Source organism: Vibrio sp. Isolate22 (assembly GCF_022398115.1).
In the GTDB taxonomy this organism is placed as follows: Bacteria; Pseudomonadota; Gammaproteobacteria; order Enterobacterales; family Vibrionaceae; genus Vibrio.
Map to the genome: position 1 here is coordinate 1 of NZ_JAKEUW010000009.1, position 115,343 is coordinate 115,343.

Sequence of the window (115,343 nt, forward strand, 5' to 3'; positions counted from 1 at the left end):
GGTATGGTGGGCACAAGTGCAAGAAAGTGGAATTAAGCCATTGAAAGAGTTCGCACGAAAACTGAGGCCTTATCTTCACGGTATTATTGGATCGGCAAGTTATCCGCTCAACACCTGCACATTGGAAGGGATAAACAACAAAATAAAGTTAATCAAGCGAATGGGGTATGGGTATCGAGATACAGACTACTTCTTCTTGAAGATAAAAGCGGCTTTCCCCGGAAAGCCGCGATGAACCTAAAAAAAGCCTAACGTGAAGTTAGGCTTTTTAGTCAATCATGTCTTTTTATAGCGGGATTTCTTTCAGCTATTACTGAGCAGCAGGTGCTTCAGCGTTATCAATGCTTAGTAGTTCAACTTCGAATACTAGCGTTGAGTTAGCAGGGATTGTCGGTGTATCTTGCTCACCGTATGCTAGCTCTGGCGGGATTACGAATTTGTACTTAGAACCAACTTGCATTAGTTGTACGCCTTCAGTCCAACCTGGGATTACGCGGTTCAGTGGGAATGTTGCTGGTTCGCCACGGTCGTAAGAGCTGTCGAACTGAGTACCGTCAGTTAGTGTACCTTTGTAGTGTACTTGAACGGTATCTGTGTCTTTTGGAGAAGCGCCTTCACCTTGTGTCATTACTTGGTAAAGTAGGCCAGATTCAGTTTGCTTAACGCCTTCAGTTTTAGCGAATTCAGCACGGAAGTCATCACCTGCTTTCTTAGTTGCCGCTGATTTCTCTGCCGCTTGTGCTTGCATAGTTTCAGCAACACGCTTGTCTAGAGCTTCAAGCGCTGCACGAGTTTCTTCTTCGTTAAGTGCTGTTTTCTCTGCGAATACGTCTTCAATACCTTGAAGAACCATGTCTTTGTCTAGGTTAATGCCTAGCTCGCTTGGCTTGTCAATGCTTGTGCTCAGGTAGTTTGCGAAAGATACGCCGATTGCGTATGCCGCTTTGTCATCTTCGGTTTTAAAGTTTACTGCTTCTACTTTAACTTCTTCTACTTGAGGTGCTTCTGCCTTTGGTTCTTCTTTCTGACAACCAACTGCTAGCATAACCGTTGCGGCAAGCAGTGATACTTTTAAAACTGATTTCATTGAATACTCCAATTAATGGCCAAGCCATTGGTTATTGTGCACAAATCTAATGATTAGATTGGTGTGAATACGTTAGTTATAACAATATACTAGTCATATGTCTTTCGACACAAACCGGATTATTAGAAGTGATGCAAATATTTTTCCATTCCTTGCTATGTGCAATTGTCATCACCTTGTTAAATGGATGCTTTTTCTTTCAAGACGATGAGCAGCGTTGGGAAATTGAGCCCAGCGGCGCCACCAGCTTTGCTTTAAGCAGAGATGGACGCTTCGCCCTGCTCTACTCTCAGCAGAAACAATTGCTGCTTTGGGACCTTGCCGAAAACAAAGAGTTAGCCCAACTTGGCCCTCAAGATCAGTCCGAAAACCAAGTGTCGCGTATTCGAATCTCTGACAATGGCCGCTTTGCCATTACTGCCAGCCAAATGAACTTCGCTGTTTGGGACCTATCTTGGACCCAAGCTGAAGGACTATGGTCTATCTCTGACGGCTTGATTCGCGATGTTGATATCTCTAGCAATGGTGAAAAAGTACTGCTCGGTTTATCGAATGGTAAAGCCATCTATGTGGACTTAGTCACCGGACGCCGTCTGGAGTTCCTTGCTCATAGAGAAAAAGTTAATTCCGTCGCCCTCTCTTCGAACGGTCGCTATGCGCTTTCCGGTGGTAACAACTACAAAGCCTACCTGTGGGACACCGAAACTGGCTTAGTGTTACGTACCTTTGAACATGAGCAAAGAGTCGTACGCGTGGCCTTGCAACGGGATGGCGAATTGGCCTTTACCTCTGATGGTGGCAATCAAGCGATGATTTGGGATCTTAAAACGGGTGAACCTCAAGCTCAGCTACAGAGTTGGTCGAGACAACTGATATTCTCCAGTGCCCGTTTTTCCGATGATGGCAGCCTGTTAGTGACAGGTACTCCATCCAGCCAGGTGAGTGTTTGGGATACTCAGGACGGCAAACGACTTTCACGGCACGATGCTGAGCCACTAAAAGATACTCGCCCTCCTCGTGCGGTAGTGTATGATGCAGCCTTTGATGATAAGAACCGTGTAATATCGGGCACCTCTGCGGGCATCGCCCAAGCTTGGAATGTGGATTAAGAACGATGACAGAAAAGCGAGTTGAACAGTTAGAAAGCCGCGTGAATGACTTAGAATGTCAGCTAGCTTTCCAAGAGCAAACCATTGAAGAACTCAATGAAGCGCTTAGCCAACAACAGATGTTGATCACTAAGATGCAAGACCAAATGAAATATGTAGTGGGTAAAGTGAAGAACATTGATGGTTCGAACTTAGCTGACGCATCTGAAGAGACGCCACCGCCACATTACTAATGTGCGTTGCCAATGAGCTACGACTTATTGGTCTGGTTGAAAAACAAAAGGCGACAGAGAATATCTGTCGCCTTTTGTGTATCTGATTGGGAATTTGAGTTACACCGGAGCTTGGTTAGTCATCAGCATAGATCTTCACCTCCACTCGTCCTTCAGTATCAACGCTAGCGCGGTACATGCCGGAACTGTTCATGCCGAAGTGAATATCACCTTGGCCATCAATCGCAATCAAACCACCTTCGCCACCCATGGTTTTCAGCTCACCTTGGATGATATGTTCACATGCGGTATGAACGTCTTCTTTAAGATAACGCATGCGCGCAGCCACATCACTGGCAACCATTTTTCTTAAGAAGAACTCTCCCATCCCTGTAGTCGAAACCGCAACATTACCATTCTCAGCAATAGTGCCCGCACCAATGATTGGCGAATCACCGACTCGACCGTACTTCTTGTTTGTCACACCACCAGTACTGGTCGCTGCCGCCAAGTTGCCCGCTTGGTCTAATGCCACAGCGCCAACCGTGCCGTACTTTTTGTCGTCTGGGTATTTCTCAGCTTGCTGCTCATCGTATTTCGCTTCAGATAGAGCAAATATGCCTTTCTCTTTCATCGATTGAAGCTGATCGTAACGACGCTCAGTGAAGAAGTAGTCTTGCTCACTAAAGGTATAGTCGTGTTCAAAGGCAAACTTCTCCGCCCCTTCTCCAATCAACAGTACATGGTCGCTTTTCAGCATCACATCGCGAGCTAATTCGATCGGGTTTTTAATATGGCGAACACCAGCAATAGCACCTGCATCCATTTCACGACCGTGCATCACAGACGCATCCATCTCCACAAACTCATCATGCGTAAGAACGGAGCCCTTACCAGCGTTGAAATGTGGGCTGTCTTCCATCACCTTTACCGATGCCACTACCGCATCCAAAGCATCACCGCCCGATTGCAGCACTTGGTAACCCGCCAACACTGACTTTTCTAAAGCCTCAGTAATGCCCGCTTTTAGCTCATCACTCATTTGCTCTCGCAAGATGGTTCCAGCACCACCGTGAATGGCAATTGAAAAAGGTTGCGACATGTATACTCTCCACTGACGTATTCTTGTTATCTGTCGCTATCAATATCATATCCAAAGCCCGATGTCTGATAGCAACAACAAATCTTTCACTAGCGGTCATGCTCACGCCAGAAAGCACAACCCCAATACGAAAAAAGCCTCCACAAGGGAGGCTTTCATATTCTAAAACTAAACCGTTAACTCGGTATTAGTGAGAACCACAGCTACCGCCGCCGCAGCAGCCGTCTTTTTTCTCTTCACCGTGGTCGTGGCCTTCGCCACCGCAGCAACCGCCTTCGTGATCATGGTCGTGACCGTGACCGCCGCAGCCGCCTTCTTGGTGTACGTGACCGTGTTGAATTTCTTCTTCAGTCGCTTCACGAACCGCTACTACTTCAACGTCAAACGTTAGAGTTTGGCCAGCTAGCATGTGGTTGCCATCAACAACAACTTCGTCGCCGTCTACTTCAGTTACTTCTACTGGGATTGGACCTTGGTCAGTATCCGCTAGGAAGCGCATGCCAACTTCGATTTGCTCAACACCTTGGAATACGTCAGCAGGAACACGTTGCACTAGTGCATCGTTGTGCTCACCGTAAGCGTCTTCTGGAGTAACAGTTGCAGAGAACTTGTCGCCAGCAACTTTGCCTTCAAGCTCTTTTTCAAGACCTGTAATTAGGTTGTTGTGACCGTGAAGGTAATCTAGTGGAGCTTCTGCAGTTGATTGGTCAACTACTACGCCATCTTCAAGTTTCACTTGATATGCAACACTAACTACTACGTTCTTTTCAATTTTCATGAGAGCTCCAAGGAGGTTTGGACTAAGCTCCAACAATTGAGCTTAGGAAAAATTCTGTACCCGGATATTATGGGGATCAATTATCGAAACTCAATCACTCAGGCTTAAAAATACCGATCATTTCTTGATTCGCGTGTTCAGATTTCTCTACAGTTTTCGGTTTACGTTGCTCTGAGAAGTCACAATCGACACATTCCACCAGCTCGATATTATTCTCAATCCACCAACGAAGCGTGTCTTGAGTATTGCAGCTTGGGCAGCTTGCCCCTGCGATAAAGCGTTTTTTCTGTTTCACGTTAATATCCTTTACTACTCTGGATTCGCGGTTCTCTATGCTTGATATGAAAGCGAATAGGACCGCGTTTATTATTTGGTTTCTCTTGGCAATAACTTTTGGCTCGAGCATGCATTAGATACTCGAGCCGTTCACTCTAAACAGAGGCTATTGCCAATAGTTACGAGATTGGTGGTCATTCTCCATCTCGTGTCCAAAGATCTCTTCAAGCTCTTTACGAGCCTCTTTCGCTCTTTGGGCTAACTCTGCGTCTTCATTATGCTGAGGCAATAATTCTTTCAGCATACCATTATCCAACTTCCTAAAATGTGCTTCTGCTCGCTTCGCTTTATATGGGTGCATGCCAAGTTCAGTCAGAGTTTGACGGCCAAGGTCCAGTGCTCCAAGGAAGGTTTCGCGCGAGTAATTGTTTACCCCGTGATTAAGCAATTGGTACGCTTCAACACGACTTCGTGCACGCGCCAAGATTTTAAGACGTGGAAAATGCTGCTTACACAAATCGACGGTTTTCATGATTTCATCAGGAGAGTCAGTACACAACACAATCGCTTCGGCCTTATCTGCCCCTGCTGCGCGTAACAACTCTAAGTGAGTGGAATCACCGTAAAATACCTTGTAGCCAAACTTTCTCAGGATATGGATTTGGCTAGCATCACTTTCCAAGATCGTAATACGGATCTTATTGGCGTACATCAGACGACCAATGATCTGACCAAAACGACCAAAGCCAGCAATGATCACTCGAGGGCTGCGATCAACTACATCCGAAGACATCGCATTCTCGCTGATTTGATTCAACTGGCGAGCAAAGAACTTATCTTGCAGCTTAAGCATTAGTGGCGTGGTCACCATTGAGAGACTCACCACAACTAGCAAGAACGACACTTGTTCACCACTCAAGATGCCTTGTGCACTTGCCGCTGTGAAGATAACGAAAGCAAATTCACCGCCTTGGCTAAGAATCATTGCCATGCGGCTACGTGCTTTGGCTTGAGTACCAAACATTCGAGCAAGGGCGTACAAAACCAAACCTTTTAGTACGACTAACGCAAGAACAGCGATCAGTATTGCAAACGGGCTTTCGGCCAATAACCCTAAGTTAACGGCCATACCGACTGAGATGAAGAACAGACCAAGTAGCAGTCCTTTGAATGGATCAATCGCGATTTCCAACTCATGTCGGTATTCACTCTCAGCCAGAAGTACGCCCGCTAAGAAAGTACCCAGAGCCATCGACAAGCCTATCTGCTGCATGATAACGGCAATACCAATTACCAATAGCAGAGCAGCAACGGTGAACAACTCACGCACACCACTCATGACTACATAGCGGAAAAGAGGCCTCAACAAGAAGTGACCACCGACTAGTAAGCCAACCACGCCACCTAGCATCCACAACATGTCTGCCCAGCTGCCACCGGTATTACCGGCCAGTAGCGGCAACATCGCCAACATAGGGATCACGGCAATATCTTGAAAAAGTAGAACAGCAAAACCTGACTGGCCTGCTTCTTTGCCACCAAGCTCTCGTTCTTCAATGACCCTTAAAGCGATCGCGGTCGAAGATAGAGCTAAACCCATACCTATTACTAGACTCGTTTGCCACGTTAAGCCAAACATACAGGCGATAGCGGTGATAATCAGAGTGGTAATCAGCACTTGCGCGCCACCAAGCCCGAGAATAGGCGCTCGCATCTGCCACAGTTTTTTAGGGTTAAGCTCTAAACCAATCAGGAAGAGCAGCAGCACCACCCCGAATTCGGAGAAATGCAGAATCGCTTCTACATCGCTGATTAAACCGAGCCCCCATGGGCCAATTGCCACGCCAGCTAATAGATAGCCTAATACCGAGCCTAAACCGGCGCGCTGCGCGATAGGTACCGCAACCACCGCTGCAGCTAGGAATATAACGCTACTTTGCAAAAAATCATTAGTCAGAGCCATCGTTCGCTCCTATATCTTGTAGCGGGTCTCGCAACCAGTTTCGATAAGCCTCTGCGTGTTGATAACGAGTCATGTCTGAGACATTTCGTGCCCAGTGTAAAACCAAAGGTGGAATCCAGTTCATCTGACACAAAGCGGCTGTGAGTTCGAAAGGTTGTAAAATCTCTTGTAATGGATATTTATTATAGCCTGCTGCTCCAAACGCCTCTTCTTTACCACCCGTGGTGATAACACTGCGCCAATGTTTACCTTTCAGTGCACTTTGCTCACCAAACGCAAAACCTTTACCCAAGACTCGATCAAACCACTCTTTTAGCAATGAAGGACAGGAATACATAAACAGAGGGTGTTGGAACACAATCACATCATATTCAAGGAGCAGAGAGTGCTCATACGGCACATCGATAAAGAAGTCAGGATAGATGGCATAGAGATCGTGAATTTTGACATGCCCGAGCGACTCTATTTTCTTAACCATCATCTGATTGGCAATAGAGGTTTCTGGCTCTGGGTGCGCGTAGATAACCAATACTTTGGGCACTACTTTGTCTGTCGAGGGAGTATTACTCATTCCTTTGAAGCATTCCTTTTAAGGCTAAACGGTGGCAAGGCCACAAGAATTTAAGCAAAAGTTATTAATATGTTATTGGCATCATAACGCAAATTGCATTGTGATCGACTTTTATCTGGTTTCAGCCTACTATGCAGGCGTCTGTTCACCTCTAATTTCTATGCTATTTCTATGATTACTTTCTCTGATATTCAATTGCTACGCGGCGGTAAGCCCCTCCTCGACCAAGCATCTGCGACTCTTCACCCTGGCGACAAGATTGGCTTGGTGGGTAAGAACGGCTGTGGTAAATCGACGCTGTTCGCTTTAATTAAAGACGAGCTATCGATTGATGCTGGTTCATTCAGCAAACCTGCTCATTGGGAAATGGCGTGGGTTGCTCAAGAAACACCAGCGTTAGAAAGAACAGCAATTGAATACGTGATTGATGGTGACCGTGAATATCGTGACCTTGAAGATCAGCTGCAGAAAGCTGAAATAGCCGACAACGGCACACTCGTCGCAGAGATTCACGGCAAGATAGAAACCATTGGTGGTTACAGCATTAAGGCTCGCGCAGCCGAATTGCTAGACGGCCTAGGCTTTAGCCAAGAACAAATGACGTGGAACCTGACCCAATTCTCAGGTGGTTGGCGTATGCGTTTGAACCTAGCGCAAGCCCTACTGTGCCGCAGTGACTTACTGCTGCTCGATGAGCCAACCAACCACTTGGACTTAGATGCGGTAATGTGGCTAGAGCGTTGGCTACAAAGCTACCCAGGCACACTGATTCTTATCTCGCACGATAGAGACTTCTTAGACCCTATCGTCAACCGCATCGTGCACGTAGAAAACCAAAAGTTAAATGAGTACACAGGTAACTACTCATCGTTTGAGAATCAACGAGCGCAAAAGCTGATTCTGCAACAGGCGATGTACCAGAAACAGCAAAAGCAGATGTCTCACATGCAGAGCTACATCGACCGTTTCCGTTATAAAGCTTCAAAGGCTCGCCAAGCGCAAAGCCGTATTAAAGCGCTAGAGAAAATGGAACAAGTACTGCCAGCTCAGTTTGATAACCCATTCAGCTTTGAGTTCAGAGAGCCAGACGCGCTACCCAACCCAATCATGATGATGGATGAGGTCTCTGCAGGCTACGATGACAAATTAATCCTAGAGAAGATTCGCCTTAACCTTGTTCCGGGGAGCCGTATCGGTCTACTGGGTCGTAACGGCGCAGGTAAATCGACACTTATTAAGCTGCTTTCTGGCGAACTGAAACAGCAAGGTGGCGAGCTGAGCTACTCACAAGGCGTTAAGATTGGTTACTTCGCACAGCATCAACTAGAAACGCTGCACCCAGAAGAGACACCACTGCAACACATGATGCAGATTGCGCCTAAACACACCGAACAACAGCTGCGTGATTATCTAGGTAGCTTTGGCTTCCAAGGCGAGAAAGCACTGGATAAAGTGGCTCCTTTCTCAGGTGGTGAGAAAGCACGTTTAGTATTGGCGCTGCTGGTATGGCAAAAGCCGAACCTGTTGCTACTCGATGAACCAACAAACCACTTGGATCTCGATATGCGTCAGGCGCTGACATTCGCTCTACAAACATTTGAAGGCGCGATGGTTATCGTATCGCACGACCGTTACCTACTTCGTGCAACCACTGATGACCTGTACCTTGTACACGACCGCCAAGTGGCACCGTTTGACGGCGACCTGAACGATTACTACAAGTGGCTAACCGAACAGCAAAAAGTAGAACGCAAAGAAGCACAAGCGCAGGCTCCAGCGAAAGATGGCGCCAACAGTGCTGCTGCGAAAAAAGAGCAAAAGCGTAAAGAAGCGGAGTTCCGTAAGTTAACCGCACCAACCCGTAAAAAGCTGACTCAATTTGAAAAGCAGATGGATAAACTGACGCTTGCTCTTGAAGAAGCCGAGCAACAATTATCCGACACTTCACTGTATGAAGCTGAAAATAAGGCTAAACTGAATGAAGTACTCGCTCTACAAGCGAGTAGTAAGTCACAACTTGAAGAAGTTGAAATGGATTGGATGTCCACTCAAGAAGAGCTTGAGCAGATGGAACAGGATATGGATAGCTTATGAGCTCAAAGCACGCCCCAATATCACTAACACTGGAAAGACTATGGCAATTTAGCCTTCAGTATTACAGTGTGCGCGGTGTTAAAGATGCGTGCTTAGCTTTGCAAAACCAGTTCCACGGCAACGTCAATCTACTGCTGCTCCTCAAATGGCTCGATGAGCAGCACATGTCTTTTGCAGAAGAAGAGTGGCACAAAGTACAGCAGTGCCTAAGCCGCTCCGAAACCCTACTTCATAGTTATCGAGAGTTACGTAAACACCTTAAAGAGCATGTGGTCGACTCTCTCTACCGTGAAGCCTTACAGTTTGAACTGCAACTTGAGAAGCAGCAGCAATCCGATCTTGTCGACTGTATTAACTCGCTGCAACTATTCACCAATCAACAAGCGCCACTGGCTCTGCAATATTGTCGTCTACTCGGGGCAGAAAGCCTCTATGACGCATTTTCTGAACCCGCCCCTCAGCCTTAACTCGTTTTCTTTCTCTTTTGAGTTGTTCCGGTACAAGCTTACTCTCGTATTGATATTTCGGTGCACCTAGCAAAACGCGTACTCATAGCAAGCAGAGGCCAGCTCGTACAAGTTTGATAATATTCAATCAGTTACTCACAACATGTTTTTACATTGAGTCTCGGTGAAAGGCTTGCGCTTGCACCGAGAATCAACCAAGCTCAAATAAAAACGTGGGCGCATCGCAATACTTAATACTTTTCAAAGCCCATAAAAAGCACGGACTGTTTTATGACCATATTTACCGCAGCTGCTGGTTTATCTAACCCACACTTACAAACTTTAGTGCCAAGGTTTATCAGAAAGCAGGCGTTGTTCCATCCTACATGGCAAACCTTAGAAACGCCTGATGGGGACTTCCTAGACCTTGCTTGGAGTGAATCACCAGATAACGATGAACTGACAAGCAACAAACCTATCTTCATCCTATTCCACGGATTAGAGGGCAGCTTTGAGAGCCCTTATGCCAACGGGCTGATGAATGCGTTTGCGAAAGATGGTTGGTTGTCGGTGATGATGCACTTTAGAGGTTGTAGCGGTAAACCGAATCGCCTGGCTCGCGCTTACCATTCTGGCGAAGTTGAAGACGCTCGCTTTTTCCTAAGACACCTGCACGCACAGTTTCCCAACAACCCTAAGGTGGCGGTCGGCATCTCTTTAGGCGGAAACATGCTAGCAAATTATCTGGCTGAGTATTCAGACGATCCCCTGCTATCAGCAGCAACCATAGTGTCAGCCCCTTTTGATCTGGCTTGTTGCGCGAGTCGCATTGAGAAAGGCTTTTCTAAGCTCTACAAGATGTACCTGCTCAGCTCTCTCAAATCAAACGCGCTAAAAAAGATTAACCTGCTGCAAGAGAAGCTCGACATCACCGCTGAGACAATCAAGAAGATTGATAAGTTGTATGAGTTTGATGAACGAATTACCGCGCCTCTGCACGGATTCAAGAACGCTCAAGACTATTACGCACAGTCCTCTGCTCTTCCTAAGCTCAATAAGATAAAGCTACCAACTCAGATCATCCACGCTAAAGACGATCCTTTCATGACTGATGATGTGATTCCTAAATTCGTGCTGCCAGATAACATCGATTATCGCTTGTTCCAGAAAGGGGGTCATGTGGGGTTCATTACTGGTAGTACGCTAAAACCAAGATTTTGGTTAGAAGAAGCGCTGCCTGCCTACTATGAAAGTATCCAAGGTTCAGCATAACGCTAAGCCTACTAAAGATATAAGTGAAACCTTGATAAGATAGCGCAGCCCCTAATTGGGGTTGTACTAAAAACATCACTAGACAAACTCATCAACATATCAATGAACATAAAAGAGAGAAGTATTTATGATCATCCCATGGAAAGACATCGAGCCTGATACGCTGGAAAACCTCATCAAAGAATTCGTACTGCGTGAGGGTACAGACTACGGCGACGTGGAGATCTCTCTACAAAACAAGATTGACCAAGTGAAACATCAATTAGCTTCTGGTGAGGCCAATATCGTGTTTTCCGAACTGCACGAAACCGTTGATATCCAACTCACAAAACGCTTCTAAGCTGCGCTTAACACAGAGCCGTGTTATAGTGGAAAACGATTGCTAACAAGTAAGTTACTCATAAGACAAGGGTTGTCATGTCCGCTAAACATCCAATTATTGCGGTGACGGGTTCTTCAGGAGCCGGCACCACCACTACCTCAGAAGCCTTCCGAAAAATGTTCAACATGATGGACGTGAAGGCCGCTTGGGTTGAAGGGGATAGTTTTCACCGCTTCACTCGACCAGAAATGGACGTGGAGATCCGCAAGGCACGTGAGCAAGGTAAGCACATCAGCTACTTTGGCCCACAAGCCAACGACTTCGCAGCATTAGAAGAGTTTTTCCGTAAGTACGGTAATGAAGGTACAGGTAAAGTACGTAGTTACCTACATACGTTCGATGAAGCTGTGCCTTATAATCAAATGCCAGGCACCTTCACGCCATGGCAAGATATCCCTGAAAATTCAGACGTGATGTTTTACGAAGGTCTACACGGTGGTGTGGTTGATGGTGACATTAATGTCTCTCAACACGTCGACCTGCTGATTGGCATGGTTCCTATCGTAAACCTAGAGTGGATTCAAAAGTTCGTTCGTGACACTCGCGATCGTGGCCACTCACGTGAAGCAGTAATGGACTCCATTGTTCGTTCAATGGATGATTACCTTAACTATATTACGCCGCAATTTTCGCGTACTCATATCAACTTTCAGCGTGTCCCAACCGTAGATACATCAAACCCACTTAACGCCAAAGGGATTCCAAGTTTAGATGAAAGCTTCGTTGTTATACGTTTGCGCGGCATCAAAAACGTCGATTTCCCGTATCTTTTGGCCATGATTGATGGTTCTTTCATGTCCCGTCATAACACCCTAGTGGTGCCAGGTGGCAAGATGAGTTTTGCTATGGAGCTCATTGTGAGGCCAATCCTACAACAACTCATCGAAACCGGGAAAATAGGTTAACAAAACGACATTCTGGCTGATTACTTTTCATACCGTGATCATGTGCACAATTTTGCGTAAAAAATCGTAGCTTGGTCACGATTAAAATCAAGAAATAGTACCTGAAAAAGGATACTATTCTTAAACGAAACACAAGATAGCTTGCAGCGCTCACCGAGTGCTCTTATCCTAAGAAGTCAATTCAGGCTTAGCTAAAATACGGAAAGCGGCAAGCATCCCCTGCAGAGGAAGTGAGATATTATGGTTCTAGGTAAACCTCAAACCGATCCAACATTAGAGTGGTTCCTTTCACACTGTCATATTCATAAGTACCCTTCAAAAAGTACTTTGATCCATGCTGGTGAAAAGGCAGAGACCTTGTACTACATCGTTAAAGGTTCTGTGGCAGTTCTTATTAAAGACGAAGAAGGTAAGGAAATGATTCTTTCTTACCTAAACCAAGGCGACTTCATCGGTGAGCTAGGCTTGTTCGAAGAAGACCAAGAGCGTACAGCTTGGGTTCGTGCTAAATCTCCTTGTGAAGTAGCTGAAATTTCTTTCAAGAAGTTCCGTCAACTTATCCAAGTGAACCCAGACATCCTAATGCGTCTTTCAGCGCAAATGGCAAGCCGCCTACAAGTAACTAGCCAAAAGGTTGGTGACTTAGCGTTCCTTGACGTTACAGGTCGTATCGCTCAAACGCTACTAAACCTAGCGAAACAGCCAGATGCAATGACTCACCCTGACGGCATGCAAATCAAGATCACTCGTCAAGAGATTGGCCAAATCGTTGGTTGTTCTCGTGAGACAGTAGGTCGTATCTTGAAGATGCTAGAAGAGCAGAACCTAATTTCTGCACACGGTAAGACTATCGTGGTATACGGCACTCGTTAATTTCGATTAACTGAGTCAAAAATATGAAAGCCACCAAATGCGAATTTGGTGGCTTTTTCTTTATTGAGAGAAGATACGAGATACGAGATACGAATGGAACACATGAGGCTCTCGCCTTGTAAACATTCTCGAAGCGAAGCGTATCCGAGTTTCTAGGACAAAACCCGTAATCGTATCTTTCGTTACCCGTTGGTGCTTTCGAAGATCTTGTCTGCCGATGCAGCAACAAAACCGGTATAAAGCTCACCATTGGCCATCGCATAGCGCTTAGCGAACTCATAGAAGCCACCAGGAATCATCTCATTGCCTTCCACAAATGCCACTGGCACTTTGTCTGCCATTGTTGATGATTGCTCTAATAACACCTCTGGAGAGCCTTTCACTTCACCACCAGATGCGTTAATCGTAAAGCCAGCATCACTTAGGTAGTCATTCACAGCCTGAACTTCATCAAACTTGTTCAGTTGATTGACACTAACCGTGAAGTGGTTAGCACCGTAACCGTGAGCCGCTAACCAAGAGGCGTATTCGCTCTCCTTCGCTAATAGTTGGAAATCAGCGAAGCTCAAATCCCAGAGGCGGCCACCAAATAGGAATTCATGTCCCTCTAGCTTACTTGCATCAACCTGCTCAACCAATTTGGCAACGATCTGCTGTAGTTCACTAGAACACTCTTCTACCTTCAACTCACTAATGAACACTTTCGGTTGTTTTGGATCGGGGTGTTCGTAGTGTTTAGCCACTAGCTTCTTACTTTCAAACAAGTAATCACCACACGCTTTGTAGCCTAGTTCTAGGAAAGGTTTAGCTAATGTTTCAATACCTAGAGGGGCAACATTAAAAGTACGCAGTGCAATGTGATCATTGATCAGCGCTTCATCTTCTTTTAGCAAGTGATGTACTTTCTCTGCCGACGGGCAAAGTCTATGAATGTAATCGTCCCATAGTGATTTAAAGAGTAGATCGGGCGTCATGGTGACTCCTTGTCAGAGGTTCTAGCAAGCTAGTGATTTGGATTAGAAAGGGAGAGACTGAGACACAAAGTCAGCAGCCATCAGCCTGTGACATACTTGTTCTATTATTATCTGCCGCCCAATTTTGATGCTGAGCGTGGGTAAAATAAGGAAGCGATACGCCGCTCCCTTATCTCATAACTATCGAATAAGCCTTAGCTTAATATCAATCTAAACTACAGCTCGATACCTGGGCTAAATGTGGCTGGCAGCTGAGTTTCACCACCTTCCATTGAAGCCATTGGGTAAGCACAGTAGTCCGCTGCGTAGTAAGCACTTGGACGTAAGTTGCCTGACGCACCCGGGCCACCAAATGGAGCATCACCACTTGCGCCTGTTAGCTGGCGGTTACGGTTAACAATACCCGCGCGGATATGGTCAACAAAGTATTCCCACTCAGCATCGTCGGTTGATACCAGGCCAGCAGACAGACCAAAGCGAGTGTCGTTAGCTAACTCAACCGCTTGCTCTAGCGATTGGTAACGAACCACTTGCAGCAATGGGCCGAAGTACTCTTCATCTGGTAGCTCAGCAATGTTGGTTGCATCGATAATGCCTGGAGAAACAAATGCTGCTTCGCCCGCTTTTGCCTCCACTAGGCTGATACCACCTAGAGATTGCAGGTTAGCTTGTGCCTCTAGAATAAACTTAGCGGCAGCTTCAGAAATTTGCGGCCCCATGAAAGGAGCTGGTTCAGCGAATGGCTGATCAACACGAATCTTTTGCGTCGCTGCGACCAGTTTATCGAGTAGCAGATCGCCCTTCTCGCCAACAGGAACATACAGGCGACGAGCACATGTACAACGTTGACCAGCACTGATGAACGCTGATTGAATAATGGTGTATACCGTTGCGTCTGCATCACCGTATTGGTCACTGATCACCATAGGGTTATTACCACCCATCTCTAGTGCCAGCATCTTGCCCGGTTGACCCGCGAATTGACGGTGAAGGATGTGACCCGTATTAGCACTACCCGTGAATAGCACACCATCAAGACCTTTAGCATCCGCTAATGCGATACCTGTCTCTTTAGCACCCTGCACTAGGTTGATTACACCAGCAGGAAGACCCGCTTCTTGCCATAGCTTCATCGCAAGTTCACCTGTCCAAGGTGTCTGCTCTGAAGGTTTGAATACCACAGTGTTACCCGCTAGCAATGCAGGAACAATATGACCATTAGGTAGGTGGCCCGGGAAGTTGTAAGGACCAAACACCGCCATCACGCCCAACGGACGGTGACGAAGTACAATTTGGTTACCCGCTGCTTCACGTGATGCTTCACCAGTACGGTCGTGGTAAGCACGAATAGAGATAGCGATCTTGCCCGCCATTGCGCCTGCTTCAGTGCGAGTTTCCCAAATAGGTTTGCCCGTCTCTTTTGCGATAATCTGTGCGATCTCTTCGCTATTCTCTTTTACCTTTTCCGCGAACTTCAACACGATCGCTTCACGCTCAGCAAAGCTCAGTTTTTTCCAAACTAGAAACGCTTCGCGAGCTGCTGTCACTGCAGATTCAACCTGTGCCGGTGTTGCACTATCACCCTGCCACACTACTTCGTTGTTGTATGGGCTTACTGATGTCATGGCGTCACCTTGACCTGCCACCCATTGTCCTGCTATCCACTGAGTCATACTTCTATCCTTAAAATCTTCGACAGATAATCGCCGCTCTTATTGAGCCAGCATGCGAACGAAATCGCCTTCTTTTACTTCAAGAGCGCTTGCTACTTCAGATGATAAAATCACTGTGTCGCTTGCTTGGTCATACGCACCTTTCGCGGCTACTGCACGGAAGTTTTCAAACGAGGTATTACCAATTAGGAAGTCTTTAGAGCTAGAGTGCTCTGCAATTTGAACCTGTGCTCGAACGGAGTGACGTACAGATTCGATGTTTCTTAAATCACACTCAACCGTTGGTCCCGCATCAAAGATGTCGACGTAACCACGATTAGTGAAACCTTCACGTTCCAGCAGTTTCAATGCTGGGCGAGTGTTGTCGTGCACTTGGCCAATCACCGCCTGAGCTTCTTCACTCAATAGGTTTACATAGATTGGCAGCTTCGGCATAAGATCCGCGATGAAGCCTTTCTTACCAATACCCGTTAGGTAATCGGCTAGTGTGAAATCAATCGAGAAGAAGTGCTCTTGCAACCATTTCCAGAATGGCGAGTTGCCTTCTGCATCTGATACACCACGCATCTCAGCAAAGATCGTTTTCGAGAAACGCTCTGGGTGCTCAGCCATCAGTAAAAAGCGACACTTAGACATCAGTCGACCGTTCAGGCCTTTGCGGTAATCAGGACGTAAGAACAGCGTACAAATTTCGCTGCAACCTGTGTAGTTATTACCAAACGTCAACAGTTTAACCACGTTATTCACTTTAAGGCGCTGTGAAGAGTGAACCACTTTACTGATGTGGTACGAGTAAAAAGGCACATCCCAGCCAATCGAAGCTTCGATACCTGTTGTACCAGCGACTTCGCCAGTTTCAGCGTCAAAGCCCACCATTAGGTAGCCTTCATCACCAGGTTCAGTCACGTCTGCTTTCGCAAAGCTGTATTCAGAGTGGGTAATTCGGTTAGTTAACAATTCTTCGTTAACCGGAAGAGATGTGAATCCATGACCTGATTCAACCGCACAGGTGTGCAGCGCATCGTAATCAGACAGTTTTATTGGGCGAACAACTAGCATCAATATTCCCTCCAGATGCAAAATAGGCCCAAAACCTGAAGCTTGGGCCTTTAGCAGTACGTCATGGGCTCGCTCTAGTGGCGATCATTCCTATGACGCCGCTCAGGCTAAACTAGCGTAGCGATTGCTTTGTCTAGTTTTGATAAGCCTTCTTCAATTTCTTGTTTAGTGATAACCAGTGATGGAGTAAAACGAACCACGTTTGCACCCGCAACCAGTACCATCAGACCTTGCTCGCCTGCTGCTACCAATACGTCGCGCGCACGTCCTTGCCATTCGTCATTTAGTGCAGCACCTAACAGTAAGCCTTTACCACGAATCTCACTGAAAATTTGGTATTTATCGTTAATCTTAGTTAGACCATCACGGAATAGCGCTTCGCGCTCTTTCACGCCAGCCAGAGTTTCAGGTTGACTAACTACGTCAACTACAGCTTCTGCTACCGCACACGCCAGTGGGTTACCACCGTAAGTAGAACCATGCGTACCAACCTTAAGGTGTGTTGCCAGTTCAGATGTCGTTAGCATTGCGCCGATAGGGAAACCGCCACCTAGTGACTTCGCCGTGCTTAGGATGTCTGGTGTTACACCTAGACCTTGGTAAGCATAGAAATCACCAGTACGGCCGTTACCTGTTTGTACTTCATCAAAAATCAGCAGTGCATTGTGTTTGTCACACAGTTCACGAACCGTATTAACGAACTCAGCCGTTGGAGAAATGATACCGCCCTCGCCTTGCAGAGGTTCCATCATGATTGCACAAGTGCGATCAGAGATATGCGCTTCTAGAGCCGCAATATCGTTGTAAGGCAGGTGAGTTACATCGCCTGGTTTTGGACCGAAGCCATCAGAGTAAGCCTCTTGACCACCAACGGTTACAGTAAAGAAAGTACGACCGTGGAAACCTTGTTTGAATGCAATGATTTCAGATTTCTCAGGACCGTGAACATCTGCTGCCCAACGACGAGCTAGCTTAAGTGCTGCTTCATTCGCTTCTGCTCCAGAGTTCGCAAAGAATACTTTTTCTGCAAAACATACGTCAGTTAGCTTCTTCGCTAAACGCAGTGCAGGTTCGTTAGTCATTACATTACTTAGGTGCCAAATCTTGTTTGCTTGCTCAGTAACGGCATTCACCATTGCTGGGTGACAGTGACCCAAACAGCTCACAGCAATACCACCAGCAAAGTCGATATACTCTCGGCCTTGTTGGTCCCATACGCGTGCGCCTTCCCCTTTTACCGGGATCATTTCCATTGGGTTATAACAAGGCACCATCACCTCATTAAACAGACTACGTTCTACATTATTTTCCACTGTCATCGTACATTCCTTCTCGATACCGCAAGCTTCGCAAATAAGCGTAATGATTCATAAGTGAGACGAAAAAATTTTGTCTCGCTACAATCCCGCTGCAGCATTATATTTACATTTAATTAACGTTTTCAATAGTAGATTATTCTTTAGCCATCCCTCACAACCAGCTAAACCTCACTACCTATGACTATTTATGCATCAATCAACCTGTTTTATGAAGCTTTTTTTAAGTATACGCCTATCCTGCAAAGGCAAAGCCTTACGGGCACAGCGGTATATTGGGTTCAAAAGGAAATACGGCGAATAACTTTGCATAGGCTAAAAACTTAGCCTGATGAGGAAGAAATGTTATAAAAAGTGATCGGCGTCAGAAGGATCGAGCTCGGTAAAACTCGAATTAAAACGTATAACGAAGGAGTTCGCAGGTTAAGCTCACCTATTTAGGAGAGTAAAACGCCTGCTTTAAACACTTAACGTGCTAAAAAGTTAGCCAGAAGTTGGTGCCCTTGCTCTGTTTTAATCGATTCAGGGTGGAACTGAACCGCATCAATTGGCAAGGTTTTGTGTTGATAGCCCATGATCTCATCCATACTGCCATCTTCAAGCTCTGTCCAAGAAGTCAGTTCAAAGCAATCTGGTAGTGTGCCGTTTTTCACCACAAGGGAGTGATAACGCGTGACGGTTAGTGGGTTATTCAGCCCTTGGAAAACACTCTTATCATTGTGGCGTATCGGTGAGGTTTTACCGTGCATCACTTGTCTTGCTCTCACCACTTCACCGCCAAACACCTGAGCAATGGCTTGATGGCCAAGACACACACCTAAGATAGGTAGTTTGCCAACGAAGTGTTCTATGACTTGTAGAGAGATACCCGCATCATCCGGTGTACAAGGACCCGGGGAGATAACAAGGTGACTAGGATTCAGCGCTTCAATACCCGCAATATCAATTTCATCGTTGCGTACAACTTTTACAGTTACCCCTAACTCACAGAAATACTGATATAAGTTATAGGTAAAAGAGTCGTAGTTATCGATGATAAGTAACATGGGTGAAATCGTTTGCTAAATACTAAATGATTGGGAGATATAGGGGCGGTATTGTGCAATACCCATAGCGAAAGGCAAGTGGAAACTGCATTTCACCAATAATTAAGGCCAACCTAAGTTGACCTTAATTGTTTACAGATAACTGTCAATTACCCGCATTTGGTGACGTGTACTCACTTTCACCGTTAGCAGTAAAGCTGATTTGCTTACTACTTACGACGGCGCCACATCGCTAGGCCAAACAGTGACATTAACGCGCCAAAGCCAAACGAACCACCGACTTTTAGCTCAAGAACCGCAGGATCATGATCCGATGAGCGGAAGTGGTCTTGGTACTTAGGTAGGTCGCCTTTGTACTCTTCGTTGTAGTCAAACAACGTCGATTCACCACCATTGATATGCCAATCGGTCGCATCCACCACCATGTCTTTTAAGCTCTCGCTCACCAATAAGTGGTCTAACGCACCCACTTCATCGTTGTATGAGTAGCTCCAGCTGTCTGGGTGCTTCTGCGCGACCGTATTAACATAGCCGTAGTTCTTAGTAATCACCGCACCGTTATCACCAAACTGCTCAACGCCATTAATGTAAGTGTTACGCGCCGCTTTGATCTGCTTACCGTACTTCTCTTCAGAGTAATCTGTCAGCACCAGCATTGGATCTTCCATGCCATACGAGTTCATATCACCCAGAATCACTTTGTGACCTTCAATGCTATCGAGTGCTTCGCCCAGTGCAACCGCCGCTGCAACACGGAAGTTCTCACATGAGCCTTGCTTATCAGCATCTACGCCACCTTGACCGCCTTGCTCAATAGGTGCTGCATCTTCCCAACACTTAGAACCTTTCGATTTAAAGTGGTTAATCGCTACAGTCAGTTTCTCTTTGGTGCCCTTCACCTTAAAGGTTGGCGCCAATGAGTCACGTTGGTAGTTCTTACCATCTTCAATCACCTTACCTGAGTCGTCTAACACCTCTGGTGCTTGCTGGCTTGGCATCGCGATTACACGGCTGTCTTTAAGCTTAACCACCTTCTTACGGTAGATAACACCCGTAGTAATCACATCAGTGCCGATCGAGTCCATTTCGTCGGTAACGCCATCTTCATTAGAGTCGACAGCGACAAAGGTGTAACGGTCTTTCTTATGCTCAATACGATCATTCAGTTGATTCACAAGCTGTTGAATTGCCGAACCTTCACCAAAGCCATTGTTCTCAATTTCCATCAAGCCGATGATGTCAGCATCCAAGCGAAGAATCGCGTTTACAATCTTCTCTTGTTGTACTTCAAACTCAGTGATGGTGTTTGCACCACGGTTATTACCATGCTGGTTCGCATCACCGCCAAATGGAGAGTTGAAGTAGTTCAGTACATTAAAGGTCGCAATACGTAGGTCGCCTTCATCCATATCTGGTTTGTCGGTACGCGGGTCGTTGCGAACGAAGTTTTCAGCTGTGATCTGGTTAGTCGTAATCAGGCGGTATTCACCATAGCTGTAGGTCAACACGCCTTCTAGACCAACAATAGTGTCATCAATACGGATATAGTCTTCCGTTGAGCCATCTTGGTCGATGTCGGTACGACCAAAATCTGGGTAGAAAGGAACTTGTCCATCACCCGCTTTTTGGTCAGTCTCTACGAAAAGACGACGGTCAGCATTGTCTTCTGTTTGCTGTTTCGCTGCATCAGAACCCGCTGCAAAAAGTTGGTTTGGTTGCATGTTGATACGCTCATGCGCCAAAACCATGTTGTTACGACGACCAGCGTAGTCATAACCGAAGGTACGCGTTACACGCATATCAAGAGCTTCGGTTGTTTTCACCAACATGCCTTCGTAACGCTCAAGTGTCGCCGCGAAGTTCTCATCTGTATCTAATACTTCAATGGCTGTCGCGTCTGGCGCGTCCTGCTCGCCTTGCTTTAACCATTGATTGTTTTCAACTTTAAGCTGAGTGTGGCTGTAGTATTCTTGTACTTTACCTTTAACACACACCACATCGCCTGCAGCTAATTCAGAGCTAGATTGATTGGTATGAACAAATAGACCTTCAGAAGTGCTTGGGTTGAAATCATCCTCAAGGGCTTGCAGATAGAAACCTTTGGTGAGGCCGGTAGTGACCGCGCTTACCACCCCCTTTACGAAATACTCATCGTCGGTGATGTACGGGTAGCCATCTATGAACGGCGATGTTGCGCCCTCGCCTTGGATTTCTTGAATGGTGGTAAATACTGGAGCAGCGCCGTCTTGCGTACAAGCAAAGGCTTCTGGCAGCTCAACATTATCTAGAGAACCTAGACCTTCAATACTGTCCTTCGGTAGCGATACCCATTGTGAAGCATCAAACGTCGCCGATGGGGTTTGCTCAGCACGAACTAAGGTAACATCTTTACCCCAGTCGACATCGCCCATAACGCCAACCATGTCCAACACGCTTGAGTCTGCATTCAGGATAGCCAACGGGTCATCACCATTGTGATTAGCCAATGAAGCATTAAGAATGTCAGCGACCGCTTTAATCTCATCGCTTGCACTGCTATGCGCAACAACAAGTACCTCACCAGGCGCTAAAACGTGGCCATCTAACGGTAAAGTGGCGCCCCATGATCCGTTGCCATTCGCTGATTTAGCCAGTGAATAACCATCTAAATTAATGCTGCTGTCGCCGTTATTGGCGATCTCAACCGCTTTGTTGTAGCTGCCGCCTTCCACGTATTGTGAAATAAACAAATCAGCGTGCGCGCTTGTGGTTAACAAGCTGCCAATTGCCACTGCTAGCAATGAAGGTTTGTGTAAAAGAGCCATCCGTTTCACCTGAGTTCATCGATTTATAATTACTGCCATCTATGGGCAGTCATGTATTTTGTGGTAACTATCAGGTTTATTTATGAAAGGAATAAGTCAGTTGGCAAGAAAATGAGGAACTTATCACTTTGGAATCATCAATTGTTTGGCACGCAATATATTTCCAACACAAATAGAAATGAGTAGGAATTTATAAAACCAAAACTCATTTAATAAGATATTCTGCACAACATAGATGTTACAGATGTGTTAGTCATTAAATGCGTAAATCATCAATTCAAACAGCACGATTATTGGGAAGCCTTAGCTAGCGGGCACTAAAAAGCCCAAAGTAAACGTAGTCACTTTGGGCTCAGATTTTACAGCGGAAGGTGTTGAGTCACCCTATGGGCGAGTTACAAAACCTACTGCTTCGTATGCTTTCTTCAGCGTTACTGCTGCGCGCTCAGAAGCTTTTTCTGCGCCCGCTTTCATTACTGCGTCCATGTAGGCACGATCAGCACGGATACGGTGGTATTCCGCTTGAATCGGCTCAAGCATCTCAACAATCGCGGCACCCACATCTTTCTTGAATGGGCCGTACATTTCAACACCTTGGTACTGCGCTTCGATCTCTTCGAATGTTTTACCTGTTGCTGCCGAGTAAAGACCCATCAGGTTAGAGATACCCGCTTTGTTTTCCCAGTCATGAGCAATACGTGGTGGTGTTTCTGCATCCGTTTGCGCTTTGTTGATCTTCTTGATGATCGACTTAGGCTCTTCTAGCAGAGTAATCACGTTCTTACGGTTGTCGTCCGACTTAGACATCTTCTTCGTCGCATCTTGTAGGCTCATTACACGTGCATTCACTGTTGGGATGTACGGTTCTGGCACTTCGAAGATTGGTTGCTCTGGCGAGTAGATGTTGTTGAAGCGAGTTGCGATATCACGCGCTAACTCTAGGTGTTGTTTCTGGTCGCTACCTACTGGCACTTGGTGAGCACCGTAAAGCAGGATGTCTGCAGCCATCAACACTGGGTAATCAAACAGACCTACGTTTACGTCGTTTGAGTGACGTGCAGATTTGTCTTTAAACTGAGTCATACGGCTCAGTTCACCCATTTGTGTGTAACAGTTAAGAAGCCAACCAAGTTGAGCATGCTCAGGTACGTGAGACTGAACAAATAGCGTGCTCTTCTTTGGATCAACACCGACAGCAAGACAGATTGCTAGTGCGTCTAGAGTCGCTTCATGCAGTGCTTTCGGATCTTGGCGAACCGTAATTGCGTGAAGGTCTACCACACAGTATTGGCAATCGTAGTCATCTTGCATCTGTTGCCATTGACGTAGAGCACCCAAGTAGTTACCGATACTTAGTTCACCAGATGGTTGAACACCACTCAATACGATGGGCTTGCTCATGGTTTTAATTCCTTTGCTTATTCGCTAAGTCAATTGATGGCTTAGCTTCTTAACTTAAATATAGAAAAGCCGCACAGCTCTTTCTGCGCGGCTCATCCAGTGTACTCATTGATAAGTATTTTGCTAGTGGGTTAGCTAACTTTTGTCCGCTTTATGCAGAAACTAGAACGACATCGAGCAATTGCGCGACATTATCTGCCACATAGTCAGGGTTTGATGCTGAAATAGGCTCACCGTGGTTGTAGCCGTAAGTCAGGCCAAACGAGTGACACCCCGCGTTCTTTGCCGCTTTAATATCGTTGCTTGAGTCGCCAACCATTAGCATCTCTTCTGCTTTCACATTGTGCTTTTCTAGCAACCAGTTTAGCGCTACTGGGTTCGGTTTTTTCTCTGGGAAAGAGTCACCGCCAAGTACATCTACAAAGTACTTATCGATACCGTGTTGCGCTAGCACGTCTGGCACAAACTTCGATGGCTTGTTAGTTACCAATGCCATAGTAAAGCCCGCTTTGTGCAGCTCTGCCAGCGTCTCTTTTACTGATGGGTAAAGGTGGCTCAGCTTATGACCACCCTCCTCGTAGAAGTCATCAAACAAGATACGCGCTTTTTTCAGTAGCTCTGGCTCTAAGCTTGGGTCCACAGTTAGGTTGCGGCTTAATGAACGACCGATAAGCACGTCAGCACCGTTACCTACATAATCACGAACTTGTTCTTCACTCACTGAAGGGAAGCCTAGCTCCTGACAAGCTTGGTCAGCAGCTACTGCCAAATCAGGCACGCTGTCTAACAAGGTTCCATCCAAATCAAAGGCGATCAGTTTTATTGAGCTTAATGACATCTTACTTTCCTATTAATTATATTCGTCTCATGTGTTGAGCTATAAGACGTAAAAAAGGGGCTAATCAGCCCCCTTAATCTAAATTTTTTGATTTTAGGTCAACTGACCCTAGTTCTACTTTTATGCGTTTACTTTTGCAAGCTCTGCACGCATCTCATCAATCACTTCTTTGTAATCTGGTTGATTGAAGATAGCTGAGCCAGCAACGAACATATCTGCGCCCGCTTCTGCGATTTCACGAATATTATCAACCTTTACACCACCGTCGATCTCTAGGCGAATATCACGACCAGACTCGTCAATCAGCTTACGAACTGCGCGCAGCTTATCAAGCGTGTGAGGAATGAAAGATTGGCCGCCGAAACCTGGGTTCACAGACATCAATAGAATCATGTCTACTTTGTCCATGATGTAATCTAGGCAAGATAGTGGTGTTGCAGGGTTTAGAACCACGCCCGCTTTACAGCCGTGCTCTTTGATCAGCTGGAGAGTGCGATCGATGTGCTCTGATGCTTCTACGTGGAAGGTAATCATCGATGCGCCAGCTTTTGCAAACTCAGGCACGATGTTATCAACCGGCTTCACCATTAGGTGAACATCGATTGGAGCAGTAATACCGTAGTCACGTAGTGCTTTACAGATAGGCGCGCCAAAAGTCAGGTTAGGTACGTAGTGGTTATCCATCACATCAAAGTGCACAACGTCGGCACCGGCTGCGAGTACTTTTTCAACGTCTTCACCAAGACGAGCAAAATCTGCAGACAAAATTGATGGAGCGATTAGAAAATCTTTCATACCAAACCTCTTAAGAGTAAGTAAATTGCGAGTTCACCGCCTTGGTGGCACCTCATACGCATACAAGATTCAACCCCAAGACTATTTGGTGTGCAATTCTACCTAAGCACCTAGGCAGATCCTAGCAGTTCGAAAGATTAGTTTAAGAAAGTACCTGTTGGTCACTCAATTTGAGGGGATCGAGGTTATTCTGCTGCAGCGTGTTGCTGGTTTTTATCTTGATGGAACAGCGCCAATAGCTCATCCACTTTATTACGACCAGCACCATTACGACTGATGGTGCGTTTCACCTTCACCACGTTCAATTCTGCACCATGATACAAGCGACGCGTTAATGTCGTGTCGTGGTTAGAAATCAACACAGGGATGCCGCGTTCTGTCGCCGCTTTTTCAGCAACGTCAGCCAGTGCTGCTTGATCATCTAAGCTGAAGCCATTACCTGCGTAAGAGGTAAAGTTAGCGGTATTTGAGAGCGGTGCGTACGGAGGATCGCAGTAAACCACGCAACCTTTACGGGCACGGCTAAAAGTCTCATGGTATCCCTCACACACGAAGGTGGCCTTTTTCGCTTTTTCAGCAAAAAATTCCAGCTCAGCTTCTGGGAAGTAAGGCTTTTTGTAAGAACCAAACGGAACGTTAAAACCGCCTTTCTTGTTGTAGCGACACAGGCCATTGAAGCCAAATCGGTTCATGTACAAGAAAGCAAGTGAGCGATACATAACATTGTCAGTATCGTTGAACTGAGCTCGGATATCTAAGAAGGCTTCTTTGCGGTTGTTCTCAGGGCAGAACCAGCGCTTTGCTTCCGCAATGTAGGTCTCAGGGTCGGTTTTAAGTAGGTTGTACAGGTTGATAAGATCGGGATTGATATCAGCCAGCAGGTACTGTTCGTAGTCCGTGTTCAAAAACACAGAACCAGCACCAACAAATGGTTCTACCAATTTACGAGCAGGTGGCAGGTGACGTTGGATGTCTTCAACTAGGCCATATTTACCACCAGCCCATTTTAGAAAGGCACGCTGCTTTTTCATTTACTGCTCTATCTATCAACACAAAAATACGGCTGCGGAATGTAACATATTTTGAGACTAAGCTCAGGGTTATTTCGCACGTTCTATCTCTCGATGCACTTGATTCATCGATTTAGCCCAAGGTTCTAACTGTTGAAGTGGTTTCGAGAGTGTACTTACCGCATCTCGCGCCACCTGAATCGTCGGGTAATCTTGGTAAGTGATGATAAACCACTTGGTATCGCTACGCAGAGTTGGGTAAATACGAACCTTGTTCTCGAGGTCGTATTCTTCAATGAAAGATTGCACATCCTCCAGTGAAGTCATCGCACTCAGCTGTAAGGTGTACGCTCGCGGTGAGATAGCCTGTAGCTCCTCACGAGCAAACGAGAAGGTGATCTTCTTAGTCGGAGGCGTTGATTCGGTTAAGTCAGATTCTTCATCAGCTGGAGCAACCGCTTCAGCGTCAGCCTGTGAATTAGCCTCTACTTGAGTGTTCTCTTCAACCGCAGCATCAATCGCACTAGTATCGGCACTCTGAGCCTTATCATCCAGCAGAGCATCAACCACATCCGAAGTAATCACGACACGCTGTTGGTCTTGCTCAACCTCACCCACGCTAGCCGTCTCTTCCACCACAACCGGTGGCAAAGATGAACTGTCATCATCAGCGCCTTGATAACTGATGTCAGTTGACGTTGCAGTGTCTACAACTCCCTCAACACCACCTTGTTCTGAGCCACTGTCCACTTCAAAGGTTGGAATAGCAGTCTGCTCGATTGGTGCGATCAGAGATTGCGCTTTGTCATCCGGGGTCGGTTGGCTGAACATCCACCAATAACCACCACCAATTAACAACAGCAATAGGGCCACCACAATCGCGATATTGATTGGTGAGCCAATGATTGAGCGAATAATAATCCTTTTTTCCACTTTCAATTCTCCTAAAGCCATTAGCTCGCCAGGCAGAGGTTGCGCTTTGTTAAACGCACGTCGCACACGAGTTTCAGACTCATCATCCACATATCGAATCACTAGTGATTCAAAGAAATGTTCAGCTTCTGGTTGCGAAAGGTCATCGATCTCAAGATCGATAGGCTTGTGTTGTTGGCCGTAACTTAGACGTGTGAGTAAGGTGTCTAGGTGACCAATTTCTGAGAAAAGAACGATAATGATCGTCCATTGGGGATTAGCTTGAGCCTCCAGTACCAACATCCATAGTTCGGATACCAATAGCTCAGAGAGTCGGTGGGCATCATCGACAACGATAACCACACTACACGGCTCACCATCCAGCAACCTTGCTAGGCTATCAGATAAGGAGTCATGTTGATTAAATAGCGGATCAGAAACAATTTGGCTAAGAATAAGCGTGCGGCGTTGTTGGTCGTCTTGGCTTGGATGACAAAGCAGTAAACACTGATTTTTTTCTGTCGCCCACGCTTCGAGATAACGCTGTGCTAACCAAGAACGGCCGGAGCCAGGTTTACCAGCCACCGTTACTAGATTTGAACCAAAGTTAGTCAAAAGCTGTAAGCGCTCTAGCAGCTCAACTTGAGACTCTAACTCTAATACTCTTAATTCATGAGCCAAACTCATTGCGGATCCCTACTGATTAGATCGATCAGTAAAACGCTTCAGTTGCCTAGAGTTTAACTAGGCAACCTCACAACCAAATTTAAAGAGTACGGCAGAAATCAATCGCTTGTTTAATGATGTCCTGAGGCACATCAGCAACCACTTCAGCAGTACCAATACTTGTTGGCAATACCAGACGTAATTGACCAGACAGCACTTTCTTATCACGCATCATGTGTGTCATAAAGTCTTCAAAAGACATGCTTTCTGGCGTATGAACTGGCAGTTTCGCATTCTTGAGTATAGAAATAATTCGCTCAAGCTGCTGCTGAGTGATCAGTCCCTGTAACTGAGCCGTTTTCGCTGCCATTACAGTACCCGAAGACACAGCTTCACCATGTAGCCAATTACCATAGCCTAGTTCTGCTTCGATCGCATGACCAAATGTATGACCTAGGTTCAATAACGCTCTGATTCCTGACTCTTTTTCATCTAGAGCAACCACTTCAGCCTTAATTGCACAACAACGAGCAATTGCAGTAATCAGTGCTTGTTCATCAAGTTGATAAAGTTTCTCTAGATTCTGCTCCAACCAATCAAAGAAGGCTTCATCGTAAATGATGCCGTATTTGATGACTTCAGCAATGCCCGCTGCAAACTCACGCTCAGGAAGCGTTGATAAACAGTTGGTATCGATGATCACAGATTTTGGTTGGTAGAATGCACCGATCATGTTCTTACCAAGAGGATGGTTTACTGCGGTTTTGCCACCAACAGAAGAGTCCACTTGAGAAAGAAGCGTTGTCGGGATTTGAATGAAATCAATACCACGCTGGTAACAAGATGCAGCAAAACCGACCAAATCACCGATAACACCACCACCTAAAGCAATTACCACCACATCGCGGCTGTAATTTCCTTCAAGCATATAGCTCATCACTGAATTGAACGTTTCAAGCGTTTTGTATTGCTCACCATCAGGTAACTCTAGAAGAGATGTCTGACAGCCAACTTGATCCAGTAGAGATAGAATTTTATCAGCGTAAAGAGGCGCTACTGTCACATTACTGATAACAACAACTTTCTGCTTGCCTGATAAAAAAGAAAGGTACGCCGGGTCGTCAAATAACCCGGCGCCAATAGAGATAGGGTAGCTACGCTCAGCTAGATTGACCGTAATCCGTTCCATGGGTTTGCTCTCCGAAAAAATGAACTTAACGTTCTTCTAGCATTTTTACGATCTGGTTGGCTACCACTTTTGCACTTTGGTCGTCAGTACGAACTGTGTAGTCCGCCACTTCTTCGTATAGTGCGTTGCGAGATACAGCTAGATCTTCTAGCACATCACGCGGGTTGTCTGTTTGAAGTAGAGGGCGTTTCTTGTCGCGGTTTGTGCGAGCAAGTTGCTTTTCAATTGTTGTCTCTAGGTATACAACAATGCCTCGTGCAGATAGACGGTTACGGTTTTCTTTGCTCATCACTGAACCACCACCTGTCGCTAGAACAATACCTTGCTCTTCAGTCAGATCGTTGATTACAGATTCTTCGCGCTTACGGAAACCTTCTTCGCCCTCAACATCAAAAACCCATGCGATGTCTGCGCCAGTGCGCTCTTCAATCACAGTGTCAGAGTCTAGAAACTCCATATGAAGTTGGGAAGCTAGGTGTCTACCAATTGTACTTTTGCCGGCGCCCATTGGGCCAACAAGAAAAATATTGCGTTTCTCAGCCATGTTTTTAGCAGTAATTTACAACGTTAATTCAATGACATCGCCACAAGGTAGGTCAGTACAAGTACTGAAATTAAAAGGCCCGTGGCACCGATTCCTCACAGATAATTCGTGATAAGACCCGAAATTATCAAGGTTAGGTGCCACTAATGCAACTTTATTTTTAATCTAATTGTACGTTACTGAATCACAACTTTAGGTGTAACAAAGATAAGCAGTTCACTTTTACCCACATTTTCGTAGCTGCGACGGAACAATGCACCCAATAAAGGAAGGTCTCCCAACAGAGGAACTTTATCGACTGTACTACTGACACTGTGTTGAAATATTCCACCAAGAACAACGGTTTCACCATTATTAACAAGCACTTGCGTACCTATTCTTTGGGTATCTATCGCGACCGCTTCCCCCGTTCCAGTTTTCACCACTTGCCCAGGTCTATCTTGAGTCACACTCAAATCCAGAACCAAGCGATTGTCTGGTGTGATTTGAGGGGTAACTTTCAAACTCAACACAGCTTTCTTAAATGCGACGGACGTTGCACCACTCGAAGAGGACTCTAAGTAAGGAATTTCAGTACCTTGCTCAATGTAAGCCGGCTTTTTATTGGTGGTGATTAAGCGTGGGCTAGAGATGATCTCCGCCTTAGACTCTTGTTGCAGGGCTGATAGCTCCAGATCGAGCAGCGTATCTGAGCCAAGCTTGGCTACCTGAAACGCAATACTCGAGGCATTTGGCGATGTCGCCGCCAAATTCACGTTAAGGTAGTCATCAATAACACTACTGCTGCTATCGTCATAAGGTGTAATGGCTGATGGGTGGTTGCCTTCAATTGAACCACCAACAGTGAAGCTTCCGTTGGTCGATGAAACGCCCCAACGTACGCCGAGTTCATCAAGATTACCTTCGGTGACGGTAACTATGCGCGCCTCTATCTGTACTTGCTTCACCGGGATATCTAACGACTCAATAATGCCGCGGATCACCGCAATGTTCTCTTCCAACTCGCGAATCAACAAAGAGTTAGTACGTTCATCTATGGTAATTGAGCCGCGATCAGACAACATACTCACCGCCCCTTCACCGCCAATCATGTCAGCAATATCGGTGGCTTTGGCAAAGTTAATCTTGATGATTTCGGATTTAAGCTCCCCAAGCTCTTCCTCTAAACGGGATTTTTCGAGCGCTTGCTGTTCTCTCAGATCCAGTTCTGCTTTGGGAGCGACCAAGATAACGTTGCCATCAACGCGCTTATCCAAGCCCTTAACTTGCAAGATAATATCGAGAACTTGCTGCCAAGGAACCCCATCCAAACGTAGCGTCAGGTTACCCGCGACCGAGTCTGATACCACCAAGTTGAACTCATTGTAGTCAGCAATCAACTGAAGGACATTTCGAACTGGGATATCTTGGAAGTTAATCGATATCAGCTTACCTTCTTTTTCAAGTACGCTTTTCTCCGTCGCAACTTCTTCAATTGTAGGCTTACTGATCACCACCTCGATAAATCGCCCCTTGAGGTCATATTCGTATTGATAGTCACTGTTAATCGTTGCCAATAACCGAGTGCTTGGTGTCTCTTTGTATACTTCAATACCCTCAACCAGAGTCGCGAAATCTTTGACGTCCAGGAGGTAGAGCTTGTCATCATCCACTTCTGTATTGATAAGTTCGATGCTCAAGCCTTCTTGTGCTCGCTGAACATCAACGACCGCGCTACTGGTTGCTAGCTCAATGATAATGACAGCGTCTGTATCCTTGTTAACTCTAAAATCAATGTTCTCTAATTTATTAGACGAGCTCTCTGCGTAACCAAATACGCTAAAAACCAACATCACAGACACAGCAAAACCTTGTAGAGCTTTGCTCACTAATCCACTTATTCCTTTATTCATATTTACATCTCATATCCACATCATGTGACATTGGTTTATTTCAGAGCCAGCCTAACGTTGCGTTTATGCCAACAACCTAAGCCATCTGGAAGAGTTTCATTAATCAAAACGTACTGGCTCGTTACCTTCGTAATTCGGCCATTGTTTAAGCCGATAAACTGGCCTTTTTTCACATTGACGACATTGCCCTTAGGCGTTTGTACAAGCCCAAACACACTCGTTCCACTGCCCATCACACCTTTCAAGCGCAATTTACTCAGTGGGTATTTCTCTAACTTGCCACTGCGAGCACGGGCGCTGGGTTGCCAGCAATCTTTCTTCACCAAGGGCTGGTTTTGCACGTTCGCTTCTTTGGGTAACTCAAAGGGAGGACGAAAAGCACGTCGTTGATAGGTAGCGGCTGAGAACTCAGTCGCAGGAACAAGCTGCTCAACTTCTTTTTTCGCTTTGAGCTCAACCTGCACCACAAAGTCTTCTAATGAGTCTTGATTGGCTTTGCAGCCTGACAACATCAGCAGTAACAACGTTGAATAAAGCGCGCTATTGAGCCTCATCGTGGACCTCCGACTTAAACTGGTAGGTATAAGCTCGAACTCTAAAGTGAAGTGTGCTGCTTTCTTGGCTCACTCTCTGCCAGCTCACATCATCAAAGCTGATGATTCGTGGGAGCTTGGCGATAGCTGCAGAAAAATCACCAATCTCGTGGTAATCACCTGTCAGTTCGATGTTAAGAGGTAAGCGGTATAGGAAGGCTTTGTTCTGTTTTTCGCCCCAGTCGATTCGGGTAAAGGTTAGTGAGTTGTCTAAGCCAAGCTCATTGACTGATGCCAACATGCTCGCCAACTCCTTTTGCACAGGCAGCTGTTCTAACAGGTAATCATAGCGACTAGTTAGTTCATCTAGCTGCCCCTGAAGCTTAGGCAAAGCCGCAACCTTATTGGCTTTGATACGCAGTGTTGCTTTCAAGGTCTGCTCTTGCTGCTTCATTTGCTGTAGCTCATCATCCAAGGGTAGAATATAGAACCAGGTTCCCAGCCCTTGAATGAGCGCCACCAGCAATAGAATCACCAATAACTGAGGCAGCAGTGGCCACTCGGTGATCTCATCAATATCAAGCTCTTGCAGGCTCATCATGTTTTGAAAGCTAGCCATGGTTAGCCCCCTTACCCTTTCGATTTACAGTTGTGCTCTCTAATGACACAGGGCTGAACACGAAAGACACCTTGAAGGTCTGAAACTCTTTATTGAATCGCTTACGGTTATGGACAATAGAGTGCATCTCGACCCCTTTGAGGGATTCAGAGCGTTCTAAGTTATCCAGCATGGTGGCGAGACGAGCGGTACTGTCACTGATACCCGCCATCTCAATCTCTTGGCCGTTCATCTTTATCTTGTCGACATACACGCCCTCAGGAATCAGCTCCGGCATCAAGTTCATAAAGTCGGTGGTTTTATTGCGACCGAGCTGCAAAGATTCCACGACATCAAGTCGAGTCAAAATGGCTTTGTGCTCTTGCTCCGCGACTTTTAATGACTGAATCTGTCGGTCGAGCCCTGCAATGTATTGGTTGAGATAATTAAGACGAGCTTGCTGTTTAGCCTGTTGATCATGGAAATAGTTTCCGACTGCCCATTGCCCAGCCCCAGCCACAATCACGCCAAGGATAACTAAATGGATAAAACGCTTTCGGTGTTGAGCACGAATCTCATCTCGCCAAGGTAGCAGATTAATTTGATGCAACATGCTTCTCTCCCTGCCATTTAAGTCCGCTCATCGCCATACCCGCAGCAATACCAAAATGTTGCCAATCCATTTGCAGGCGGCGCTTCCTCGCGACCTTATTTTCAAACAGGGATAAAGGATTCAATGATTCACAGCTCAGCTGAAAATGGCGCTCAAGCTCTTCAGTCACCATTGGCGTACTGGCACCCTCGCCCATTAACCAAATACCTAAAATAGGTTGGTGAGCATTCACCGAGGAATAGAGCTGCAACTGACGTTTGAGCTTTTCAATCAAGTTAACGATAAATTGATGAGTGTCCTGAGCACTGCCAAACGCAGCCTCGATATCATTGGGATTCTCGATACTGCAAAGGTCTTGCGTACCAAAGGCGATGTCTTTATAGAAAGGGGCAGCACCCTGAGGAATGATGCCCAGCGAGGTTTGATCAACGCCAATGTCCACCAACAGCCAATTGCTTTTCTCTGGGTATAAGCGTGAGGCAAGCTGCCAAACATGAAGTAAGCCATGCGCCTGCGTATCAACGACAACAGGTTTAAAGCCAGCCTTGGTTAATGCTTCTGCTCGGCTATCAACCACTTCTTTGCGAGTGGCATAAACCTGATAACTGCTCGTCGAACCTTTACCAAATCGTTTGTCTTCCAGCTTCACAAAATCTAAACTCAGCTCCTCGATGGGAAAAGGAGATTGATGGGCGAAGGTTTGATAAATCGAAAACTCTTTCTCTCTGTCTTCGAGTTCACTCTCAATTTGCAGTACCTTGCTGATCACCGTGTTATCAGGTACCGAAATGGCGACATTACGACAGCCGAAAGGCAGCCCTTTCCTAAGTTCTTTGAGTTTCTTAACAGTTTTCTGATACTCCAAAGTATGGTTAGCTGTAAAAATGTCGTCCGAAATCGGCAGCTCTTTGTATCCCACTAGGGCATACAATTCCCCCACGGGTTTTAGCACCACAGCTTTGATGCTGTGGTGATTTATATCTATACCTGTAATTAATGATGAACCCATGTGACCTAGCTCCTGAAGTGCCAAGCATTTCGTTGATTATCTAGGGGTTGTGATTATTAGTTAAATAAGCGTTAATAAACGAAAGCTAATTTTTTAGCCTAGAGTACAAGGGTTTGCTGCTTATCAGCCTTAACTAATCAGGGATTATCCGGTGAAGTTCATAAAGCGATTATTCATATTTACATTGATTTGCATGATTCTTGGAGTCAGTACAATTTTTGGGTTTTATTACTACGTAAAACCAGAGTTGCCTGATGTTGCCACTTTGCGCGACGTAGAACTCCAAACTCCAATGCAGGTCTTCAGCCAAGACGGTAAGTTGATCTCCCAATTTGGTGAAAAACGTCGTATTCCAGTGACTTATGACGAGATCCCTCGCCACTTAGTTGAGGCTTTGATTGCTACCGAGGATAGCCGTTTCTACGAACACCCTGGTATTGACCCAATCGGCATTACTCGTGCAGCTATCGTAGTAGCGATGTCAGGTTCGGCAAAACAAGGTGCTAGTACCATTACTCAGCAGCTTGCGCGTAACTTCTTCTTATCTAATGAGAAAAAGATCATGCGTAAGATTAAAGAGATCTTCATTGCGATCCATATTGAGCAACTGCTGAGCAAAGAAGAGATCATGGAACTTTACGTTAACAAGATCTTCCTTGGTCACCGTTCGTATGGTTTTGGCGCAGCAGCACGAGTCTACTTTGGTAAAGATCTTCCGGATCTTACGCTGAGTGAGATCGCGACTCTGGCTGGTATGCCGAAAGCACCATCAACCATGAACCCTATCTACTCTATTGAACGTGCGACTAACCGTCGTAACGTTGTATTGCGTCGTATGCTCGACGAGAAATACATCACTCAAGCCGAGTTTGATGAAGCAAGCAATGAACAGCTTGTATCAAAGTACCACGGTGCAGAGATCGAACTGAGCGCACCATACGTGGCAGAAGTAGCTCGTGCTTGGATGGTTGAACGCTACGGTGAAGACGCATATACCTCTGGTATGAAGGTCTACACAACCGTTGATTCGAAGCTGCAAAAAGCGGCAAACCAAGCTGCGATTAAGAACCTACTTAGCTACGATGAGCGTCACGGCTACCGTGGTGCTGAAAAAGTACTTTGGCAAACCGCTCAATCGGCTTGGGACCACGACAAGATCGTTAAACACCTAAAGTCTCAACCAACTTATGGTGACCTAGTTCCTGCAGTCGTGACTGCTGTTGATTCGAAAAGCGCTAAAGTATGGGTGAAGAATCAAGGCGAAGGCACTATCGAATGGCAAGGTATGAATTGGGCGCGTAAGTTCCTAACAGACGACCGCCAAGGTCCGGCACCTTCTCAAGCAAAAGAGATTCTTGCTGTTGGTGAACAAGTTTGGGTACGTCATGACGCCATCACAGGTGACGAAGTCTCTGAGGAAGCAACAGAAGAGTCAGTAACAACAGAATCTGACACTCCAGTAGTTTGGCGCCTAAGCCAAGTGCCGAATGCGAACACTGCATTCGTAGCAATGAATCCAAACAACGGCGCTGTATTGTCGATGGTTGGTGGCTTTAACTTCGTACACAACAAATTCAACCGTGCGACGCAATCTATTCGTCAAGTGGGTTCTGGTATCAAGCCTTTCATTTACTCAGCTGCAATTGAGAAAGGTTTAACGCTAGCTTCTCTTATCAACGATGCGCCGATCAACCAATGGGATAAGAGCCAAGGTACGGCATGGCGACCAAAGAACTCGCCACCAACTTACGTCGGCCCTACCCGTTTACGTATTGGCTTAGCTCAATCGAAAAACGTAATGGCGGTACGTGTACTGCGTGAAGTTGGCTTAGATGACACTCGTAACTACCTAACTCGCTTTGGTTTTGATATCGATGAAGTGCCTCGTTCTGAAACTATTGCGCTAGGTGCTGGTAGTTTAACGCCAATGAAAGTAGCACAAGGTTACTCAGTATTCGCTAACGGTGGTTACTATGTTGAACCTTTCTACATCAGCCGCGTTGAGACTCCATTTGGCGAGACTGAGTTTGAAGCAACACCAAAAGTTGTCTGTAAAGAAGATTGCAAACAAACCATCACGACCGATCCAATGGCGGATGAGTTTGCCGAGCAAGATGTGGATGCGAAAGTGCAATACGCTCCTCAAGTTATCTCTGAGCAGAACGCATTCCTAGTTCGTGAAATGATGTACAGCAACATCTGGGGCGGCGGTGATTGGAGTGCAGGAACCGGTTGGAACGGTACAGGTTGGCGTGCTCAACCACTGAAACGTCGTGATATTGGCGGCAAAACAGGTACAACTAACGACTCGAAAGATACTTGGTACAGCGGCTATGGCCCAGGCATGGTTGCAACGGTATGGGTTGGTTTTGATAACCACAACCGTAACCTAGGTCGTACTAAAGCGAACTCTAACCTTGGTAAGAACCAGATTACTGGTGCGGAAGCTGGTGCTAAGACAGCAGAACCTGCATGGGTAGACTTCATGGGTACGGCATTGGCCGGTGTTCCAGCACAACGCAAAGAGATTCCAGAAAACATCGTTCGTGTTCGTATTGACCGTGATACTGGCTTACTGACCAACAAGTACGATAGCTCATCAATGTTTGAGTACTTCGAGAAAGGCACAGAGCCTACTGAGTACATCACTGAACGTTTCAATGATGATATCTACTCCACCTCTTCAGGTGAAACGGTAGAAGAGCTGTTCTAGGTAGTTCTTTGAACCTAGCAACATAAGCAAATAAAAAGGGTTGATATGAATTTATATCAACCCTTTTTTAATATCTGCTATACGGAGGTTAAGCTAAACGACCTTTTCCAACTGAGTGCGAATCGTCTCCGCCAGTTGCTCAAAGCGCCCTTTCAATGGAGAGCCCGGACGGTACGCAACCACAATACGACGCGAAGGCGTTGGGTTTACCGCAGGCACGTAGCACACACCATCTTTCTGCTTTTCTTTTGGTACTGATAATTGAGGTAGCAAGGTAATCCCCGCGCCTGCCGCGACCATGTTACGCAGCGTCTCTAGGCTGGTCGCTTTAAAGCGCTCATCGTCTTTTGCACCCGCAGCAAAACAGAACCCTAGGGCTTGGTCTCTTAAACAGTGACCATCACCAAGTGCTAAGACTGTCTGTCCGTTGAGTTGAAGCATATCTACCGTGTCCTGCTGAGCCCACTCATGGTCACATGGAACCGCGACACTTAATGGCTCGTCATACACATCAATCTCTTTGAACACCGCAGTTTCATCAACTGCAGCCAGTACCAAGCAGTCCAGCTTGCCATCTTCCAATTGGCTCACTAATTGATGAGTTTGCGCTTCATGCAGGTACAGCTCTAACTCGGGAAAGCTCTCTTTAAGATGAGGAACAATCTTAGGCAGAATGTAAGGACCCACGGTTGGAATGAAGCCAATATGCATTGGTCCTGTCATCGCTTCACCGTGACCACTCGCCATATCCTTAAAAGTCTTCACTTCGTTGAGAATACGCTTGGCTTGTTCAACAAGTTGTAACCCTGATTCTGTAAATATGACCTTCCTTGGACTACGCTCGGTTAACTGAAGTCCGATTTCATCTTCTAGTTTGCGTATTTGACCGCTTAGTGTTGGCTGACTGACAAAGCACGCTTCTGCCGCTTTACGGAAGTGTTTGTGCTCTGCGAGCGCCACCAAGTATTCAAAGTCACGAATGTTCATGATCAGTCTCTTACCTCAGGTTTAATAAGAACAAGGGTTTTCATAGCAACATTTAAAAGAAAAATGCTCTTGATAGAATTTACCTATCAAAACCATAACATCAAACGATTAGAGCTATCAAAGAATTTATCTAATAATGGGCTCAACAAAACGAAACAGAGCAGCGAAAAGCGTTAAGCTCTAATAGAACAAAATTAAAATATCATTTAAGGAAATCAATATGTTTGCATCTAAAGAAGGTCAATCAATCCCTCAAGTAACATTCCCAACTCGCCAAGGTGATGCATGGGTTAACGTAACGACTGAAGAGCTATTCAAAGACAAAACAGTTATCGTATTCAGCCTACCAGGCGCGTTTACGCCAACTTGTTCGTCAAGCCACCTTCCTCGTTACAACGAACTACATTCAGTGTTCAAAGAGAACGGTGTTGATGACATCCTTTGTGTTTCTGTAAACGATACGTTCGTAATGAACGCATGGAAAGCAGACCAAGAAGCAGAAAACATCACATTCATCCCAGATGGTAACGGTGATTTCACAGACGGCATGGGTATGCTAGTTGAGAAAAACGACATCGGCTTCGGCAAACGTTCATGGCGCTACAGCATGCTGGTTAAGAACGGCGTGGTAGAGAAAATGTTCATCGAAGAAGACGTACCAGGCGACCCGTTCAAGGTTTCTGATGCAGATACTATGCTGAACTACATTGCTCCAGAGCACAAAGAGCAAGAGTCAATCACAGTATTCACTAAGCCAGGCTGTCCTTTCTGTATGAAAGCGAAACAGAACCTAATCGACAAAGGTCTAAACTACGAAGAAGTAGTGCTAGGTAAAGACGCTACTACTGTAAGCCTACGTGCAATCTCTGGTCGCACAACGGTTCCTCAAGTATTCATCGGTGGTAAACACATCGGTGGTAGTGAAGAGCTAGAAGCTTTCCTAGGCTAATCACTGCCAAAAGGCTAACCCACTCACTTTGTGGGTTAGCTGACCCTATCGGGTTGAATCAAGCTTGTGACTCGCATTAACTACAGTCACAAGCTAAACCTAATAAAACAGAACCACAAAACTGACCCGCTATCCTGACTCACAAAAAACATCACATGAGTTGGAGGGGTTCGTTCACACTAAATTTAGCCATTGCGAGAAAATTATTATGAAACAAGTCAATGTAGATGTAGCAGTTATCGGGGGCGGTACGGCAGGTCTAGGATCATACCGCGCTGCAAAAGCACACACTGACAGTGTCGTGATGATTGAAGGCGGCCCTTACGGTACAACCTGTGCTCGTGTTGGTTGTATGCCATCTAAACTGCTTATTGCAGCTGCGGAAAGCGTACACCAAATCGAGAAAGCTCCGGCTTTTGGCGTTCACCCACAAGGCGATATCGTAATTAATGGTCGTGAAGTCATGGACCGAGTGAAGTTTGAACGAGACCGTTTTGTTGGTTTTGTTTTAGAAGGCGTAGATGAAATCCCAGAGCAAGATAAGATCTCTGGCTACGCAAAATTCTTAGACGACAACACACTTCAAGTTGATGACCACACAGTGATCACGGCAAAGCGTATTGTTATCGCAACCGGCTCTCGCCCTGCTTACCCTGCTGTTTGGAATGAGCTTGGCGACCGCCTAATCATTAACGATGACGTGTTCAGCTGGGATGATTTACCAGAATCAGTTGCCGTATTTGGCCCAGGTGTAATTGGTCTAGAACTTGGTCAGTCGCTACACCGCTTAGGTGTGAAGACCAAACTGTTCGGTCTGGGTGGTCAAGTTGGCCCAGTAACTGACCCAGAGATCATGGCTTACGCAGATATAGCTTTCAATGAAGAGTTCTATCTCGATGCCGACGTAAAAATCGAAAGCATGAAGCGTATTACCACTGAATCGGGTGAGCCACGTGTCGAAATCCAGTTCATCAATAAACAAGGTGAGCTAGAAACCAACATCGTTGAGTACGTGCTGGCTGCAACAGGTCGTCGTCCTAACACGGATAAACTTGGTCTAGAGAATACCTCTCTTGAGCTTGATGAGCGCGGTGTGCCAGTTGCAGACCACTACACACTACAGACATCGTTACCATCAATCTTTATTGCGGGCGATGCTAGCAACCAACTACCTCTGTTACATGAAGCAGCAGACCAAGCGCGCATTGCCGGTGACAACGCAGGCCGCTTCCCAGAGATTCGTGCAGGCCTACGCCGATCTAAAATCTCAGCGGTTTTCTCTGACCCGCAAATCGCGATGGTTGGTGAAACTTACAAAGAGATCACCACCCGCTTAGGTACATGTGGTTGTTTCGCAACGGGTGAAGTGTCTTTCGAGAACCAAGGCCGCTCACGAGTAATGCTACGCAACAAAGGTATTCTGCACGTTTACGGCGAGCAAGGTACAGGTCGCTTCCTTGGTGCTGAAATGATGGGACCAAACGCAGAACACTTGGCGCACTTATTAGCATGGGCACACCAAAACAAGATGACGGTTTCTGAAATGCTAGATATGCCGTTCTATCACCCAGTAATCGAAGAAGGTGTACGAACTGCACTACGTGACCTCAACGCGAAACTGCACTTAGGTCCAGAGATGGTGAAACACTGTCTAGACTGTGGCCCAGGCTGTTAATCTCGGTGGATTGAAACAGAACACATAGATTAGATACTAAAAAGGAAAGCCATTGGCTTTCCTTTTTGTTTTTGGCAACGAGTAAATAACAGATTCCCGACTACGCTCCTTCGTCGCTTTCGGGAATGACGTTGATTTAGTTAAGCAACTAAGCCAAAACTAATTCCGTCATTCCAGAACTAAGGGAAGAAGTATCTAGAGTCTCTGTCACACGTAAACAGAGATCCCCGACCACGCTCCTTCGTCACTATCGGGAATGACGTGGATTTAGTTAAGCAACTAAGTCCAAACTTAATCCGTCATTCCAGAACTGAGGGACGAAGTATCTGGAGTCTCTTGTCACACATAAACAGAGATTCCCGACTACGCTCCTTCGTCACTATCGGGAATGACGTTGATTTATTTAAACAACTAAACCAAAACTTAATCCGTCATTCCAGAACCGAGGGACGAGGTATCTGGAGTCTCTAAAAACCGTTACTTATCGCTAAATGCGAGAGAATTACTTCTCAGCTGCAATCACAGAGATCTCAACTAGTAGTGCTTCACGAGCCATGTCGCCAGTCACACATGCGCGAGCTGGAGCGTGACCTTCTGGAACCCATGCATCCCATACTGCGTTCATTTCTTGGAAGTCTTTCATGTCTTTCAAGTAAATCGTTGCTGACAGCATGTGCTCTTTGTCGCTGCCTGCTTGCTCAAGTAACGCTTCTACTTTATCCAGCATCGTCTGTGTTTGCTCTGTAATACCTTTTGTTGCATCCGCACAAACTTGGCCACATAGGTAGATAGTACCGTTGTGTTTAACAATACGGCTCATACGTTGCTTGGTTTCTTGGCGCTCAATCATCGATCTTCTCTCTCTATGTCACCGTGATCCAATATCTTGTGACGTGTTATTATCAGGGTAATAAGCATAACGCGAATCAAGCCCAAGATGACATGTCTTCATTGCAATAAAAATGAAAAAATCTTCAATAAACTCGGTCGTTGCCAACGCTGTATGAATCAACTCACGGTGTTGTCGATATTGAGTTGGGGAGTATGGTGGCTGTTTTTCAGGGAAGACCCAAAAACCATCAACGCCATCGCTTTGATGATGGCCGCTTTCGCATTCAGTGGCTTGCTATCGCTGCATTGGATAGTGAAGTTTGTGGTGCTGCCTTTGAGGAACAAAAAGCGTTAGCTGAGGTGTTTGTTGGATAGGCAATAATGATTAGATGATAGGTTCAATATTCCAATAATTGGTCACAACCATCGAGCGAGTATAATTTGCCAAATAGCAGATAGAAAAAAGCCCCAAAACCAATCGGTTTTGGGGCTTTCTTAGAAAATTCTAAGAAAAAGCAGTGGTACTTTAATAGACCGGGCTTTTCTTAGTTTGTTCCCAAAAAAGATCAGATTTTTGATCTTTTTTTTAGGGCCCATAAAATCAAGGTGTTATGCAACATTAACCTTAGCAATTATCTGCTCGACTAAGTTCACTTCCAACGCGACTTCATCACATGCATGTTGGCGAGGACACTGGTCACAATCTTTCAGTACCTTCTCAGGCAACAGAGATTTCGATGTTGGTAAGAAGTCATGCTTCATAAAGAACTCAGGTGTACGGGTCAGCACAAACACTTTCTTAATCGCCATTTGTCGTGCTTTCTCAACCAAGTGCTGAACAATCGCGGTGCCCTGCCCTTGACCTTGCCAACCGGCTTCAACGCCCAGTGAGCGGATTTCCGCTAAACCAGAGTCATAGACATAGAGTGATGCACAACCGGTTACTTCACCATGATGTTCTGCGACGGCGAATGAGCCAATATCACGCACCAGTTCATTTCGAGAGCGAGGCAGGTTTTCACCCATGTTCGCCCAGTAAGCGACCATACCTTCCAACGCTTCAATGTCAGTCAAACGAGCAGGACGAACCTTAACGATAGAGGTATCACGCTGCGCCAAACGCTTCTCAGCTTGGTCAACTGCGTAAGCCACTTGCTTCGGAGATACACCACCTAGCGCACTACGTTTCTCAAGACACGATTCAATGGTCAGGATGTCGTACACATCTTCTTCTATCACCTCAGAGAACTCTTTCATCTCTGCGATGGTTAATTCTTCTAGAGCGCAACCTTTCGCAATTGCTGCAACGACGGTTACACCGATAATATGGTGAGCTTCACGGAAAGGAATGCCTTTCGCTACTAGGTAATCAGCCAGTTCCGTAGAGTTTGCATAACCTTGCTTCGCCGCTTCAAGTGTACGCTCGCCGTTCACTTTGATGCCGTCAAAACACAGCGCCGCCATTTCCATACAGTCATTCCAAGTGTCTAAAGCGTCGAACAGACCTTCTTTATCTTCTTGCATGTCTTTGTTGTAAGCCAAAGGCAGTGCTTTCACTGTCATCATCATGCCAGCAAGTGAACCGTATACACGGCCCGTTTTACCACGGATAAGCTCTAGTGCGTCTGGGTTTTTCTTCTGTGGCATCAGAGATGAACCTGATGTCACGGTATCCGCTAACTCGATGAAGTTTGATTCACCAGAGTTGTAGAAAATCATATCTTCCGCAAGACGCGAGAGGTGAAGCATAGAGATAGAAGCGATAGACATCAGCTCCATCACATGGTCACGGTCTGATACTGAATCTAGAGAGTTGCGCGTTGCACGACGGAAACCTAAGTTGTGAGCTAACTCTTCACGGTCCATCGGGTAAGCGGTTCCAGCAAGGGCACCAGAACCCAGCGGACATGTATCTAGACGCTTAATCGCATCATTCAAACGCGAGTAATCGCGCTCAAACATTTCAACGTAAGCCAAACACCAGTGCGCAAACGTTACTGGCTGAGCACGTTGTAAGTGAGTGTAGCCAGGAAGTACAGTACCTTGATGCTGAGAAGCAACATTAACCATTTGACTCTGCAGGCGATCAAGCGCTAACAGTAGTTGGTTACCTTGCTGACGACACCATAGTTTCAGGTCTGTCGCCACTTGGTCATTACGAGAACGGCCAGTGTGAAGCTTTTTACCCAAATCACCGACTTTACCGATAAGTTGTTGCTCAACCCAGCTGTGAATGTCTTCTGCATCAGAACGTAGAATCTGTTCAGGATCTTCCATCACCTCAAGTTTTAGCTCATTCAACGCTAACTCAAGCTTCTGTTGCTCTTCTTCTGTTAATACGTTGACCGACAGTAGAGCTTTAGACCAGGCAATTGAGCCCACAATGTCTTGCTCAGCCAATCGGTAATCAAAACGAAGAGAATCGTTAAAATCTTTAAACCGCGTGTCTGCTGCTTGGGTAAATCTACCGCCCCATAATGCCATTGTGTATCTCCTAATTGCACAGTGCTCACTGTTTTTGCAAATGATAATTCTGATTAAGATTCAGTATTTTTCTGATGGTTTAAACTTACGGCAATTCAAAATGAAAATAAAGTATTAATTCATTTTTTTCACATATTTATTCACCAAAAAGATTCATCCATTGATTCTTTACAGCGTAGAGCGCGAATTATATGCCATCCCATAGTAAAAAACGAAGCTGATTTATTAGGCGATTAGAAAGTAAAAAGCCCACTCACTAATCAATAGTGAGTGGGCTTTGCATAATCATGTCTGTTTACTGGCCTTCAATATTTCAGTGAAGGCTAGCTTACTAACTCATTGTTAGCATTACTTTTGGCTATTCAGAGCACGGATACGGCTTGATAGCGAGTAAAGACGGATGAAGCCTTCAGCATGGCTTTGGTCGTAAACTTCATCTTCACCAAAGGTTGCAAACTCTTCTGAGTATAGGCTGTTGTCAGAACGCTTCTGAGTTACCGTTGCGTGGCCTTTGTAAAGCTTAACAACTACCTCACCGTTAACGTCTTGCGCTAGCTCTTCTGTTGCAGCAAGAATTGACTTACACAGTGGAGTGAACCAACGACCATCGTACACAAGGTGAGAAGCTTTAACACCTAGCTCTTCACGGAATTCAAATGCTGCTTTATCAAGAACCAGTTGCTCTACTGCACGCAGTGCTTCCATCATGATGGTGCCACCCGGAGTTTCGTAACAACCACGCGACTTCATACCAACAAGACGGTTCTCTACGATATCGATACGACCAACACCGTGCTTAGCACCCTTCTCGTTCAGGTAAACCAGTGCGTTGTATGGCGTCATTGTTTCACCATCAACGGCTACCACTTCACCTTTTTCAACTTTAAGCGTCACTGTTTCAGATTCGTTTGGTGCTTGCTCAGGATCTACCGTCCAAGCCCAGCAATCTTCGTTTGGCGCGTTCCATGTATCTTCTAGAACGCCACCTTCTGTAGAGATGTGCCATGCGTTTGCGTCACGAGAGTAAATCTTAGTCAGAGAAGCAGTACAAGGGATGTTACGCTCAGCTAGGTAATCCAAACACTCTTCACGGCTCACTAGATCCCATTCACGCCATGGTGCGATTACGTGTAGGTCTGGTGCTAGTGCAGCGAATGCACCTTCAAAACGAACTTGATCATTACCTTTACCCGTACAACCGTGACACAGTGCGTCTGCACCTACTTTACGCGCAACTTCAACCTGGGCTTTAGCAATGATTGGACGAGCCATTGAAGTACCTAGTAGGTATTTGCCTTCGTAGTAAGCACCGGTTTTTAGCGTAGGGAAGATGTAATCAGCAACCATCTCTTCTTTAAGGTCAGCGATGTAACACTCTGAAGCACCTGAAGCTTTTGCTTTCTCTTCAATGCCTTCTAACTCTTCAGCACCTTGGCCAACATCCGCGACAAACGCCACTACTTCACAGTCATAGTTCTCTTTTAACCATGGAATGATTACTGATGTGTCTAGACCGCCAGAGTAGGCTACTACAACTTTCTTTACGTTAACTTTGCTCATTTTCTTTCTCCTAGTTTCCATACTGCACATGGCGGTCAGCGTTGGAAATGACTTCATAATTATATGTTTATTTAATTTGTCTAAATTCTTTAAGTAGTGACTCGCTGTGAGACCTACTGAGGTAAAAACTGTGTTCCTATGCTTTTACCTGAAAACAGTTGTGTTAGCTTTTCTGGATATCGCCACGTTGCGACTTCGATTGGTCGTCCAAGGTCGTTAGCAGCTTCTAGTGCGGCTTGAACCTTCACGATCATGCCGTCTGTAATGACTTTACCTTCGATAAGGTCATCAGCTTGCTGCTGGTTAAGGCTTGGAATTAAGTGGCCTTTGCCATCTAGTACGCCACTTACATCAGAAAGCAGTACCAGTTCAGCATCAAGTGCACCAGCAACAGCAACCGCAGCTTGGTCAGCATTCACATTCATCAGTTGCCCTTGCTCAGTAAGACCAATTGAACTGATGATTGGCAGTGCGCCCGTATTCAGAATGGCTTGTAGAACAGTTGAATCACCCGGCTCAGCTTTGCCAACTGCGCCCAGTTCAGGGTTCAATTCGCTCACTTTGCATAAACCACCATCTGCTAGGCTCAAACCAACAGCATTAATACCGTCTTTAATCGCCTGACCTTGCAGTAATTTGTTCGCCGTGCCCGCTAGAGCGCCAGCAATAACAGGAATCTGATCATAAGGAGTAACGCGCAGACCTTCTTTCTTTACGGTCTCAAGGTTCAACTTATTCATCAAATCATCAACAAGGTAACCACCGCCGTGAACAATCACGATAGGTCGTTGTGCTTGTTGTTGGTAAGCAGAGATAGCACCAAATAACTTGCTAAGTGTTTCACCACAAGATAGCGCAGCGCCACCTAACTTTATGATTAATGGTTGATTATTAAGGCTCATATCTAGATTCCTTTACACTAACGCAGTTAATGGCGCAAAACCATAACGTAAATTTAAACACTGCATCGCTTGGCTAGATGCACCCTTCAATAAGTTATCAATCGCTGAAACAACGATGATGTGTTGACCTTGTACCTTCCAACCTAAATCGCAGAAAGGTGTCTGTTCTACATCTTGGATTCTTGGCAATGTCTCTTCGAGCAACCTTACGGCTGGCTTGCCTTGGTAAGCTTGTTCAAAGGCATCTTGTACCTGTTGTTCTGTCACGCCCTGAGCCAGCTTCATAGTGATGGTCGCTAAAATGCCGCGCTTAAAGTTTCCTAGATGCGGAGTAAAAATCACATCACATCCTAAATGTGCAGCCATTTCAGGTTGATGACGGTGGTTAAATACACCATAAGCTTGCAGGCTCACTTCACAGAAACTGTTGACCATGGTCGCCTTACGCCCTGCCCCACTGACACCACTGGTCGCGTTAATCACTGGCCACTGGTTCTCATCCAGCAACTTAGCTTCAACTAGAGGCTTAATCGCCAGTTGCGATGCCGTTGGGTAACAGCCTGCGACTGCAACAAACTGCGCTTCTTTTATTTCTTGTTCGTTCCATTCAGCTAAGCCGTAAGCCGCTTTATCTAGCCACTGTTCGTGTTGGTGTTCAAAGCCGTAAAACTCTTGGTAGAAGTTTTCACCTTTAACTCTAAAAGCACCCGATAGGTCGAATACTTGGCAATCATTCTCTAGAAAAATTGGTGCGAGGTCATGACTCACTTCATGTGCTGTCGCTAGGAAAATCACATCAGACTGTTTTGCCACTTCTTCTGGATTAGTCAGCGGCTGAACTGGCATATCAATCAAGCCCGCTAGCTTACCGTGTAGCGATGCAATAGGTTTACCTGCGTCTACACTATTGGCTGAGACATACAAACCTGATAGCGTGAGCTCAGGGTGTCTGTTTATCATTAGAGCCAGTTCTGCTCCTGTGTAGCCGCTTGCGCCAATGATCGTGGTTTTCAACATCTCAACACATCCATTTCTGAGGTAAGTTACATTTCAAAATTTGACTATTCATACTTAATTTTTAGCCTTATTTGATTTCTTATGCATTAAATATGATTTAATATGTGTTTTACCGACTTATAGTTTTCCTGTCAATAGTAGAAGTGAAGATATTATGCAATTACCGAGTTTCCTTGAGGTCTATAAAGGCCTAATTTCCACCGACTCTATTAGTTCTACGGATCCAAGCTGGGATCATGGCAACGAGAAAGTGATCGAAAAAATGGCTCAATGGTTTAAAGACCTGGGCTTTAGCGTAGAAGTCGTGGAAGTTGAGCCTGGCAAGCATAATATGATCGCTAAAATGGGCTCAGGTGAAGGCGGCTTATTATTGGCTGGGCACAGCGATACCGTTCCATTTGATGAAGGACGTTGGAATTTCGACCCTCACGCACTGACAGAACACAACAATCGCTTCTACGGATTAGGCACTGCCGACATGAAAGGTTTTTTCGCCTTTATCTATGAAGCTGTAAGAAAGATGGATTGGAGTAAACAGACCAAGCCACTATATGTATTGGCAACCTGTGATGAAGAGACCACCATGCTAGGTGCACGTCACTTCACTGAAAATGCACCGTTTAAACCGGATTACTGCATCATTGGTGAGCCAACTAGTCTAGTGCCGATTCGTGGTCATAAAGGCCATGTGGCGAATGCAGTGCGCGTAACCGGTAAATCAGGTCACTCTTCAGATCCAGCATTAGGCGTTAATGCCATCGAGATCATGCATGAAGTGCTGTTTGCTTTAATGCAGCTGCGCGACAAACTCATCAAAGAGTACCACCACCCGGGGTTCGCCATTCCAAGCCCAACACTAAACCTAGGTCATATTCATGGTGGTGACAGCGCTAACCGTATTTGTGGTTGTTGTGAGCTGCACTACGACGTACGTCCTCTGCCAGGTATCAGCTTAGACGGTTTAGATAACATGCTGCGCAGTGCGCTAAAAGAAGTAGAAGCGAAATGGCCGGGCAGAATTGAAATTACCCCCCTGCATGAACCTATCCCGGGCTACGAGTGTCAGCACGACCATCCATTTATCGGCGGCATGGAATCAGTGTGTGAAACTGAATCACAAACCGTGAATTACTGTACTGAAGCGCCTTTCCTACAAGAACTATGTCCAACCTTGGTATTAGGCCCAGGCTCGATTGACCAAGCCCACCAACCGGATGAATTCTTAAGCTTTGATTTCATCGACCCAACGATTGATATTTTAGGTAAATCAATCCGTAAATATTGTTTCTAGTTATTGCTACCTTTACGATACTTTTTTATAAAAGCCACCCGAAAAGGTGGCTTTTATTCTGTTATCCCAGCCAAAGCCTGATCTTGTAATTAAATTTCACTTTATTCCGAAGTCTTGGAAAATTTACTTCTCCCGCATTTCGAAAACTAATAATTGCAAACTTAGAATGCTTTATTTGACTAGATACAGCAGTTTTCGCTAGATTGTGTACTTAACAAGGAACAATGGATGTAATTTTTTTACGAGGCAGGATGACAATGAACGAGAAATACGCCGCTCTCAAGAGTAACGTAAGCATGCTGGGACGCTTGCTAGGTAACACAATCCAAGATGCACACGGTGACGTTATCTTAGAGAAAGTGGAAACTATCCGTAAACTTTCCAAATCCGCCCGCGCAGGCAACCAGGCTGACCGTGACAGCTTAGTTGAAGAAATCAAAAACCTGCCAAACGAACAACTGACCCCTGTTGCTCGTGCATTTAACCAATTTCTCAACCTCACTAACATGGCAGAGCAATACCACACTATCTCTCGCCACTGTGAAGAGCATGTTTGTGAACCAGACGTGCTGCAATCTCTATTTTCCAAATTAAGCCAGAACGACATCAGCAAGCTAGATGCGGCTCAAGCCGTTCGCGACCTAAACATTGAACTCGTTCTAACGGCACACCCAACAGAAATCACTCGTCGCACCATGATCAACAAGTTGGTAAAAATCAACGAGTGTCTGTCTAAATTAGAATTAAGCGACCTATCACAAAAAGAGCGCGCGAAGACCGAACGTCGCCTAGAGCAGTTGATCGCTCAAGGTTGGCACTCAGATGTGATTCGTCAGCAACGCCCTACGCCACTTGATGAAGCGAAATGGGGCTTTGCAGTAGTAGAAAACTCACTATGGGAAGCCGTTCCTGACTTCCTACGCGAAATGGATGGCCGACTAAAAGGCTACCTTGGCGAAGGCCTGCCAATTGATGCTCGCCCTGTTCACTTCTCATCTTGGATGGGCGGTGACCGCGATGGTAACCCATTCGTAACGCACACCATCACCAAAGAAGTACTGCGCCTATCTCGCTGGAAAGCGGCAGACCTTTACTTGGGTGACATTAACGAGCTGATTACCGAACTATCGATGACGAAGTGCAATGATACCGTTCGTGAACTAGCTGGTGATGAGCACGAAGCTTACCGTGCCATTCTGAAGAACCTACGTACTCTGTTGAACAACACACTAGAAGTACTCGATGCAAAGCTGCATGACACTGAAGTTCCAAAGAAAGAAACCCTACAGAACATCGACCAACTTTGGACACCACTGTACGCATGTTACCAATCGCTTCATGAATGTGGCATGGGCGTAATCGCAGACGGTTCTCTGCTTGATACCTTGCGCCGCCTAAAAGCGTTCGGTGTACATCTAGTTCGCCTCGATGTTCGTCAAGAAAGTACCCGTCACTCAGATGTACTGTCTGAACTGACTCGCTACCTAGGCATTGGCGATTACGACCAATGGAGCGAGCAAGACAAGATTGCTTTCTTAACCAATGAATTAAGCTCTAAGCGCCCGCTACTTCCTCGCGATTGGGAGCCATCTGAACAGGTTAAAGAGGTTTTAGACACCTGTAAGGTCATTGCTGCTCAACCTCGCGAAGCCTTCGGTGCTTACGTAATCTCAATGGCTCGTACTGCATCAGACGTACTGGCCGTTCATCTACTGCTACAAGAGTCTGGTTGTCCTTATCGCATGGACGTGTGTCCACTGTTCGAAACACTGGACGACTTGAACAACTCAGAAGCGGTGATGAAGCAGCTAATGAGTATCGACCTATATCGTGGCTTCATCCAAAACCATCAGATGGTGATGATCGGCTACTCAGACTCAGCAAAAGATGCTGGCGTAATGTCTGCGGGTTGGGCGCAGTATGATGCGATGGACAAGCTAGTTAAGGTTTGTGAAGAAGAAGGTATTGAGCTGACACTGTTCCACGGTCGTGGCGGTACGGTTGGTCGCGGTGGTGCGCCAGCACACGCTGCACTGCTTTCTCAGCCACCTAAGAGCTTGAAAGGCGGTTTACGTGTAACTGAGCAAGGTGAAATGATCCGCTTTAAGCTTGGCTTACCAGATGTTGCGGTAAACAGCTTCAACCTGTACGCAAGTGCAATCCTAGAAGCGAACCTTCTACCGCCACCAGAGCCAAAACAAGAGTGGCGCGACCTAATGGAGGTGCTGTCTCAAGTCTCTTGTGAGGCTTACCGTAACGTGGTTCGTGGAGAAGAGAAGTTTGTTCCTTACTTCCGTCAAGCAACACCAGAGCTAGAGCTAGGTAAACTGCCTCTAGGTTCTCGCCCAGCTAAACGTAACCCGAACGGCGGCGTAGAAAGCCTACGTGCAATCCCATGGATCTTCTCTTGGAGCCAAAACCGCTTGGTACTTCCTGCATGGTTAGGCGCAGGTGAAGCGATTCAATACTCAGTAGACCAAGGCCACCAAGCCCTACTGGAAGAAATGTGTCGTGAATGGCCATTCTTCTCTACTCGCCTGGGTATGTTGGAAATGGTGTACTCGAAGTGCAACATGGAGATCGCTAAGTACTACGACCAACGTCTTGTTGACGAAGAGCTATTGCCTCTGGGTGAGTTACTGCGTGAACAGCTGCAAAAAGACATAAAAACCGTGCTAAATGTAGAGAACAACGAGAACCTGATGCAGAGCGACCCTTGGGGGCTTGAGTCAATTCGCCTACGTAACATCTACGTAGAGCCATTGAACATGCTTCAAGCTGAGCTGTTGTACCGTACTCGTAAGAGCGAAACACCACCAGCAGAGTTAGAAGAAGCGCTAATGGTGACCATTGCAGGCATTGCTGCAGGCATGCGAAACACCGGTTAATTAGTGATTCATACCGCAAAATAGACAAAAGGTCGCCTAGTGCGACCTTTTTATTTCAAGAAAATGAACATAATGAGTTTTTTGTCAGTTTTTTGGGTTATTTTATCCATGTATTCTACTTTATGCTTATTATTTAGATATACTACTGCTCCACTGCGGAAACACTCAATAATCATAATCTGCAGTACTTTGACCAATAAACTGGTCGACCTAGGTGATAAACGGCTTTGTAAGGTGACATAACCAACCCATGAGTTGGTACAACTTAAACATAACCAATATAACGTGCCACTAGAAGCACACTTGATGTTTAAGTATTTGTTTACTGTTTACCATTTGGATTTCAGACATGTCATTACCACACGTAATTTTAACCGTTCTAAGTACACGCGACGCTACTGGTTACGATATCACAAAAGAATTCTCTGCAAGCATCGGTTACTTCTGGAAAGCTAGCCATCAACAAGTTTACCGCGAGCTAAATAAAATGGCTCAGAACGAACAGGTAACTTGCGTGCTTGAACCTCAAGAAGGCAAACCTGATCGTAAAGTTTACTCTATCACCGATGCTGGCCGTAGCGCTCTGGGTGAATGGTTTGAACAGCCAACTGCACACCCAACTGTTCGTGATGAGTTCTCAGCTAAGCTAATGGCTTGTGCTGTACAACCTTCTGACGCGTACCGTGTACAACTTTCTGAGCTTGTAGAAGAGTCTCGCAAACTGGTTTCTCACTACAAAGAAATCGAAGCAGCTTACTACGCAACGCCATCAACTCTAGACAAGCAAGCTCGCCTTGAGCGCCTAACACTTCGTCGTAACCTACTTATCCGTGAAGCATGGATTGTATGGGCTGAAGAAGTACTGCTTGAACTTGGTGCTATCGCTTAAGCTAGAAGCTAGAAGCTAGAAGCTAGAAGCTAGAAGCTAGAAGCTAGAAGCTAGAAGCTAGAAGCTAGAAAAGCAAAAGGCTTGAACTCTTAGAGTCCAAGCCTTTTTTGTATCTATAGGATTTGAATTTACAGCGATCTTTCTACTAGGGCTCAGGCTTTGCTTAAAGCGCAGCAACCTGTGGACGTACACCTAACGTATGGCACAGTGCATAAGTCATTTCTGCACGGTTTAGGGTGTAGAAGTGGAAGTCTTTTACCCCTTCACGGCTCAGAGTACGAACCATATCAATAGCTTGGCTAGCACCAACTAACTGGCGAGTCGTTGGGTCATCATCCAAGCCTTCAAATTGTTTCGCCATCCAGCCCGGTACTTTCACGTTGTTCATAGCTGCAAAGCGAGACGCTTGCTTAAAGTTAGAAACCGGTAAGATGCCCGGTACAATTTCAACATCAACGCCAGCCGCTACACAACGGTCACGGAAACGCAGGTAGCTTTCTACATCGAAGAAGAACTGGGTGATAGCTCGGTTAGCACCCGCATCGACTTTACGTTTTAGGTTGATAAGATCAGATTGAGCGCTTTTTGCTTCAGGGTGAACTTCAGGGAATGCCGCGACTGAAATATCAAAATCGTGGCGAGATTTCAGTAGCTCAACTAAGTCAGAAGCGTACATTTCTGGTGCACCACCGCCAGGGGGAATATCACCACGCAGCGCAACGATGCTCTCAATACCATTTGCCCAGTAATCGTCAGCAATTTGGATTAGCTCTTCACGGCTCGCATCAATACACGTTAGGTGCGGTGCAGCGACAAGGCCGGTTTGGTTTTTGATTTCTTTAATGATTGAGTGGGTACGGTCACGCTCACCTGAGTTTGCACCGTAGGTCACTGATACAAATTTTGGTTGTAGCGTTTTAAGACGGTGAACAGAATTCCACAGGGTCTCTTCCATCTTTTCACTGCTTGGTGGAAAAAACTCAAATGACACATTGATGTTGTCAGAAAGCTCAGCGATATTCTGATTTAAAGCGTCGATATGACTAGCGTGTGTGTATCCCATCTTACTCTCCCTGTGGCAAAAGCAACCACTAAAATCTCAAATCCTCAAACGACGTTTAGACGTCTATATGTCCACAGGATGTATTGAATACGATTTAATGTCAACAGATCCATTATGAATTTTTCTCAAGTAGATCGTGAGTAAAACTCAAGTCGTTAGATGGGTCGCAAAGCAGAAATAAGGAAGAAAAAAGGCTGAGAAACACATCGTGCTTTCAGCCTTATCTATCTTAGTGAATAGTATGCTATTTAAGTGTCATAGCAAATGATCTGAGTATTAGAACAAGCTCGACATTCGGTTCAAATCAGACTGAATTGCACCAGCCGTTACTTCACGTCCAGCACCTGGGCCACGAATAACCAATGGGTTATCTTTGTACCATTTACTCTCAATCGCAAAGATGTTGTCGCAAGGCAGCAAGTTCGCCAAAGCGTGCTCTTTCGATAACGCTTCAACACCTACCGTTGCTTTACCGTTCTTCTCTAAACGTGCGACGTAACGTAGAACCTTTTGTTGCGAATGCGCTTTCTCCAAACGCTCCGCCAGCTCTTCACTCAAAACAGAGGCTTTGTCAAAGAAGTCATCCACCGATAGGTCTTGCAACTCTTCAGGGACCAGTGATTCCACTTTTACGTTTTCAGGTTCAATATCTAAACCCGACTCACGAGCCAGAATCACCAACTTACGCATAACGTCTGAACCGTCGAGGTCGGCACGAGGGTCTGGTTCTGTTAGGCCTTGTTGCCATGCTAGATCCACCAACTCGCTGAACGGCACCGTGCCATCAAACTGCTGGAACAACCAAGACAGTGTTCCTGAGAAGATACCCGACAACGCAATAATGTCATCGCCACTTTCACGCAGGTCGCGTACCGTGTGGTTAATCGGTAAGCCCGCACCGACAGTCGCGTTGTATAACCAATGACGGCTGATCTTTGCAAATGCATCTTGTACCTGATGGTAATACTCGCTTGATGCTGAGCCAGCGACCTTGTTCGCCGAGATCAGATGAATCCCTTGCTGAGCAATCTGCAGATACTTTTCTGCAAGTGCTTGGCTCGCAGTCACATCGAGTACAACTGCTTCGTCGTACCCCTGAATAGAGCCTAAACGCTCTAGCCAGTTGTTACCATTGTTAGCAATCGCTTCATCATCAAAGCGCTCACCGACAGAGGTTGCATCAATGCCTTGGTCGTCGAACCAATAAGTTTGGCTATCAACCACAGCCACTAATTCGAAGTTCATTCCGCGGCGCTTTTCAAGTTCAGCCTTTTGCTCAGCAAACAGACTCAGCCAGCTTGAACCAATATTACCCTTACCACACAAGGCAATCGCAACACGCTTCTGAGCTTGGAATAGTTGAGAGTGAATGCCCTTCACTAGGCTTGATGTTTCGCTCTTACGAATCACCGCTACTAAGCTTAGGCCAGAGTTCGCTTCTGAGATAAACTCAACCGATGAACTCTTTAATTGCTGATAGAAACCGTAACAGTGGTTCGGGTTCTTCGTCACACCTGCACCAACGGCAGCAATCAGAGAGAAACCCTCTTTCAGCTTAATCTCAGCGTCAATTGCGTGATCTTGTAGATATTCCAGAGCACCACCGGCAATCTCTTCTGTGTAAGCAAGACGCAAACAGTGCTGATCCGGTTCTAGTTCATAAGCCAACGGCTCTAGTTGAGCACGCTTAAGCCCTTCAAGCACTTCACTTTCTAGACGGTCAAAATCGTGCCCGTGTCCAAAGGTCAGTTGCACGATAAGCACTTCATCCAGAGAAGTAATGATTTTTGCGCCGCGACCTGATGCCAAAACACGCTCAATCTGAGTTGAACCTGACTCTGGTTGATAGCTGCAACGTAAGCTAAGGTCCATCGCACTTTGCGCGACAGGCTGTAGCGTACGACTATGAAGTACAGGTGCGGCGAGACGAGCGAGCTCACTTGCTTCATCAAGGCGAAGCAGAGGCAGTAAGCACGCATCCGACACCAAGCGAGGGTCGGCACTGTATACGCCAGCTACGTCACTCCAAATCGTTACGCGATCCACTTCAGCCAAAGCGCCAATCACGGTTGCTGAATAGTCTGAGCCGTTACGACCAAGCAAGACCGTTTCACCATCGCTGTTTTGCGCCATAAAGCCGGTAATCACCACGCGGCAATGAGCATGTTGCGCTAACGCTTCTTTAATAAGAGGGTAAGAACGTGCACGATCCACCTCTGGTTGTGCACCCACTTCAGCACGCAAGAAAGCACGAGCATCTTGCGCGACGGCTTGTAAATCATGTTGGCACAACAAAGCAGCTAACAAACGTGAAGACCAAACCTCACCGTGACCTAGGACCTGTGCTTTTTGTGCTTCGCTTAGAGGGGCTGTTAGCTCACCCAAAGCGGTAAATTCTTGTTGGATAGTCGCCGTAAGCTGCTCTGCAGGTTCACCTTCAAGCAGTGCTTCAATCAGTTCAAGCTGGAACTGACGAAGGGTTTGTAGGCACTCATGAGCAATACGCCCATCTTTATCAAGCGCTTCTACAAACTCAATCAAACGGTTAGTGGTTTTGCCTGCTGCCGACACAACCACTAAGTCGGTTGCTGATGAATACTCTCTAAGAATGTTTACCACACGTAGGTAACACTCAGGGTCAGCTAAACTGCTACCACCAAATTTATGTAGCTGGCGAAAGGTTGCCATTATTAACCCTCCCCTTCAGCGATAAAGCGTTGTGTCTTTTCAAACGCCTGCTTAAGGTCATCAATCAGGTCTTCTGCATCTTCAAGGCCAACAGAAAGACGCAGTAACTGTTGAGAAACGCCCGCCTCTGCTAGCGCTTCTTCACCCATTGCACGGTGAGTCATCGACGCTGGGTGACAAATCAGGCTCTCTACACCGCCAAGTGATTCCGCTAAAGAGAACAACTCTAACTCGCCAACAAAATATTTGAGCGCCTCGAATGAACCTGCAAACTCAAAACTCAGCATTGAGCCAAAGCCTGACTGTTGCTTCTTAGCGATCTCATGACCGGGATGTTCAGGAAGGCTTGGGTGATAAATCGCACCGACAAGATCTTGCTGTTGCAACGCAGTCAGAATTTCACGCGAACTCTCTTCGTGGACACGCATACGCGCACCTAGCGTACGGATACCACGCAGCGTCATGTAGCTATCAAATGGAGTACCGGTCGCACCAATACAGTTGCCCCACCATGCTAGCTCTTCAGCGTGCTCTTCTGTCTTAGTGATCACCACACCACCAATAACGTCCGAGTGGCCGTTGATGTATTTGGTCGTTGAGTGGATAACAAAGTCAGCACCCAACTCTAAAGGCTTTTGGAACACAGGAGTCAAAAACGTGTTGTCGACAGCAACCAGCGCACCAATCTCTTTCGCTTTACGGCAGGTTTCTGCAATATCAACTACGCGAACCAACGGGTTTGATGGTGTCTCTAATAAGATCAACTTTGGCTTAAGTGCGATCGCCGCGTCCAATGCCTCTTGATCCGATTGATCAACAAACAGAACTTTGAAGTCACCTTTAAGAGAGCGAGTGTTAAACAGACGGTAAGTACCACCGTAGCAGTCATGTGGTGCAACGATCAGATCATCGCCACCTAAGAAAGCCGAAACCCATAAGTTCAGTGCCGAAGTACCACAGTTAGTAACTACCGCGCCTTTGCCCGACTCAAGCTCAAACAGTGCTGTTTCTAATAAACCGCGGTTTGGGTTACCAGAACGGGTGTAATCATACTTTGGCACTTCACCAAAAGCGGGAAACCCATAGTTAGTCGAAAGATAAATTGGTGGGACAACGGCATGGTGTTGCGTGTCTGACTCGATACCAGTACGTACTGCGATTGTTGCTGGCTTCCGGCTGCTCATAGGTGCTTCCTTACAAGTTTGCGTCTGAGAGTCACAGCTGCTTGTCGGCATTTTGCGGCTGTGTTAGATATATGTTATTCACTTTACTTTCATAAACGTGAGACGTCAACACTTCTAGACGTCTATATGTCTTTGCTTATGGCGGTAAATCCCGCTAAAATCACCACTATTAATTTAATCTAACAACTAAAGTGATGAAGGTACGCAATGGCCGACTGGAATGGTGAATACATAAGCCCATATGCTGAGCATGGAAAGAAAAGCGAACAAGTAAAGAAGATTACAGTTTCTATCCCTTTAAAAGTGCTAAAGGTTCTTACTGACGAGCGTACTCGCCGCCAGATCAACAACCTTCGCCATGCAACAAACAGTGAGCTACTGTGCGAAGCCTTTCTACATGCGTACACAGGCCAACCACTGCCAACGGATGAAGACCTTCGTAAAGACCGCCCAGATGATATTCCTGCAGAAGTGAAAAAGCTGATGACAGAGATGGGTATCGAGTTCGAAGCGTTTGACGAAGAATAACAATAACTCAGTCACTGCCTTCAATATTGAGTCGCTTTAGCTGAATGTTCACATTACTGATTCGTATTTTCAGTGTTCTGTGAATAAGAGACATAAAAAAACCGACTCCAGATGAGTCGGTTTTTTATTATTTTGTTTAGCTTCTATGCCATGTAGTTAGCAGGCATCTCAATACGTGCAACGCCAGATTCAACCGCCGCTTCTGCTACTGCTTTCGCTACGCGAGGAAGTAGACGTGGGTCCATAGGCTTAGGAATGATGTAACCCTTACCGAACTCAAGTGACGTCTCACCCGCTGCTTTTAGTACTTCCGCTGGTACTTCTTCTTTCGCTAGGTCACGAATCGCTTTTACTGCCGCTAGCTTCATTTCGTCATTGATTTCGCTTGCACGTACATCAAGTGCACCACGGAAAATGAATGGGAAACAAAGTACGTTGTTTACTTGGTTAGGGTAATCACTGCGACCCGTCCCCATAATAAGGTCAGAACGAACTTCGTGAGCAAGCTCTGGCTTGATCTCTGGATCTGGGTTTGAACATGCAAACACAACTGGCTTATCAGCCATCAGCGTTAGTGCTTCTGCTGGAAGCAGGTTAGGACCTGATACGCCCAAGAATAGGTCAGCACCTTCGATAACATCTTCAAGCGTGCGCTTATCTGTGTTGTTTGCGAACAGCTCTTTGTATTCGTTCAGATCATCACGACGAGTGTGGATCACACCTTTACGGTCTAGCATGTAAATCTTCTCACGCTGAGCGCCACACTTAATCAGTAGCTCCATACAAGCAACCGCTGCTGCACCAGCACCTAGACAAACGATCTTACACTCTTCAAGCTTCTTACCTTGAAGTTCGATCGCGTTCAGCATACCTGCTGCTGTTACGATCGCAGTCCCGTGTTGGTCATCGTGGAATACTGGTACATCACAACGCTCAATCAGGCGACGTTCAATCTCAAAACAGTCTGGTGCTTTGATGTCTTCTAGGTTAATACCGCCGAATGTATCTGCGATATTCGCAACCGTATCGACAAACTCATCGATTGTGCGGTGTTTTACTTCAATATCGATAGAATCTAAACCAGCGAAACGCTTAAACAGTAGCGCTTTACCTTCCATTACTGGTTTAGAAGCAATTGGACCAAGGTTACCTAGGCCAAGAATCGCTGTACCGTTAGAGATAACTGCAACCATGTTGCCTTTACCTGTGTACTTGTAAACGTTATCTACGTTCTGTGCGATCTCACGAACTGGCTCAGCCACGCCTGGGCTGTAAGCAAGTGCTAGGTCTTCTGCAGAGTTTGCAGGCTTCGTCAGCTCAATGGCAATTTTGCCTGGAACTGGGAACTCATGATAATCAAGAGCTTGCTGACGGAATTGTTCTTGAGGTGATAATTCTTGAGAGGATTGGTCTTGGCGGCTGTCTTCAGACATAGGTGTAGGTTCCTAGGATATTATTATTAGGGGGATCTTGTTCATGTTAATGGATGTACTTCAAAGTTCCTAGGTGGTAAAGGCCTCTGTCTCATTAAAAAACGAGATTTCACTACTAATAAGACCAGTGAGCAGTTGAAATTACTATCGCTTGTTGAACTTTCGAGCGGATTTGCAGTGATGAGTCATAAGCGAAGAATTACCCTTCAATATTGAGGTAAGCCGCTTAGTGCAGGAGAGAATAAAAGCTTGAGGTGAAAGTTGATGTTTTCTCGAATTTCAGGCAACAAAAAAGGACACCGAAGTGTCCTTTTTATGTCTAAATAGCGAGAATTACTTCTTGCTAGAAAGAGCACCGAAACGCTTGTTGAAGCGATCAACACGGCCGCCTGTATCTACGATACGTTGCTTACCAGTGTAGAACGGGTGACATTTGTCACATACGTCTAGGTGGATTGATTCTTTTGCTAGCGTTGAGTTGAACTCAAAAGTGTTGCCGCAAGAACAAGTAGCAGTAACTGCTTTGTATTCTGGGTGGATTCCAGCTTTCATGGGATAACCTCAAGTAGGCCGTGTCGCTATACGATTCTAAGCCGCACACCACACGTAGTTTAAAAAAGAAATAAAGACACCGCTCATCACTAAAGCGCGACGAAGCCATACCTTTAAGGCGCAGTATAGTAATGAATCTGTGAAGTAGGATCAACTGATTTGATACATTTTTCGCCAATATCGGCGTTATTTCCTTTGCTGGCTGTGATTCTTGGCTTGGCCCCAACCTCACCCGCTTCTCTGCCACATCACATTCAAACTGCTTCTCGAATTTAACCGCCTTATCCTTTAGACTGTTCGCTCTCGTCAATTCAGATAAAGCCGTCCCTTTATGCGTCCAATGATTGCCCGTGTGGCGCTGCCTGTCCCACTCGACAAGCAGTTCGATTACAAGATTCCAAGCCACCTATTTCCGATTATTGGTGGTCGAGTCTCTGTGCCTTTTGGACGACAAACCTTAACTGGGATTGTCACGGCTCTGGTTAACGAATCAGAATTCGAACTAGACAAGCTCAAACCAATTAAAGCATTGCTAGATAACCAGCCCGTTTGGCCGGACTCTGTCTACTCACTGTTAACCTGGTGCAGTCAGTTCTATCAGTACCCACTTGGCGAAACCTTTGCCAATGCCCTGCCCAGCGCTTTACGCAAAGGCAAAGCGGCAGACTTCGCAACTTTGGTTGAGTGGCAGCTAACGCCGTCAGGCAGAGATCAGTTAATGCAAGGCTTTGGTCGCGCGGTCAAGCAAGCCAAAGTCATGCACATGTTGGAGCACGGTGCTGTTCCTCATCAAGAGTTCATCGACCAAGAGGTAGGCAGCGCTGTTCTCAAAACACTGGAAGAGAAAGGTTGGATTGAATCGGTTGAGAAAAAGCCGAAACGACAGCCGTGGCCAGCCGACCTCGAAAACGACCAAGACAAACCTAAGCTCAACGAAGAGCAAGCCATCGCCATTGCAACGGTAAATAGTCAAAACAGCTTTGGTTGCTTCCTGTTAGAAGGTGTAACGGGTTCAGGCAAGACTGAGGTCTACCTCAATATGATTAAGCCAATTCTCGACCAAGGTAAACAAGCGTTAGTGCTAGTGCCTGAGATTGGCCTAACACCACAAACCATTAACCGCTTTAAGCGACGCTTTAACGTGCCTGTTGAGGTTATCCACTCAGGCCTAAACGATTCAGAGCGCCTGAATGCGTGGTTATCGGCTCGCGATAAAATTGCCGGCATTGTGATTGGTACTCGTTCAGCTCTGTTCACACCGTTTGCGGATCTGGGCATTATTATTGTCGATGAAGAACACGACGCCTCTTATAAGCAGCAAGATAGCCTGCGCTACCATGCTCGTGATGTGGCGATCATGCGTGCACACAAAGCGCAGATTCCAGTGGTATTAGGCTCTGCAACCCCTGCTTTCGAAACACTGCACAACGCGCAAATCGGTAAGTACAGCCACCTGACTCTGACCTCACGTGCCGGTGTCGCACTACCCACCACCAATAAAGTGTTGGATGTGAAAGGTGAATACCTAGAAAGTGGCTTGTCTGCATCATTGATCGCTGAGATGCAACGACACCTGAAATCTGGCAACCAAGTGATGCTGTTCCTCAACCGCCGGGGGTTTTCTCCGGCATTGATGTGTCACGATTGTGGTTGGACAGCCGAGTGTAAGCGCTGTGATGCCTACTACACCTATCACCAATACAGCAACGAGATGCGCTGCCACCATTGTGGCTCACAACAACATATTGTGCATAACTGCCAAGGCTGTGGATCAGCAAACTTGGTAACGGTCGGTGTAGGTACCGAACAATTGGAAGCGCAGCTTGGTCAGTTATTCCCCGAATACAAAACCATTCGTATTGACCGCGACAGCACTCGCCGTAAAGGCAGCCTAGAAAGCGCACTCGAATCGATTCGCAAAGGTGAATACCAGATTCTTATCGGCACCCAGATGTTAGCTAAAGGCCACCACTTCCCTGACGTGACACTCGTGGCGTTATTGGATGTCGATGGCTCTTTATACAGCAGTGACTTTCGAGCCTCTGAGCGCCTTGCTCAGCTATTTATTCAAGTGGCAGGGCGTGCAGGGCGTGCGAGTAAGCCTGGTGAGGTGATCTTACAAACCCATCACCCAGAGCACGGATTACTGCAAGCACTGCTGCACAAAGACTACAACCACTTTGCTCAAACGGCCTTAGCAGAGCGTAAACAAGCGATGTTGCCGCCTTATACCTTTATGACGCTGTTCAGAGCAGAAGCGAACGACACTCGCTTGGTGGAAGAGTTCTTACGTCAGGTTCGTCATACACTGGAGTCACACCCACTGTTTGACCAGTATTGCATGGTGTTAGGGCCAACCCCTGCGCCACTGGCGAAGCGAGCGGGTAAATCTCGCTGGCAATTGATTTTACAAACACAGACTCGCTCACTTATGCAGAAGCTATTAATGAGTGCGAAGCCGGCAATTAATATGTTACCTGCCGCGAAAAAAGTTCGTTGGTCGCTCGATATAGAGCCGCAAGACTTGAGCTAAACCCCTTCGGGTTAAAACTAATGATAAGTTTGTTCACAAATATTTCATATTTCTCGTGAGCAAGTTCACACGAGTCATGTGATTTTTGTTAATCTAGCCGTAACTTTACGCAGATGAAACGAATAAAATATTGCAATAAAAAAAGTGTTAGCAACACTTTCATAATATCTATTCGATTACATTTATTATTCACGCCTTAGATACTTAGGCAGCAAAGGAACTTAAAAGAGGGTTTAATTTATGGCGACAATGAAGGATGTTGCCCAGCTAGCAGGCGTCTCAACGGCTACCGTATCACGAGCTTTGATGAATCCTGAGAAAGTCTCAGTTTCGACTCGCAAACGAGTGGAAACAGCCGTACTTGAAGCTGGATACTCACCCAATACATTAGCTAGAAATTTACGTCGCAACGAATCAAAAACCATCATTACTATCGTTCCTGATATCTGTGACCCGTATTTCGCAGAAATCATTCGTGGTATCGAAGATGCTGCTGTCGAAAATGATTACCTCGTTCTGCTGGGTGACAGCGGCCAACAGAAAAAACGTGAGTCTTCGTTTGTTAATCTCGTCTTCACCAAACAAGCAGATGGCATGCTACTACTAGGCACCGATCACCCGTTTGATGTCAGCAAGTCTGAGCAAAAGAACCTACCTCCTATGGTAATGGCGTGTGAGTTCGCACCAGAGCTTGAACTTCCTACGGTACACATCGATAACCTGACCTCTGCATTCGAAGCCGTGAACTACCTTGCTCAATTGGGTCATAAGCGTATCGCTCAAATCTCAGGCCCAATGTCAGCAACCCTATGTAAGTTCCGTCAGCAAGGTTACCAACAAGCGCTGCGTCGTGCTGGCGTGTCAATGAACCCAGCCTACAGCACCATCGGTGATTTTACCTTCGAAGCGGGTGCTCAAGCGGTTCGTCAACTGTTAGCGCTACCAGAGCAGCCAACCGCTATTTTCTGTCACAACGATGCGATGGCAATTGGTGCGATTCAAGAAGCGAAGAAACTCGGTTTACGAGTGCCTCAAGATTTATCTGTTGTTGGCTTTGATGATATTCAATTCGCTCAGTACTGCGATCCACCGCTAACCACCATTTCTCAACCTCGTTATGAGATTGGACGCCAAGCGATGTTGATGATGCTAGACCTACTAAAAGGCAACGATGTGCAAGCAGGTTCGCGTCTGCTAGAAGCCAGCCTAGTGGTTCGAGGTAGTACTGCACCACCTCGAATGTAAGTCTTCGAAATACCCATATAAATCTGCGGCACATTTTGATGTGCCGCTTCCATTTCTACACTATTATCCTCGCGCAATCTGGATTACCATGAGAGCAGAATTACCAACTACTGAATTGTCTTGTGGCTAATAGAGATTATGTGAAGCGTGGTCGTGGCACGAAAAAACCGACCAAAAAACAAGCCCCTCGCCGTAAACCATGGCGTAGTGGTCTTTTGGCGATCCTCCTTGTTGGCGGGTTTGGTTACGGACTTTACCTATTGAGTAATGACCCAGAGCCACCAGCACCGGCTCCAGTAGTGAGCAAACCAAAGCCTAAGCCAAAACCAGCTAAAGTAATTCCGCCGCCTCCAGAAGAGAAGTGGGACTACGTTGAAACGCTGCCAAGTCGCGAAATTGAAGTGAAAGCCAAAGAGCAAGAGGTCTCGAAGATCCCTTACATCATGCAATGTGGCGCCTACAAAACTTCAGCTCAGGCAGAAGCACGTAAGTTGGATATCGCCTTCCAAGGTATCTCGAGTGAAATCCGTAAGAAAGATGGCAGCAGCTGGTACCGCGTGGTACTAGGACCATACAAACTTAAGCGTGATGCAGAGCGAGACCGCCACAAGCTGCAGCGTGCTAAAATCGAGCCTTGCGCAATCTGGAAAGACACCGAGTAATTCCAGTCAAGCAGTCGCAAAAAAGACAAATAACGAAAGCCTCCCATTGTGGAGGCTTTCTTTTATTCAACGCTTTTTCTATCTTCTCGTAAACTTACATCGATAAGTTGCGCGACATCACTTGTGATTCCTTGAATTATCCGAGCACCATCCTCATATACTTTTTATACCCAAAGATAAGAACATTAAGAGGCCCTACTCGTGACTACCATTGTATCTGTACGTCGTAATAATAAAGTCGTCATCGCGGGTGATGGACAAGTATCTCTAGGCAACACTGTAATGAAGGGCAATGCCCGTAAAGTGCGTCGCCTATACAATGACAAAGTACTGGCTGGTTTTGCTGGCGGTACCGCTGATGCTTTCACGCTATTCGAAAAATTTGAAAGCAAACTGCAAATGCACCAAGGCCACCTGACCAAAGCTGCCGTTGAGCTAGCGAAGGATTGGCGTAGTGACCGTGCTCTACGTAAATTAGAAGCACTACTAGCGGTAGCTGACGAAACCGCTTCACTGATCATCACAGGTAACGGTGATGTTGTTCAACCAGAGAACGACCTAATCGCTATCGGTTCAGGCGGTAACTTCGCTCAAGCAGCGGCTACGGCACTATTAGAAAATACTGATTTAGATGCACGTGAAATCGCAGAAAAGTCGCTGAATATTGCTGGCGATATCTGTGTGTTCACCAACCATCACCACACTGTTGAAGAGCTAGAAAGCACTGTTGAGCTGCCAAAGCCAGAATAACAAACGCTTCTACCCAAAACTTGTATCAACAGTGATTAAAGAATTAAGGAAAAACCATGTCTGAGATGACTCCTCGCGAAATTGTTCACGAACTCAATCGCCACATTATCGGCCAAGACAACGCTAAGCGTTCAGTGGCTATCGCACTACGTAACCGCTGGCGTCGTATGCAGCTTGAAGAGAGCTTGCGTGTTGAAGTATCACCGAAGAACATCCTGATGATCGGCCCAACTGGTGTTGGTAAAACAGAGATTGCTCGCCGCCTAGCGAAGCTAGCAAACGCACCGTTCATCAAAGTAGAAGCAACTAAGTTCACTGAAGTTGGCTACGTTGGTAAAGAAGTTGAGACCATCATCCGCGACCTAACGGATGTTGCGATCAAGATGACGCACCAACAAGCGATGGAAAAAGTAAAATACCGCGCTGAAGAACAAGCTGAAGAGCGCATCCTTGACGCCCTTCTGCCACCAGCACGCGATGCTTGGGGTCAGAACGAGCAATCAAGCGAAGATTCTACTTCTTCAAACACTCGCCAAATTTTCCGCAAGAAACTGCGTGAAGGTAAGCTAGACGACAAAGAGATCGAAGTCGATGTAGCAGCACCACAAATGGGCGTTGAAATCATGTCACCTCCAGGTATGGAAGAGATGACGAACCAGCTACAAGGCATGTTCCAAAACCTAGCTGGCGACACCAAGAAAAAGCGTAAGATGAAAATCAAAGACGCATTCAAAGCCCTAACTGAAGAAGAAGCCGCTAAGCTTGTGAACCAGGAAGAGCTGAAAGAGAACGCGATCTTCAACGCTGAAAACAACGGTATCGTATTCATCGATGAGATCGACAAAATCTGTAAGCGTGGTGACAGCTCAGGCCCAGACGTATCTCGTGAAGGTGTTCAACGTGATCTACTACCGCTTATCGAGGGCAGCACAGTATCGACTAAGCACGGTATGGTGAAAACGGACCACATCCTATTCATCACATCAGGTGCATTCCAAGTGGCTAAGCCATCAGACCTGATCCCAGAACTGCAAGGTCGTCTACCAATTCGTGTAGAACTTGAAGCGCTTTCAGCGAATGACTTCAAACGCATTCTAACTGAGCCAAAAGCATCTCTGACAGAGCAATACATTGCCCTAATGAAGACGGAAGATGTGAACATTGAGTTTACTGAAGACGGCATCAACCAGATCGCTGATGCAGCATGGCGCGTAAACGAAACCACTGAGAACATCGGTGCACGTCGTCTACACACTGTGATGGAGCGTTTGATGGATGAGATTTCATTCGATGCAACAGACAAAGCTGGCAGCACGCTAGTGATCGATGAAGCTTACGTGAACTCGAAGCTTGGTGAATTCGTTGAAGACGAAGACCTAAGCCGCTTCATCCTGTAGCACACGAAACTCCAACTTATTGCTCTATCTCAAAGAAATAGCAGCTAATAAGCGAATTCAAGGCCCACTTTCGAGTGGGCTTTTTATTACCTGAAAAATGGGCGTATACTCAAATCACCGCATGAAACCAATACTTACAATATAGGCGCCCTGCTAATCATGGTGTCCTTACAACGAAATAGACTTACGATGAAACAATCTCTTATGATTTGGCTTGATGCCGCACGACCAAAAACTCTGCCTCTCGCACTCGTCTCTATTCTTACAGGAAGTAGTTTAGCGTTCGCCAACGGTCAGTTCTCTTTATCGATCGCTCTGTTGGCCTTTTTAACCGCCACCCTATTACAGATTTTGTCGAACCTGGCGAATGACTACGGTGATGCAGTAAAAGGTACAGACAACGAAAACCGCTTAGGTCCAATGCGCGCCATGCAATCTGGTGCGGTGACGGCTCAAACCATGAAGCAAGCAATCATCCTCAACATCGTGTTTACCATGATTGCTGGACTGATTTTGATTTTCCATGCCTTAACCTCAATTGAAAGTATTCTGTCTTTCATCGCATTAGGCGTATTAGCCATTGTTGCTGCTATCGCTTACACCGTGGGTAATAAGCCTTATGGTTATATCGGCCTTGGCGACTTATCGGTATTTATCTTCTTTGGCTTATTAGGCGTTTCAGGTACTTACTTCCTACACACAGGTCATGTTGAACCAAGCCTCTTCCTTCCTGCATTAGGTTGTGGATTGATGGCGGTTGCAGTACTCAATATCAACAACATGCGTGATATCGAAAACGACAGTGAATGTGGTAAACGCACCATGGCGGTTCGCTTGGGGCAACGTAAAGCTAAGCAATACCATTTTGCTCTGCTTGGTTGTGCACTTGTCTCTTTCGCGATTTACCTACTGATTCAAGAAAAACCCGTTTGGATCAGCCTGCCGTTTTTACTCAGTATTATTATTGTCTACAAACATGGTAAAGCGGTTTGGGAAACAGAAAAACCCGCTCAAATTGCACCTATGATGCCTGTTATCGTGAAATGCTCGCTGGTCACTAACCTATTGTTTGCAGGGGTTGTCGTAGCTCAAACTCTATTGAGTTAATTGAGACTAATCATTGCAAAGGGATCAAGCACCGATATACTCAAAGTAAGCTCATTGTTCAAAAGGTATACTAATGGAATACAACACTTCAGCACTGTGCGACATATATTTGGATCAAGTTGATGTCGTGGAGCCAATGTTCAGCAACTTTGGTGGACGTGCCTCTTTCGCAGGACAGATCACGACATTAAAGTGCTTTGAAGACAACGCTTTGATTCGCTCGGTGCTAGAGCAAGACGGTCTAGGGCGTGTGTTGTTAATCGATGGTGGCGGCTCACTGCGTAAAGCACTGATTGATGCCGAGATGGCCCTACTTGCCGAAGACAATGAGTGGGAAGGTATTGTGGTGTATGGCTGCGTTCGCGAAGTCGATGAGCTGGAAGACATGAACCTAGGTATTCAAGCACTGGCTTCTATTCCTGTTGGAGCAAGCCAAGATGGTGTCGGTGAGCTAGATGTACCCGTTAACTTTGGCAGCGTAACCTTCTTACCGGAAGATTACCTCTACGCCGACAATACGGGCATTATTCTTTCAGCCGAACCTTTAGACGTTGAACTTGACCTTGATGCTGATGAAGAAGAAGTCGAGTAGTTCTATCTCTTCATAAGTCACTCACAATAACCAAGAACACAAACAGAAACGCCCGCTACTGAGTAGCGGGCGTTTTTTTAAATCTGAAGAGTGAATTACTCTACTTCATCCATTTTACCAAGAAGGTTACGGATGCGATCTTGCCATGCAGAGTGCTCTTCTTGCATCTGCTGAGTTTTTTGCTCTAGCTCTTGACGGCTTGCTTTAAGTTCACCAGCTTCTGTTGCTAGTGCTTGTTTCTCTTCTTTAAGCTCTTCCACTTCCATTTGAAGAAGTGCAATCGTATCTACTGCTGTTTGAATTTTTGCTTCTAGTTGCTCTAGTACTTCAAAAGACATTCTGGCCTACCTTTAAGTTATCCATTTGATGGTGAAGGTTCACTCCACTTATTTCCCCATTCTACTCAGCAGAGCAAGGATAAACACTCAATATATTCGATATTTTGCGCCATTCGATGAAAAAAACAGCGCTTTTTACCGAATATTGACGTTAATTCTTACAGCCACACTCGCAAACCAATTATTTTGATGAATATTAGTGGTTTTTCACTGCTCATTGATCAAAAGCAATCTGCAAAAAGCAAAAAGGCAAACGTTTCCTTTTGGATATGGTAAAATCCGCCGCGAAATTTCTATTCCCCCTTTGAAAATTTTGGAGTCCGCATGAAACGCGATTTAGCAATGTCATTCTCTCGTGTCACAGAAGGTGCAGCACTGGCTGGTTACAAGTGGCTTGGCCGTGGCGATAAAAACGCTGCAGATGGCGCTGCTGTAGAAGTCATGCGTAGCCTACTAAACAAAACCGAAATCAGCGGTGAAATTGTTATTGGTGAAGGCGAAATCGATGATGCACCTATGCTATACATCGGTGAAAACGTAGGTGTGGGCGGCGACGCTGTCGACATCGCAGTTGACCCAATTGAAGGGACGCGCATGACAGCAATGGGCCAATCAAATGCATTGGCAGTATTGGCTGCAGGCGAAAAAGGCAGCTTCCTAAAAGCGCCTGATATGTACATGGAAAAATTAGTCGTTGGCCCTGGTGCTAAAGGCGCTATCGACTTAGCTCTACCGTTAAAAGAAAATCTAGTAAACATTGCTAAGGCTCTGGGTAAAACACTCGACACGCTAGTAGTAACCACACTGGCTAAGCCACGTCACGACCAAGTAATTGCAGAGATGCAAGCGATGGGCGTTCGTGTATTCGCAGTGCCAGACGGTGATGTAGCAGCATCTATCCTAACCTGTATGCCAGACAGCGAAGTTGACGTAATGTACTGCATCGGCGGCGCACCTGAAGGTGTAGTTTCTGCCGCAGTAATTCGCGCACTAGACGGTGACATGCATGGTCGTCTACTACCTCGTCACGAAGTGAAAGGCGATACAGAAGAGAACCGTAAACACGGTGAGCTTGAGCTAGAGCGTTGTGCTGAAATGGGCGTAACCGCTGGTATCGTGTTGAAGATGGAAGACATGGCGCGCAGCGACAACGTCGTATTCTCAGCAACGGGCATCACTAAGGGTGACCTGCTAGAAGGTATTTCTCGTCAAGGCAATATCGCTACAACAGAAACGCTACTTATCCGTGGCCGATGCCGTACGATTCGCCGCATCAAATCAATCCACTACCTAGAGCGTAAAGATCCAGAAGTGGTTGGTCACATCCTGTAATCCTCATATCGAGTGAAACAGAATATTCAAAGGCTGATACCAAGTATCAGCCTTTTGTTTTATTGCCCTGTCAGATTCTCACCCTTGCTATTGATAGGTCGGTAACTGTCAAAATAGTAAATGGTTTGCTTTATAAACACCTTGCCTCATAATAGTAAGGTTCATGAGGTAGGGATAGTATGAAAACAAGCGACAAAATCTTACAGACCATTAAGCGTCAAGGCGCAGTAACAGCCAAACAGCTGTCAGAAGAGTTTGGTATGACGACAATGGGTGCAAGGCAACATCTGCAAAGCCTGGAAGATGATGGCATTCTCGCGTTTCATGACGTCAAAGTGAAAGTCGGTCGTCCGACTCGTCACTGGTCTCTTACTCAGCACGGCCATAGTCAGTTTTCAGACCGTCATGGTGAACTTACGATTCAAGTCATTGATGCCGTAGAAAATCTATTCGGAAAAGAAGGCTTAGCTAAAGTCGCTGCCGAGCGTGAACAGCACACATTAAAACAGTATCAATCTGCCCTGTCTGATTGTGACAATCTAATCAGTAAGCTGGAAAAGCTCACCCAACTTCGTGAAGAAGAGGGCTATATGGCTGAACTGAAAGAACAAGACGATCACTACATCTTGATTGAAAACCACTGCCCTATTTGTAAGGCTGCGACTCGTTGCCCTAGCTTGTGTCAATCTGAGCTCAACGTATTCACCGAGCTACTAAAAGATGAGTGCCACGTCAGCCGAACTGAGCATATTATTGCTGGCGAACGACGCTGTACCTACACCTTAGTACCTGTCGCTACTGCTTAACGCTAAGTCATTGATCTTGTCTCAATATTGAGAAACCCAAAGATCGAACAAAATTCATACAGAAATCTTTCTTAAGCTTAAAGCATATGAAACATGCTTAATGCTAAGGAAGGAATGATGGCACATCCACAACCAGAGCAAAAACTGCCCCCTTTTGATGAACTGGTTCAGCTCGCTCAAAACGATCCTAAAGCATTCAACCAATTCAAACACGAGATGTGTGAGCAGATGATCTGTTCCGCTTCTGAAAGTATGCAGGGCAGACTTCGCGCTCAACAAAGCCATCTCGATTTAGTCGTCAGCCGTTGTAAAAACCCTCACCACGTCAATGTCGTGCTAATGCAAGAGCTACGCTGTCAGGTTTGCAAGTTCCAAGACGCACTCCAAGGGCGCTGTACCTTAGAAGAGCCTCAGCCTGAAAATGTGGTTCCATTCAGACCTAACACTGAACCCAAAATGTACTAGTTCAGACAGCTCCAGAAAGCAAAAAGGGAGCCTGATGCTCCCTTTATATTAACTGCTGAAAACTCTCATACTGGATCTTCACCGTAATCGTTGCGGCCTTCTGTGCCTTTTAACAAACCACATTCAATCAAAATCCATAAACCACACACTAATGCAGCTACCGTTGCCACCATGTGCATTGGTGATACAGAATCCACCGTTGTTGCAGCAGCAGGTGAAGCCAAGCGCCCTAGTACCAACGGAACATTCAATAGTAGCCAGTAGTTAGACTTGTTACGGTCATGCCAACGCTTGGCCGTTACCGCTAAGTCTGGAATCACCAGGAGCAACAAGAAGATTGGTAGCAGGATATAAGAGTACGCTGGAAACAGTACCGAAATACCAGAGGCAAAACCGGTGATCGCGACATAGTAGAAAATGTTCCACATCCAGTAAGTCTTACGACCAATTCTCCCTTTGAAAGAGAGCAGTAAATCTTTCATCGACATCTAAAAATACTCAAAAAATTAATACGCTACCAAAAAGTTAGCAGCTAAAGTTAGGGTCTGCTGACCTTTCGCGGTTAAATTTTGTTCGAGATAGAATCGTTTTAGGCGCGGCAAGAAGTATGTAGCTTAGTCACTCTAAGTAAATTCTTCTTAACAAAGCATAAAACGATTCTAGCCGAACCCTTCGGGCAGCCTTTGTGGTTCATTTCTACTGCGTTATCGGCTTCTCATGTAGGCTAGCTACACATCAAACCCTCTGCCTTGTAGAAATTTCCCACAAAACGCGGCAAAAATCAGCTCGAAAGAACAGCAGACCCTAGTTAATCACTTTCTTAAGCGAATCAGTTAATCACTTTCTGAAAACAACTTTTGTCCATATCGCGAATATTAACCGTTAGGCTTCGAACATGGCTCGCCTGTTCTTGTAAGATTTGCATTAACGAGCGTGACAATTCCCGTTTCTGTTCTTCGGTACGCCCGGAAAGTAACTCAAAGCTGATATGAATAAAGTCCACACTGTCTTCTTCATCACCGACTAGCCAGTTATGACAACGCAGAGAACGTGATTTCACAGACGGAACATCAAACAAGCCACAGTTTAATGTAACTTGATGAAGATCTTCTAGTAAACCTTGGATATTCACTCGCTCGTCCACTGAATTTGAGTACTCTAGAACTAGATTCGGCATTATTACTTCCTATTGTTAACGCAAACGTTTGTCCCTTAATACCAACTAACGATGAAAAAACCGAGAAGTTAGCTATTATTCTGTCTGTCGGATCACTGATATAAGGTCAGTATCTACTCTGACCAATCGATAAGATCCCATAAAGACATGACTACAATCATGATCTAACGCGTTTTATCTGTTATATTCTTACGAAGATTTTTTACATTAATTGATTAAATACGGAGATATTCCTATGCGTCGTCCTGTAGTGATGGGTAACTGGAAACTTAACGGTAGCAAAGCAATGGTAACTGAGCTGCTAACTGGTCTTAACGCTGAACTTGAAGGCGTTGAAGGTGTAGACGTAGCAGTAGCTCCACCAGCACTTTACATCGATCTAGCTGAGCGTCTAATCGCTGAAGGCGGTAACAAAATCATCCTAGGTGCTCAAAACACTGACCTAAACAACAGCGGTGCATTCACTGGCGACATGTCTCCAGAAATGCTGAAAGACTTCGGTGCGACTCACATCATCATCGGTCACTCTGAGCGTCGTGAATACCACAACGAATCAGACGAGTTCATCGCTAAGAAATTCAAATTCCTACAAGAGAACGGCCTGAAGCCAGTTTTCTGTATCGGTGAATCTGACGAGCAAAACGAAGCAGGCGAAACTGAAGCAGTATGTGCACGTCAAATCAACGCAGTTATCGACACTTACGGCGTTGAAGCTCTAAACGGCGCAATCATCGCTTACGAACCAATCTGGGCTATCGGTACTGGTAAAGCAGCAACAGCTGAAGATGCACAACGCATCCACGCTTCTATCCGTGCAATGATCGCTGAAAAAGACGCAGCAGTAGCTGAGCAAGTAATCATCCAATACGGTGGTTCTGTTAAGCCTGAAAACGCTGAAGCTTATTTCGCACAACCAGACATCGACGGTGCTCTAGTTGGCGGCGCAGCTCTAAACGCAGCTGGCTTCGCAGCTATCGCTAAAGCAGCAGCTAAAGCAAAAGCTTAATTTAGACATCACTGTTTAAATTGAATGAAAGGTCAACTTAGGTTGGCCTTTTTTATTGCTTGTCACTTATGAACCCAAGCAAGCAGATACAAAAAAACCGCTGATAAATCAGCGGTTTTTAAATTCTATAAGCTTACGCTCGGCGTGGCTTAGAACAACTCTTCAGCTACGCGGAACAGCTCAGAGCGGTCTGGGTTCTGCATGTTCTCGATACAGTCGATGATGTCGTGGTGAACAAGCTCTTCTTTCTCGATACCAACACAACGACCACCGTGACCTTCTTGAAGAAGGTGAACAGCGTAGTTACCCATGCGAGAAGCAAGTACACGGTCAAACGCAGTAGGACGACCACCACGTTGGATGTGACCAAGAACCGTTGCACGAGTTTCACGACCCGTTGCTGCTTCGATCTCTTTAGCCAGCTCGTTCGCATCCATCATTAGCTCAGTTAGAGCGATGATTGCGTGCTTCTTACCTTTAGCAATGCCATCTTGGATGTTGCCGATTAGCTGCTCTTTATCTAGACCAGTCTCAGGTGTGATGATGTACTCACAGCCACCTGCGATTGCTGACATAAGCGTAAGGTCACCACAGTGACGGCCCATGATTTCAACAATAGAAATACGTTGGTGAGAAGAAGACGTGTCACGTAGACGGTCGATAGAATCAATAACAGTGTTAAGCGCTGTTAGGTAACCGATTGTGTAGTCAGTACCAGCGATGTCGTTATCGATTGTGCCTGGAAGACCGATACATGGGTAACCCATTTCAGTCAGTTTCTTAGCACCCATGTAAGAACCGTCACCACCGATAACAACAAGTGCTTCGATACCGTGCTCTTTTAGGTTCTCGATACCTTTCTCACGAACAGCAACGTCTTTGAACTCAGGGAAACGTGCAGAGCCTAAGAAAGTACCACCACGGTTGATCACATCAGACACGCTTGAACGGTCAAGCTTTACGATACGGTTCTCAACAAGGCCTTGGTAGCCATCGTAAATACCGTAAACTTCAATGCCAAGTGATAACGCGGTACGAACTACGCCACGAACTGCTGCGTTCATGCCCGGAGCGTCACCACCACTGGTCAAAACACCGATCTTCTTAATCATGCTCACCCTCGATTTTTGGGAATCTATTATTCAATTCTTGTTCTTGCTGATTGTATATCAACAAGATTTTAAATCTATATTTGTGCGTTATGTTACATTTCCTCAACAGGAATAGCACTTAAATCGCGAAAAATTATGTAACATTTCTACTTCTGTAAGAGTATTACAGTTTTACTCAATAACTTTGTTGATTCACATCAGAATCAACATTAATTGTTACTAAGGTGGTTTTTGAATCACCAAAGAGTTTGCAATTTCTACTCACTCTAGTTCAAAAGCCATCCACTTACCATTTGCTGCCTAGTTTTCGTGCTCGTTACCACGAATGAAATTTTTGTTGCTTCTCTGGCCCAAACACCACCGAATACGGGTCTTGGTGAATTAATACATCAGCATCAGGGAACACTGAGATAAGCTTGGCCTCTACTTCGTCAGAAATGCGATGCGCTTCAATAAGTGGCATCTCATCTTCCAACTCTAAGTGCAATTGAATGAAGCGAATCGGACCAGAACGACGAGTTCTAAGCTGATGCACACCGAGTACCCCTTCCACACTCAACGATGTCTCTTTTATCTGCTTTAGTTCTTCATCAGGGAGCTTGTGATCAAGCAGAGATTGAATCGCCTCCATCGCCATTTGGTAAGCGCTATAAAGAATATAAATACCAATGCCTACCGCAAATACTGAGTCCGCCTGACCAATGCCAAACCAACTCAACCCTAGGGCCAGCATGATAGCCGCGTTCATATAAAGGTCAGATTGATAATGCAGTGAATCCGCAGCAATAGCCTGACTGCCCGTTTTCTTGACCACGTGTTTTTGGAATCGAACCAGACCAAACGTCATCACTATCGCGAACAAGCTGACGTAAATACCGATTTCCGGCGAGTTGAGCTCATGAGGTCTAAAGAAGCGCTCCACACCATTAAGAATGAGGAAACAGGCAGAGCCCGAAATAAACATCGCCTGTGCTAATGCAGCGAGTGATTCCGCCTTACCGTGACCAAAGGTATGTTCTTTGTCGGCAGGCTGAAGAGAATATCGAACCACCAATAAGTTAACGACCGAAGCGGCAATATCTAACATGGAATCGACCACGGAAGCCAACAGGCTCACCGAACCTGTCACCCACCACGCCGCGACTTTCACGATCAACAAAATAGTGGCAATGGTGGTCGCAGCCCAAGCGGCCAGCGTAACTAAACGTGCGTATTCTTGTTTCATAACTTGGCTATAAAGTGACTGATAGCACAAAGTATAACCTGCAAACAATCAATTGAATATGACAGCTAGGATGTAAGACATTCATTTTTAGGGATCAAAAAAGCGGCTCTCGGCCGCTTCTTTTTAAACACTTTCATTCAAGCTTGCTTTATCCAGCTTTGAATTACTTGTCTCTGTTCATGTGCTTTTCCATCTTTTCAGCACATTTCGCCATGCGCTCTTGCTGGATTTCTTTCAGTTGAGTTTTTTGCTCAGGCGTTAGCACGCTCATCATTTCGTGTTGCTTCTTAAGCATTGCTACGCGACGCTCAGTTTGCTTCTCAACCATTTGGCTTGCTAGATCATTTGCCGCTGCTTCATCGAAGTTGTCAGCTAGTACCAACGCTTGAACTTTCTCGTGGTGCGCTTTCATTTGCGCCATTTTGTCTGACTTGTTGCCCGCGTGTTTTGCTTTCATCTCAGCACGGTTCGCTTCACGCATCTCTTTTAACTGTTCTTTTTGTGCGTCAGTTAGGTCTAGTTGACGCATTACTTTCTTGTCGAAGCCACCACATTTACCGTGCATGCCTTTATGGTCGCCCTTGTCACCGCCGCCAAATGCATACGCACTTGCTGTACCTAACATAAGTGGAAGTGCCGCAGCTGCTAGTACAAGTTTCTTCGTCATTTTCATAATTGTTGCCTCAATTCGGTATAATAAGTCATGTATTGCGTCTGTATCTCAGCGCTTGAATATAGATTAGTCTTTCCCTCGTAAAGTGACGTTTAGAAAGCGTAAAGAATCGTAAAGAGTGAAAGCTGACGAATAATTAGCAGTATTATTAACCTGTAACTAACCGATTAAGGCTTTCCCATGGCGAACATTCTTCTTATTGATGACGACACTGAGCTAACGAGCTTACTTAAAGACATTCTTAGCTTTGAGGGCTTCACCGTTTCTGAAGCCAATGATGGCTACGCAGGGCTCGAAGCGATCAATGATGAGATCGATTTGATTCTTTTGGATGTAATGATGCCGCGCCTGAATGGCATGGAAACACTCAAAAAGCTAAGAGAACATTGGGAAACGCCTGTGTTGATGCTGACGGCGAAAGGGGAAGAGATCGACCGTGTTATCGGCCTGGAGCTTGGTGCGGATGATTACTTACCAAAGCCGTTTAGCGACCGCGAATTACTCGCACGTATTCGCGCCATCTTGCGCCGCACGCAAACCACGAGCACTCCAAAAGCCGCCAGCGATAGAATCCAATATCAAGACATTGAAGTATTCCCTGGCAAACAAGAAGCGTACTGCAATGGCGAGATCATCGACCTCACCACTACCGAGTTCGCTCTACTAAGCCACCTTATCCAAAACCCGGGGCAAGTGATCACCAAGGAAGCGTTAAGCCTAGATGTACTTGGCAAAAGGCTTGCAGCATTTGACCGTGCGATAGACATGCACATCTCTAACCTACGTAAGAAGATTCCAGAACGTAGCGATGGCAAATCACGCATCAAAACCTTGCGTGGTCGTGGCTACCTATTGGTAGAGGAGGATTAATGCGCATCCCTAAAATCACTAGCTTATATGGACGTATCTTTGCCATCTTTTGGTTCACCATGTTACTGGTGCTTTTATCCGTACTCTCACTACCACATCTAGACCCGCGAGTAGCACGTGATGTGCCCGCTGACCACCTCAGCAAATTAGAACGCATCGCCAAGGCTACAGAGCAACGCTACGCCAGAGAGCCTAACCTCGGCAAAATTGTCTTCCAACTTGAGGCGCCACGTAGCCGCAAAGATTCTCGTGCACGTATCTATCTGACCGATCTTGAGGGCGCAGTCCTAACCTCCAAAAGACATTCAGACTACAAACTTAAAGCGATTCGTAACTTCGTAACCTCAATTGATAACCCAGAAGTGCCAAAGCAGAAGCTTTACGGGCACTACATGGTTGCAGGCCCTGTACCAATCAAGCTGGCAGGTGAAGAGCTACTGATGTACGCCGGAGTAAAGTGGAATCAGCCACCGCCGTTCTTACTTCGACTATTTGATAGACCACTGCAGCTGCTGCTTGCCGTGATGCTAGCCAGTACCCCACTATTACTTTGGTTAGCTTGGGCACTCAGCCAGCCAGCTCGCCGACTTGAGCGTGCTGCACAACGAGTAGCGAAAGGCGAATTCGAGGTCGATCCAACCCTTGAAAAAGGCACATCAGAATTCAGACAAGCGGGTGAAAGCTTTAACCAAATGGTTGAGGCCGTAAACCAGATGATCTCAGGGCAACAGCGCTTGCTTTCTGATATCTCACACGAGCTGCGTTCTCCTTTAACACGGCTTCGTATGGCCAATGCACTGGCGATTCGTAAGCAAGGTGAGAGCCCAGAACTCGAGCGTATCGATACAGAAGCACAACGCTTGGAACAGATGATCAGTGAACTACTGACCCTCTCACGCATGCAGGTTGATAGCCACATTACTCGTGAAGTTCAGCCGATATCTAGCTTATGGGAAGAGATCTTAAAAGATGCACAATTTGAAGCAGAACAAATGGGTAAAGAGCTGACATTCTCAGAAATCCCTGATCGTTCAATTTCAGGCAATCCTAAGCTGCTGATGAGTGCCTTAGACAACATTACGCGCAACGCCATTTACTACGGTAAAGATCAAGTCGATGTGCAGTTCCACGTGGTGCAAGATCAGTTGACCATTTGCGTCAATGACAACGGTGATGGTGTGCCTGATGATGAACTCGATTCTATCTTCAGACCTTTCTACCGTGTTTCTACCGCTCGTGACCGTAATTCTGGTGGCACTGGGCTCGGGCTGACTATTACCGAGAGTGCGATTCGCCAACATAGCGGAACGATTACCGCGAGCCGCAGTAAACTCGGTGGATTACAGCTCGAAATTACTCTGCCTATCCTGCCACTGTAATACCCCCACAAAGATCACAGTTGATAATGATTGTCATTATCATTATGATAAATCCTCTAATTAAGGAGGATTTACTATGTCTCACATTTTCCCTGAACTGCCCTACGCCTACGATGCTCTAGAACCGTACATCGATGCAAAAACGATGGAAGTGCACTACAGCAAGCACCATAGAACCTATTACGATAAATTTGTCGCAGCGGTTTCTGGTAGCGAGCTTGAACAGCAATCTCTCACTGAAATCTTCGCTAATATTTCTCAACACAGCCCCGCCGTGCGCAACAATGGTGGCGGCTACTACAACCATATCTTGTATTGGAACTGTATGTCGCAAGACGGCGGTGGCGAACCAACTGGCGAGCTGAGTGAGGCGATTAAAAGCACATTTGGAGATTTTGCAGCATTCCAAGATCAGTTTGCTCAAGCGGCAATCAACACCTTCGGTTCAGGTTTTGCTTGGTTAGTAGTAGAAGAAGGACAACTGAAGATCATCTCAACCTCAAATCAAGACAATCCTTGGATGGATACGGTGGCCAGCAACGGTGAACCGATACTTGCGTTAGATGTGTGGGAGCATGCCTACTACATCAGCTATCAAAACCGCCGACCTGACTACATCAACGCTTGGTGGAACGTGGTCAACTGGAGTGCAGTATCAGAAAACTACGCGCAGGCACTCACCAACCAAGCCTAAGTGGATGGTGGTAAACTGTACTCACACAGCTTGCCACCGTATACTCTGGCTATCTTTGATTACTCTTGTGAACCCACATGTTTGATATCGCTCTATACGAACCAGAAATTGCACCCAATACGGGTAACATCATCCGCCTATGTGCTAACTGCGGCGCAAACCTGCACCTGATTGAGCCACTTGGCTTTGATTTTGAAGAGAAGAAAGTGCGTCGTGCTGGTTTGGATTATCACGACCTAGCGCGAGTGAAACGTCACAAGAACCTAGAAGCTTTTATTGAGTATCTAGAGAACGAACGTGAAGGTGACTACCGTATCTTTGCGTGTACCACCAAGACCACAGGTCACCACGTCGATGCCAAGTTCCAACAAGGCGATGTGTTGATGTTCGGCCCTGAGACACGCGGCCTACCTGCTGAGTTCATCGAGAGCATGCCGATGGAACAACGTATTCGTATTCCAATGATGCCAGACGCACGCAGCCTGAACCTATCCAATGCTGTAGCAATCATCGCGTTTGAAGCATGGCGACAAATGGGCTTCGAAGGCGCGGTATAACCAAACCCTCAAACACCTATTATCTGTCATCGCTAATAGACAATAAAAAAGGCTCTTACCATTATCTCTTTCTTACGAAGGATAAAGGTAAGAGCCTTTTCAGTTGTTGTCTTTCTATCTAAACAGCAGGATTAGTTTAAGCGGTTACGATCGTTGTCGTCGTCTTTCTTCTCAAACTCACCTTCAAAGGTGTTACCGCCTTTTGATTGGTCAAATGGGTCGCGGTTGAATGGATCATCTCCAAATGGACTCTGACCAAAGCCAGCTTGTCCACCAGCGTGGAAACCACCAGACATATTTTTAACCACCATTTTTTCCATCATTTTCTTAGCGATCATGGCTCTTGGTGCTGGCAACAATACCAACATACCCAGAGCGTCTGTCATAAAGCCTGGAGTCAGCAGCAATACGCCAGCCACTGCCAGCATCACGCCTTCAAGGATCTGCTGTGCCGGCATCTCGCCTTGCTGTAGTCGACCTTGAACGGACATCAGCGTTTGAATACCTTGGCTACGAACCAGCGATGCACCAACAAATGCCGTTATCAAAACCAATGCAATAGTTGGCCACAATCCTAAGAAGCCACCAACTTGGATAAATAGCCCAATCTCAATGATGGGTACGAAGATAAATAGTAATAATAAGATAGGAAACACACGCCCTCCTTTGTTGCTTTCAGTTTACGCTGAAAGGTCTACCAATCTCAAATTTATCCTGTAAATAAGCGTGTTTATTGACCCAAATTAACTTTGCAAAATATTGACTAAACAAAAGCGAAAAAGGTGATCAACTTACTATTTTTATGCGCTAGGTACAGTATCATGTGCCACATAAGTCAGGACGGATTTATCAGCCCAATATTCTAGCGAACGGAGTATTTGCACACAGAATAGGCTAATAACTAACTATATAATCAGAATTATTCTCTAAGGATCCTGTTATGGCTACTCTATCAGAAGCACAAGTTGATGCTCCTCAAGCTACTCGTCTCGAAGAAGATCTTTTAGGTCAACGTCATGTTCCGGCTGATGCTTACTACGGCATCCACACCCTACGCGCAGTTGAAAACTTCAACATCTCAAATGTAACGATCTCAGATGTACCTGAATTCGTTCGCGGTATGGTGATGACAAAAAAAGCAGCAGCTTTAGCAAACAAAGAGTTAGGTGTAATTCCTAGCGAAGTGGCTAAATACATCATCCAAGCTTGTGACCTAATTCTAGACACTGGCAAGTGCATGGATCAGTTCCCATCAGACGTTTTCCAAGGTGGTGCTGGTACTTCTGTAAACATGAACGCGAACGAAGTTGTAGCGAACGTTGCACTTGAGCTAATGGGCAAAGAAAAAGGCCAATACGAGTTCATCAACCCGAACGACCACGTAAACCGCAGCCAATCAACTAACTGTGCTTACCCAACTGGCTTCCGTATCTCTGTTTACAACAGCGTACTAAAACTGATCGATGCAATTGAATACCTTAAAGGTGCATTCGAGCTTAAGAGCCAAGAATTCAACACCGTTTTGAAGATGGGTCGTACTCAACTTCAAGATGCAGTTCCAATGACGGTTGGCCAAGAGTTCCACGCTTGGGCGGTAACCATCAATGAAGAAATCAAAAACCTAGAATACACATCTAAGCTACTGCTTGAAGTTAACCTAGGCGCAACGGCAATCGGTACTGGTCTAAACGCAGCACCAGGTTACCAAGGCCTTGCTGTTAAACACCTAGCTGAAGTAACTGGCCTAGATTGTGTTCCAGCAGAAGACCTAATCGAAGCAACATCTGACTGTGGCGCATACGTAATGACGCACGGCGCGCTTAAGCGTCTAGCAGTTAAGCTGTCTAAGATTTGTAACGACCTACGTCTACTGTCTTCTGGTCCTCGCGCAGGCTTGAACGAGCTGAACCTACCAGAACTTCAAGCAGGCTCTTCAATCATGCCAGCTAAAGTAAACCCAGTAGTACCTGAAGTAGTAAACCAAGTTTGCTTCAAAGTTCTAGGTAACGACAACACGGTTTCTTTCGCAGCTGAAGGTGGTCAACTTCAACTGAACGTTATGGAACCTGTTATTGCACAAAGCATGTTTGAGTCTCTAGACATCCTAACTAATGCTTGTGTGAACCTACGCGACAAGTGTGTAGACGGCATTACGGTAAACAAAGAAATCTGTGAAGCGCACGTATTTAACTCTATCGGTATCGTAACTTACCTAAACCCATACATTGGCCACCACGAAGGTGACATTGTTGGTAAGATCTGTGCAGAAACAGGTAAGAGTGTTCGTGATGTGGTTCTAGAGCGCGGTTTATTAACCGAAGAAGAACTTGATGACATTTTCTCTGTTGAAAATTTGATGCATCCTCAGTATAAAGCAAAACGCTACGAGTAACGCTAGCGAGAAAGGGCTCCAAACGGAGCCCTTTTTTAGGCTCCAATACGGTTAACCCTGTTTATTTTGTGGTTTTCTGTATGTTGCGCTTTTGCTTAATTGAATCTAAACCATAGAACTATTATCTGAACATTCTCTCAACGAGTGGTCACATAATAAAATCTACATGAGGTGTTAATTATGATTGCAGTAGAACTGTTTATCGTCCTGCTCTTTATCTTCTTAGGGGCCAGAATTGGCGGCATCGGTATCGGCTTTGCCGGTGGTGCTGGTGTTATTGCTCTTTCACTTATTCTTGGCGTACCAACAAGCCAATCTTTTATCCCAATTGATGTAATCCTGATCATCATGTCGGTTATCACCGCAATTGCTGCAATGCAGGTTGCTGGCGGTATGGACTGGTTGGTGCAAATTGCAGAAAACTTTTTGCGTAAGCACCCAGAACGCATCACCTTTTACGCACCGATTGTGACCTTTTTAATGACGCTAATGGCAGGTACTGGCCACACAGCATTCTCAACTCTGCCAGTTATTGCAGAAGTAGCGAAAGGCCAAGGTGTACGTCCTTCTCGCCCACTGTCTATTGCTGTTGTTGCGTCTCAAATTGCTATCACGGCTTCGCCAATCTCGGCAGCAGTTGTAGCTTTCGCAGCCATGCTTGCACCATTCGGTGTTGATTACCTAACACTACTGATGGTTTGTATCCCAACAACCTTCATCGCTTGTATGGTTGGTGCAGTTGTTGCTAACTACATGGGTAGCGAACTAAAAGACGATCCTGTTTACCAAGAGCGCCTAGAGAAAGGTCTCATCAAGCTAGCAACAGATGAGAAGCGCGAGATCCTTCCTACAGCGAAGAAAGCGACATACATCTTCCTAGCGGCGATTGGCTTCGTAGTTTGTTACGCAGCGGCTATATCTAGCTCTGTTGGCCTAATCGAGAACCCTGCACTAGGTCGTAACGAAGCGATCATGTCGGTAATGTTGGCAGCAGCAGCGGCAATCGTAATGTTCACTAAGATCGATGCAGCGAAAATTTCTTCAGCACCGACATTCCGCTCTGGTATGACTGCTTGTGTATGTGTACTTGGTGTGGCTTGGTTAGGTTCTACGTTTGTAAATGCACACGTTGCTGAAATCAAAGACGTTGCAGGCGCGCTACTGGCTGACTACCCATGGATGCTAGCTCTTGTTCTGTTCTTCGCTTCTATGCTGCTTTACTCTCAAGGCGCAACAACGGTTGCATTAATGCCTGCAGCACTAGCAATTGGCGTAGCACCACTAACAGCCGTTGCTTCTTTCGCTGCGGTAAGTGCACTGTTCGTTCTTCCTACTTACCCTACGCTACTGGCTGCGGTTGAGATGGATGACACAGGCTCAACGCGTATCGGTAACCTAGTATTCAACCACCCGTTCTTCATTCCAGGTGTGGTAACAATCAGTACTGCGGTAGCACTAGGCTTCGCATTCGGTGGTCTGTTTATCTAAAAACCACTGATGATATGACTCTAAAAGGAAGCTTCGGCTTCCTTTTTTGTTTATGGCTTAATGTGATTTTTGATGCCCGTCAAATAACCATGACAAACTTTAAAACGTGTTCAAAAATAAAGTTTGAATAAAATTCCAAGGCTATCCAATCCATTCTCTATCAATACCTATCAAATCAACCCTCCCCTATTTACCAACTAACCAAACCGAATATTAATCCAAGCTAATTAACCAAAAAACCTTACGATTTTTCTCACATTTTTTAGCCCTTTCACTGGCCACTATTTTTGTGAACAGCACCAAACTTAAATGATTAAGTAAAGAATAAAATAACCGCAGCTAAATTAAATACAACTTCATCTGGATTAGTAAATATCAAATAACTTTAATTTAAAGCCCGCAATTTTATATCGTTGGGTAATTTATAAGTGTCAGTGTATTTACAGTCTATAAATCATTAGTCGCTAATTCACATCACTTCTATTTAAGATGATGTAAGGAGATAGCCATGACAACTCAAACGATGCCAAGCGAGAAAAAAAAGGGCGGCTTCTTTGCCAACTTTAAATTCCCTTCTGCTTATACCATTCTATTTATTTTAATTGCATTCGTTGCTCTACTGACCTGGATTGTTCCAGCGGGTCAATATGACCGAGCAATGAATGAAGAATTAGGCCGAGAAGTACCGGTAACCGGAACCTATCAAGCGGTTGAAGGTAACCCTCAAGGCGTAATTGACGTACTGCTAGCGCCGATTGACGGCTTCTACGACCACAATAGCTATGAAGCTGCTGCAATCGACGTTTCACTGTTCATTCTCATCATTGGTGGCTTCTTAGGGCTAGTTACCAAGACTGGTGCAATTGATGCTGGTATCGAACGCGTCACCGCGCGCCTCGAAGGGAGAGAAGAGTTGATGATACCAATACTGATGGCACTGTTTGCCGCTGGCGGTACTGTCTATGGTATGGCGGAAGAGTCACTTCCATTCTATACGCTTCTTGTACCTGTCATGATGGCGGCTCGCTTTGACCCTCTAGTGGCAGCTGCAACTGTGCTTCTAGGCGCAGGCATAGGGGTGCTAGGTTCCACCATTAACCCATTCGCAACGGTTATCGCAGCTAACGCCTCTGGCATTCCATTTACTGACGGTATCGTACTACGTGTGACAATGCTGATTATTGGTTGGGGTATCTGTGTCGCTTACGTCATGCGTTACGCAAGAATGGTGCAAGCAGACCCAAGCAAGTCGATTGTGTATGACAAGTACGAAGAAAATAAAGCGCACTTCCTTGGCAATTCAAGCGGAGAAAAACTGGAATTCACTGCAACTCGTAAACTGATTCTGACTATTTTTGGTGGCTCATTCGCGGTAATGATTTACGGCGTATCCGTTGCTGGATGGTGGATGGCAGAGATCTCTGCAATGTTCCTAGCCGCAACCATCATTGTCGGTATTGTGGCTCGCATGAGCGAAGAAGAGTTTACCTCAAGCTTCATTGACGGTGCTCGTGACCTGCTCGGTGTAGCGCTAATCATAGGTATTGCACGTGGTATTGTAGTAGTGATGGACCGCGGTATGATCACCGATACGATTCTGTTCTCTGCAGAGCAGATGGTCACCGGGCTCTCATCCGTTATCTTTATTAACGTTATGTTCTTCCTAGAGATTCTATTGTCATTCCTAGTGCCATCGACATCTGGCCTAGCGGTATTGACCATGCCAATCATGGCGCCATTGGCTGACTTCGCAGGTGTTGGTAGAGACCTAGTGATCACCGCTTACCAATCGGCTTCAGGCTTAGTAAACCTTATTACCCCAACATCTGCGGTGGTAATGGGTGGCTTGGCGATAGCTCGTGTGCCTTACGTACGCTGGGTGAAATGGGTCATGCCATTGATCGGTATCTTAACGGTGTTCTGCATCGTAGTACTGAGTATTGGTGCGCTTATCTAGACATACCTTCAGCAAACACACTTCCATTCAAAGCCGCTTCGATAGCGGCTTTTTTAGCTCTATCGCTAGCTCAGTCAGCTTTACCGTTACTGCAGCCCATAGCCAACTCAGCAGCTCCCGAGAAGCACCATCTCAACACTCCTACTCATCTGCAAACATCAGAGACAAAGTTAACAAAACCACTCATTTTTTACCAAGGTGATATATGGCGAAATATTTAGTCATTTATTAGCGTTAATTATATTTACCGGTTTATTAAAAGTAACAGAAAAAGATAAATAAACGAATAAACCTAATTAAAAACACCTTCACAAGTCCTACTTTAAAGTGTGACCCAAATAACTTTATACGAATTTAAATTGTTAACAGATAATTAATTCCACATTCAAAATTAAATATCTAAATAAAAACACTGCATACTTCCACTTTAAGCTCACTTTTATCAATCAAAGTACATTGCATATAAACCCCCACTATTTAGATTTTACTAATCCGGATTAGAAAAACATGAATAATGTTCCCCCTGGATTAACTATTTAGAAGCAATCGATGATAGGTCAAAGTGCATAAAATTTGTTAAAACCCTTATTTTTAAAGGGCTGAGGGATAAAAAATGATTTGTGATAGATCTCTAAGAATACCTGAGCAGCAGGCGTAATATTAATTCCAGACAAGAGATATGAATAAATAATTCATTCTTCTCACCTGAAAATAAATAATTACTCTTAGCAATAAAAGTAATTCAAATATATAAGAGAGAGACGATCATGAGTAAGTTCTATGTAGGTTCTGAAATAGGTCAATTGCGTCGTGTTCTAGTTCATCGCCCAAGACGCGCACTGACTCACTTAACACCATCCAACTGTCACGATTTGCTGTTTGATGACGTACTGGCTGTTGAGCGTGCAGGTAAAGAGCATGACGTATTCACTCAAACGCTACGTGATCAGGGTGTTGAGGTTCTTCTTCTTACTGACCTATTAGCAGATACGCTAGCCGTGCCGGAAGCGAAAGATTGGCTACTGAACTGCCAAGTATCTGATTACCGTTTGGGTAAAACTTTTGCTAACGACGTACGCTGCTACTTAGGCGACTTACCAAACCTAGAGCTTGCAAAAATCCTAACCGGCGGTCTGTCTTACGCTGAAATGCCGATGAAGTCTTCTTCAATGATGCAAGGCATGTTCACACCAACCGACTTCATTATTGAGCCTTTACCAAACCACCTATTTACTCGCGACACCTCTTGCTGGGTTTACGGTGGTGTATCAATCAACCCAATGGCGAAACCAGCACGTCAACGCGAAACCAACCACGTGCGTGCGATTTACCGTTGGCACCCAACCTTCGCAGGCCAAGACTTCATTAAATACTTCGGCGATGAAGAGAGCATCAACTACGACAACTCAACGATTGAGGGTGGCGACGTTCTGGTTATCGGCCGCGGTACAGTGCTTATCGGTATGTCAGAACGTACCACGCCACAAGGTGTTGAACACTTGGCTTCTAGCCTGTTCAAACACGGCCAAGCGAAGCAAGTTATCGCTATGCAGCTGCCAAAACACCGCTCTTGCATGCACTTAGACACGGTAATGACACACATGAACGAAGATACGTTCTCTGTTTACCCTGAAGTGGTGAGTAAAGATGTGAAGTGCTGGAACCTTACCGGTGATGAGTCTGGTGCCGTGAAAGTGAAAGAAGAAGGCTACTTCGTTACTGCTATCGAGAAAGCATTGGGCGTAGACAAGCTAAACCTGATCACTACTGGTGGTGACAACTTCCATGCAGAACGTGAGCAGTGGAATGATGCGAACAACGTTCTTACGGTGAAACCTGGCGTCGTTATTGGCTACGAAGGTAACACCTACACCAACGAGAAATACGACAAAGCTGGCATCACAGTACTGCCAATTCCTGGAGACGAGCTTGGTCGTGGCCGTGGTGGCGCACGTTGCATGAGCTGCCCAATCGAGCGTGATGGTATCTAATCACTAAGACGAAACGGCCAAGTTGAAGCACTCAAATAACCTCAACTTGGCCACAATGAGAGAACACAATTATGACTAAACAAACTGTTGTTGTTGCACTCGGTGGTAACGCCCTACTTCGTCGCGGTGAGCCGTTAGAAGCTGACGTTCAGCGCCGTAATATTGAAACGGCGGTGAAAACCATCTCTGAAATCGCCAAAGAGTACAACGTGGTGTTAGTGCATGGTAATGGCCCACAAGTTGGCTTACTTGCTCTGCAAGGTTTGGAATACAAGAAAGTAAATCCATACCCACTGGATGTATTGGGCAGCGAAACTCAAGGCATGATCGGCTACATGCTGATGCAAGAGTTCAAAAACTATCTGCCGAACCGCAACATCTCGTGCATGTTGACCCAAATGACGGTTGATCCAAATGACCCTGCATTTGCAGATCCAACCAAGCCAATCGGCCCAATCTACGAAGAAGCAGAAGCACGTGAATTGGCAGAAAAGTTCCACTGGATCGTAAAACCAGACGGCCAACACTTCCGTCGTGTTGTGCCAAGCCCAAGACCAACCGGCATCGTTGAGCACGAAGCGATCACCCAACTTATCGAAGCGGGTCACCTAGTGATCTGTACTGGCGGTGGCGGCATTCCAGTGAAAAAAGAGCATGGCAAATTGGTGGGTGTCGAAGCGGTTATCGACAAAGACATGTCCGCCGCTTTCCTAGCAAAACAATTGAATGCCGATGCACTACTGATTCTGACTGACGCAGACGCGGTTTACCTAGATTGGGGCAAACCGACTCAACACGCACTGCGCAGCACTACGCCAGGTGAACTTGCGAAGTTCGAATTTGATGCCGGCTCCATGGGACCAAAAATTGAAGCATCGTGCGAATTCATCCAACAAGGCGGCAAAGTCGTCGGTATCGGTGCGCTCGAAGATGGTTTGCAAATTCTGCAAGGCCAAGCGGGTACCAACATCACCAAAGATTAATCCACTCGTGAGCTTTTCAAACCTTGCGAGAAAACTGAATCACCGTTTGAACTGAAATTAATACACAAAAATTGAATCGCGCTTTCTTGAATTTTCTTTCCCTGTAACAGGAAAGCGCCTAAATCTAAGAAGGAATACATCATGGCTTTTAACCTACGCAATCGTAACTTCCTAAAACTACTAGATTTCACTCCACGCGAAATTCAACACTTGTTAGATCTTTCAATGGAGCTTAAAAAAGCGAAGTACAACGGTTACGAACAGCCAAAACTGACTGGCAAAAACATCGCACTTATCTTTGAGAAAACCTCAACTCGTACTCGCTGTGCATTCGAAGTGGCAGCATTCGACCAAGGTGCTCGCGTCTCTTACTTAGGCCCATCTGGTTCTCAAATTGGCCATAAAGAATCGATGAAAGATACCGCTCGCGTTCTTGGCCGTATGTACGATGGCATTGAATACCGCGGCTTCGGTCAAGAGATTGTTGAAGAGCTAGGCGCTTACGCTGGTGTACCTGTATGGAATGGGCTGACTGACGAATTCCACCCAACTCAAATCTTGGCAGACTTCCTGACTATGACTGAATACGGCCGTGGTAAGCAGCTGCATGAAATCAAGTTTGCTTACCTAGGTGATGCTCGCAACAACATGGGGAACTCTCTAATGGTTGGTGCAGCGAAAATGGGCATGGACATTCGCCTTGTTGCTCCTAAGCAATTCTGGCCAGAAGAAGGGCTATTGGCTCAATGCCGTGAAATCGCAGAGCACACTGGCGGCAAAATCACTCTAACTGAAGATGTTCAAGAAGGCGTGCAAGGTTGTGACTTCCTATACACCGACGTTTGGGTATCAATGGGCGAAGCGAAAGAAGCATGGGCTGAGCGCATTAACCTAATGATGCCTTACCAAGTAAACATGGAAATGCTAAAAGCAACCGGTAACCCACACGTGAAATTCATGCACTGTCTGCCAGCTTTCCATGGCGAAGATACCACGGTAGGCAAACAGCTTGCGGCTGAATACCCACAGCTAAAAGACGGTGTGGAAGTGACTGATGAAGTGGTCGAATCTGAATACTCTATCGTGTTCGATGAAGCTGAAAACCGCATGCACACCATCAAAGCAGTGATGGTTGCAACACTAGGCAGCTAATAAACCAAACAGTTAAAAAACTTAGAAGCAAAGCACTCTCTTATTTACAAACAAGTCGATAATTTGAGTGCAATAACAGGGAAATGCGGGTGGCGTGCATGGGAATTTTCTCTTGGATAAAACCCGCATTTTTTTCATTCGTTTGAAAAGATTATTGCCTAAAAAAGTCGAAGTTTTTCTGCTTCAACAAAGGCTTAAAAAGAAGTAAAAGCACGGACTAATTTGGCATAAATATCCATAAAATGAATACTTTACATAAACTATTGCGCGCTGTTTTTATCTGAGTATAATCCTCCGCAATTTGTCTAAAGAGAGCAAAAAATGAACCGCAGTTTTGTCGCACATGATTGTCAAACTACACGCCAGAGAGTGGTGTTGGTGTCATTTTTATTTTGTTCTATTGATCGTTTCGAAGCCTCCTATTTTTAGGGGGCTTTTTTTTGTCCGCAATTTGACTGTATGCATAGAAGGAAGACCCGTTATGGCGCATTCGTTATTTAACAAGCACATCATCTCCATTCCTGAGCTCTCTCGTGATGAACTGGAGCTTATCGTCGATACCGCAGCAAGGCTCAAGGCTGAACCAAATCCAGAGTTGCTGAGAAATAAAGTCGTTGCGAGCTGTTTCTTTGAGCCTTCAACTCGAACTCGCCTCTCATTCGAAACCGCAGTTCAACGCCTTGGTGGCACAGTCATCGGTTTTGATAATGGCGGTAACACATCACTGGCTAAGAAAGGCGAAACTCTTGCCGATTCAGTGCAGGTGATTTCATCGTACGTTGATGCCTTTGTGATGCGTCACCCACAAGAAGGGGCTGCACGCTTGGCGTCTGAGTTCTCTAACGGTGTGCCAGTGGTGAATGGCGGTGATGGCGCGAACCAACACCCAACTCAAACCCTGCTAGACCTGTTCTCGATTTACGAAACACAAGGCACTCTCGACAACCTCAATGTGGCGTTTGTCGGCGACCTTAAATATGGCCGCACCGTGCACTCACTGACGCAAGCACTATCAAAATTCAATAACGTACGTTTCTTCTTTATCGCACCAGAAGTATTAGCGATGCCAGATTACATCTGCGAAGAACTGGAAGAGATGGGCATTCAATACAGCACCCACAGCAGCATTGAAGAAGTGGTACCGGAACTGGATGTGCTGTACATGACTCGCGTACAGAAAGAGCGCTTTGATGCATCAGAATACGCACATATGAAATCGGCTTACATCCTCACCGCCGACACATTAAAAGACGCCCGCCAAAACATGAAAGTGCTTCACCCGCTGCCACGCGTTGACGAAATCACCACCGACGTTGATAAAACACCACACGCTTACTACTTCGAGCAAGCTGAAAATGGTGTATACGCTCGCGAAGCCCTATTAGCTCTAGTTCTAAACGACACTTTATAAGCAGGAGACAAAGTCATGGTTAAACAAACTCAGCTACAAGTAGAAGCGATCCGTAACGGCAGCGTCATTGACCACATCCCTGCTCACCTTGGTATCAAAATCCTTAAACTGTTCAAGATGCACAAAACAGAACAGCGCATCACCATGGGATTAAATCTGCCATCATCTGCGTTGGGGCACAAAGACCTGATCAAGATTGAGAACATCTTTCTAACCAAAGAGCAGGCGAACCAATTGGCTCTGTATGCACCACAAGCAACGGTCAATCAAATTGAAGAGTACAAGGTCGTAAACAAACTGACGCTTGTACTGCCAGAGCAAATCAACAGCGTATTCTCATGCCCAAATAGCAACTGTATTTCACACGGTGAACCCGTTGAAAGTAGCTTTAAAGTTCAGCTAAAACAGGAAAATGTGCAGCTAAAATGCCATTACTGTGAAAAAGTATTCTCTCGCGAGATCATGAGTGAAATTCGCTAACCCTTATCTTCATTAGTGCCTAGGTCAAAACCTTCCCAAGCACATGGATATTTATTCCCAATGCGGAATAAATATCCACTCACCTCAAGAATAAAGCACCAGAATACAAGCAAATTACCAGAATTTTGTTTGGTGATCGCCTTCAAAAAGATAACTATCCTTTAGTGGTAGACTGGATGCATAGATGATCATACATCTCGCATACCCGCCCTTCTTTACTTCAGGATTCGTCGGTAAGCCCTAATTAACAAATCGTACTCTACGGCTTTGGGAGTGCGCACGACGCTATGGACAAGCGGTATCACTGTTGACCTTAAGGAGTTGTTCATGAACCCGATCACTGAGCACGGTTGCTTGTATTCAGCTGAAGACAAAACACTGACTGCAGCGTGCAAACGCTTACTACAACAACAAAGCTTCTCAACCCAAAACCAGCTGCGCGAAAAGCTGGTCGAGATCGGCTATACCGGCATTAGCCAATCGACGGTATCTCGTATTTTGTCACAGCTCGGCGTAGTCAAAATTCAGAATGCCTGTGGTAAAAAGGTCTACTGTATTACGGTTGAAAGCGCGCCTGTACGTGTCGATGCATCCATCTCTTCGCAAATCGAATTAATCACTCATAACCAAGCAATGGTGATAGTAAAAACTCACCCAGGTTGTGCGCAGTTAGTTGCAAGGTTAGTGGATATCGACCCACATACTGAGATTATCGGTACCGTTGGCGGCAACGACACCGTGTTAATTATTCCAAAAGACACAACCAATATCGATGCTTGTGAGCAAGTGGTAAAAGCACGCTTAGGTGTCGCTTAAATGGATTACTGGCAAGGGCTCCCTATGCCTGCTGCAAGGCTGACCCTCTCCCGATTACCTAAGAAAGTGGATTTCCCGCCCTAAGGGATATTTGCTAGCCAATGAAACTAATAGCAAACTATTACGGTCTGATTGAGTTAAGATACCCATAACTCCATTAAATGACTAAATAGTATGCGACGACTTGCCACATTACTTTTTGTTTGTATTTCCCTATTCACCCAGCCTGCGTGGGCGCTTTTTGGAAATGACAACGCCGAGCCAAGCTTCGGAGGCAATAACAACGGTTTTGTTCCTGTAGACCAAGCTTTCCCTTTCAATTACTACCAGCAAGATGGCAAGGTGCTTCTCGACTGGCAGGTAAAAGAAGGCTACTACCTCTATCAACATAGCCTCTCTTTTAGCGGCCAAAATCTCGCTATCGGCAATGTTGAGTTAGAAGATGGTAAACCACACCAAGATGAATTCTTTGGTGAAGTGAGTGTTTATACTCAGCCATTGTTCGTACAAGTTCCCCTGCAAAGTTACCAAGATGGCTCACAGCTGATCGTCAAGTACCAAGGCTGTGCCGAGGCTGGCTTCTGCTACCCTCCAGAAACTCGTGTCATCGACATTGCACCGTTTGAAGCAACGGGTTCAAGCGACACTGCAGCAAAAACTACCAGTAACCAAGCGAACACCTCACCACAAGTTGCTTCTACAAAAGCAGAGGTGGCAAATAACACAACACCACAATCAAGCGCACCCGTTTCAAAAGAAGCGAGCCTAGCCGATAAACTCGGTGACAGTTGGTGGACCCCATTACTATTCTTGGCACTCGGTGTTGGCTTAGCCTTTACACCATGTGTTCTGCCTATGTACCCAATCCTAACGGGCATCGTTTTAGGTGGTGGCAAGCTCAGCCAAGGTCGCGCGCTAATGCTGTCCTTCATCTACGTGCAAGGCATGGCGCTAACTTACACCCTACTGGGTTTGGTGGTTGCCTCTGCGGGTATGCAATTCCAAGCTGCGATGCAACATCCTTATGTGCTGATTGCGTTGAGCGTTCTATTCGTAGCGTTAGCGATGTCGATGTTCGGCGTATATAACCTACAACTGCCGAGCAGTGTCCAAACTTGGCTGAATAACCAGAGCAACAAACAGCAAGGCGGTAATACCTTGGGCGTATTCGCGATGGGTGCTATCTCTGGCTTGGTATGTTCACCTTGTACTACAGCCCCACTCTCGGGTGCGCTGCTGTATGTTGCTCAAAGTGGCGACCTATTTACCGGTGCAATTGCTCTATACGCGTTAGCTATGGGTATGGGCATTCCGCTCATCTTGGTGGCGGTATTCGGCAATAAGCTACTGCCAAAAGCAGGCAGCTGGATGGACAAAGTGAAGGTCGTATTCGGCTTTATCTTGTTGGCAGCACCTATCTTCCTATTAGAGCGTATTATCCCAGAGCTATGGGCAACCGCGCTTTGGTCTGCCCTTGGTTTCATCGCCTTCGGTTGGTTGTATCACAGCAAGAATGCACTGCCATTTGGTGGCTGGAAGCAGAGTGCTGTAGGTATTATCGCGATGCTTGGCCTGTTTGCTTCTGCTCAACCTGCACTAAATTACTGGTTTGCAGAAAAGAGCGTTGTAGTGGAACAGCAGATCCAGTTTGCACGCATTAACACCGTTGAAGAGCTGGAAATCCAACTCATTGAAGCGAAGAAACTGGGTAAACCGGTAATGCTCGATTTCTACGCCGACTGGTGTGTGGCGTGTAAAGAGTTTGAGAAGTACACCTTCCATCAAGCAGATGTCGAGAACAAACTGTCTGACTTCGTGTTACTTCAAGCAGACGTGACGCGAAACATGCCTCAAGACATTGAATTGCTGAAGCAACTGCAGGTACTTGGCTTACCAACGATTGAGTTCTGGGATAGCGAGGGTAACCATGTTCCAAATGCTCGAGTGACTGGTTTTATGCCTGCCGATGTATTCTTAAAACACATGCAAGACCACCAGCTATAACGGCAACATTGGTCTGAATGTAACACCAGGCAAAGCCGCACCGTCCCTCATAACGAGATGGCAGTGCGGCTTTTTTGTTATAGCAAGAAACGCTTTCTTAGAAAGGGGATAAAAGTCGATATGGTTCAGACTTTTAATGCATAGATATTGTCCACATACTCAATCAGGATGATAATAAATATTAACTAAATTGTTAAAAGTATGGACATCATGGACTCGACCTACACCATCATCATTGCTGATGACCACCCTCTCTTCCGCAACGCCCTATTTCAGTCGGTTCATATGGCGATCAGCGGTGCGAACCTGCTTGAGGCCGACTCTCTCGACGCGTTACTGACTCTGCTTAAAAAAGAAGATGAACCCGACCTACTGCTTCTCGATCTAAAAATGCCAGGAGCCAATGGAATGTCTGGTCTGATTCAACTTCGTGCAGAATACCCAGATCTACCGATTGTCGTGATCTCGGCAAGTGAAGACGCTAGCGTGGTCACTCAAGTGAAAAGCCATGGTGCGTTTGGCTTTATTCCAAAGTCGAGTGACATGCGTGAATTGGTGAGTGCACTGAATCAAGTGCTGAATGGCGACCCGTTCTTCCCTGAAGGACTGATTACTAACAATGCGGCTTGTAGCGACCTTGCGGAAAAAATTGCCACTCTGACGCCGCAACAATACAAGGTGCTAGGGATGCTTTCCGATGGCCTGCTGAACAAGCAAATCGCCTATGAATTGAATGTTTCGGAAGCGACCATCAAGGCGCACATGACAGCCATCTTCCGAAAATTGGACGTAAAAAACCGAACTCAAGCGGTTATCTTACTGCAAGAAGTCCATAATTAAGCGCCGCTGATATCCTCTTCTAAAGTCGTCTTAGGCAAACATAAACCCAGCTTGACGACTTTATGCTCTTCTATCTCTGCAACCACCCAATTGATGTCATGCCACTCGAAGCTATCACCCAAAACTGGATGAGGACCAAGTTCGCGTTCAGCCAGCTCTTTTAGCGTCATCTCTCGCTCTTCTTCAGAACCAAGCTCAATGCCATAGCAATCACTCACTACCGCAATCGACAAGCCAACCTCAAGGAAGAAATCACCAAAGAATCGTGCAGCCTCTTCAGCTTCCGGCGCTTCACTGAACAGCTCACTTAAACTGTCTAGGTCTTGGCCAAGCACACAAAGAATATCGTTCGCTTCTAACACAGTGCTACCCGATGGGTGAAGCAAAGCGTCTTGTCGGAACAGTGCCACGTAAACCTACCCAAGAAACAAACCAGCGCTCCTTGGTGGTAAAACGTCGAAATGGCAGCAAACCTAACCAAACCGACAGCGGACGAGCAAACAGGATCATACCGAAAGCTAGCGCCAAGGCAGGGAGTGCGATTTCCATCAATGTCGATGGCGTAACCAATAAACCCAACACTAGGAACATCACGATCTGGCTTAGCCAAGTCATGCCATCAAGAACATTAAGAATAGAGTGTCGAGAGCGTGTCGGACGATTACCAATGAACAAGCCCACTAGGTAAATCGATAAGATGCCACTGCCTCCAAGCATATTAGAGAAGGCAAACAGAGCCACACCGCCACTGAGTACCAAAATCGAATAAAGGCCGTCAGCCAGTTGTACTCGATTGATGAGGCTCCATAAAACCCAACCACCACCTAGGCCAATAAGGGTGCCGATACCAAATTGCATCGCGAAGCTTTTCAGCAGGAAGTTTATCCCCATCTCAGCATCTGGGGTGCCAAGTAGCGCGATTAAGGTCACCGTGAGGAAGACCGCCATTGGGTCGTTGGTACCGGACTCTATCTCTAAGGTTGAGCCAACACGCTCGTTGAGGCTCTGTCCTTTGAGCAGAGAAAATACCGCAGCAGCATCGGTCGAGCCCACAATCGCGCCCACTAGAATGCCTTGCATCAGTGACAGGTCGAATAGCCAAGCCGCCATTAAGCCGGTGAGAGTAGCTGTACAAGCTACACCTATGGTAGCTAACGACAGCGAAGGCCAAAACGCGACCTTAAAACTCGCCACCTTAGTGCGCATACCACCATCAAGCAGGATCACGGCAAGCGCGAGGTTACTCACCAAGTAAGTTAATGAATAGTCATCAAAATTGATGCCGCCGGGACCATCTTCACCCGCCAACATGCCAACAAACAAAAAGATCAATAGAATCGGAACGCCCAATCGTGAGGACACTTGTGAGAAAAGCACACTGATGGCGATAAGCACGGCACCAGTTAAAAATAAGTGATTAATAGTTATTGCGTCCAATTCGTTCCCCCAAAGAATAAAACTCGTGATTAAAGCATGTCGAATTTCTGCTATTAAGCAAGAAAAGGGCTCTAAAAGCAGCGTAATTACTATAACAAACTTATATTTCCCTTCGTGTCATATGCAGGACTAAATAATGATTCTCTGTCATTTAGTTGTTAAATTTTATTACTCACTCATTAATTCATCCCTTTTTGTTAGACCTTTGGCTGATTTAACATCCTCGTAACATCACATTTTTATATGGTTTTGTCTCCCGACTCCCATATTTCAGTGGATTAGGGCTAATACCGTCCCGACTAAAGTTGCACAGATCCCTTGACTTATCCTTGCTACATTTCAAATCGTAACATTACGTTAACACAACGACATTCTACGGAAACGGAATAAAGGAGAAGGCAATGGCGTTCGAATCTACGGAACATGCTCAAGCCTACTGGAAGGAAAACTTGGGAATTATGGGAACACTGCTCGCGATCTGGTTCGCAGTGTCTTACGGCGCAGGCATCTTATTTGTTGATGCCCTCAACACCGTTCAGTTTGGCGGGTTCAAGCTCGGCTTTTGGTTCGCTCAACAAGGCTCGATATACACCTTCGTGGCGCTGATATTCATTTACGTTGTCCGCATGAATGCGCTCGACAAAAAATACAACGTACAGGAAGACTAGAGGCTAGAACATGGATATTCAAACTTGGACGTTTATTCTCGTCGGTATCACTTTCGCACTGTATATCGGCATCGCAATCTGGGCTCGCGCAGGGTCTACCAGTGAATTCTACGTTGCGGGCGGTGGTGTACACCCAGTAGCAAACGGTATGGCGACAGCCGCTGACTGGATGTCAGCAGCGTCATTCATCTCAATGGCAGGTATCATCTCATTCGTTGGTTACGACGGTGCGGTTTACCTAATGGGTTGGACAGGTGGTTATGTACTACTTGCACTATGTTTAGCACCTTACCTACGTAAGTTCGGTCAGTTTACGGTTCCTGATTTTATCGGTGAACGTTACTACTCGAAAACAGCACGTATGGTAGCGGTATTCTGTGCAATCTTCGTATCATTCACATACGTTGCGGGCCAGATGCGTGGTGTGGGCGTAGTATTCTCTCGTTTCCTAGAGGTCGACATTAACCTAGGTATCATCATTGGTATGGGTATTGTGTTCTTCTACGCAGTACTTGGTGGCATGAAAGGCATCACTTATACGCAGGTAGCTCAATTCTGTGTCCTCATTTTCGCCTTCCTTGTTCCAGCAATCTTCACGTCAATCATGATGACAGGTAACCCGCTTCCACAAGTTGGTATGGGTTCAACGATTTCAGGCACAGACGTTTACTTACTCGATAAACTGGATGGACTCACCGAAGAGCTCGGATTTACCGCCTATACCGAAGGTAACAAGAGCATGGTGGATGTATTCTTCATCTGTGCAGCTCTAATGGTGGGTACTGCAGGTCTTCCACACGTAATCATCCGTTTCTTCACGGTACCAAAAGTACGTGATGCGCGTATCTCAGCGGGTTGGGCACTACTGTTCATCTCATTGCTATACACAACAGCACCAGGCGTTGCAGCCTTCGCTCGTGTAAACATGATCGAAACGATTAACGGCCCAGACATGCAAGGTGTCGCAGCAGCAGACGCACCTAGCTGGTACAAAAACTGGGAAAGCACTGGCCTAGTTGGTTGGGAAGATAAGAACGGCGATGGCAAAATGTTCTACTCGGGCGATGAACGCAACGAGATGAAGATTAACCGTGACATCATCGTACTGGCTTCTCCAGAGCTAGCGAAACTACCAAACTGGGTTGTAGCACTACTGGCAGCCGGTGGCCTAGCAGCCGCACTATCAACAGCCGCAGGTCTACTATTGGTTATCTCAACATCGATTTCACATGACTTGTTGAAGAAAGGCTTCAGACCAAACATGACCGACAAGCAGGAGCTACTAGCCGCTCGTTTGGCAGCAATGGTCGCGATTATCGGTGCAGGTTACTTGGGTATTAACCCACCAGGCTTCGTAGCTCAGGTAGTAGCGTTTGCCTTCGGCTTAGCCGCAGCATCCTTCTTCCCAGCAATTATCCTAGGTATCTTCTACAAGAAGATGAACAAGGAAGGTGCGATTGCAGGTATGTTGACAGGTATTGCCTTCACAGCAAGCTACATCATCTACTTCAAGTTCATCAACCCAGCAGCAAGCACACCTGAAAACTGGTGGTTTGGTATCAGCCCAGAAGGCATCGGTACGCTAGGTATGTGTCTAAACTTCGTAGTTTCAATTGCGGTAAACAAAGTGACTGCTGAAGTACCACAAGACGTACAGGAAATGGTTGAAAACATCCGTTACCCGAAAGGTGCAGGTGAAGCTCACGACCACTAAGCATGACCACGAAACAAAGATGTTTAGCAAAAAATGAATCAGTACTTACATTGTAGGGATTAGGTACTGAATCTCAGAAAGCCGATACGTTATGTATCGGCTTTTTTCTTTTGCCTACCGTTTTATAAAAACAGAAACAAAGGGTTGTTTTTAAAATATTATTTGATAATAATTATCATTAACATCCAGTAAAGAGATGAAGATGATGATGAAAGAGCAGCAGGTTCTCTATTCGAGGTTCTACAAAGCGCAGGATCGCTTTACTTCCTCAGAGCAAGTTCACGGTCACGAGCCGTTTGTCATTCGAGACTACATCGAGTGTGCACAAACGCTTGCCGCATACTATGAAAAACACGCCGCCCAAGAAAATATCTTGCTATGCGAGCTGTACCTGCGCCAAGTTTTCTTCCATCTGATTGAAGCGATTGAGTCTCCTGAGCGCAGTTTTACCTTTCGTCATATCTGCCTAGACTCAATTCACTCACCACTATTTTATCTAAAACGCCACTACTGCCAGCAACCACATGGCCAAGCGCGTTTTTTGAATCTCAGCCAGACACTACAACAAGTCCAAGCCCCACTTGGCTAACAAGGATAGAAGATGACCCTACAATATCGAATTGAAAAAGACAGCATGGGGGAAGTAAAAGTCCCAGCTGATGCACTCTACCAAGCACAAACTCAACGTGCCGCAGATAACTTCGCGTTTAGCTCCCACAAAATGCCCACCAGCTTTATCCAAGCACTGGCGTTAATCAAACAAGCTGCTGCTGACACCAATGCTCAATTAGGTTTATTGGAAGGCGATATTGCCAATGCGATCGCCGATGCGAGCCAAGAGATCATCGATGGCAAACATCTCGATCAATTCCCGATCGATGTTTATCAAACCGGCTCTGGTACTAGCTCTAACATGAACGCCAACGAAGTGATTGCGACACTCGCATCAAGAAGTTTGCAAGGCGACGTGAACCCAAACGATCACGTCAATATGGGCCAAAGCAGTAACGATGTGGTGCCAACCGCGATTCAAGTCAGTGTCGCACTCACTGCGGAAAACAAACTACTACCAGCACTAAGTCACCTCTCTGAAGCGCTGAGCGTGAAACAGCAAGAGCTTGCTGAGGTCGTGAAAACCGGCCGTACTCACCTAATGGATGCGATGCCGATTACCTTTGCTCAAGAGTTGGGTGGCTGGAAGTTCCAGATTGAACACGCTAAACAAGCGATTGAAAGCACCCTGCCCGCTATTAAAGCGCTTGCTCAAGGTGGAACGGCGGTAGGTACAGGCATCAATGCTGAGCCTCGCTTTGCCGATAAGTTTGCAAGTAACCTGTCGCAGTCGACAAAGATCAGCTTTAACTCGAGTGATAACTTCTTTTTCAACCTCAGCAGTCAAGACGCGATCGTTGCCTTTTCGGGTCAGCTCAAAACTGCAGCAGTTGCGATCATGAAGATCGCAAACGATCTTCGCTGGATGAACTCTGGCCCATTAGCTGGCTTAGGAGAGATTGAACTGCAGGCTCTACAACCAGGCTCATCTATCATGCCCGGCAAAGTAAACCCTGTGATTCCAGAAGCTGCAGCGATGGCGGCAGCGCAGGTGATTGGTAACGACACTACAATTACGGTAGCAGGCCAATCTGGCAACTTCCAACTTAATGTGATGCTGCCAGTCATTGCTCATAACGTATTAGAAAGTATCGAGCTTTTAGCTAATAGCTCTGTTGCGCTGGCAGATAAAGCCATCGCCACTTTCACTGTGCGCCAAGACAATCTTGATTTAGCGCTTTCAAAGAATCCAATTTTGGTGACGGCGCTTAATCCTGTGATTGGTTACCTCAAGGCGGCAGATATTGCCAAGAAAGCTTACAAAGAGAGTTTACCTATCCTTGATGTTGCAGAAAGAGAAACCGATCTAAGCCGAGAAGAACTCAGCAAGCTTCTTGACCCAACCGCGCTCACTCAAGGTGGTATCGCAGGTTAAAGCCAGTAATTCATAACAAGTCTACTGGATCGAAAAAGGCCTCATCTGGGGCCTTTTTAGGATCTAATAGTTAATAGAAAATAGTTAATTAACTCACGCGATTCAATACCGCTCTGAGTTTTAGCGGCTTCACAGGCTTGGCAATAAAGCTAAAACTATTGGCTTTTATCGCTGCCAACATCTCATCGGTTCTATCGGCACTGATGATAACTCCCTCAAAAGAGTCACCAAGGCGTAAACGGCATTGTTGCAACACCTCAAGGCCTGTTCTGCCATTATCCAGACGGTAATCAGAAAAGATCACATCGGGTTTCCAGTCACCATCTAGGCACTTCAAGCTTTCGACCAAATCAACTGCCGTCTTGACCTCACAACCCCAGCGACCAATCAGGTTCTCCATACCCACTAAAATCTCTCGTTCATTATCAACACACAAGATTTTAAGATGCTCGATATCACTGCTCGCCACTGGCGCAGCAGCTTGCACAACCGGAGCCACTTGTTCCGCTCTTGCTAACGTAATAGAAAAGACACTGCCTCGTCCCGGCCATGAACGCATCGATATTTGATGACCAAGTACATGAGCAATACCTTTCGAAATCGCAAGACCAAGCCCTAACCCTTGATCAGAACGCACTTGGCTACCACGAGTGAACTCTTCGAAGATCTCTTGTTGCTTGTCTTCATCAATACCGGTTCCGTTGTCCCACACATCGATTCGCACCTGCCCGTTGACTCGTCTTGCTCCGAGCACTACTTTCCCTTCTGGGTTATAGCGGAAGGCGTTAGTCAAAAAGTTCTGAATCACTCGTCTCAACAACTTAGGGTCAGATTGAATAAACAGGGATGATGGGATCATCTTGAAATCAATTTTTTGCTGCGTCGCTAATGCACTAAATTCCGCATTCAAGTTAGCAAGCACATCGTGCACCGCAATAGCGTGAACGTTGGTTTCCAGTTTGCCAGACTCTAATCGTGAGATATCCAGCAAGTCGCCTATCAAGTCCTCGGCTGCGCCCAACGCACTTTCAATATGAGACGAAAGCTGCTTCACTTCCTGCTCTTTTGCCACTTCCGAAAGTGACGAAGCAAACAAACGTGCGGCATTGAGTGGCTGCATCAAATCGTGGCTCACCGCTGCTAAGAAACGACTCTTAGATTGAGATTCTTGATCAGATATCTGCGTTGCTTTAACCAAACGATGGTTCAGCTTTTCGAGCTCTTGAGTTCGTTCGTGTACTCTTGATTCTAAGCTTTCATTCGCGTCTTTTAACGCCTGTTCTGCTTGTCTGAATACCGTTATATCGGTAAAGCTCATCACAAAGCCGCCGCTTGGCATTGGGTTACCTTGCACCTCAATCACTCGACCATCAGGACGAATACGAGAGGAGGTGTGTCGTGTGCCTTGTTCCAAGTGGTAAACACGGCGACGTACGTGATCTTCCGGGTCACCCGGACCACACAAACCTTGCTGCGCATTATGACGAATCACATCGGAGATAGGCCTGCCCACTTGAATCAGGCCAGCAGGAAATTCAAACAGTTCTAAATAACGCTGATTCCATGCCACCAGCCTCATCTGTTTGTCCACCACTGCAATCCCTTGACCAATGTGCTCAATCGCTCCTTGTAGCAAACCACGGCTGAAATCGTACAGTTCAGAGGCTTCATCAACGATGGTCGCCACTTCTTCGAGCTGCATATTTCTTCCCTGCAAAGCAGAAGTAAGTACTAACTTCGCAGATGAAGCACCAAACACACCCGCCAGTACGCGCTCAGCATGTCGAATCAAGCTTGCAGGGGCTTGCTGATTAGGAAGCAGTGGCTGACCTTGTTGTTGCCAGTAACTTTGAATAGCGCTTTTCGCTCGCTTGCGACCGACAAAACGCGACGCCAACATCTCTAGTTCCGCAACTGTCACACGGTTTTGATAGAGGCTAATGTTTTCATTTTCAGGTAGTGGCGTACCAACGAATGCCGCCGATTGTAAGCGCTCACTTAGGCTTGGTCTGGTAGAGATCGAGACCACGGCATAGCAAAGAGTATTAAGCACAATACTCAGCACTATCCCCCAATTTGAACTACTGATATTCCAACTACTGAGCAGCTCTGGCGGTGTGATGATCCACAACAATAGGTTACTTTCACTGTCACCAGCCAACATACTGGTTTGACTCATCAGGGTAATTAGCCAAATCACCGAACCAACCATTAAACCAACATAAACCCCCTTGCGATTGCCCGGGCGCCAGTACAAACCACCAATCAGTGCCGGTGCAAATTGAGCAATCGCAGCAAACGAAAGAAAGCCAATAGCGGATAAAGAATGAATGGTATCGAGCGCTTGATAGAACAACCAAGCACCAAGTAGAAGCAGTAAAATAAGCCCGCGACGAATCACCAATAGCAACCCAGAGAAATGACGATGAGTCCTTTGAGTGAGTCGCATACGGCGCAGCAATAGCGGCATCACTAAATCGTTCGACACCATGATCGCCAACGCGATGGTCGATACGATCACCATACCACTTGCCGCTGATGTACCACCAAGGAACGCAAGCAAGGCAATGTGATTTGCGCCTTCAGCCATCGGCAGGCTAATCACATACGTATCTGCAGGCATGCTTGGAAGCAGCCCTTGCCCTGCCCATGCGATAGGAAGAACAAACAGCCCCATCAAAATCAGATATAGCGGAAATAACCAGCGAGCGGTGTGCAGGTCTTGAGGTCGTTCATTCTCAACAACCATGGTATGGAACTGACGCGGTAGACAGACAATCGCCAACATGGTCAAAACTGTATGGATAATTAAGGTCGGAATATTCGGTGATTCATAAGTGCTCGCCGCCACGTCGAGCAGGTCAATCTTGTCGCTGCTCATCGCCAGATACATGATAAACAGGCCAACAATCAAAAATGCCGCCAGCTTAACGATCGACTCAAACGCCACCGCCATCATCATGCCACGGTGATGTTCCGTGTTATCGATGTGCCTTGTACCAAACAGCATGGTAAAAATGGCCAGCGCACCGACCACAAACCAAGAAACATGGTAATCCTGATAGCCAAAATCTTGGGCCAGACTAGGTGCGACAATATCTAGCCCCATGGTGATGCCACGCAGTTGTAAGGCGATATAAGGAAGAATGCCGATCACAGCGATAACCGTCACCGCTACTGCTAGACCTTGAGATTTGCCATAACGAGCCGCGATAAAGTCGGCAATTGAGGTAATGTGCTCCCGTTTCGCTATCAGAATCAGTCGCGCTAAAATCCGCCACCCAAGGGTGAAGACCAAAATCGGAGCAAGATAGATGGGTAAGAAAGACCAAGGGTTATTACTCGCCTGACCCACCGTTCCATAGAAGGTCCACGAGGTACAATACACCGCAATAGAAAGGCTATAGATCCACGGCCGCCAACGCGATAGCCAACGAACCTGCCTGTCTCCATACCAAGCGATCAGAAATAACACGCCCAAGTAGGCTAAAGAGACTGGAATTACTACCCATCCTTGCATTGAAAACCCTTTCTTCATCCATAAAAAAACCTCTCCATAAGGGAGAGGTTTCATTTAACTAAGGATGAGTCATTAACTCAATCGCATCGCTTAAATTCTGTGCTTTAGACTCTAATAATCACGATAGGTTATCAACTATGAACTTCTGACTCAGGTTGATTAACTTCAACCACAGAGCTTCTTTCATCAAGCTTGATAAACAGGGCAATTGCCCCCATCGCAGCCATTCCCCAGAAGATATTCGCGCCCCACAGTTCGTAACCCCAGCCACTTAAGGTCGTCATTAATGCGATAAAAGCGCCAAGTGGTATCGCATTGTACAGAGCTTGCAGTGCCACCATTTTGTTCGACTCTTGAGACTGAATGTATTGAATCGCAGCGATATGTGCCATAGCGAAAGTCACCCCGTGCAGTAACTGAACCAATATCAATACTGGAATCGCAGTCGTTGACGCAGTGATCCCCCAACGAGCCATGACCCCAATGGCGGAAATCACAAACAGAGTACGCAACGCTAACCCAGCAAACAGTCGCTTGCTCAGAGCAAATACTGCCACCTCAGCAACCACAGCTAAGCTCCACAGATAACCGATGATCGCCTCAGAGTGACCCGCCTCTTTCCAGTAAATCGCACTAAAGCTGTAGTACGCGGCGTGGCTTCCTTGAAGCAATGCCATCAATGCAAGAAACTTAACTACCGATGATTCACGTAACAGTTGACCAAGTTTAGGTCTTTCAGCCACCTGCTCTGATTCTGTCACCGGCATCACGTTCGGGTTTCTCATCGCAAACAACAGAGAAACCAACACGCCTGCCAGCGCAGTATATAAAATCATATCTGTGCCAAATTCAGCCACTAGATAACCAACTACGGTAGAGCCCGCAATAAATGCCACAGATCCCCACAGACGCGTACGTCCGTAATCAAGCATATTAAGTCGGCTATAATGGTTTGCCATTGCATCTGAAAGTGGAATCACAGGACCACAGCAAAGGTTGAAAAGTACCGTTGCCAACAACATCAGTACAAAGCTACCGCCGGTGAAAAAGTGGAAGCCAACAAATAGCAGTGCCGCAAAACTCAACCAGCGCAGAGCTGGCATCAGGTGTTCAACCTTGTGTATACGAGGTGTGATTAATAAATTTGCCACACAACGCGTCGCAAACCCCACACCAATCAATACGCCAATGTCCCCCGCAGAAACACCTTGGTCTTCAAACCATAGCGCCCAAAATGGCAGATAAACACCATAGGCAAAAAAGAAACCGAGAAAATACTGGGATATCCAGCCATAAGGGGAAGGTTTAAACATAGGCGACCTATAAAAATGTGCGGAACAAGGAAGCGCCAATTATGCCTAGGTCACAAAAGATGAAAAAGGGAATTATTGCGGGGATAGTATTCCCATATTCAATTCGTTCAGATATCGCATTTCAGCAAGATATTTAAGCTCCCCAAGTCGCCACTCTCTCACTTAGACTAAAGTCGTCTGGAGCTTCGCTAGTAATTTGTCAGACTGAAAAGAGACTCCCATTTCTTTGCCATTGCTTATGCCTGATAAATTTAATATGCAGCACCCGCCTTTCGATAGCTTGTCTGAAACTGAACAGTTAACGCTGCGCTCGGCTTTGGACGTGGTTTACTACCGAGCACATGAAGTGATATTGGAAGCAGACCGCCCGAGTCGACACCTGCATATTCTGATTAAAGGTGCTGTTGAAGAGCGTTCCAGCAGTGATGGAGAGATCTATGCGCACTATGCCAATGACGATATTTTCGATGTGCGCAGCCAGTTCGAGCCTCATACAAAACATCAATATATCGCGCTGGAAGACACACTAAGTTACCTATTACCAAGCGACGTTTTTCTTGAGCTATACCACGCCAACGGCCAATTCGCCGCTTACTTTGATAGCAACCTCTCAACCCGAAAAGCATTGATTGAAGCTGCTCAGCAACAGCAGAATCTTGCCGAGTTCATACTGACCAAAGTCGATGATTCGATTTATCACCCACCACTGATACTTGAACCCGACCAACCTATCAATCAAGTGACTCAAACCCTTAAAGAACAAGGCTTAGACTCGGCCTTGGTTCATTTGGAACATGATGATCCAAAAGCTTTTGGATTATCATGTTCCTTTCCGTATGGAATCGTCACGCGGACCAATTTATTGCACGCGGTAATGCTTGATGATCGCCCACTCGATACACCTGTCGGCGAGATAGCAACCTTCCCTGTTTTGCATGTTAATCATGGTGACTTCTTGTTTAACGCCATGATCACCATGACAAGGAATCGTGTAAAAAGGCTGATGGTGTGTGATGGGCTCAATGCGGTCGGCATGGTAGATATGACGCAAATACTCAGTGCGTTTTCCACTCACTCGCATGTTCTTACTTTACGTATTGCTCGAGCCACCAGCATTGAAGAATTGGCGATGGCTTCCAACAAGCAACGTCAACTGGTCGAAAGCCTGCTCAGTAATGGTATTCGCACACGTTTCATCATGGAGCTGATTTCTGCCATCAATGAACAGATTATTGAAAAGGCATTTGAACTGGTTATTCCCCCTGCGCTACACAACCATTGCTGCCTCATCGTGCTGGGTTCAGAGGGACGCGGAGAACAGATACTCAAAACCGATCAAGACAATGCGTTGATCATTCAAGACGGATTGGAGTGGCACCAATGCCAAAACGCCATGAATGATCTCACTCATACGTTGCAACAATTAGGTTATCCACTGTGCCCTGGCAACGTAATGGTCAACAACCCGAAGTGGGTTCACTCTGAACAAGAGTGGAAACAGACTCTGACGGGTTGGGTAAAAAAGGCAACGCCAGATACGGTGATGGATATTGCCATTATGGCGGATGCACATGCTGTTGCGGGCAATAGAGACCTGTTACTCCCTGTTAAGCAGCACTTGAGTGATTTAATGCTAGGGCAAGAGCTGATTCTGACCGAATTCTGCCGCCCTGCATTGAACTTCTCAGTGCCCCTCACTCTGTTTGGCAATGTGAAACAATCCAAGTCAGGGCTCGACATCAAACAAGGCGGTATTTTCCCAATCGCCCACGGTGTAAGAGCACTGAGCCTTGAACACGGCGTGACGGCCAATAATACCTTCGAACGCATTGAACAACTGGTGAACAAGAAAGTGTTGGAACAAAGCACCGCAGACAACCTCAGTGAGGCTCTCAAACAGTTCTTCAAGTGGCGCTTAGCACAACGCCTGTCACAACAGCACAGCAGTAACAAAATAGACGTCAAACTGATGGAGAGAGCGGATAGAGATCTGCTTCGTCATAGCCTGCATGTGGTTAAGAAGTTCAAACAATGGCTTGGATACCACTATCAGATAAGAGATTAGGCGCTTTAACGATGAATAGACTGGTTCGCTATTATTGGCATTACAAGCTCAAAGGCTCTCCCTACCAGCCTCTGTTTACTGCGCCTGTTCATCAAGAATATGTATCACTCGATTGTGAAACCACCAGCCTCGACCCTAATCAGGCTGAATTAGTCACCATTGCCGCGACCAAGATCATCGGCAACCGCATCATCACCAGCAAGCCCTTCGAAGTTAGGTTGCGAGCCCCTCAATCCCTCGACTGCCATTCAATCAAAATTCACCGTATTCGCCATCAAGATTTAAAACATGGCATCGAAGAGAAGCAGGCCCTAATTGAATTACTTAACTTTATTGGAAATCGTCCTTTAGTCGGCTATCACATCCGCTATGACAAAAAGATTCTCGACCGCGCCTGCTTGAAACAACTCGGATTCCCACTGCCTAACCGATTAGTCGAAGTGAGCCAGCTCTATCAAGATAAATTGGAAAGACAGCTGCCGAATGCTTATTTCGACCTCAGTATGGATGCGATTTGTCGCCAGCTCGACTTACCAATTCCAGTCAATAAACATGATGCATTACAAGACGCTATCTCTGCTGCGCTGATCTTTGTTCGTCTGAAACATGGCGAACTACCCCGTTTCAACTCCTCATACACCTAATTCAACCCCTGCATCTCGACATAGAGAGCAACATCTCAAAAATTAACTTAACTCGCTATTTTGTAAGTGAAAAGCGGCGTCTCATCCTAAAGTCTAATTGTGGAAATCGCCGTCCTAGCCGAGAGTGATAACACAAAGACGGTTCTGTAATAGACCTAGAAACTGAACGAACACAAAGGAAGTTGCCAGTTCATTAGGAATGTAGGCACAAGGAGAGATGCAATGAGTGAAGCCCACGTTTATCCGGTAAAAGAAAATATTAAATCAACCACACACGCGGATAATGACACTTACCTAGCCATGTACCAACAATCTGTTTCTGACCCAGAAGGCTTTTGGGGTGAACACGGAAAAATCGTAGATTGGATTAAACCATTCACAAAAGTAAAAAATACCTCTTTCGACCCAGGTCACATCGATATTCGCTGGTTTGAAGATGGCACACTGAATGTGTCTGCTAACTGTATTGACCGCCACCTTGCTGAGCGCGGTGATGAAGTTGCAATCATCTGGGAAGGCGACGACCCTGCTGATGATAAAACCCTCACTTTTAATGAACTGCACAAAGAAGTGTGCCTATTCTCTAACGCTCTAAAAGAGCAAGGCGTACGTAAAGGCGACGTGGTTTGTTTATACATGCCAATGGTACCTGAGGCTGCGGTTGCTATGCTGGCGTGTACTCGTATTGGTGCGGTTCACACTGTTGTATTCGGTGGTTTCTCACCAGAAGCTCTGTCAGGTCGTATTATCGATTCGAATGCTAAAGTCGTGATTACAGCCGATGAAGGTGTGCGTGGCGGCCGAGCTGTTCCTCTTAAGAAAAACGTCGATGAAGCACTGACTAACCCAGAAGTAAAAACCATCGAAAAAGTGATGGTGCTTAAGCGCACTGGCGGCGATGTTGCATGGCATGAGCACCGTGATATTTGGTGGCATGAGGCAACAGCAAACGTATCAGCAGACTGCCCACCAGAAGAGGTGAATGCGGAAGACCCACTATTCATCCTTTATACATCAGGCTCAACAGGCAAACCAAAAGGTGTAATGCATACTACCGGTGGTTACCTTGTTTACGCAGCGATGACCTTTAAATACGTATTTGATTACCAAGAAGGCGAAACCTTCTGGTGTACTGCCGATGTGGGTTGGATTACTGGCCACACATACCTGGTTTACGGACCACTGGCTAACGGCGCTAAGACAATCCTGTTTGAAGGTGTGCCAAACTACCCGAACACTAGCCGCATGAGTGAAGTGGTTGATAAGCACCAAGTCAACATTCTTTACACTGCACCAACAGCTATTCGTGCATTAATGGCGAAAGGCAATGAAGCGGTTGAAGGCACATCTCGTGACAGCTTAAGAATCATGGGCTCGGTAGGTGAACCTATTAACCCAGAAGCGTGGGAGTGGTACTACAAAACGATTGGTAATGAGCAATCTCCAATTGTTGATACATGGTGGCAAACCGAAACGGGCGGTATCCTAATTGCTCCGCTACCGGGCGCTACCGACCTAAAACCAGGCTCAGCGACTCGTCCATTCTTCGGTGTACAACCTGCGCTAGTAGATAACATGGGTAACATCATTGAAGGCGCTACCGACGGCAACCTAGTCATTCTAGACTCGTGGCCTGGTCAAATGCGTACCGTTCATGGCGACCATGACCGCTTTGAGCAAACATACTTCTCGACTTTCAAAGGCATGTACTTCACCAGTGATGGCGCTCGTCGTGATGAAGACGGCTACTACTGGATTACTGGTCGCGTTGATGACGTACTGAACGTATCTGGTCACCGTATGGGTACTGCAGAGATTGAATCGGCGCTCGTTGCATTCGATAAGATTGCAGAGGCTGCGATTGTTGGTATTCCTCACGATATCAAAGGCCAAGCGATTTACGCTTACATCACGCTTAATGATGGTGAGTTCCCAACCGCAGAGCTTCATAAAGAAGTGAAAGACTGGGTGCGTAAAGAGATCGGCCCTATTGCGACACCAGATGTACTGCACTGGACCGATTCATTACCGAAAACACGTTCAGGTAAGATCATGCGTCGTATCCTACGTAAGATAGCAACGGGCGATACCGGCAACCTTGGTGATACTTCAACGCTAGCTGACCCAAGTGTGGTTGATAAACTGATTGCAGAGAAAGCTGAATTGGCATAACAGCTATCACATCAGAATCACTGTTTAAAACAGAACATTTCCAAACCGTCACCTATGTGGCGGTTTTTTTATGGCTGATCTTGCTCTCAAATATCCACATTACAATTAAGGCAATAACGCTTTTTTGTTAAGTTGGTAACAATTTCACTTGCTATCAATAGGAGATTAGACCAGTAAATTGCTGCGATTTGCGCTGAATTAGCTATAATCTGGTTCTAATTTTTAAATTTGGGTTTTTCTCACTGGAAATTAACCTCAAATTTTCAATAAAATGGCAACATTCACGGTCGTAATCACGATAAAGGAAGATAGCCCCACGATGTCTACAAAGTTTCGCATTCTAGTTTTAAATGGCCCAAACCTTAACCTGTTAGGCCTAAGAGAACCGGCACACTACGGCTCTCAAACACTTGACCAGATTATTAGCTCACTAACAGAGCAAGCGAAAACACAAGATGTTGAGCTATCGCACTTACAGTCAAATCGTGAGTATGAACTGATCGAAGCTATCCATAGTGCATATCAAGATATTGATTTCATTATCATCAACCCAGCGGCCTTTACACATACCAGTGTGGCGTTGCGTGATGCACTACTTGGCGTAGCGATCCCATTTATTGAAGTGCACCTATCGAATGTTCACGCACGTGAACCTTTTAGGCACCACTCTTACCTCTCAGATAAAGCAGAAGGGGTAATCTGTGGCTTAGGCGCACAAGGCTACCAATTTGCTTTGACTGCTGCGATTCACAAGTTGCAGTCAAAATAACGAACATAACCGAACTAATAGACACCAGCTCTAGTCATAGAGCATGGTTAATTAACAAAAGAGAAAGAAACGATGGATATTCGCAAAATCAAAAAGCTGATCGAATTGGTTGAAGAGTCTGGTATCGCAGAACTAGAAATCTCTGAAGGTGAAGAGTCAGTACGCATCAGCCGCAACGGCACTGCACCTGTAGCAGCACCAATTCAATACGCAGCAGCTCCGGCTCCAGCAGCGGCTCCAGCTCCTGCAGCAGCTCCAGCTCCAGCGGCGGCTCCAGAAGCAGCTGAAGCTCCAGCAGCAGTAACTGGCCACCAAGTTCTTTCTCCAATGGTTGGTACGTTCTACGGCGCACCAAGCCCAGACGCAAAACCATTCGTAAAAGTTGGCCAACAAGTTAACGCTGGCGACACACTATGTATCGTTGAAGCAATGAAGATGATGAACCAAATCGAAGCTGATAAGTCTGGTGTTGTAACTGCAATCCTTGTTGAAGACGGCCAACCAGTTGAGTTCGATCAAGCTCTAGTAATTATCGAATAATAGAGAAGCCTCATTATGTTAGATAAATTAGTAATCGCGAACCGTGGTGAGATTGCACTACGTATTCTGCGAGCATGTAAAGAGCTAGGCATTAAAACGGTTGCTGTTCACTCAACAGCTGACCGTGACCTTAAGCACGTACTGCTAGCAGACGAAACCATTTGTATCGGTCCTGCTCGTGGTATCGATAGCTACCTAAACATCCCTCGTATCATCAGTGCAGCTGAAGTTACAGGCGCTGTTGCTATCCACCCTGGTTACGGCTTCCTATCTGAAAACGCAGACTTCGCTGAACAAGTTGAACAAAGCGGTTTCATTTTCGTTGGTCCTAAAGCAGAAACTATCCGCATCATGGGTGACAAAGTTTCAGCAATCACGGCAATGAAGAAAGCAGGCGTACCTTGTGTACCTGGTTCTGACGGCCCGCTAAACGACGACGAAGCAGCAAACAAAGCACATGCTAAGCGCATTGGCTACCCAGTGATCATCAAGGCGTCTGGCGGCGGCGGTGGTCGTGGTATGCGTGTTGTTCGCACTGAAGGTGAACTAACAGAAGCAATCGCAATGACACGTGCTGAAGCAAAAGCATGTTTCAACAACGACATGGTTTACATGGAGAAATTCCTAGAAAACCCACGTCACGTTGAAGTACAAGTAATTGCTGACGGTCAAGGCGGTGCTATCCACCTTGGTGAGCGTGACTGTTCAATGCAGCGTCGTCACCAGAAGGTTGTTGAAGAAGCGCCAGCTCCAGGTATCACTGAAGAGATGCGTAAATACATCGGTGAACGTTGTACTCGCGCATGTCTAGAAATCGGCTACCGCGGTGCAGGTACATTTGAATTCCTATACGAAAATGGCGAATTCTACTTCATCGAAATGAACACTCGTATTCAAGTAGAGCACCCAGTAACAGAGATGGTAACTGGTGTTGACCTAATCAAAGAACAACTACGTGTTGCTGCTGGTCAACCTCTATCTTTCACGCAAGACGATATCAAGATCAAAGGTCACGCGATCGAATGTCGTATCAACGCGGAAGATCCAGAGAAGTTCCTACCTTCACCTGGTAAGATTGAGCGCTTCCACGCTCCTGGTGGTATGGGCGTTCGTTGGGACTCTCACATCTACACGGGTTACACAGTTCCACCACACTACGATTCAATGATCGGTAAACTAATCACTTACGGTGAGAACCGTGACGTTGCGATTTCTCGTATGAAGAACGCACTAGGTGAGATGATTGTAGAAGGCATCAAAGTAAACATCTCTCTACAAGAGTCGATCATGAACGACGAGAACTTCCAACACGGTGGTGCAAACATCCACTACCTTGAGAAGAAACTTGGTCTTCAATAGAAACTAGCCTCGTGTAATTTGTTCTTAAATGAACAAAATAAAATGCTCACTTTGGTTATATATAGTAACTTAAAGGGTGTATATTGTGTATTAAGGCAGAGAAATCTGCCTTTTTATTGCACAACCAATATTATAGGTACATAGTCAATTGTGTGTATTACATGTATAGGAAAAGCATGATTTGTCATCAGTAAAAGTCAGAGCAACGATTGTTGAGGACAATACGGGCATCAAAAGCCAACTGCCTATCTTGCTAACTGAGCAAGGAGAGTTAAGTACGGTCACGGACTACCTACTCAAGCTAGAGGCGGATGGGGTGAGTAACTCCGTCATGAATGGATTTCTTCAAGCGGTGTCCTTATTGCTGGATTATATGGAAGCAAATAGAGGATTGTTTGACGACCCGAAGTTGCTCTTTCAGACCTTTTCTCAGCGGTTGTATACAGGAACGATTGGTGAAGATGGACTTGACCCATCAGGTTTGTATTGGGTGCCAAGTTCAACCAGTAACGTGAATAAGCACATTCACCGACTGACGGCATTCACCGATTGGTTGGCAGACAAACAAAGCACTGCACCGATGAATCCCTTGCGTGATGCCACACCTCATGAGCAGCGATTGAATTACGCCGCATGGTATCGAAAAAACCAAAATGACTTCCTTGGTCATATTGAAGATAAGACCGTCAACAAAATCATCCGTAAAGCGCGAACCATTAAGGGACGCACACCACTCACTAAAACCGAGGATGATGCTATCGCCTTTCCTGAAAAGCATTGGGAAGATTTTTATATGAACGGTATTGGTGGCGCAAGCGATCCACGAGTGGCACTCAGGGACAAATTAATACTCCTACTCATGCACGGTGGCGGACTACGCGAAAGCGAGGCTTTAACCCTTTGGGTGACAGATGTGTTTGAAGATCCCTATAACCCAGATAGTGCAATCGTTCGAATTTACAATGAAGTCGATGGCAAAGCGCCAAATGACCCTGAAGTTCGTTCTAAAAATCAAAATAGAGAGACGTACTTAAAAGAAAAGTATGCGCGTATCCCTCGCCAGCGCATGAAAGGCACTGCTCATCTTGGCTGGAAGAATCGTGTGGTTGACCATAAAGATAACTACATACAGGTTCAGTGGTTCCCAACCGACTACGGCAAAGTATTTATGTCACTTTGGAAAAACTATCAAAAATACCGCGCCAGCATCGACTGTCACCACCCTTATGCGTTTATTTCTTTTCATCACAGCGCCTTCGGCAACCCTTACACCATCAACGCTTTCCATGACAACTACGCCAATGGCTTGAAGCGCATTGGTTTGAAGCAAAGCAAGGCTGAAGGTAAAGACCCTCACGGGCATCGTCATAATTACGGTAGACGATTAGAACGCTCAGGATTGAACCCATTGGTGATTCGCCGCTGTATGCACCATAAGTCCCTAGATTCACAAATCCCCTACACAGGCAAAGGTCAGCAGGAAATCTCTGACGAACTGACCCAAGCCACACTGCAACTGGCAAACCCTGAATCCAAAGTCAAAGCACTCGACTGGAAAGCATTGGTAGAGCATGGTTTTGATGACATCGACCCGCAGGGCTACTTCACTGGCAAACATCCAAAATTGAGAGGTAAGTAATGGGGAGTAAAGGCAAAAAACATGGCGGACGCTCATCGGATTTAACTTTCTCATGGATGCTCATCACACTTGGTGCGGAGTGGCAGCAATGGCAAGAGTTGGCAGCCGAATGGATGGCAGAACAAAACACAGGGGTTTACCATAAACGAGAGGCTATGGTTCGATTCTTCGAATCCTATCTTGCTGAATATGCACCCTATGCCATCGGCAATATAGATTTGTTTTTTAAGGGCTACCAAGGACATAAATGCTCTAGCGAAGAGTTGAAAAAACTGGTTAGAAAAACGCGAAATAGCCCCGAAAATATCCAAAATGGCGTGAACTGCCCTTGTGACTTCATCGACTTTGTTATTAAAAAAGTGTTCTCGGAAGAAGGTGACAATGGCAATCTTGTACCATTGGTTGAAAACCCGCTGAGCAAAATCAAACGGCAGAGCAATCTGACGGAGACGGTTCGCAATCCCTTGCCGTATCGCTACATTCAGGACTTGCGCCAAATCCACTGT

General features: G+C 46.0%; 99 protein-coding genes and 1 pseudogene (1 of these 100 running past the window's edge). 55 read left to right on the forward strand and 45 right to left on the reverse strand.

The annotated features are described in order from the left end of the window. The coding region (locus L1D55_RS07445; protein WP_239917017.1) for a transposase at window positions 1–235 on the forward strand (235 nt) is incomplete at its 5' end. Window positions 236–310: 75 nt separating this feature from the next. Here L1D55_RS07445 and fkpA read toward each other — a convergent pair. After that, window positions 311–1,087 carry an FKBP-type peptidyl-prolyl cis-trans isomerase gene (gene fkpA, locus L1D55_RS07450; protein WP_102425866.1) on the reverse strand — a complete coding sequence of 259 codons (777 nt, stop codon included), beginning with the start codon at window positions 1,085–1,087 and terminating at the stop codon, window positions 311–313. A 131-nt stretch (window positions 1,088–1,218) separates the two neighbouring features. On the opposite strand from fkpA, the gene L1D55_RS07455 reads away from it, so the two are divergent. Continuing rightward, on the forward strand, window positions 1,219–2,196 hold the full coding sequence (locus L1D55_RS07455; protein WP_239917063.1) for a PQQ-binding-like beta-propeller repeat protein: 978 nt from the start codon (window positions 1,219–1,221) through the stop codon (window positions 2,194–2,196). Between the two features lie 5 nt (window positions 2,197–2,201). After that, entirely contained in the window at window positions 2,202–2,429 is a 228-nt protein-coding gene (locus L1D55_RS07460; protein ID WP_004737187.1) for a SlyX family protein, read from the forward strand. 115 nt (window positions 2,430–2,544) lie between these two features. Here L1D55_RS07460 and L1D55_RS07465 read toward each other — a convergent pair whose 3' ends face one another. From L1D55_RS07465 to kefG, 5 genes are all read right to left on the reverse strand, one after another. Then, window positions 2,545–3,510: an isoaspartyl peptidase/L-asparaginase gene (locus L1D55_RS07465; RefSeq protein ID WP_239917018.1), complete on the reverse strand. Its 966-nt coding sequence runs from the start codon at window positions 3,508–3,510 to the stop codon at window positions 2,545–2,547. A 187-nt stretch (window positions 3,511–3,697) separates the two neighbouring features. Beyond that, complete coding sequence (gene slyD, locus L1D55_RS07470; protein ID WP_004737185.1) at window positions 3,698–4,288, reverse strand: peptidylprolyl isomerase; 591 nt, start codon at window positions 4,286–4,288, stop codon at window positions 3,698–3,700. Between the two features lie 94 nt (window positions 4,289–4,382). Continuing rightward, window positions 4,383–4,583: a YheV family putative zinc ribbon protein gene (locus L1D55_RS07475; protein WP_004737184.1), complete on the reverse strand. Its 201-nt coding sequence runs from the start codon at window positions 4,581–4,583 to the stop codon at window positions 4,383–4,385. A gap of 147 nt (window positions 4,584–4,730) precedes the next feature. Then, window positions 4,731–6,527, reverse strand: coding sequence for a glutathione-regulated potassium-efflux system protein KefB (gene kefB, locus L1D55_RS07480; RefSeq protein WP_239917019.1), 1,797 nt, complete (start codon window positions 6,525–6,527; stop codon window positions 4,731–4,733). Then, window positions 6,514–7,098, reverse strand: coding sequence for a glutathione-regulated potassium-efflux system ancillary protein KefG (gene kefG, locus L1D55_RS07485; RefSeq protein ID WP_128159240.1), 585 nt, complete (start codon window positions 7,096–7,098; stop codon window positions 6,514–6,516). The genes kefB and kefG overlap by 14 nt, the downstream gene beginning before the upstream one ends. Before the next feature lie 171 nt (window positions 7,099–7,269). On the opposite strand from kefG, the gene L1D55_RS07490 reads away from it, so the two are divergent. From L1D55_RS07490 to crp, 6 genes are all read left to right on the forward strand, one after another. Further along, the gene (locus L1D55_RS07490; protein WP_239917020.1) at window positions 7,270–9,192 is read left to right on the forward strand and encodes an ABC transporter ATP-binding protein; all 1,923 of its coding nucleotides are present in this window, start codon (window positions 7,270–7,272) and stop codon (window positions 9,190–9,192) included. Then, the gene (locus tag L1D55_RS07495) at window positions 9,189–9,659 is read left to right on the forward strand and encodes a TIGR02444 family protein (RefSeq protein WP_239917021.1); all 471 of its coding nucleotides are present in this window, start codon (window positions 9,189–9,191) and stop codon (window positions 9,657–9,659) included. Before L1D55_RS07490 ends, L1D55_RS07495 begins: the two co-directional genes overlap by 4 nt. A gap of 270 nt (window positions 9,660–9,929) precedes the next feature. Continuing rightward, entirely contained in the window at window positions 9,930–10,910 is a 981-nt protein-coding gene (locus L1D55_RS07500) for a hydrolase (protein WP_239917022.1), read from the forward strand. 127 nt (window positions 10,911–11,037) lie between these two features. After that, window positions 11,038–11,250: a YheU family protein gene (locus L1D55_RS07505; protein ID WP_004737179.1), complete on the forward strand. Its 213-nt coding sequence runs from the start codon at window positions 11,038–11,040 to the stop codon at window positions 11,248–11,250. Window positions 11,251–11,327: 77 nt separating this feature from the next. Beyond that, window positions 11,328–12,197: a phosphoribulokinase gene (locus tag L1D55_RS07510; protein WP_004737178.1), complete on the forward strand. Its 870-nt coding sequence runs from the start codon at window positions 11,328–11,330 to the stop codon at window positions 12,195–12,197. A 240-nt stretch (window positions 12,198–12,437) separates the two neighbouring features. Next, window positions 12,438–13,070, forward strand: coding sequence for a cAMP-activated global transcriptional regulator CRP (crp, locus tag L1D55_RS07515; protein WP_004410522.1), 633 nt, complete (start codon window positions 12,438–12,440; stop codon window positions 13,068–13,070). Between the two features lie 182 nt (window positions 13,071–13,252). Here the strand turns inward: crp and L1D55_RS07520 are convergent, their stop codons facing one another. The 18 genes from L1D55_RS07520 to pilM all read right to left on the reverse strand — a co-directional run bounded on the left by L1D55_RS07520 (window position 13,253) and on the right by pilM (window position 33,942). Next, the gene (locus tag L1D55_RS07520) at window positions 13,253–14,044 is read right to left on the reverse strand and encodes a DUF1338 domain-containing protein (protein ID WP_239917023.1); all 792 of its coding nucleotides are present in this window, start codon (window positions 14,042–14,044) and stop codon (window positions 13,253–13,255) included. Window positions 14,045–14,259: 215 nt separating this feature from the next. Continuing rightward, on the reverse strand, window positions 14,260–15,717 hold the full coding sequence (astD, locus tag L1D55_RS07525; protein WP_239917024.1) for a succinylglutamate-semialdehyde dehydrogenase: 1,458 nt from the start codon (window positions 15,715–15,717) through the stop codon (window positions 14,260–14,262). Window positions 15,718–15,756: 39 nt separating this feature from the next. Beyond that, complete coding sequence (gene astA / locus L1D55_RS07530; RefSeq protein ID WP_004737175.1) at window positions 15,757–16,776, reverse strand: arginine N-succinyltransferase; 1,020 nt, start codon at window positions 16,774–16,776, stop codon at window positions 15,757–15,759. Window positions 16,777–16,883: 107 nt separating this feature from the next. Then, complete coding sequence (locus tag L1D55_RS07535) at window positions 16,884–18,095, reverse strand: aspartate aminotransferase family protein (protein WP_102425084.1); 1,212 nt, start codon at window positions 18,093–18,095, stop codon at window positions 16,884–16,886. Window positions 18,096–18,559: 464 nt separating this feature from the next. Then, window positions 18,560–19,138, reverse strand: a complete 579-nt coding sequence (locus L1D55_RS07540) for an aminodeoxychorismate/anthranilate synthase component II (protein WP_239917025.1) — start codon at window positions 19,136–19,138, stop codon at window positions 18,560–18,562. Between the two features lie 209 nt (window positions 19,139–19,347). Continuing rightward, entirely contained in the window at window positions 19,348–21,942 is a 2,595-nt protein-coding gene (locus L1D55_RS07545; protein WP_239917026.1) for an ExeM/NucH family extracellular endonuclease, read from the reverse strand. Window positions 21,943–22,326: 384 nt separating this feature from the next. Then, complete coding sequence (gene trpS / locus L1D55_RS07550; RefSeq protein WP_004737171.1) at window positions 22,327–23,343, reverse strand: tryptophan--tRNA ligase; 1,017 nt, start codon at window positions 23,341–23,343, stop codon at window positions 22,327–22,329. 151 nt (window positions 23,344–23,494) lie between these two features. After that, window positions 23,495–24,181 (reverse strand): phosphoglycolate phosphatase, encoded by a 687-nt coding sequence (locus tag L1D55_RS07555; protein WP_239917027.1) that lies wholly within the window; start codon window positions 24,179–24,181, stop codon window positions 23,495–23,497. 120 nt (window positions 24,182–24,301) lie between these two features. Beyond that, the gene (gene rpe, locus L1D55_RS07560; protein WP_008222304.1) at window positions 24,302–24,976 is read right to left on the reverse strand and encodes a ribulose-phosphate 3-epimerase; all 675 of its coding nucleotides are present in this window, start codon (window positions 24,974–24,976) and stop codon (window positions 24,302–24,304) included. Between the two features lie 185 nt (window positions 24,977–25,161). Beyond that, window positions 25,162–26,007, reverse strand: a complete 846-nt coding sequence (locus L1D55_RS07565; RefSeq protein WP_004737168.1) for a Dam family site-specific DNA-(adenine-N6)-methyltransferase — start codon at window positions 26,005–26,007, stop codon at window positions 25,162–25,164. 69 nt (window positions 26,008–26,076) lie between these two features. After that, entirely contained in the window at window positions 26,077–27,585 is a 1,509-nt protein-coding gene (locus tag L1D55_RS07570; protein WP_239917028.1) for an AAA family ATPase, read from the reverse strand. Between the two features lie 79 nt (window positions 27,586–27,664). Further along, window positions 27,665–28,753 carry a 3-dehydroquinate synthase gene (gene aroB, locus L1D55_RS07575; protein WP_004737166.1) on the reverse strand — a complete coding sequence of 363 codons (1,089 nt, stop codon included), beginning with the start codon at window positions 28,751–28,753 and terminating at the stop codon, window positions 27,665–27,667. Window positions 28,754–28,778: 25 nt separating this feature from the next. Then, window positions 28,779–29,297: a shikimate kinase AroK gene (gene aroK, locus L1D55_RS07580; protein ID WP_004737165.1), complete on the reverse strand. Its 519-nt coding sequence runs from the start codon at window positions 29,295–29,297 to the stop codon at window positions 28,779–28,781. A gap of 176 nt (window positions 29,298–29,473) precedes the next feature. Beyond that, a complete protein-coding gene (locus L1D55_RS07585) occupies window positions 29,474–31,189 on the reverse strand; it encodes a type IV pilus secretin PilQ family protein (RefSeq protein ID WP_239917029.1) in 1,716 nt (571 codons plus the stop codon). A 35-nt stretch (window positions 31,190–31,224) separates the two neighbouring features. After that, the gene (locus L1D55_RS07590; protein WP_239917030.1) at window positions 31,225–31,743 is read right to left on the reverse strand and encodes a pilus assembly protein PilP; all 519 of its coding nucleotides are present in this window, start codon (window positions 31,741–31,743) and stop codon (window positions 31,225–31,227) included. After that, window positions 31,730–32,341, reverse strand: coding sequence for a type 4a pilus biogenesis protein PilO (pilO, locus tag L1D55_RS07595; protein WP_239917031.1), 612 nt, complete (start codon window positions 32,339–32,341; stop codon window positions 31,730–31,732). Before pilO ends, L1D55_RS07590 begins: the two co-directional genes overlap by 14 nt. Further along, complete coding sequence (locus tag L1D55_RS07600; protein ID WP_239917032.1) at window positions 32,334–32,933, reverse strand: PilN domain-containing protein; 600 nt, start codon at window positions 32,931–32,933, stop codon at window positions 32,334–32,336. Before L1D55_RS07600 ends, pilO begins: the two co-directional genes overlap by 8 nt. Next, entirely contained in the window at window positions 32,917–33,942 is a 1,026-nt protein-coding gene (gene pilM / locus L1D55_RS07605; protein WP_239917033.1) for a type IV pilus assembly protein PilM, read from the reverse strand. Before pilM ends, L1D55_RS07600 begins: the two co-directional genes overlap by 17 nt. Before the next feature lie 151 nt (window positions 33,943–34,093). On the opposite strand from pilM, the gene L1D55_RS07610 reads away from it, so the two are divergent. Next, window positions 34,094–36,655 carry a PBP1A family penicillin-binding protein gene (locus L1D55_RS07610; protein WP_239917034.1) on the forward strand — a complete coding sequence of 854 codons (2,562 nt, stop codon included), beginning with the start codon at window positions 34,094–34,096 and terminating at the stop codon, window positions 36,653–36,655. A 93-nt stretch (window positions 36,656–36,748) separates the two neighbouring features. Here L1D55_RS07610 and oxyR read toward each other — a convergent pair whose 3' ends face one another. Beyond that, on the reverse strand, window positions 36,749–37,642 hold the full coding sequence (oxyR, locus tag L1D55_RS07615) for a DNA-binding transcriptional regulator OxyR (RefSeq protein ID WP_004737158.1): 894 nt from the start codon (window positions 37,640–37,642) through the stop codon (window positions 36,749–36,751). Between the two features lie 220 nt (window positions 37,643–37,862). Between oxyR and L1D55_RS07620 the strand changes: the two genes are divergently transcribed. Beyond that, window positions 37,863–38,591 (forward strand): glutathione peroxidase, encoded by a 729-nt coding sequence (locus tag L1D55_RS07620; RefSeq protein ID WP_004737157.1) that lies wholly within the window; start codon window positions 37,863–37,865, stop codon window positions 38,589–38,591. Window positions 38,592–38,799: 208 nt separating this feature from the next. Further along, entirely contained in the window at window positions 38,800–40,266 is a 1,467-nt protein-coding gene (locus L1D55_RS07625; protein ID WP_239917035.1) for a dihydrolipoyl dehydrogenase, read from the forward strand. A 502-nt stretch (window positions 40,267–40,768) separates the two neighbouring features. Here the strand turns inward: L1D55_RS07625 and L1D55_RS07630 are convergent. Beyond that, on the reverse strand, window positions 40,769–41,116 hold the full coding sequence (locus L1D55_RS07630) for a RidA family protein (protein WP_004737155.1): 348 nt from the start codon (window positions 41,114–41,116) through the stop codon (window positions 40,769–40,771). An 87-nt stretch (window positions 41,117–41,203) separates the two neighbouring features. Here L1D55_RS07630 and L1D55_RS07635 point away from each other — a divergent pair, with 87 nt between their 5' ends. Then, window positions 41,204–41,452: a DUF3624 domain-containing protein gene (locus L1D55_RS07635; RefSeq protein WP_239917036.1), complete on the forward strand. Its 249-nt coding sequence runs from the start codon at window positions 41,204–41,206 to the stop codon at window positions 41,450–41,452. A 254-nt stretch (window positions 41,453–41,706) separates the two neighbouring features. Here L1D55_RS07635 and argH read toward each other — a convergent pair whose 3' ends face one another. From argH to argC, 4 genes are all read right to left on the reverse strand, one after another. Beyond that, entirely contained in the window at window positions 41,707–43,581 is a 1,875-nt protein-coding gene (argH, locus tag L1D55_RS07640; RefSeq protein WP_239917037.1) for an argininosuccinate lyase, read from the reverse strand. Window positions 43,582–43,929: 348 nt separating this feature from the next. Beyond that, window positions 43,930–45,141: an argininosuccinate synthase gene (locus tag L1D55_RS07645; protein WP_063522850.1), complete on the reverse strand. Its 1,212-nt coding sequence runs from the start codon at window positions 45,139–45,141 to the stop codon at window positions 43,930–43,932. A 113-nt stretch (window positions 45,142–45,254) separates the two neighbouring features. Next, window positions 45,255–46,043 (reverse strand): acetylglutamate kinase, encoded by a 789-nt coding sequence (argB, locus tag L1D55_RS07650; RefSeq protein ID WP_239917038.1) that lies wholly within the window; start codon window positions 46,041–46,043, stop codon window positions 45,255–45,257. A gap of 12 nt (window positions 46,044–46,055) precedes the next feature. Further along, the gene (gene argC, locus L1D55_RS07655) at window positions 46,056–47,060 is read right to left on the reverse strand and encodes an N-acetyl-gamma-glutamyl-phosphate reductase (RefSeq protein ID WP_239917039.1); all 1,005 of its coding nucleotides are present in this window, start codon (window positions 47,058–47,060) and stop codon (window positions 46,056–46,058) included. 154 nt (window positions 47,061–47,214) lie between these two features. On the opposite strand from argC, the gene argE reads away from it, so the two are divergent. The 3 genes from argE to L1D55_RS07670 all read left to right on the forward strand — a co-directional run bounded on the left by argE (window position 47,215) and on the right by L1D55_RS07670 (window position 52,128). Beyond that, on the forward strand, window positions 47,215–48,351 hold the full coding sequence (argE, locus tag L1D55_RS07660) for an acetylornithine deacetylase (protein ID WP_239917040.1): 1,137 nt from the start codon (window positions 47,215–47,217) through the stop codon (window positions 48,349–48,351). Window positions 48,352–48,602: 251 nt separating this feature from the next. Beyond that, the gene (ppc, locus tag L1D55_RS07665) at window positions 48,603–51,239 is read left to right on the forward strand and encodes a phosphoenolpyruvate carboxylase (RefSeq protein ID WP_239917041.1); all 2,637 of its coding nucleotides are present in this window, start codon (window positions 48,603–48,605) and stop codon (window positions 51,237–51,239) included. Between the two features lie 349 nt (window positions 51,240–51,588). Next, window positions 51,589–52,128 (forward strand): PadR family transcriptional regulator, encoded by a 540-nt coding sequence (locus tag L1D55_RS07670; protein ID WP_102423077.1) that lies wholly within the window; start codon window positions 51,589–51,591, stop codon window positions 52,126–52,128. Between the two features lie 163 nt (window positions 52,129–52,291). Here L1D55_RS07670 and metF read toward each other — a convergent pair whose 3' ends face one another. The 3 genes from metF to L1D55_RS07685 form a co-directional block, all read right to left on the reverse strand. After that, window positions 52,292–53,191, reverse strand: coding sequence for a methylenetetrahydrofolate reductase (metF, locus tag L1D55_RS07675; protein ID WP_004737146.1), 900 nt, complete (start codon window positions 53,189–53,191; stop codon window positions 52,292–52,294). A gap of 276 nt (window positions 53,192–53,467) precedes the next feature. Next, window positions 53,468–55,879 carry a bifunctional aspartate kinase/homoserine dehydrogenase II gene (locus L1D55_RS07680; RefSeq protein ID WP_239917042.1) on the reverse strand — a complete coding sequence of 804 codons (2,412 nt, stop codon included), beginning with the start codon at window positions 55,877–55,879 and terminating at the stop codon, window positions 53,468–53,470. A gap of 2 nt (window positions 55,880–55,881) precedes the next feature. Beyond that, window positions 55,882–57,063 carry an O-succinylhomoserine (thiol)-lyase gene (locus tag L1D55_RS07685; RefSeq protein ID WP_239917043.1) on the reverse strand — a complete coding sequence of 394 codons (1,182 nt, stop codon included), beginning with the start codon at window positions 57,061–57,063 and terminating at the stop codon, window positions 55,882–55,884. A 207-nt stretch (window positions 57,064–57,270) separates the two neighbouring features. On the opposite strand from L1D55_RS07685, the gene metJ reads away from it, so the two are divergent. Further along, window positions 57,271–57,591: a met regulon transcriptional regulator MetJ gene (gene metJ, locus L1D55_RS07690; protein WP_004415993.1), complete on the forward strand. Its 321-nt coding sequence runs from the start codon at window positions 57,271–57,273 to the stop codon at window positions 57,589–57,591. Window positions 57,592–57,734: 143 nt separating this feature from the next. Here metJ and L1D55_RS07695 read toward each other — a convergent pair whose 3' ends face one another. Together L1D55_RS07695 and rpmE are read right to left on the reverse strand one after the other, a co-directional pair. Then, on the reverse strand, window positions 57,735–59,024 hold the full coding sequence (locus tag L1D55_RS07695) for a malic enzyme-like NAD(P)-binding protein (RefSeq protein ID WP_239917044.1): 1,290 nt from the start codon (window positions 59,022–59,024) through the stop codon (window positions 57,735–57,737). 333 nt (window positions 59,025–59,357) lie between these two features. Further along, window positions 59,358–59,576: a 50S ribosomal protein L31 gene (rpmE, locus tag L1D55_RS07700; RefSeq protein ID WP_004737142.1), complete on the reverse strand. Its 219-nt coding sequence runs from the start codon at window positions 59,574–59,576 to the stop codon at window positions 59,358–59,360. Window positions 59,577–59,907: 331 nt separating this feature from the next. Between rpmE and priA the strand changes: the two genes are divergently transcribed. From priA to rraA, 7 genes are all read left to right on the forward strand, one after another. Beyond that, complete coding sequence (priA, locus tag L1D55_RS07705; protein WP_102424370.1) at window positions 59,908–62,109, forward strand: primosomal protein N'; 2,202 nt, start codon at window positions 59,908–59,910, stop codon at window positions 62,107–62,109. Between the two features lie 240 nt (window positions 62,110–62,349). Then, window positions 62,350–63,354: a DNA-binding transcriptional regulator CytR gene (gene cytR / locus L1D55_RS07710; protein ID WP_004737140.1), complete on the forward strand. Its 1,005-nt coding sequence runs from the start codon at window positions 62,350–62,352 to the stop codon at window positions 63,352–63,354. A gap of 122 nt (window positions 63,355–63,476) precedes the next feature. Beyond that, window positions 63,477–64,016: a cell division protein FtsN gene (gene ftsN / locus L1D55_RS07715; protein ID WP_032553972.1), complete on the forward strand. Its 540-nt coding sequence runs from the start codon at window positions 63,477–63,479 to the stop codon at window positions 64,014–64,016. A gap of 201 nt (window positions 64,017–64,217) precedes the next feature. After that, window positions 64,218–64,766 carry an ATP-dependent protease subunit HslV gene (gene hslV, locus L1D55_RS07720; RefSeq protein ID WP_004737138.1) on the forward strand — a complete coding sequence of 183 codons (549 nt, stop codon included), beginning with the start codon at window positions 64,218–64,220 and terminating at the stop codon, window positions 64,764–64,766. Window positions 64,767–64,822: 56 nt separating this feature from the next. Further along, the gene (hslU, locus tag L1D55_RS07725) at window positions 64,823–66,163 is read left to right on the forward strand and encodes an HslU--HslV peptidase ATPase subunit (RefSeq protein WP_004737137.1); all 1,341 of its coding nucleotides are present in this window, start codon (window positions 64,823–64,825) and stop codon (window positions 66,161–66,163) included. A gap of 189 nt (window positions 66,164–66,352) precedes the next feature. Then, the gene (locus L1D55_RS07730; protein WP_102424373.1) at window positions 66,353–67,270 is read left to right on the forward strand and encodes a 1,4-dihydroxy-2-naphthoate polyprenyltransferase; all 918 of its coding nucleotides are present in this window, start codon (window positions 66,353–66,355) and stop codon (window positions 67,268–67,270) included. Between the two features lie 73 nt (window positions 67,271–67,343). After that, window positions 67,344–67,862: a ribonuclease E activity regulator RraA gene (gene rraA, locus L1D55_RS07735; protein WP_004737135.1), complete on the forward strand. Its 519-nt coding sequence runs from the start codon at window positions 67,344–67,346 to the stop codon at window positions 67,860–67,862. A 95-nt stretch (window positions 67,863–67,957) separates the two neighbouring features. On the opposite strand, the gene zapB is transcribed toward rraA, so the two are convergent. Further along, complete coding sequence (gene zapB, locus L1D55_RS07740; protein ID WP_004737134.1) at window positions 67,958–68,200, reverse strand: cell division protein ZapB; 243 nt, start codon at window positions 68,198–68,200, stop codon at window positions 67,958–67,960. A 324-nt stretch (window positions 68,201–68,524) separates the two neighbouring features. Here zapB and glpX point away from each other — a divergent pair, with 324 nt between their 5' ends. From glpX to L1D55_RS07755, 3 genes are all read left to right on the forward strand, one after another. Continuing rightward, window positions 68,525–69,532: a class II fructose-bisphosphatase gene (gene glpX, locus L1D55_RS07745; RefSeq protein WP_102424375.1), complete on the forward strand. Its 1,008-nt coding sequence runs from the start codon at window positions 68,525–68,527 to the stop codon at window positions 69,530–69,532. 179 nt (window positions 69,533–69,711) lie between these two features. Next, a complete protein-coding gene (locus L1D55_RS07750) occupies window positions 69,712–70,338 on the forward strand; it encodes a metalloregulator ArsR/SmtB family transcription factor (RefSeq protein ID WP_239917045.1) in 627 nt (208 codons plus the stop codon). A 117-nt stretch (window positions 70,339–70,455) separates the two neighbouring features. Further along, window positions 70,456–70,803 carry a DUF3135 domain-containing protein gene (locus L1D55_RS07755; protein WP_004737131.1) on the forward strand — a complete coding sequence of 116 codons (348 nt, stop codon included), beginning with the start codon at window positions 70,456–70,458 and terminating at the stop codon, window positions 70,801–70,803. A gap of 65 nt (window positions 70,804–70,868) precedes the next feature. Here L1D55_RS07755 and L1D55_RS07760 read toward each other — a convergent pair whose 3' ends face one another. Next, window positions 70,869–71,291 (reverse strand): DUF805 domain-containing protein, encoded by a 423-nt coding sequence (locus L1D55_RS07760; RefSeq protein WP_102424380.1) that lies wholly within the window; start codon window positions 71,289–71,291, stop codon window positions 70,869–70,871. Window positions 71,292–71,632: 341 nt separating this feature from the next. After that, window positions 71,633–71,980 (reverse strand): 5-carboxymethyl-2-hydroxymuconate isomerase, encoded by a 348-nt coding sequence (locus L1D55_RS07765; RefSeq protein WP_004737129.1) that lies wholly within the window; start codon window positions 71,978–71,980, stop codon window positions 71,633–71,635. A gap of 235 nt (window positions 71,981–72,215) precedes the next feature. Between L1D55_RS07765 and tpiA the strand changes: the two genes are divergently transcribed. Next, window positions 72,216–72,986, forward strand: a complete 771-nt coding sequence (gene tpiA / locus L1D55_RS07770) for a triose-phosphate isomerase (protein ID WP_063525233.1) — start codon at window positions 72,216–72,218, stop codon at window positions 72,984–72,986. Between the two features lie 149 nt (window positions 72,987–73,135). On the opposite strand, the gene pfkA is transcribed toward tpiA, so the two are convergent. From pfkA to L1D55_RS07785, 3 genes are all read right to left on the reverse strand, one after another. Beyond that, on the reverse strand, window positions 73,136–74,098 hold the full coding sequence (pfkA, locus tag L1D55_RS07775; protein ID WP_063525232.1) for a 6-phosphofructokinase: 963 nt from the start codon (window positions 74,096–74,098) through the stop codon (window positions 73,136–73,138). Window positions 74,099–74,414: 316 nt separating this feature from the next. Next, the gene (gene fieF / locus L1D55_RS07780) at window positions 74,415–75,323 is read right to left on the reverse strand and encodes a CDF family cation-efflux transporter FieF (protein WP_004737126.1); all 909 of its coding nucleotides are present in this window, start codon (window positions 75,321–75,323) and stop codon (window positions 74,415–74,417) included. 163 nt (window positions 75,324–75,486) lie between these two features. Beyond that, on the reverse strand, window positions 75,487–75,996 hold the full coding sequence (locus L1D55_RS07785) for a CpxP family protein (protein ID WP_128159196.1): 510 nt from the start codon (window positions 75,994–75,996) through the stop codon (window positions 75,487–75,489). A gap of 180 nt (window positions 75,997–76,176) precedes the next feature. Between L1D55_RS07785 and L1D55_RS07790 the strand changes: the two genes are divergently transcribed. The 4 genes from L1D55_RS07790 to trmL all read left to right on the forward strand — a co-directional run bounded on the left by L1D55_RS07790 (window position 76,177) and on the right by trmL (window position 79,496). Next, window positions 76,177–76,866: a response regulator gene (locus tag L1D55_RS07790; protein ID WP_105025816.1), complete on the forward strand. Its 690-nt coding sequence runs from the start codon at window positions 76,177–76,179 to the stop codon at window positions 76,864–76,866. After that, entirely contained in the window at window positions 76,866–78,245 is a 1,380-nt protein-coding gene (gene cpxA, locus L1D55_RS07795; RefSeq protein ID WP_239917046.1) for an envelope stress sensor histidine kinase CpxA, read from the forward strand. The genes L1D55_RS07790 and cpxA overlap by 1 nt, the downstream gene beginning before the upstream one ends. A 76-nt stretch (window positions 78,246–78,321) precedes the next feature. Further along, a complete protein-coding gene (locus tag L1D55_RS07800; protein WP_239831696.1) occupies window positions 78,322–78,939 on the forward strand; it encodes a superoxide dismutase in 618 nt (205 codons plus the stop codon). A gap of 77 nt (window positions 78,940–79,016) precedes the next feature. Beyond that, window positions 79,017–79,496: a tRNA (uridine(34)/cytosine(34)/5-carboxymethylaminomethyluridine(34)-2'-O)-methyltransferase TrmL gene (gene trmL, locus L1D55_RS07805; RefSeq protein WP_004737121.1), complete on the forward strand. Its 480-nt coding sequence runs from the start codon at window positions 79,017–79,019 to the stop codon at window positions 79,494–79,496. A gap of 131 nt (window positions 79,497–79,627) precedes the next feature. Here trmL and L1D55_RS07810 read toward each other — a convergent pair whose 3' ends face one another. After that, the gene (locus L1D55_RS07810; RefSeq protein WP_102426101.1) at window positions 79,628–80,152 is read right to left on the reverse strand and encodes an FxsA family protein; all 525 of its coding nucleotides are present in this window, start codon (window positions 80,150–80,152) and stop codon (window positions 79,628–79,630) included. Between the two features lie 284 nt (window positions 80,153–80,436). On the opposite strand from L1D55_RS07810, the gene aspA reads away from it, so the two are divergent. From aspA to L1D55_RS07865, 11 genes are all read left to right on the forward strand, one after another. Continuing rightward, complete coding sequence (gene aspA / locus L1D55_RS07815) at window positions 80,437–81,888, forward strand: aspartate ammonia-lyase (protein WP_239831698.1); 1,452 nt, start codon at window positions 80,437–80,439, stop codon at window positions 81,886–81,888. A gap of 180 nt (window positions 81,889–82,068) precedes the next feature. Continuing rightward, window positions 82,069–83,376: an anaerobic C4-dicarboxylate transporter gene (locus L1D55_RS07820; RefSeq protein ID WP_105057665.1), complete on the forward strand. Its 1,308-nt coding sequence runs from the start codon at window positions 82,069–82,071 to the stop codon at window positions 83,374–83,376. Between the two features lie 508 nt (window positions 83,377–83,884). After that, window positions 83,885–85,333, forward strand: a complete 1,449-nt coding sequence (locus tag L1D55_RS07825; RefSeq protein ID WP_239917047.1) for a YfcC family protein — start codon at window positions 83,885–83,887, stop codon at window positions 85,331–85,333. A gap of 767 nt (window positions 85,334–86,100) precedes the next feature. Next, entirely contained in the window at window positions 86,101–87,324 is a 1,224-nt protein-coding gene (gene arcA / locus L1D55_RS07830) for an arginine deiminase (RefSeq protein ID WP_102424396.1), read from the forward strand. 71 nt (window positions 87,325–87,395) lie between these two features. Then, window positions 87,396–88,307, forward strand: coding sequence for a carbamate kinase (gene arcC / locus L1D55_RS07835; protein WP_008219582.1), 912 nt, complete (start codon window positions 87,396–87,398; stop codon window positions 88,305–88,307). Between the two features lie 141 nt (window positions 88,308–88,448). Next, window positions 88,449–89,459, forward strand: coding sequence for an ornithine carbamoyltransferase (locus L1D55_RS07840; protein ID WP_004737112.1), 1,011 nt, complete (start codon window positions 88,449–88,451; stop codon window positions 89,457–89,459). Window positions 89,460–89,940: 481 nt separating this feature from the next. Continuing rightward, a complete protein-coding gene (pyrB, locus tag L1D55_RS07845) occupies window positions 89,941–90,870 on the forward strand; it encodes an aspartate carbamoyltransferase (protein ID WP_239917048.1) in 930 nt (309 codons plus the stop codon). Between the two features lie 15 nt (window positions 90,871–90,885). Further along, a complete protein-coding gene (gene pyrI / locus L1D55_RS07850; protein ID WP_004737110.1) occupies window positions 90,886–91,350 on the forward strand; it encodes an aspartate carbamoyltransferase regulatory subunit in 465 nt (154 codons plus the stop codon). Between the two features lie 327 nt (window positions 91,351–91,677). Then, entirely contained in the window at window positions 91,678–92,166 is a 489-nt protein-coding gene (locus L1D55_RS07855) for an arginine repressor (protein WP_004737108.1), read from the forward strand. Between the two features lie 174 nt (window positions 92,167–92,340). Further along, window positions 92,341–94,170: a protein-disulfide reductase DsbD gene (locus L1D55_RS07860; protein ID WP_239917049.1), complete on the forward strand. Its 1,830-nt coding sequence runs from the start codon at window positions 92,341–92,343 to the stop codon at window positions 94,168–94,170. 210 nt (window positions 94,171–94,380) lie between these two features. Further along, a complete protein-coding gene (locus tag L1D55_RS07865) occupies window positions 94,381–95,010 on the forward strand; it encodes a response regulator transcription factor (protein ID WP_076655813.1) in 630 nt (209 codons plus the stop codon). On the opposite strand, the pseudogene L1D55_RS07870 reads toward L1D55_RS07865, so the two are convergent. Beyond that, window positions 95,007–96,447: pseudogene (locus L1D55_RS07870) on the reverse strand (potassium/proton antiporter). The gene L1D55_RS07865 and the pseudogene L1D55_RS07870 overlap by 4 nt on opposite strands. 401 nt (window positions 96,448–96,848) lie before the next feature. Between L1D55_RS07870 and L1D55_RS07875 the strand changes: the two are divergent. The 4 genes from L1D55_RS07875 (at window position 96,849) to L1D55_RS07890 (ending at window position 100,816) form a co-directional block, all read left to right on the forward strand. Next, complete coding sequence (locus tag L1D55_RS07875; protein WP_008219570.1) at window positions 96,849–97,115, forward strand: DUF4212 domain-containing protein; 267 nt, start codon at window positions 96,849–96,851, stop codon at window positions 97,113–97,115. Between the two features lie 10 nt (window positions 97,116–97,125). After that, a complete protein-coding gene (locus L1D55_RS07880; protein ID WP_239831702.1) occupies window positions 97,126–98,829 on the forward strand; it encodes a sodium:solute symporter family protein in 1,704 nt (567 codons plus the stop codon). Between the two features lie 202 nt (window positions 98,830–99,031). Further along, on the forward strand, window positions 99,032–99,418 hold the full coding sequence (locus tag L1D55_RS07885) for a hypothetical protein (protein ID WP_004737102.1): 387 nt from the start codon (window positions 99,032–99,034) through the stop codon (window positions 99,416–99,418). A 12-nt stretch (window positions 99,419–99,430) separates the two neighbouring features. Then, window positions 99,431–100,816, forward strand: coding sequence for a class II fumarate hydratase (locus tag L1D55_RS07890; RefSeq protein ID WP_239917050.1), 1,386 nt, complete (start codon window positions 99,431–99,433; stop codon window positions 100,814–100,816). A gap of 88 nt (window positions 100,817–100,904) precedes the next feature. On the opposite strand, the gene L1D55_RS07895 is transcribed toward L1D55_RS07890, so the two are convergent. Together L1D55_RS07895 and L1D55_RS07900 are read right to left on the reverse strand one after the other, a co-directional pair. Beyond that, the gene (locus tag L1D55_RS07895; protein ID WP_239917051.1) at window positions 100,905–104,336 is read right to left on the reverse strand and encodes a PAS domain-containing hybrid sensor histidine kinase/response regulator; all 3,432 of its coding nucleotides are present in this window, start codon (window positions 104,334–104,336) and stop codon (window positions 100,905–100,907) included. Window positions 104,337–104,467: 131 nt separating this feature from the next. Beyond that, window positions 104,468–105,649: a 3-phenylpropionate MFS transporter gene (locus L1D55_RS07900; protein ID WP_239917052.1), complete on the reverse strand. Its 1,182-nt coding sequence runs from the start codon at window positions 105,647–105,649 to the stop codon at window positions 104,468–104,470. A gap of 232 nt (window positions 105,650–105,881) precedes the next feature. Here L1D55_RS07900 and L1D55_RS07905 point away from each other — a divergent pair, with 232 nt between their 5' ends. The 8 genes from L1D55_RS07905 to L1D55_RS07940 form a co-directional block, all read left to right on the forward strand. Then, window positions 105,882–107,714 carry a DUF294 nucleotidyltransferase-like domain-containing protein gene (locus tag L1D55_RS07905; RefSeq protein ID WP_239917064.1) on the forward strand — a complete coding sequence of 611 codons (1,833 nt, stop codon included), beginning with the start codon at window positions 105,882–105,884 and terminating at the stop codon, window positions 107,712–107,714. An 11-nt stretch (window positions 107,715–107,725) separates the two neighbouring features. Continuing rightward, window positions 107,726–108,358 carry a 3'-5' exonuclease gene (locus L1D55_RS07910; protein ID WP_239917053.1) on the forward strand — a complete coding sequence of 211 codons (633 nt, stop codon included), beginning with the start codon at window positions 107,726–107,728 and terminating at the stop codon, window positions 108,356–108,358. Between the two features lie 222 nt (window positions 108,359–108,580). Next, entirely contained in the window at window positions 108,581–110,530 is a 1,950-nt protein-coding gene (gene acs / locus L1D55_RS07915; protein ID WP_239917054.1) for an acetate--CoA ligase, read from the forward strand. A gap of 319 nt (window positions 110,531–110,849) precedes the next feature. After that, the gene (aroQ, locus tag L1D55_RS07920) at window positions 110,850–111,299 is read left to right on the forward strand and encodes a type II 3-dehydroquinate dehydratase (RefSeq protein ID WP_063525209.1); all 450 of its coding nucleotides are present in this window, start codon (window positions 110,850–110,852) and stop codon (window positions 111,297–111,299) included. A 72-nt stretch (window positions 111,300–111,371) separates the two neighbouring features. Further along, complete coding sequence (gene accB / locus L1D55_RS07925) at window positions 111,372–111,839, forward strand: acetyl-CoA carboxylase biotin carboxyl carrier protein (RefSeq protein WP_128159172.1); 468 nt, start codon at window positions 111,372–111,374, stop codon at window positions 111,837–111,839. Window positions 111,840–111,854: 15 nt separating this feature from the next. Beyond that, window positions 111,855–113,198, forward strand: a complete 1,344-nt coding sequence (gene accC, locus L1D55_RS07930) for an acetyl-CoA carboxylase biotin carboxylase subunit (protein WP_063525207.1) — start codon at window positions 111,855–111,857, stop codon at window positions 113,196–113,198. 181 nt (window positions 113,199–113,379) lie between these two features. After that, a complete protein-coding gene (gene gmtY, locus L1D55_RS07935; protein ID WP_239917055.1) occupies window positions 113,380–114,837 on the forward strand; it encodes a gamma-mobile-trio recombinase GmtY in 1,458 nt (485 codons plus the stop codon). After that, window positions 114,837–115,343 carry the start of an integrase family protein gene (locus L1D55_RS07940; RefSeq protein WP_239917056.1) on the forward strand. 2,094 nt of this gene lie beyond the right edge of the window, so the window shows 507 of its 2,601 coding nt (coding positions 1–507); its start codon is at window positions 114,837–114,839; its stop codon lies beyond the right edge, outside the window. Before gmtY ends, L1D55_RS07940 begins: the two co-directional genes overlap by 1 nt.

Excerpts from the sequence above, each read along its gene's own strand:
- pfkA (WP_063525232.1), bottom strand. The coding sequence starts at position 74,098 with ATGATTAAGAAGATCGGTGTTTTGACCAGTGGTGGTGACGCTCCGGGC.
- rpmE (WP_004737142.1), bottom strand. The coding sequence starts at position 59,576 with ATGAAAGCTGGAATCCACCCAGAATACAAAGCAGTTACTGCTACTTGT.
- L1D55_RS07900 (WP_239917052.1), bottom strand. The coding sequence starts at position 105,649 with ATGTTTAAACCTTCCCCTTATGGCTGGATATCCCAGTATTTTCTCGGT.
- hslU (WP_004737137.1), top strand. The coding sequence starts at position 64,823 with ATGTCTGAGATGACTCCTCGCGAAATTGTTCACGAACTCAATCGCCAC.
- L1D55_RS07545 (WP_239917026.1), bottom strand. The coding sequence starts at position 21,942 with ATGGCTCTTTTACACAAACCTTCATTGCTAGCAGTGGCAATTGGCAGC.
- argE (WP_239917040.1), top strand. The coding sequence starts at position 47,215 with ATGCAATTACCGAGTTTCCTTGAGGTCTATAAAGGCCTAATTTCCACC.
- rpe (WP_008222304.1), bottom strand. The coding sequence starts at position 24,976 with ATGAAAGATTTTCTAATCGCTCCATCAATTTTGTCTGCAGATTTTGCT.
- L1D55_RS07585 (WP_239917029.1), bottom strand. The coding sequence starts at position 31,189 with ATGAATAAAGGAATAAGTGGATTAGTGAGCAAAGCTCTACAAGGTTTT.
- acs (WP_239917054.1), top strand. The coding sequence starts at position 108,581 with ATGAGTGAAGCCCACGTTTATCCGGTAAAAGAAAATATTAAATCAACC.
- L1D55_RS07800 (WP_239831696.1), top strand. The coding sequence starts at position 78,322 with ATGTCTCACATTTTCCCTGAACTGCCCTACGCCTACGATGCTCTAGAA.
- L1D55_RS07555 (WP_239917027.1), bottom strand. The coding sequence starts at position 24,181 with ATGTCATTAAGCTCAATAAAACTGATCGCCTTTGATTTGGATGGAACC.
- arcA (WP_102424396.1), top strand. The coding sequence starts at position 86,101 with ATGAGTAAGTTCTATGTAGGTTCTGAAATAGGTCAATTGCGTCGTGTT.
- accB (WP_128159172.1), top strand. The coding sequence starts at position 111,372 with ATGGATATTCGCAAAATCAAAAAGCTGATCGAATTGGTTGAAGAGTCT.
- L1D55_RS07620 (WP_004737157.1), top strand. The coding sequence starts at position 37,863 with ATGTTTGCATCTAAAGAAGGTCAATCAATCCCTCAAGTAACATTCCCA.
- fieF (WP_004737126.1), bottom strand. The coding sequence starts at position 75,323 with ATGAAACAAGAATACGCACGTTTAGTTACGCTGGCCGCTTGGGCTGCG.
- L1D55_RS07500 (WP_239917022.1), top strand. The coding sequence starts at position 9,930 with ATGACCATATTTACCGCAGCTGCTGGTTTATCTAACCCACACTTACAA.
- L1D55_RS07750 (WP_239917045.1), top strand. The coding sequence starts at position 69,712 with ATGAAAACAAGCGACAAAATCTTACAGACCATTAAGCGTCAAGGCGCA.
- pilO (WP_239917031.1), bottom strand. The coding sequence starts at position 32,341 with ATGGCTAGCTTTCAAAACATGATGAGCCTGCAAGAGCTTGATATTGAT.
- L1D55_RS07670 (WP_102423077.1), top strand. The coding sequence starts at position 51,589 with ATGTCATTACCACACGTAATTTTAACCGTTCTAAGTACACGCGACGCT.
- L1D55_RS07590 (WP_239917030.1), bottom strand. The coding sequence starts at position 31,743 with ATGAGGCTCAATAGCGCGCTTTATTCAACGTTGTTACTGCTGATGTTG.
- L1D55_RS07860 (WP_239917049.1), top strand. The coding sequence starts at position 92,341 with ATGCGACGACTTGCCACATTACTTTTTGTTTGTATTTCCCTATTCACC.
- L1D55_RS07790 (WP_105025816.1), top strand. The coding sequence starts at position 76,177 with ATGGCGAACATTCTTCTTATTGATGACGACACTGAGCTAACGAGCTTA.
- aroQ (WP_063525209.1), top strand. The coding sequence starts at position 110,850 with ATGTCTACAAAGTTTCGCATTCTAGTTTTAAATGGCCCAAACCTTAAC.
- L1D55_RS07880 (WP_239831702.1), top strand. The coding sequence starts at position 97,126 with ATGGATATTCAAACTTGGACGTTTATTCTCGTCGGTATCACTTTCGCA.
- priA (WP_102424370.1), top strand. The coding sequence starts at position 59,908 with ATGCGTCCAATGATTGCCCGTGTGGCGCTGCCTGTCCCACTCGACAAG.
- L1D55_RS07540 (WP_239917025.1), bottom strand. The coding sequence starts at position 19,138 with ATGTTACTTATCATCGATAACTACGACTCTTTTACCTATAACTTATAT.
- L1D55_RS07460 (WP_004737187.1), top strand. The coding sequence starts at position 2,202 with ATGACAGAAAAGCGAGTTGAACAGTTAGAAAGCCGCGTGAATGACTTA.
- L1D55_RS07855 (WP_004737108.1), top strand. The coding sequence starts at position 91,678 with ATGAACCCGATCACTGAGCACGGTTGCTTGTATTCAGCTGAAGACAAA.
- L1D55_RS07730 (WP_102424373.1), top strand. The coding sequence starts at position 66,353 with ATGAAACAATCTCTTATGATTTGGCTTGATGCCGCACGACCAAAAACT.
- L1D55_RS07825 (WP_239917047.1), top strand. The coding sequence starts at position 83,885 with ATGACAACTCAAACGATGCCAAGCGAGAAAAAAAAGGGCGGCTTCTTT.
- zapB (WP_004737134.1), bottom strand. The coding sequence starts at position 68,200 with ATGTCTTTTGAAGTACTAGAGCAACTAGAAGCAAAAATTCAAACAGCA.
- L1D55_RS07680 (WP_239917042.1), bottom strand. The coding sequence starts at position 55,879 with ATGGCAACCTTTCGCCAGCTACATAAATTTGGTGGTAGCAGTTTAGCT.
- L1D55_RS07695 (WP_239917044.1), bottom strand. The coding sequence starts at position 59,024 with ATGTCTGAAGACAGCCGCCAAGACCAATCCTCTCAAGAATTATCACCT.
- L1D55_RS07885 (WP_004737102.1), top strand. The coding sequence starts at position 99,032 with ATGATGATGAAAGAGCAGCAGGTTCTCTATTCGAGGTTCTACAAAGCG.
- ppc (WP_239917041.1), top strand. The coding sequence starts at position 48,603 with ATGACAATGAACGAGAAATACGCCGCTCTCAAGAGTAACGTAAGCATG.
- glpX (WP_102424375.1), top strand. The coding sequence starts at position 68,525 with ATGAAACGCGATTTAGCAATGTCATTCTCTCGTGTCACAGAAGGTGCA.
- aroB (WP_004737166.1), bottom strand. The coding sequence starts at position 28,753 with ATGGAACGGATTACGGTCAATCTAGCTGAGCGTAGCTACCCTATCTCT.
- pyrI (WP_004737110.1), top strand. The coding sequence starts at position 90,886 with ATGGTTAAACAAACTCAGCTACAAGTAGAAGCGATCCGTAACGGCAGC.
- trmL (WP_004737121.1), top strand. The coding sequence starts at position 79,017 with ATGTTTGATATCGCTCTATACGAACCAGAAATTGCACCCAATACGGGT.
- astD (WP_239917024.1), bottom strand. The coding sequence starts at position 15,717 with ATGACTCAGTGGATAGCAGGACAATGGGTGGCAGGTCAAGGTGACGCC.
- aroK (WP_004737165.1), bottom strand. The coding sequence starts at position 29,297 with ATGGCTGAGAAACGCAATATTTTTCTTGTTGGCCCAATGGGCGCCGGC.
- L1D55_RS07630 (WP_004737155.1), bottom strand. The coding sequence starts at position 41,116 with ATGATTGAGCGCCAAGAAACCAAGCAACGTATGAGCCGTATTGTTAAA.
- L1D55_RS07505 (WP_004737179.1), top strand. The coding sequence starts at position 11,038 with ATGATCATCCCATGGAAAGACATCGAGCCTGATACGCTGGAAAACCTC.
- accC (WP_063525207.1), top strand. The coding sequence starts at position 111,855 with ATGTTAGATAAATTAGTAATCGCGAACCGTGGTGAGATTGCACTACGT.
- argH (WP_239917037.1), bottom strand. The coding sequence starts at position 43,581 with ATGGCATTATGGGGCGGTAGATTTACCCAAGCAGCAGACACGCGGTTT.
- pyrB (WP_239917048.1), top strand. The coding sequence starts at position 89,941 with ATGGCGCATTCGTTATTTAACAAGCACATCATCTCCATTCCTGAGCTC.
- argB (WP_239917038.1), bottom strand. The coding sequence starts at position 46,043 with ATGAGCCTTAATAATCAACCATTAATCATAAAGTTAGGTGGCGCTGCG.
- cpxA (WP_239917046.1), top strand. The coding sequence starts at position 76,866 with ATGCGCATCCCTAAAATCACTAGCTTATATGGACGTATCTTTGCCATC.
- trpS (WP_004737171.1), bottom strand. The coding sequence starts at position 23,343 with ATGAGCAAGCCCATCGTATTGAGTGGTGTTCAACCATCTGGTGAACTA.
- L1D55_RS07685 (WP_239917043.1), bottom strand. The coding sequence starts at position 57,063 with ATGAGCAGCCGGAAGCCAGCAACAATCGCAGTACGTACTGGTATCGAG.
- L1D55_RS07645 (WP_063522850.1), bottom strand. The coding sequence starts at position 45,141 with ATGAGCAAAGTTAACGTAAAGAAAGTTGTAGTAGCCTACTCTGGCGGT.
- L1D55_RS07465 (WP_239917018.1), bottom strand. The coding sequence starts at position 3,510 with ATGTCGCAACCTTTTTCAATTGCCATTCACGGTGGTGCTGGAACCATC.
- L1D55_RS07570 (WP_239917028.1), bottom strand. The coding sequence starts at position 27,585 with ATGAGTTTGGCTCATGAATTAAGAGTATTAGAGTTAGAGTCTCAAGTT.
- astA (WP_004737175.1), bottom strand. The coding sequence starts at position 16,776 with ATGCTAGTTGTTCGCCCAATAAAACTGTCTGATTACGATGCGCTGCAC.
- L1D55_RS07765 (WP_004737129.1), bottom strand. The coding sequence starts at position 71,980 with ATGCCGAATCTAGTTCTAGAGTACTCAAATTCAGTGGACGAGCGAGTG.
- L1D55_RS07455 (WP_239917063.1), top strand. The coding sequence starts at position 1,219 with ATGCAAATATTTTTCCATTCCTTGCTATGTGCAATTGTCATCACCTTG.
- arcC (WP_008219582.1), top strand. The coding sequence starts at position 87,396 with ATGACTAAACAAACTGTTGTTGTTGCACTCGGTGGTAACGCCCTACTT.
- L1D55_RS07840 (WP_004737112.1), top strand. The coding sequence starts at position 88,449 with ATGGCTTTTAACCTACGCAATCGTAACTTCCTAAAACTACTAGATTTC.
- argC (WP_239917039.1), bottom strand. The coding sequence starts at position 47,060 with ATGTTGAAAACCACGATCATTGGCGCAAGCGGCTACACAGGAGCAGAA.
- metF (WP_004737146.1), bottom strand. The coding sequence starts at position 53,191 with ATGGGATACACACACGCTAGTCATATCGACGCTTTAAATCAGAATATC.
- L1D55_RS07755 (WP_004737131.1), top strand. The coding sequence starts at position 70,456 with ATGGCACATCCACAACCAGAGCAAAAACTGCCCCCTTTTGATGAACTG.
- L1D55_RS07895 (WP_239917051.1), bottom strand. The coding sequence starts at position 104,336 with ATGCAAGGATGGGTAGTAATTCCAGTCTCTTTAGCCTACTTGGGCGTG.
- L1D55_RS07490 (WP_239917020.1), top strand. The coding sequence starts at position 7,270 with ATGATTACTTTCTCTGATATTCAATTGCTACGCGGCGGTAAGCCCCTC.
- L1D55_RS07565 (WP_004737168.1), bottom strand. The coding sequence starts at position 26,007 with ATGAAAAAGCAGCGTGCCTTTCTAAAATGGGCTGGTGGTAAATATGGC.
- L1D55_RS07820 (WP_105057665.1), top strand. The coding sequence starts at position 82,069 with ATGATTGCAGTAGAACTGTTTATCGTCCTGCTCTTTATCTTCTTAGGG.
- L1D55_RS07890 (WP_239917050.1), top strand. The coding sequence starts at position 99,431 with ATGACCCTACAATATCGAATTGAAAAAGACAGCATGGGGGAAGTAAAA.
- slyD (WP_004737185.1), bottom strand. The coding sequence starts at position 4,288 with ATGAAAATTGAAAAGAACGTAGTAGTTAGTGTTGCATATCAAGTGAAA.
- fkpA (WP_102425866.1), bottom strand. The coding sequence starts at position 1,087 with ATGAAATCAGTTTTAAAAGTATCACTGCTTGCCGCAACGGTTATGCTA.
- cytR (WP_004737140.1), top strand. The coding sequence starts at position 62,350 with ATGGCGACAATGAAGGATGTTGCCCAGCTAGCAGGCGTCTCAACGGCT.
- L1D55_RS07875 (WP_008219570.1), top strand. The coding sequence starts at position 96,849 with ATGGCGTTCGAATCTACGGAACATGCTCAAGCCTACTGGAAGGAAAAC.
- L1D55_RS07910 (WP_239917053.1), top strand. The coding sequence starts at position 107,726 with ATGAATAGACTGGTTCGCTATTATTGGCATTACAAGCTCAAAGGCTCT.
- tpiA (WP_063525233.1), top strand. The coding sequence starts at position 72,216 with ATGCGTCGTCCTGTAGTGATGGGTAACTGGAAACTTAACGGTAGCAAA.
- L1D55_RS07625 (WP_239917035.1), top strand. The coding sequence starts at position 38,800 with ATGAAACAAGTCAATGTAGATGTAGCAGTTATCGGGGGCGGTACGGCA.
- L1D55_RS07600 (WP_239917032.1), bottom strand. The coding sequence starts at position 32,933 with ATGTTGCATCAAATTAATCTGCTACCTTGGCGAGATGAGATTCGTGCT.
- kefG (WP_128159240.1), bottom strand. The coding sequence starts at position 7,098 with ATGAGTAATACTCCCTCGACAGACAAAGTAGTGCCCAAAGTATTGGTT.
- metJ (WP_004415993.1), top strand. The coding sequence starts at position 57,271 with ATGGCCGACTGGAATGGTGAATACATAAGCCCATATGCTGAGCATGGA.
- kefB (WP_239917019.1), bottom strand. The coding sequence starts at position 6,527 with ATGGCTCTGACTAATGATTTTTTGCAAAGTAGCGTTATATTCCTAGCT.
- L1D55_RS07785 (WP_128159196.1), bottom strand. The coding sequence starts at position 75,996 with ATGAAAATGACGAAGAAACTTGTACTAGCAGCTGCGGCACTTCCACTT.
- rraA (WP_004737135.1), top strand. The coding sequence starts at position 67,344 with ATGGAATACAACACTTCAGCACTGTGCGACATATATTTGGATCAAGTT.
- L1D55_RS07520 (WP_239917023.1), bottom strand. The coding sequence starts at position 14,044 with ATGACGCCCGATCTACTCTTTAAATCACTATGGGACGATTACATTCAT.
- L1D55_RS07510 (WP_004737178.1), top strand. The coding sequence starts at position 11,328 with ATGTCCGCTAAACATCCAATTATTGCGGTGACGGGTTCTTCAGGAGCC.
- pilM (WP_239917033.1), bottom strand. The coding sequence starts at position 33,942 with ATGGGTTCATCATTAATTACAGGTATAGATATAAATCACCACAGCATC.
- aspA (WP_239831698.1), top strand. The coding sequence starts at position 80,437 with ATGGCTACTCTATCAGAAGCACAAGTTGATGCTCCTCAAGCTACTCGT.
- oxyR (WP_004737158.1), bottom strand. The coding sequence starts at position 37,642 with ATGAACATTCGTGACTTTGAATACTTGGTGGCGCTCGCAGAGCACAAA.
- L1D55_RS07495 (WP_239917021.1), top strand. The coding sequence starts at position 9,189 with ATGAGCTCAAAGCACGCCCCAATATCACTAACACTGGAAAGACTATGG.
- L1D55_RS07865 (WP_076655813.1), top strand. The coding sequence starts at position 94,381 with ATGGACTCGACCTACACCATCATCATTGCTGATGACCACCCTCTCTTC.
- L1D55_RS07760 (WP_102424380.1), bottom strand. The coding sequence starts at position 71,291 with ATGTCGATGAAAGATTTACTGCTCTCTTTCAAAGGGAGAATTGGTCGT.
- L1D55_RS07635 (WP_239917036.1), top strand. The coding sequence starts at position 41,204 with ATGACATGTCTTCATTGCAATAAAAATGAAAAAATCTTCAATAAACTC.
- crp (WP_004410522.1), top strand. The coding sequence starts at position 12,438 with ATGGTTCTAGGTAAACCTCAAACCGATCCAACATTAGAGTGGTTCCTT.
- L1D55_RS07535 (WP_102425084.1), bottom strand. The coding sequence starts at position 18,095 with ATGACAGTGGAAAATAATGTAGAACGTAGTCTGTTTAATGAGGTGATG.